The 115343-nt window shown below is 51.7% G+C and carries 97 protein-coding genes, 7 tRNA genes and 1 pseudogene (2 of these 105 running past the window's edge); 50 read left to right on the forward strand and 55 right to left on the reverse strand.

Going from position 1 to position 115343, the window contains the following annotated elements:
- The 3 genes in view from NATSA_RS04690 to flhB are tightly spaced (at most 5 nt apart) and all read right to left on the reverse strand, a layout consistent with a single transcriptional unit that may run on beyond the window.
- Positions 1-400, reverse strand: partial view of a hypothetical protein gene (locus NATSA_RS04690; RefSeq protein WP_210510857.1) — the 5' portion only. The gene continues 1229 nt to the left of window position 1, outside the view; 400 of the gene's 1629 nt are visible here — the first part of the coding sequence; the start codon lies at positions 398-400; its stop codon lies beyond the left edge, outside the window.
- Positions 397-2502 carry a flagellar biosynthesis protein FlhA gene (gene flhA, locus NATSA_RS04695; protein WP_246481707.1) on the reverse strand — a complete coding sequence of 702 codons (2106 nt, stop codon included), beginning with the start codon at positions 2500-2502 and terminating at the stop codon, positions 397-399. The genes NATSA_RS04690 and flhA overlap by 4 nt, the downstream gene beginning before the upstream one ends.
- A 5-nt stretch (positions 2503-2507) precedes the next feature.
- The gene (flhB, locus tag NATSA_RS04700) at positions 2508-3584 is read right to left on the reverse strand and encodes a flagellar biosynthesis protein FlhB (RefSeq protein ID WP_210510858.1); all 1077 of its coding nucleotides are present in this window, start codon (positions 3582-3584) and stop codon (positions 2508-2510) included.
- 384 nt (positions 3585-3968) lie between these two features.
- Between flhB and NATSA_RS04705 the strand changes: the two genes are divergently transcribed.
- The 10 genes from NATSA_RS04705 (at position 3969) to NATSA_RS04750 (ending at position 13118) form a co-directional block, all read left to right on the forward strand.
- Complete coding sequence (locus NATSA_RS04705) at positions 3969-4709, forward strand: flagellar hook-basal body protein (protein WP_210510859.1); 741 nt, start codon at positions 3969-3971, stop codon at positions 4707-4709.
- Positions 4710-4731: 22 nt separating this feature from the next.
- A complete protein-coding gene (gene flgG, locus NATSA_RS04710; protein WP_210510860.1) occupies positions 4732-5526 on the forward strand; it encodes a flagellar basal-body rod protein FlgG in 795 nt (264 codons plus the stop codon).
- Positions 5527-5562: 36 nt separating this feature from the next.
- The gene (gene flgA, locus NATSA_RS04715; RefSeq protein ID WP_210510861.1) at positions 5563-6297 is read left to right on the forward strand and encodes a flagellar basal body P-ring formation chaperone FlgA; all 735 of its coding nucleotides are present in this window, start codon (positions 5563-5565) and stop codon (positions 6295-6297) included.
- A gap of 38 nt (positions 6298-6335) precedes the next feature.
- The gene (locus NATSA_RS04720) at positions 6336-6962 is read left to right on the forward strand and encodes a flagellar basal body L-ring protein FlgH (protein ID WP_210510862.1); all 627 of its coding nucleotides are present in this window, start codon (positions 6336-6338) and stop codon (positions 6960-6962) included.
- Positions 6963-7024: 62 nt separating this feature from the next.
- Entirely contained in the window at positions 7025-8161 is a 1137-nt protein-coding gene (locus NATSA_RS04725; protein WP_210510863.1) for a flagellar basal body P-ring protein FlgI, read from the forward strand.
- Between the two features lie 24 nt (positions 8162-8185).
- A complete protein-coding gene (locus NATSA_RS04730) occupies positions 8186-8563 on the forward strand; it encodes a rod-binding protein (RefSeq protein WP_210510864.1) in 378 nt (125 codons plus the stop codon).
- 133 nt (positions 8564-8696) lie between these two features.
- Positions 8697-9212, forward strand: a complete 516-nt coding sequence (locus NATSA_RS04735; RefSeq protein ID WP_210510865.1) for a hypothetical protein — start codon at positions 8697-8699, stop codon at positions 9210-9212.
- A gap of 224 nt (positions 9213-9436) precedes the next feature.
- The gene (gene flgK / locus NATSA_RS04740; RefSeq protein ID WP_210510866.1) at positions 9437-10795 is read left to right on the forward strand and encodes a flagellar hook-associated protein FlgK; all 1359 of its coding nucleotides are present in this window, start codon (positions 9437-9439) and stop codon (positions 10793-10795) included.
- Between the two features lie 2 nt (positions 10796-10797).
- Positions 10798-11691 (forward strand): flagellar hook-associated protein FlgL, encoded by an 894-nt coding sequence (gene flgL / locus NATSA_RS04745; protein WP_210510867.1) that lies wholly within the window; start codon positions 10798-10800, stop codon positions 11689-11691.
- A gap of 35 nt (positions 11692-11726) precedes the next feature.
- Entirely contained in the window at positions 11727-13118 is a 1392-nt protein-coding gene (locus NATSA_RS04750; RefSeq protein ID WP_210510868.1) for a tetratricopeptide repeat protein, read from the forward strand.
- Between the two features lie 17 nt (positions 13119-13135).
- On the opposite strand, the gene NATSA_RS04755 is transcribed toward NATSA_RS04750, so the two are convergent.
- The 5 genes from NATSA_RS04755 to NATSA_RS04775 form a co-directional block, all read right to left on the reverse strand.
- Positions 13136-14614: a sigma-54-dependent transcriptional regulator gene (locus NATSA_RS04755; protein WP_210510869.1), complete on the reverse strand. Its 1479-nt coding sequence runs from the start codon at positions 14612-14614 to the stop codon at positions 13136-13138.
- A gap of 141 nt (positions 14615-14755) precedes the next feature.
- The gene (locus NATSA_RS04760) at positions 14756-15103 is read right to left on the reverse strand and encodes a hypothetical protein (protein ID WP_210510870.1); all 348 of its coding nucleotides are present in this window, start codon (positions 15101-15103) and stop codon (positions 14756-14758) included.
- 15 nt (positions 15104-15118) lie between these two features.
- Complete coding sequence (locus NATSA_RS04765; RefSeq protein WP_210510871.1) at positions 15119-15559, reverse strand: hypothetical protein; 441 nt, start codon at positions 15557-15559, stop codon at positions 15119-15121.
- Between the two features lie 12 nt (positions 15560-15571).
- Entirely contained in the window at positions 15572-16999 is a 1428-nt protein-coding gene (fliD, locus tag NATSA_RS04770; RefSeq protein WP_210510872.1) for a flagellar filament capping protein FliD, read from the reverse strand.
- A gap of 5 nt (positions 17000-17004) precedes the next feature.
- On the reverse strand, positions 17005-17325 hold the full coding sequence (locus NATSA_RS04775; protein WP_210510873.1) for a flagellar export chaperone FliS: 321 nt from the start codon (positions 17323-17325) through the stop codon (positions 17005-17007).
- A gap of 715 nt (positions 17326-18040) precedes the next feature.
- On the opposite strand from NATSA_RS04775, the pseudogene NATSA_RS15725 reads away from it, so the two are divergent.
- The 5 genes and pseudogenes from NATSA_RS15725 to NATSA_RS04795 form a co-directional block, all read left to right on the forward strand.
- Positions 18041-18481, forward strand: a pseudogene (locus NATSA_RS15725) (tetratricopeptide repeat protein); the annotation flags it as partial.
- A 231-nt stretch (positions 18482-18712) separates the two neighbouring features.
- Positions 18713-23443: an FkbM family methyltransferase gene (locus NATSA_RS04780; protein WP_246481709.1), complete on the forward strand. Its 4731-nt coding sequence runs from the start codon at positions 18713-18715 to the stop codon at positions 23441-23443.
- Positions 23444-23845: 402 nt separating this feature from the next.
- Positions 23846-26485 (forward strand): PAS domain S-box protein, encoded by a 2640-nt coding sequence (locus NATSA_RS04785; RefSeq protein WP_210510875.1) that lies wholly within the window; start codon positions 23846-23848, stop codon positions 26483-26485.
- A gap of 152 nt (positions 26486-26637) precedes the next feature.
- Complete coding sequence (locus NATSA_RS04790) at positions 26638-29232, forward strand: PAS domain S-box protein (RefSeq protein WP_210510876.1); 2595 nt, start codon at positions 26638-26640, stop codon at positions 29230-29232.
- Between the two features lie 207 nt (positions 29233-29439).
- Complete coding sequence (locus NATSA_RS04795; RefSeq protein WP_210510877.1) at positions 29440-31383, forward strand: methyl-accepting chemotaxis protein; 1944 nt, start codon at positions 29440-29442, stop codon at positions 31381-31383.
- 6 nt (positions 31384-31389) lie between these two features.
- On the opposite strand, the gene NATSA_RS04800 is transcribed toward NATSA_RS04795, so the two are convergent.
- The 5 genes from NATSA_RS04800 to NATSA_RS04820 form a co-directional block, all read right to left on the reverse strand.
- Positions 31390-32652 carry a DUF418 domain-containing protein gene (locus tag NATSA_RS04800; RefSeq protein ID WP_210510878.1) on the reverse strand — a complete coding sequence of 421 codons (1263 nt, stop codon included), beginning with the start codon at positions 32650-32652 and terminating at the stop codon, positions 31390-31392.
- A 231-nt stretch (positions 32653-32883) separates the two neighbouring features.
- Positions 32884-33903 carry a flagellin N-terminal helical domain-containing protein gene (locus tag NATSA_RS04805; RefSeq protein ID WP_210510879.1) on the reverse strand — a complete coding sequence of 340 codons (1020 nt, stop codon included), beginning with the start codon at positions 33901-33903 and terminating at the stop codon, positions 32884-32886.
- Positions 33904-34240: 337 nt separating this feature from the next.
- A complete protein-coding gene (locus tag NATSA_RS04810) occupies positions 34241-35227 on the reverse strand; it encodes a flagellin (RefSeq protein ID WP_210510880.1) in 987 nt (328 codons plus the stop codon).
- A gap of 445 nt (positions 35228-35672) precedes the next feature.
- Positions 35673-36662, reverse strand: coding sequence for a flagellin (locus NATSA_RS04815; RefSeq protein ID WP_210510881.1), 990 nt, complete (start codon positions 36660-36662; stop codon positions 35673-35675).
- 253 nt (positions 36663-36915) lie between these two features.
- Positions 36916-37905, reverse strand: coding sequence for a flagellin N-terminal helical domain-containing protein (locus NATSA_RS04820; protein ID WP_210510882.1), 990 nt, complete (start codon positions 37903-37905; stop codon positions 36916-36918).
- Positions 37906-38349: 444 nt separating this feature from the next.
- On the opposite strand from NATSA_RS04820, the gene NATSA_RS04825 reads away from it, so the two are divergent.
- Positions 38350-39225 carry a sensor histidine kinase gene (locus NATSA_RS04825; protein ID WP_210510883.1) on the forward strand — a complete coding sequence of 292 codons (876 nt, stop codon included), beginning with the start codon at positions 38350-38352 and terminating at the stop codon, positions 39223-39225.
- A gap of 10 nt (positions 39226-39235) precedes the next feature.
- On the opposite strand, the gene NATSA_RS04830 is transcribed toward NATSA_RS04825, so the two are convergent.
- The 6 genes from NATSA_RS04830 to NATSA_RS04855 form a co-directional block, all read right to left on the reverse strand.
- Positions 39236-39706, reverse strand: coding sequence for a hypothetical protein (locus NATSA_RS04830; protein ID WP_210510884.1), 471 nt, complete (start codon positions 39704-39706; stop codon positions 39236-39238).
- A gap of 159 nt (positions 39707-39865) precedes the next feature.
- Positions 39866-42163 carry an alpha-amylase family glycosyl hydrolase gene (locus NATSA_RS04835; RefSeq protein WP_210510885.1) on the reverse strand — a complete coding sequence of 766 codons (2298 nt, stop codon included), beginning with the start codon at positions 42161-42163 and terminating at the stop codon, positions 39866-39868.
- A gap of 106 nt (positions 42164-42269) precedes the next feature.
- Entirely contained in the window at positions 42270-43148 is an 879-nt protein-coding gene (locus NATSA_RS04840) for a carbohydrate kinase family protein (protein ID WP_210510886.1), read from the reverse strand.
- Between the two features lie 138 nt (positions 43149-43286).
- Positions 43287-46424: an efflux RND transporter permease subunit gene (locus NATSA_RS04845; protein WP_210510887.1), complete on the reverse strand. Its 3138-nt coding sequence runs from the start codon at positions 46422-46424 to the stop codon at positions 43287-43289.
- Positions 46425-46446: 22 nt separating this feature from the next.
- Positions 46447-47745, reverse strand: a complete 1299-nt coding sequence (locus NATSA_RS04850; protein ID WP_210510888.1) for an efflux RND transporter periplasmic adaptor subunit — start codon at positions 47743-47745, stop codon at positions 46447-46449.
- Between the two features lie 185 nt (positions 47746-47930).
- Positions 47931-48695: a lysophospholipid acyltransferase family protein gene (locus NATSA_RS04855; protein ID WP_210510889.1), complete on the reverse strand. Its 765-nt coding sequence runs from the start codon at positions 48693-48695 to the stop codon at positions 47931-47933.
- A 256-nt stretch (positions 48696-48951) separates the two neighbouring features.
- Between NATSA_RS04855 and NATSA_RS04860 the strand changes: the two genes are divergently transcribed.
- A complete protein-coding gene (locus NATSA_RS04860; protein ID WP_210510890.1) occupies positions 48952-50142 on the forward strand; it encodes an acetylornithine transaminase in 1191 nt (396 codons plus the stop codon).
- Entirely contained in the window at positions 50139-51242 is a 1104-nt protein-coding gene (locus tag NATSA_RS04865; RefSeq protein ID WP_210510891.1) for a PAS domain-containing sensor histidine kinase, read from the forward strand. Before NATSA_RS04860 ends, NATSA_RS04865 begins: the two co-directional genes overlap by 4 nt.
- Positions 51243-51323: 81 nt before the next feature.
- Here NATSA_RS04865 and NATSA_RS04870 read toward each other — a convergent pair.
- From NATSA_RS04870 to NATSA_RS04905, 8 genes are all read right to left on the reverse strand, one after another.
- Positions 51324-51407 (reverse strand) — tRNA-Leu (locus tag NATSA_RS04870).
- 108 nt (positions 51408-51515) lie between these two features.
- Positions 51516-51791: a hypothetical protein gene (locus tag NATSA_RS04875; RefSeq protein ID WP_210510892.1), complete on the reverse strand. Its 276-nt coding sequence runs from the start codon at positions 51789-51791 to the stop codon at positions 51516-51518.
- A gap of 3 nt (positions 51792-51794) precedes the next feature.
- Positions 51795-52433 (reverse strand): deoxynucleoside kinase, encoded by a 639-nt coding sequence (locus tag NATSA_RS04880; RefSeq protein WP_210510893.1) that lies wholly within the window; start codon positions 52431-52433, stop codon positions 51795-51797.
- 12 nt (positions 52434-52445) lie between these two features.
- Positions 52446-52937, reverse strand: a complete 492-nt coding sequence (gene folK / locus NATSA_RS04885; RefSeq protein WP_210510894.1) for a 2-amino-4-hydroxy-6-hydroxymethyldihydropteridine diphosphokinase — start codon at positions 52935-52937, stop codon at positions 52446-52448.
- Positions 52922-53284, reverse strand: coding sequence for a dihydroneopterin aldolase (gene folB / locus NATSA_RS04890; RefSeq protein ID WP_210510895.1), 363 nt, complete (start codon positions 53282-53284; stop codon positions 52922-52924). The genes folK and folB overlap by 16 nt, the downstream gene beginning before the upstream one ends.
- Before the next feature lie 11 nt (positions 53285-53295).
- Positions 53296-54816 (reverse strand): chromosomal replication initiator protein DnaA, encoded by a 1521-nt coding sequence (gene dnaA / locus NATSA_RS04895; protein WP_210510896.1) that lies wholly within the window; start codon positions 54814-54816, stop codon positions 53296-53298.
- Between the two features lie 389 nt (positions 54817-55205).
- Positions 55206-56081 carry a peptide chain release factor N(5)-glutamine methyltransferase gene (prmC, locus tag NATSA_RS04900; protein ID WP_336244684.1) on the reverse strand — a complete coding sequence of 292 codons (876 nt, stop codon included), beginning with the start codon at positions 56079-56081 and terminating at the stop codon, positions 55206-55208.
- Positions 56078-56443, reverse strand: coding sequence for a hypothetical protein (locus tag NATSA_RS04905; protein WP_210510897.1), 366 nt, complete (start codon positions 56441-56443; stop codon positions 56078-56080). The genes prmC and NATSA_RS04905 overlap by 4 nt, the downstream gene beginning before the upstream one ends.
- Before the next feature lie 251 nt (positions 56444-56694).
- On the opposite strand from NATSA_RS04905, the gene NATSA_RS04910 reads away from it, so the two are divergent.
- Entirely contained in the window at positions 56695-57519 is an 825-nt protein-coding gene (locus NATSA_RS04910) for a hypothetical protein (RefSeq protein WP_210510898.1), read from the forward strand.
- A 13-nt stretch (positions 57520-57532) separates the two neighbouring features.
- Here the strand turns inward: NATSA_RS04910 and NATSA_RS04915 are convergent, their stop codons facing one another.
- The gene (locus NATSA_RS04915; protein ID WP_210510899.1) at positions 57533-58216 is read right to left on the reverse strand and encodes an HAD family hydrolase; all 684 of its coding nucleotides are present in this window, start codon (positions 58214-58216) and stop codon (positions 57533-57535) included.
- A gap of 89 nt (positions 58217-58305) precedes the next feature.
- Between NATSA_RS04915 and eno the strand changes: the two genes are divergently transcribed.
- The 5 genes from eno (at position 58306) to NATSA_RS04940 (ending at position 62732) form a co-directional block, all read left to right on the forward strand.
- Positions 58306-59589, forward strand: coding sequence for a phosphopyruvate hydratase (gene eno / locus NATSA_RS04920; RefSeq protein WP_210510900.1), 1284 nt, complete (start codon positions 58306-58308; stop codon positions 59587-59589).
- A gap of 218 nt (positions 59590-59807) precedes the next feature.
- Positions 59808-60137, forward strand: coding sequence for an RNA recognition motif domain-containing protein (locus tag NATSA_RS04925; RefSeq protein ID WP_210510901.1), 330 nt, complete (start codon positions 59808-59810; stop codon positions 60135-60137).
- Positions 60134-61279: a DNA replication/repair protein RecF gene (gene recF, locus NATSA_RS04930; RefSeq protein WP_210510902.1), complete on the forward strand. Its 1146-nt coding sequence runs from the start codon at positions 60134-60136 to the stop codon at positions 61277-61279. The genes NATSA_RS04925 and recF overlap by 4 nt, the downstream gene beginning before the upstream one ends.
- Before the next feature lie 4 nt (positions 61280-61283).
- Positions 61284-61583, forward strand: coding sequence for a DciA family protein (locus tag NATSA_RS04935; protein WP_210510903.1), 300 nt, complete (start codon positions 61284-61286; stop codon positions 61581-61583).
- Positions 61584-61745: 162 nt separating this feature from the next.
- A complete protein-coding gene (locus NATSA_RS04940; protein ID WP_210510904.1) occupies positions 61746-62732 on the forward strand; it encodes a CdaR family protein in 987 nt (328 codons plus the stop codon).
- Here the strand turns inward: NATSA_RS04940 and NATSA_RS04945 are convergent.
- From NATSA_RS04945 to rplM, 9 genes are all read right to left on the reverse strand, one after another.
- Positions 62722-63957 carry a 4-hydroxy-3-methylbut-2-enyl diphosphate reductase gene (locus tag NATSA_RS04945; protein ID WP_210510905.1) on the reverse strand — a complete coding sequence of 412 codons (1236 nt, stop codon included), beginning with the start codon at positions 63955-63957 and terminating at the stop codon, positions 62722-62724. The genes NATSA_RS04940 and NATSA_RS04945 overlap by 11 nt on opposite strands.
- 121 nt (positions 63958-64078) lie before the next feature.
- Positions 64079-65752, reverse strand: coding sequence for an energy-dependent translational throttle protein EttA (gene ettA / locus NATSA_RS04950; RefSeq protein WP_336244685.1), 1674 nt, complete (start codon positions 65750-65752; stop codon positions 64079-64081).
- A gap of 115 nt (positions 65753-65867) precedes the next feature.
- Positions 65868-69383, reverse strand: coding sequence for a chromosome segregation protein SMC (gene smc, locus NATSA_RS04955; protein ID WP_210510906.1), 3516 nt, complete (start codon positions 69381-69383; stop codon positions 65868-65870).
- A gap of 23 nt (positions 69384-69406) precedes the next feature.
- Positions 69407-69970: a ribosome recycling factor gene (gene frr, locus NATSA_RS04960; RefSeq protein WP_419539843.1), complete on the reverse strand. Its 564-nt coding sequence runs from the start codon at positions 69968-69970 to the stop codon at positions 69407-69409.
- Positions 69971-70069: 99 nt separating this feature from the next.
- Complete coding sequence (pyrH, locus tag NATSA_RS04965; protein ID WP_210510908.1) at positions 70070-70783, reverse strand: UMP kinase; 714 nt, start codon at positions 70781-70783, stop codon at positions 70070-70072.
- 82 nt (positions 70784-70865) lie between these two features.
- The gene (gene tsf, locus NATSA_RS04970) at positions 70866-71702 is read right to left on the reverse strand and encodes a translation elongation factor Ts (protein WP_210510909.1); all 837 of its coding nucleotides are present in this window, start codon (positions 71700-71702) and stop codon (positions 70866-70868) included.
- 62 nt (positions 71703-71764) lie between these two features.
- Positions 71765-72946, reverse strand: a complete 1182-nt coding sequence (rpsB, locus tag NATSA_RS15670; RefSeq protein ID WP_210510910.1) for a 30S ribosomal protein S2 — start codon at positions 72944-72946, stop codon at positions 71765-71767.
- A gap of 133 nt (positions 72947-73079) precedes the next feature.
- Positions 73080-73466 (reverse strand): 30S ribosomal protein S9, encoded by a 387-nt coding sequence (gene rpsI / locus NATSA_RS04980; RefSeq protein WP_210510911.1) that lies wholly within the window; start codon positions 73464-73466, stop codon positions 73080-73082.
- Positions 73467-73468: 2 nt separating this feature from the next.
- Positions 73469-73912, reverse strand: coding sequence for a 50S ribosomal protein L13 (gene rplM, locus NATSA_RS04985; protein WP_210510912.1), 444 nt, complete (start codon positions 73910-73912; stop codon positions 73469-73471).
- Positions 73913-74168: 256 nt separating this feature from the next.
- On the opposite strand from rplM, the gene NATSA_RS04990 reads away from it, so the two are divergent.
- Together NATSA_RS04990 and NATSA_RS04995 are read left to right on the forward strand one after the other, a co-directional pair.
- Positions 74169-75383, forward strand: coding sequence for a serine hydrolase domain-containing protein (locus NATSA_RS04990; protein ID WP_210510913.1), 1215 nt, complete (start codon positions 74169-74171; stop codon positions 75381-75383).
- Between the two features lie 322 nt (positions 75384-75705).
- Positions 75706-76452, forward strand: a complete 747-nt coding sequence (locus NATSA_RS04995; protein ID WP_246481710.1) for a superoxide dismutase — start codon at positions 75706-75708, stop codon at positions 76450-76452.
- A gap of 245 nt (positions 76453-76697) precedes the next feature.
- Here NATSA_RS04995 and NATSA_RS05000 read toward each other — a convergent pair whose 3' ends face one another.
- The 10 genes from NATSA_RS05000 to NATSA_RS05045 form a co-directional block, all read right to left on the reverse strand.
- Complete coding sequence (locus tag NATSA_RS05000; RefSeq protein ID WP_210510914.1) at positions 76698-77861, reverse strand: FAD-dependent oxidoreductase; 1164 nt, start codon at positions 77859-77861, stop codon at positions 76698-76700.
- A 12-nt stretch (positions 77862-77873) separates the two neighbouring features.
- Positions 77874-78713, reverse strand: a complete 840-nt coding sequence (locus NATSA_RS05005) for a methyltransferase domain-containing protein (RefSeq protein ID WP_210510915.1) — start codon at positions 78711-78713, stop codon at positions 77874-77876.
- On the reverse strand, positions 78713-79852 hold the full coding sequence (locus NATSA_RS05010; protein ID WP_210510916.1) for a type III polyketide synthase: 1140 nt from the start codon (positions 79850-79852) through the stop codon (positions 78713-78715). The genes NATSA_RS05005 and NATSA_RS05010 overlap by 1 nt, the downstream gene beginning before the upstream one ends.
- A 98-nt stretch (positions 79853-79950) precedes the next feature.
- On the reverse strand, positions 79951-81348 hold the full coding sequence (locus NATSA_RS05015) for an MATE family efflux transporter (protein WP_210510917.1): 1398 nt from the start codon (positions 81346-81348) through the stop codon (positions 79951-79953).
- A gap of 8 nt (positions 81349-81356) precedes the next feature.
- Positions 81357-82328 carry a 2-hydroxyacid dehydrogenase gene (locus NATSA_RS05020; protein ID WP_210510918.1) on the reverse strand — a complete coding sequence of 324 codons (972 nt, stop codon included), beginning with the start codon at positions 82326-82328 and terminating at the stop codon, positions 81357-81359.
- A 10-nt stretch (positions 82329-82338) separates the two neighbouring features.
- Positions 82339-82728, reverse strand: a complete 390-nt coding sequence (locus NATSA_RS05025; RefSeq protein WP_210510919.1) for a hypothetical protein — start codon at positions 82726-82728, stop codon at positions 82339-82341.
- Positions 82729-82756: 28 nt separating this feature from the next.
- Entirely contained in the window at positions 82757-83155 is a 399-nt protein-coding gene (gene rsfS / locus NATSA_RS05030) for a ribosome silencing factor (protein ID WP_210510920.1), read from the reverse strand.
- 9 nt (positions 83156-83164) lie between these two features.
- Entirely contained in the window at positions 83165-83578 is a 414-nt protein-coding gene (locus NATSA_RS05035) for a LytR C-terminal domain-containing protein (RefSeq protein WP_246481711.1), read from the reverse strand.
- Between the two features lie 68 nt (positions 83579-83646).
- Positions 83647-84150 (reverse strand): hypothetical protein, encoded by a 504-nt coding sequence (locus NATSA_RS05040; RefSeq protein ID WP_210510922.1) that lies wholly within the window; start codon positions 84148-84150, stop codon positions 83647-83649.
- 225 nt (positions 84151-84375) lie between these two features.
- A tRNA-Ser gene (locus NATSA_RS05045) sits at positions 84376-84462 on the reverse strand.
- 107 nt (positions 84463-84569) lie between these two features.
- Here NATSA_RS05045 and queA point away from each other — a divergent pair.
- The 17 genes from queA (at position 84570) to rpoC (ending at position 100129) form a co-directional block, all read left to right on the forward strand.
- A complete protein-coding gene (queA, locus tag NATSA_RS05050) occupies positions 84570-85616 on the forward strand; it encodes a tRNA preQ1(34) S-adenosylmethionine ribosyltransferase-isomerase QueA (RefSeq protein ID WP_210510923.1) in 1047 nt (348 codons plus the stop codon).
- 33 nt (positions 85617-85649) lie between these two features.
- Positions 85650-86393 carry a 2-C-methyl-D-erythritol 4-phosphate cytidylyltransferase gene (ispD, locus tag NATSA_RS05055; RefSeq protein ID WP_210510924.1) on the forward strand — a complete coding sequence of 248 codons (744 nt, stop codon included), beginning with the start codon at positions 85650-85652 and terminating at the stop codon, positions 86391-86393.
- A 26-nt stretch (positions 86394-86419) separates the two neighbouring features.
- Complete coding sequence (gene ispF, locus NATSA_RS05060) at positions 86420-86908, forward strand: 2-C-methyl-D-erythritol 2,4-cyclodiphosphate synthase (protein WP_210510925.1); 489 nt, start codon at positions 86420-86422, stop codon at positions 86906-86908.
- A gap of 162 nt (positions 86909-87070) precedes the next feature.
- Positions 87071-87143: transfer RNA gene (locus tag NATSA_RS05065), tRNA-Thr, on the forward strand.
- A gap of 32 nt (positions 87144-87175) precedes the next feature.
- Positions 87176-87258 (forward strand) — tRNA-Tyr (locus NATSA_RS05070).
- An 8-nt stretch (positions 87259-87266) separates the two neighbouring features.
- A tRNA-Gly gene (locus tag NATSA_RS05075) sits at positions 87267-87342 on the forward strand.
- Between the two features lie 7 nt (positions 87343-87349).
- Positions 87350-87421 (forward strand) — tRNA-Thr (locus NATSA_RS05080).
- 86 nt (positions 87422-87507) lie between these two features.
- Positions 87508-88695 carry an elongation factor Tu gene (tuf, locus tag NATSA_RS05085; protein ID WP_210510926.1) on the forward strand — a complete coding sequence of 396 codons (1188 nt, stop codon included), beginning with the start codon at positions 87508-87510 and terminating at the stop codon, positions 88693-88695.
- Positions 88696-88732: 37 nt separating this feature from the next.
- Positions 88733-88805 (forward strand) — tRNA-Trp (locus tag NATSA_RS05090).
- 26 nt (positions 88806-88831) lie between these two features.
- Complete coding sequence (gene secE, locus NATSA_RS05095) at positions 88832-89014, forward strand: preprotein translocase subunit SecE (protein WP_210510927.1); 183 nt, start codon at positions 88832-88834, stop codon at positions 89012-89014.
- A gap of 1 nt (position 89015) precedes the next feature.
- Positions 89016-89576, forward strand: a complete 561-nt coding sequence (nusG, locus tag NATSA_RS05100) for a transcription termination/antitermination protein NusG (protein WP_210510928.1) — start codon at positions 89016-89018, stop codon at positions 89574-89576.
- Between the two features lie 73 nt (positions 89577-89649).
- Entirely contained in the window at positions 89650-90081 is a 432-nt protein-coding gene (gene rplK, locus NATSA_RS05105) for a 50S ribosomal protein L11 (protein WP_210510929.1), read from the forward strand.
- 18 nt (positions 90082-90099) lie between these two features.
- Entirely contained in the window at positions 90100-90795 is a 696-nt protein-coding gene (rplA, locus tag NATSA_RS05110) for a 50S ribosomal protein L1 (RefSeq protein WP_210510930.1), read from the forward strand.
- A 17-nt stretch (positions 90796-90812) separates the two neighbouring features.
- On the forward strand, positions 90813-91334 hold the full coding sequence (rplJ, locus tag NATSA_RS05115) for a 50S ribosomal protein L10 (RefSeq protein WP_210510931.1): 522 nt from the start codon (positions 90813-90815) through the stop codon (positions 91332-91334).
- A 42-nt stretch (positions 91335-91376) separates the two neighbouring features.
- Positions 91377-91751 carry a 50S ribosomal protein L7/L12 gene (rplL, locus tag NATSA_RS05120; protein WP_210510932.1) on the forward strand — a complete coding sequence of 125 codons (375 nt, stop codon included), beginning with the start codon at positions 91377-91379 and terminating at the stop codon, positions 91749-91751.
- 172 nt (positions 91752-91923) lie between these two features.
- The gene (gene rpoB / locus NATSA_RS05125; RefSeq protein WP_246481712.1) at positions 91924-95748 is read left to right on the forward strand and encodes a DNA-directed RNA polymerase subunit beta; all 3825 of its coding nucleotides are present in this window, start codon (positions 91924-91926) and stop codon (positions 95746-95748) included.
- Positions 95749-95815: 67 nt separating this feature from the next.
- Entirely contained in the window at positions 95816-100129 is a 4314-nt protein-coding gene (rpoC, locus tag NATSA_RS05130; protein ID WP_210510933.1) for a DNA-directed RNA polymerase subunit beta', read from the forward strand.
- A gap of 271 nt (positions 100130-100400) precedes the next feature.
- Here the strand turns inward: rpoC and NATSA_RS05135 are convergent, their stop codons facing one another.
- Entirely contained in the window at positions 100401-100736 is a 336-nt protein-coding gene (locus NATSA_RS05135) for a YtxH domain-containing protein (RefSeq protein WP_210510934.1), read from the reverse strand.
- A gap of 134 nt (positions 100737-100870) precedes the next feature.
- Between NATSA_RS05135 and fsa the strand changes: the two genes are divergently transcribed.
- A complete protein-coding gene (gene fsa, locus NATSA_RS05140) occupies positions 100871-101524 on the forward strand; it encodes a fructose-6-phosphate aldolase (protein WP_210510935.1) in 654 nt (217 codons plus the stop codon).
- Between the two features lie 105 nt (positions 101525-101629).
- Here fsa and crtI read toward each other — a convergent pair whose 3' ends face one another.
- The 3 genes from crtI to NATSA_RS05155 form a co-directional block, all read right to left on the reverse strand.
- Positions 101630-103132, reverse strand: coding sequence for a phytoene desaturase family protein (gene crtI, locus NATSA_RS05145; RefSeq protein WP_210510936.1), 1503 nt, complete (start codon positions 103130-103132; stop codon positions 101630-101632).
- A gap of 306 nt (positions 103133-103438) precedes the next feature.
- Positions 103439-104263, reverse strand: a complete 825-nt coding sequence (locus tag NATSA_RS05150; protein WP_210510937.1) for a septal ring lytic transglycosylase RlpA family protein — start codon at positions 104261-104263, stop codon at positions 103439-103441.
- A 44-nt stretch (positions 104264-104307) separates the two neighbouring features.
- Entirely contained in the window at positions 104308-105501 is a 1194-nt protein-coding gene (locus NATSA_RS05155) for a class I SAM-dependent rRNA methyltransferase (RefSeq protein ID WP_210510938.1), read from the reverse strand.
- A 47-nt stretch (positions 105502-105548) separates the two neighbouring features.
- Between NATSA_RS05155 and NATSA_RS05160 the strand changes: the two genes are divergently transcribed.
- Positions 105549-105725, forward strand: coding sequence for a hypothetical protein (locus NATSA_RS05160; RefSeq protein ID WP_210510939.1), 177 nt, complete (start codon positions 105549-105551; stop codon positions 105723-105725).
- 25 nt (positions 105726-105750) lie between these two features.
- On the opposite strand, the gene mgtE is transcribed toward NATSA_RS05160, so the two are convergent.
- Complete coding sequence (mgtE, locus tag NATSA_RS05165; protein ID WP_210510940.1) at positions 105751-107118, reverse strand: magnesium transporter; 1368 nt, start codon at positions 107116-107118, stop codon at positions 105751-105753.
- A 233-nt stretch (positions 107119-107351) separates the two neighbouring features.
- Between mgtE and NATSA_RS05170 the strand changes: the two genes are divergently transcribed.
- Together NATSA_RS05170 and NATSA_RS05175 are read left to right on the forward strand one after the other, a co-directional pair.
- The gene (locus tag NATSA_RS05170; protein WP_210510941.1) at positions 107352-107873 is read left to right on the forward strand and encodes a macro domain-containing protein; all 522 of its coding nucleotides are present in this window, start codon (positions 107352-107354) and stop codon (positions 107871-107873) included.
- Positions 107874-107940: 67 nt separating this feature from the next.
- On the forward strand, positions 107941-109125 hold the full coding sequence (locus tag NATSA_RS05175; RefSeq protein ID WP_210510942.1) for a DUF4405 domain-containing protein: 1185 nt from the start codon (positions 107941-107943) through the stop codon (positions 109123-109125).
- A 16-nt stretch (positions 109126-109141) separates the two neighbouring features.
- Here NATSA_RS05175 and NATSA_RS05180 read toward each other — a convergent pair whose 3' ends face one another.
- A complete protein-coding gene (locus tag NATSA_RS05180; protein ID WP_210510943.1) occupies positions 109142-109801 on the reverse strand; it encodes a phenylalanine--tRNA ligase beta subunit-related protein in 660 nt (219 codons plus the stop codon).
- Positions 109802-109954: 153 nt separating this feature from the next.
- Here NATSA_RS05180 and NATSA_RS05185 point away from each other — a divergent pair, with 153 nt between their 5' ends.
- Together NATSA_RS05185 and NATSA_RS05190 are read left to right on the forward strand one after the other, a co-directional pair.
- Positions 109955-110401 (forward strand): DUF4168 domain-containing protein, encoded by a 447-nt coding sequence (locus NATSA_RS05185; RefSeq protein WP_210510944.1) that lies wholly within the window; start codon positions 109955-109957, stop codon positions 110399-110401.
- A gap of 305 nt (positions 110402-110706) precedes the next feature.
- Complete coding sequence (locus NATSA_RS05190; RefSeq protein ID WP_210510945.1) at positions 110707-111786, forward strand: HPF/RaiA family ribosome-associated protein; 1080 nt, start codon at positions 110707-110709, stop codon at positions 111784-111786.
- 103 nt (positions 111787-111889) lie between these two features.
- Here NATSA_RS05190 and katG read toward each other — a convergent pair whose 3' ends face one another.
- Positions 111890-114085: a catalase/peroxidase HPI gene (gene katG / locus NATSA_RS05195; protein ID WP_210510946.1), complete on the reverse strand. Its 2196-nt coding sequence runs from the start codon at positions 114083-114085 to the stop codon at positions 111890-111892.
- 723 nt (positions 114086-114808) lie between these two features.
- Between katG and NATSA_RS15730 the strand changes: the two genes are divergently transcribed.
- Positions 114809-115147, forward strand: a complete 339-nt coding sequence (locus NATSA_RS15730) for an SRPBCC domain-containing protein (RefSeq protein WP_419539844.1) — start codon at positions 114809-114811, stop codon at positions 115145-115147.
- A 94-nt stretch (positions 115148-115241) separates the two neighbouring features.
- Here NATSA_RS15730 and NATSA_RS05205 read toward each other — a convergent pair whose 3' ends face one another.
- Positions 115242-115343 carry the 3' portion of a toxin-antitoxin system HicB family antitoxin gene (locus tag NATSA_RS05205; protein ID WP_210510947.1) on the reverse strand. Its footprint extends 135 nt past the window's final position, so only the last 102 of its 237 coding nucleotides appear in the window; its start codon lies beyond the right edge, outside the window; its stop codon occupies positions 115242-115244.

A 115343-nucleotide genomic window follows, 5' to 3' on the forward strand; every position in this document is an offset into this window, starting at 1 on the left:
TGCTGTTTTCTGCTGATTTATTTCTTTCTGCTGATTTATTGACCTCTGCTGACTTGCTGCTCCGGAAGGATGTTTTCTTTTCGGAAGCACCGGCTTGCTGCAAGGATTCGCCGGCAGAATCACTTTCCGGCATATTCCTTCGCTGAGCGGATGATGTAAGCGCATCGCGCCGTTTGTAGAACACATTTCTGAAAGGAGTTTCCTCTGATGCGGTATTCTTTTCCTCCGGCTGTTTCTTTTTTGCTGCGGCAATGGCTTCATCCACCAGTACAGTGACACCGGCGTCGTTTTTTTCATCAGCATGAAAGGACTCAAGGATGACAATATCGTCGCCGTACATCTGACGTGCGCTTTTCTTTGCCACCTCTATCGTTTTCCCAAAAAATTTCTTAAGCATCATGCGGGATTCGGTTCTTGCAGTTCATTTTGTTTGAGGCTGATCCGGTCAAATGTCTTTATTTGTACATCGGGACTGACATCATTGTAGGACAGTACACTTACTTCAGGCAAAATTGGTACCAAAAAATCGTAAATCGTCGGACGAAGTACCGGGGAGGTGAGTACGACCGGATCAAGTCCCTGACGGATCATCTTTTCAAGAATTCCGGATGCCGTTGTGTAGAGCTCTTCAACTGTCTTCGGAGTGAAGCCAAGCGTGTTGGAGTTGAGCAGTCCCTGCTGCGCCTGGCCGATTAGATGCGATTCCAGCTGAGATGCCAGCACAACAACCTGTATTTCATTGTCACCCGATTTGAATTGTCCCGTGATGGTTTCAGACAGCGAAGCTCTGCAATACTCCGTAAGCACATCGGTATTCTTGGTTTGGCTGCTGTGGTCCGCCAGTGTTTCGAGAATGGTGTTCAGATCCCTGACAGGTACCCGTTCACGCAGCAGCCGCTTGATCACCTTTTGCACATCGCCGATTTTCAGCACGTCCGGAATCAGCTCTTCCACAAGCGCCGGGGCGTACTCCTTGAGGTTGTCAACCAGGCGCTGGCTCATCTGCCGGTCCACAAGCTTGTAGGCATTCTTTTTCAGAAGCTCCATGAGATGAGTGGTAATAACGGCGCCGGCCTCGATCACAGAAAGACCATATTTTTCCGCCTGTGACTTGTTTTTTCCGCTGATCCAGATGGCATCCATGCCGAAAGTGGGGTCCTTCGTCTTGATTCCCTGCAGGTCGGGCTTGAAGTCGGCGGGAAGCAGCGCCAGATGGTAGCCGGGCAGCAACTCCCCTTCGCCCTGAATGATGCCGCGCATTTTGATGGTGTAGTGGTTGGCATCCAGCTGTACATTATCGCGGATGCGTATGGGCGGGATGATAATCCCCAGCTCGGCGGCCAGCTGTTTTCTGAGTGATGACATCCGCTCCAGCAAATCCCCCCCCTGCTCGGCCTCCACCATGGGGATAAGGCTGTAGCCGATTTCCAGCTCCAGCGTATCCAGAAGCAGGTAGTCTTCAACGCGGTCTTCCTTGTTGTTCTTCTGAACCTTGTTGCCGTTTCGCTGGGCTTCGGCTTTCTCTTCTTCCTGACGGTTATGCTTTTTGTAGGCAATGAACAGCAGGATGCCGCCGAGAACCCAGAACGGGAGCAAGGGCAGACCGGGAAGGATACCGATAAACAGAACAAACGCGGCTCCGATAGACACCGTTTTCGGGTTTCCAAGAAGCTGGGAGGTGATTTCATCACTCAGATTGCCTTCGGAAGCGGCGCGAGAAACGATGATACCCGCAGCTGTCGATACCAGCAGGGCGGGAATCTGGGACACAAGTCCGTCACCGATGGTCAGCAGCGTATACACCTGTGCGGCCTCGCCCAGCGACATGCCCTGCTGCAGTGTTCCGACAATGAGTCCGCCTATAATATTGATAAAGGTGATCAGCAGCGCGGCAATGACATCCCCCCGGACAAACTTGCTCGCACCGTCCATCGCGCCGTAAAAATCAGCTTCGTTGGCGATATCCTCCCTGCGCTTTTTGGCTTCCTGATCGGTAATGAGTCCGGCATTGAGGTCGGCATCGATGGCCATCTGCTTGCCCGGCATGGCATCCAGGGTAAAGCGAGCGGCCACCTCGGCAATCCGGGTGGCACCCTTGGTAATAACCACAAAATTGATGATGATCAGCACCGAAAAGATGATGATCCCGATGACGAAATTGCCCTGAACCATGAATCCGCCGAAGGACTGAATCAGCTCACCGGCGTAGGCATCGTTCAGGATCAGGCGCGTAGTCGCCACGTTCAGCGAGAGCCGGAAAAGCGTCAGGATCAGCAGCATGCCCGGGAAAACGGCGAATTCCAGCGGTTTGAGCGTATAAAAGGCAACCAGCAGCACAACCAGCGACAGCGAGACACTCATGGCCAGGAACAGGTCCACCACGCCGGCAGGCACGGGAAGGATCATGATCATCAGAATGATGATGATGCTGGATGAGATCAGCACATCAGTTCTGAGGAACATCTTCTTCAGCTGGTCGCCAGTGATGTTTAGTCCGGCCATTTAATTCAGTTGTGCGATTTGTTTTTGAGTTTGTATACGTACGCCAGAATTTCGGCTACGGCCCGGTAAAGGTCGGCGGGTATGTATTCATCTTCCTCCGCCGAGGCAAAAAGTGCCTGGGCAACCGGTTTGTTTTCTACAATTGGTATGCCATAATGTTCGGCAAGTTCGCGAATCCGCAAAGCTTTTTTCCTCTGACCCTTGGCCATGACGATCGGCGCCTCATTTTCTTCGGGGTCATACTGCAATGCGATGGCATAATGGGTAGGGTTGGTTACCACGACATCCGACTGGAGTACCGAGTGATCCATGCGGCGCTTGTTGCGCATGGACATGGCCGCCTTCCGGCGCTGACTTTTGATATGCGGGTCTCCCTCCATCTGCTTGTGCTCATCCTTGACCTCCTGCTTGGTCATACGCAGATCCTTGTGATGCTGAAACCGCTGATAAATGGCATCTACGATGGAAAGAATGAACAGTGCGGCCAGTATGCGGGTGACGAACATCAGAAGGTAGGAACCCGATTCATCAAGCGTGTATCCGAGCGGCATAACGGAGAACTGAAGAAAATGGTCGACGTCGTTGCGGACGGTGAAATAGATCACAACAGTCACGATAAAGAGTTTGGCGAATCCCTTGACCAGTTCCATGAACCCCTTCATCGAAAAGATGCGCTTGAATCCGCTGGCGGGACTGATTTTGCTGGCTTTTGGCTTGATCGCCTTGGTGGAGAACACGCCGCCCGTCTGAGCAAGGTTTACAAGAAGCGCCGTGATGAGCAGGATCAGCATCAGCGGCATGATCATTTCCATTCCAAACCACAGGGCGTTTTCAAGGTGGCTGATGGCCTGCTGCTCGTTGTCCACCGGGGCGGCGGCATTCATGAAAAATGTTTCGAACATCGTTTCCAGACGGCTGTACATAAATCCGCCGGAATATAGAAGCATAACGATCGCTATGAACATCAGAACAACAGAGGAGACCTCTTTGCTGATGCTGACATTGCCTTCTTCCCGCGCCTTTTCGAGTTTGCGGGCCGTTGGTTCCTCGGTTTTTTCCTGATCGTTTTTCTTCTGTGACATATATATGATAAGGACAAAAACGATACCAGTTTTGCAGAGGGGCGGATGAGCGGAAAATGATGCACCGGAGGCCATGCAGTCGTGCCGCTGCGGTCAAATCCGGCATAAAAAGTTCCTTTCAGCGGAAAACATTTCCTTGAAACGAAGTGCCGGACCTGGCGGAAGCATGGAAATTTTTTCTCCGGCAGTGATGATCCGGGCTGGCCGCACGCATCCTGGCCGAAATCATGGCTGCGCAGCGAAAAGGGCTAAAACAGGCTCTGTTTGAAGCCAAAGCCGGTAAAATTGGGCTTTTGTGTTTCTGTTTAATGATCCGAGCCCATCGTGGCATACATTTTGAAGACATTCCGGTGAGTACAAGAATTATTACCAACGCAAATCATTATGATCGACCGTTTTCAGTCTCATATGCAGGCCATGCAGATGTTCTCCAAAGCACAGGATATCACGGCGAACAATCTGGCCAATATAAATACACCCGGTTTTAAAGGGGATACGCAGTTTCAAAGAATTCTGACCGAGCAGGTGGACGGGCAGCAGGTGAAGCACACCGTCCCGATGCAAAGCGTCAACCTCTCCCAGGGTGAACTTGAACCCACGGGAAACACCTTCGACTTTGGTATCAACGGGGAGGGTTTTTTCATGATCGAGAAGGACGGACAGGCGAATCTTTCCAGAGACGGCCGTTTTCATCTTGATCCGGACGGGTATCTGAAAGACAGCCGCGGCGGACATGTGATGGGCCACGCCGGAAGGATACATATTCCCGAGTATTTCCATGCCATGGACCATGACAACGGCAATGCACAGCTGGAGGTGGCCAAAGACGGCACGATACGGTTGAATGATGAGGTGTATGACCAGATACGTGTTGTGCGCGTCGATGATCCGTCAGCTCTGGAGCGGCGCGGAAACGCCTATTTCTCGGCACCGGGAGCCATGCTTCAACCACAGGATGAAAACAGCGAGGTCGTTCAGGGGTATTTTGAAAAGGGCAATGTGCAGGCTCTGGAAGAAATGACCGGACTGATGAAGAATATGCAGATGTTTGAAGCTCAGCAGCGGGCCATGCGCACCACGGACGAGCTTTTATCCCAGGCAACCAACACGCTGGGAAGATTTTAACATACAATAAAGAGGAAAATTTATGTTTCGAGCACTGAGCACCGGCGCACTTGGTATGAGCGCCCAGCAGAAATCGGTGGACAATATTGCCAACAACCTGGCCAATGTTAATACGACCGGCTACAAGCGGACATCCATCGCGTTCCAGGATATGTTTTATGAGAAAGTGGCCTCTTCAAAGCACGGGGCCGCGGCGAGCAGGCCGGCCAATGACGGGCCTTCCCTGGAAATCGGACATGGCTCCCAGCCTGTTGCGACGCTGAGAAACTTCATGCAGGGTCCGGTCGAGGAGACCGGGGCCGCCCTGGATGTTGCGATCAACGGCACCGGATTCTTCCAGGTCGAAATGCCTGACGGAAGCATCGCATACACCCGTGACGGTAACTTCAGCCGCGACTCCTCCGGTTTGATGGTGAATAATTCCGGTCTTCCGCTTGCCGATATGATCGAGATACCGATGGAAGCAGTCGGAATCGAGATTTCACAGGAAGGCGTTGTCACAGCTCAGATGGCAGGTGATGCCGGACAAATAGACCTGGGTCAGATCGAAATGGCCAAGTTCATCAATCCCGGCGGACTGACGGCGATGGGTGACAACCTGTTTTCCGAGACCGAAGCATCCGGAATGCCGTTCTACGGCAACCCGGGTGAGGAAGGATTCGGCGTGCTCAGGCAGGGTTATCTGGAGCAGTCCAACGTGGATATCGTCAATGAAATGGTGAAGCTGATCGAGGCGCAGCGCGCTTATGAAACCAATTCCAAAGTTGTGCAGACAGCTGAGGATATGATGCAGGTCACCAACGGCATTAAACGCTGATAAGCAGAATCACCGTCTGATACGTATTCTGAAACAATGAAAATTCATCCTTTTCTATTACCCCGGCTACTGATTGCATCCGTGCTGCTCTGTTGCAGCGTGGGTGCAGTTCAGTGCGTTGCCGCTGCTAAGGGTGAGAACGGTGCGGTGGACCGGATTCTTGAAGCCGCACAAACGGCGCTGGAAGAGCGGCATGATCCGGACCGCTACCGGTTTGCTACGGATCCCAGGTGGATACCGCGGTCCCTGGCTTCCGAACCCGCTTCATCTGTCCGGGAAGTGTCTCTGGAGGGCAGTGTCGGGCGATACACCTCTTTTTCTGTTGAATATTCAAGCGGCGGCAGAAATCGCACGGCTGATATTCAACTCAAGGTCACTATGGAGAAAAAGCTGCCGGTAACCTCGGAAAGGGTGACCTCGGGTACGGTGATTTCTGATGATCACCTGGAATACCGCTGGGTGGAAATCGGCCGCTGGCGGGGACAACTGGTTTCCGAAGCTGACGAGCTTCCGGGCAAGACACTCAGACGGACACTGGCCATGGGCGAGCCGGTGCGTCGCGCGGATATTACCACCGAGTATCTTGTAGAAGCCGGGGAAAGTGTCACGCTGGTATTTATTAACAGCGGAACACGTATTGACCTGTCCGCCACGGCAAGGCAGAGCGGAGCACTGAATGAAGATATCCGTCTCTACAGCGAGGAGACACGGAGAACCTATCTCGGCACCGTTTCCGGAAACGGAGAGGTAATCTGGAAGCGGACACTGTAGGCACATGAATACATACTGACTGTCAAAAACACCACAATATGTCCAGGCAAATTATTTCGATAACGTTGTTTTTTACTGCTGTCAGCCTCATTGCCGCTGCGGCAATGCCGGCATCAGCGCAGAACTCTCTTTACCGCGATGTAAAAGCGCAGGAGGTCGGCGATATCATCACAGTGATTCTTCAGGAGAATATTTCCGGCAGTTCGTCCTCGGATTCAAGAAGGAACTCAAGCACCGGCGGTGAGGCTTCGGGATCCACATCAAGCAACTTCCTCCCATTTGAACCCTATTTCGGCAGCAGTGCATCCGTCAATTACGACGCCGATGAGCGGAATCTTGCCAATCAGCAGCAGCTTCTGGAAGGCTATCTCAGCGTCCAGATCCGGGAAGTTACCGAACGCGGTGACCTGATTGTGAGCGGCAGCAGGCTTACAGAGATCAACGGAGAGCTCCACGAGATTACACTTGATGGTGTTGTGCGGTCCAATGACGTGGACAGCCGCAACCGGGTGCCCTCTTATCGCGTGGCCAATGCAGAAATCAATTACCAGAAAAAGCAGGGCATCAGTCAGTCATCCAGACGGCCCGGTTTTGCGAGAAGGCTGGTGTTTTACGGTATCGGCGCTGCTATGGGAGCAGCCATACTGGTCCGCGAGCTTCAGTGACGGTACTTCATGATCCGCAATGATTTAAAAACGTACTTCAATCCAAATTTTATAACAACGCCATGACCGCGTTCAGAAACATATTGATTTTTGTGATGGCCGGGTTGTTCCTGGTTCCGATCAACGGTGAGTTGTCGGCCCAGACCCGCCTGAGCGACCTGGTGGAGGTAGAGCAGGCGCGCCGTAAAGAACTGATCGGATACGGACTGGTAACGGGACTCGACCGTACCGGAGACCGCACGCTCAGCAGCCGAGGATCGGTTTTCACCGTCCAGTCCATCGCAAACATGCTTGAAAATTTCGGCATTACCATAGACGGTGACCGGCTGCGGACCCGCAATGTTGCGGCCGTAATGGTGACGGCTACCATCGGACCCTACCATGCACCGGGCAGCGAGATTGATGTGACCGTATCGTCCCTCGGGGATGCCAGCAGTCTTCAGGGAGGCGTGTTGCTGCAGACCCCGCTTTTTGATCCGGATAATGAGGAGGTTTTTGCAAAAGCACAGGGGCCGCTTATTGTAGGCGGGATTACCGCCGAGATACCGGGTGCGCGTATTACCCGCAATCAAACACTGACGGCCACGGTCCCGGGAGGGGGGATGGTCGAAAAAAACACCACGTTTTCGCATGACAGTGAAACTCCGCTGGGATTGGTGCTTCGTGACCCCAATCACACAAACGCCCGGCGTATAGTCGAACAGATTAATGAAACGTTTGACGAAGATCTGGCGCATATTGAGCATCCCGGACTGGTTCGGGTTGCGTGGCCGGAGGCGTTCCGCGACGACGCAGGAAACATGAACGTGTTTACCAGCCTGATCATGGAGCAGGAAATTACTGTTGACACACCGGCACGGGTCGTCATCAACGAACGCACCGGCACGATTGTAGCCGGTGGCAATGTCATTATCGATGAAGTGATGATTGCACACGGCAACATTCAGGTGCGTACGCAGGTGACGCCATTCATATCCCAGCCACCGCCGTTCTCACCGGGTGAAACCGTTGTGGGACAGATACCGGAAGTGGGCATCAGCGAGCAGGCGGCCCAGACTCTTCTTCTGGAGCCGGAGACGACGGTCGATCAGCTTTCGGGATCGTTGAACTCACTGGGACTCAGTCCCCGCGATATCATCTCCATCTTTCAGGCGCTTGACCGGTCGGGTTCTCTCAGGGGAAAACTTATTGTGATGTAACAACAGAAATATCTCTTTTGCACTATGAATATTGAAAATCTCCTCCAGCTGAAAAATGTATCACCGGGTGACGACCGCCACGAGACCATCCGCCGGGAAAAAACGGCTGAAGAGTTTGAGGAACTGTTTGCGCGTCATCTCGTTCGTGAAATGACTAAAAATACGTTCGAAATGGCCGATAACAATGGTGGGCCCGGACAGGCAAACAGCATGTACCGTGAATTTGTAACAGACACGCTTGCCGGAAAACTGGCATCACAAAGGCAGCTCGGAATGGCTGACCTGGTGACGAAATACTGGAACAGCCAACCCGGACTCAATGAAAAAGATGAAAACAGGCCGGCTTCTGAAGGACCGGTGGAATTGAACGACAAAAGAACGGAAAACCACACTTTGAAGTGAAATGAGATGAACTAGGCCGGACATGGTCCCGGGTCTGCAGCAGCATGAATACATACGGTCATGAAAACTCAAGTATCATTTGGAATCAGGATTTTAAACACACAAAAATTATTACCAGTTAACAGGAGCAGTTATGCAGAATCACTCCCAAAGCACCTTTCCCATCAATGAATTGTCCCGAAAAGCAAGACTGCTCGACCATGCCAGTCAGCACCTGCTTGAAGTGATGGATGAGCAGGTCAATGCCGTGATAGCATCCGAAGCAGACAAGCTTGTCCGGTGCACGGAAAAGAATGTTTCAGCCCAGCAAACATTCATGAATGCCGAGAAAGCGTTCATCAATTCGCTTGTTACCAGCATTCCCGGCGCCTCCCGCAATGACAGCAGGGTATCTCTGGAACTGCTCAGGGAGTCCTATCCGGACCACGCGGAGGATATTGTCAAATGGAAAGATCAGATTTCACAGAATATTGACAAGCTGCAGCGCAAGCAGAAACAACTGGTGGAATTGCTGGACTTTGCACAACAGCAGAACAAATCGCTCATGCAGACACTCTACGGCGTAGAGGATGCAAAAAATGTACACTACAGCCAGAAAGGGGTGAAGTCAGGAGTGATGTCCGGCATGGCAGTGAACCAGGAAGGATGAGGAAATTAGAAATCATAACTTTTTAACACATGAAATGTCCATGACCGGGCCGACGCCCGGACACACAGGCATATGATTAAATACGGTCATGGCATTACATCTGACTGTATAAATCCAAAATTTTAAACAGATGAAATACCCATGGCGGCTTACCGTCACACAGGAGCATGATTATAGCCAACATGGGTACTACATGTGACGTCAGAATCATAAATTATAAACACATGAAAACCCTATTTGAAATTTCCAAAAGCGGACTGCAAAGCGCGGAACGGTCGCTGTCAGTGACTTCCAATAATGTCATCAATGCCGATACACCGGGATACAGTCGTCAGAGAGTGGAGAAAGAGCCGGTAGGCCAGCACGTAAGGGGTCTCCATTCCGGACTCGGGGTGAATATCACCAGCATATCGCGGCTTCGCAATGAACTTATTGATGTCCAGCTTGGCGACAAGCGCCAGGAAATGGGCTTCATGGAGGAAAAAATCAAACTGTACGAACAGCTGGAAACATCGGTTGCTTCCGATTCCGGCGGCGATCTTGATGTGCGTATCGGCAGCCTGTTCGATACGTTTTCAGAACTCTCCAACGATCCGCAGGACTTCAGTGTCCGCAATAACCTGGTCGGAGAAGCCCGGCAGCTTTCGGAAAAGATGGGGGACATGGACCGCAGTATTGACCGCGTTAGCGACGTCACCAGAGATTCGGTGAATACCACCGTTGACAAGATCAATGAAATCCTGGCTGACCTGGCCAGCCTGAACAAGTCCATCACTGTCTCCGATGCCATGGAACGACCGGATCATGCCAGTCTGGATGTACAGGTTCAGAAGCTTGAGGAGCTCTCCGAGCTGGTCGACATCGAAACGATGACCGCCAAAAACGGCGGACTCGAGATTCGCATCGGCGGTGTGCAGGTCCTCAACCAGGACACGCACCGGGAAATCGTTGCGCATAATGACGATGTCGAAAAGCAGTTCGACCTGCGCCTGGAGAACGGAACTTCGGTGAATGCCAGCGGAGGCAAGCTGGCTGCCGGCATTGATATTTATGAAAATGAAATACCCGGTATGAAAGACCGCCTCGACCGGATTGCAGAGACGCTCGTTACCGAAATCAACACCCTGCACAGCAGCGGATATGGTCTGGCCGATGACGAATCGCGCGACTTTTTCGACCCGGATTTCACCTCGGCATCCGACATCCGCATCAATCAGGAGATTGCGGATAATCACGAGCACATCGCGGCATCATCTGTTGCCGGACAGGCAGGAAACGGTGACATGGCGGCATCCATGGCCGAATTGCGGAACGAGCAGCTTATAGACGGACGGAAAGTTGTGGACTACGCGGTCAACCTTATCAGCGAGCCCGGAAGCAATCTGGCGCAGCTGCGGACGGCGGCCGACTCCAGAGAATCCGAGATACGGATGCTGGAAGTTCAGCAGGAGCGTGAGGCCGGGGTGAATGTGGATGAGGAGCTGAGCAAGCTCATCCAGTATCAGAACGCCTATCAGGGAGCCGCACGGGTCATGTCATCAGCCCAGCAAATGTACGATACACTAATCAGTCTTGTGAGGTAATCATGCGCATCACTCAGAAAATCATTTTTGACGATTTCATGCGGGATATCAACAAAAACCGCAGCAAGATGGCCGGCATTCAGTCGGACCTTTCCAGCGGGAAGCGGGTGCGGATACCCTCGCAGGATCCTGTTTCCTTCCAGCGAAGCCGGATTGTTGAAGAGGATATCCGCAAACAGGAGCAGTATCAGAAAAATATCAGCAACGGGTTGCGTCAGGGCAGACTGGCTCAGGAAGCTCTTGATGAAACCATCGACAGTCTCATCGATATCAAGCGAATTGCCACTCACGGAGCATCGGATACCTCGCGCGATAAAGTCAGAGAGTCCATGGCGGAAGAGATTTCCGGCATCAAGGATACCATGGTTGCGACATTGAACGGATCCTATGGTGACAGATATCTGTTTGCCGGGACCAACTCCGATCAGGAGCCGATGGAGTTTGATGATGCCGCTCCCGGCGGGGTGGCCAACAACAGCAACGATACGACACCCAGGGTCCAGGCCGGCGACAAGCTGTTCATTGAGATCAGCATCAACGGTGTGGAACTGCGGGACACCGACGCAGGGGACATGTTCGAAGTCATCGGCAATATCGAACAGGCGCTGATGGATGATGACACCGAATCGCTGAACGCCATGCTCACGGATATCAGCGAAGTGATCGATCATACCTCCATCATGGCATCCCGCCTCGGGAACAACATCAACAGGCTGGAATTCATGACCGAGCAGTATGAATCGACCAACATTGTGATGGAATCGGATGTCAGCGAGCTGGTTGACACCGATTATGCCAAGTCATTTTCAGATATGCAGCGGACTCAGATTGCTTTCGAAGCCGCCATGGCGGTACACACACAGATGATTCACAATACGCTGCTTGATTATCTGTAGCGGACTGTTTTGACCACAACAAACCGGACGGACATATGAACACAGAACAAGGACAGCAGAAGCACAGGATCGACTGGGTCGAGCCGGCACTGTATCTGTCGGATTCATCAAAACCGGTTCCTTCAACTCTGTTTCAGTGGCTGAAAGTGTTTCCGGCAGTTCAGGTCGCCTCTCCGGACGCGTGTCCGAAGTCGCTTGAGGGCAAAGTCTCCTGGTACCGTTATACTGATGAGGAAAACCGGACCGGTGTGTGGAATAAAATGGCGGCCGCAGCAAAAGCGCCTTGGGTTCTTTTTCTTCAGGATGATGAAAAACCGGATCTCAGCTCGATTCCCGGCATACAGGATATCTCAGAAGATTACTGGAAACCGGTATTGATCCGGTGGCGCGAAAACGGATCGATGCACCAGTGCTATCAGATCCGGCTGGTATCATCGGCTGCCGACAACCCGTTCGACGGGATCGGGCTGCCTGACGGCAGCGGCTATCTCTTCAGAAAGAAAATCCGTCTCGGTCATCAGCCCGTTACCATTCAGCGCGAAAGTGACCCGTTTGCTGATCTGGATACCGAACGGGAGCTCGTTTCGCCAAGGCCGTCATCACAATCGTTTCTCGTGGCAGGAAGAAGGCTTGTTCAGCAGGGTGATTACGTACTTGCGGCGGCTCAGTTCCGCAAAGTGCTGAAGACCGAAAAATTGCTTGTTTGTGACAGGGCAGCCGCCCTGAACGGCCTGGCCGGATGCAAGGCCGAGCAGTTCAAATGGGACCGGGCTGCTGAATTTGCAGAAAAATCCATCCGGCTGCAGCCGCGCCAGTGGCTTCCTTATCTGATCCTTTTCCGGATCCATCAGCTTGGAAAGCGATGGCAGGAAGCACATGATGTCCTGAGTGAATATCACAGGATGAACAAGCAGGTCTCGGGAGCCAGCTTTGACCGCACATTGTCGGAAACAGAGACCCTTAAACAACTGGCCGACATGTCAGCGCGCGCAGGGAATATGGAAGGTGCGTTTTCGTATTACCAGAAACTGTATGAGTCTGATAAGGCAGCTGTTGCGTCTGATGATTCTGAAGCGTCTGTTAAGGCTGATTCCGGCAATAAGCTTCTGGAACGGCTTTTGATTTTTGCCCTGGAGCTGGAAAAATACGACTGTTCGGTACACTACTACCGCAAGATGTTCGGTGATATCCCGCCGGGTGAAATGGATGAACAGCGGGAGGAGCTTCTTTTTGACTGCCTGGGTTTGTTTATGAGGAACGGATGGTACGATTTTGCTTCCGCCCGCTATAAGGAACTTGTGGAAAATGAGCCCGAAAACGATGTGTATATGCGCAGATGGCTCGTAGCGCTGTCTAAAAGCAAGGATATCGACAAGGCGCGGTCGCTGCTGACTGGCATCAGGAGAAGGAAACGCAAAGCAGTTTAGCAGCCGGTCAGTGCCGGTCAGTGCCGGGAGCCGATCAGCTGTTCCTCATCTTCAGCTGAATATCCGCTGTTTTTCAGCTTGTTGCGAATGGTCCGGTCTGAGATGCCGAGCAGTTTGCCCGCTTCCTTCTGATTGCCGCGGGTGCGCTCCAGCGCCTTCTTGATCATCAGCAGTTCCATCTCTTCGATGGGAATAAGCGGAACATCGGACAGCACCTCGGATTTTATTTCTTCAGAAGCCTGAGAGAAGAGCTGATCTTCGATGTCATCGATGCACAGTTCGTCTTTGTCACCGGAAAGGATCACGCCCCTGTGAATGACATTGTCCAGCTCCCGAACGTTGCCTTTCCACTCCTGCTGCATGAGATAATTCATGAGTTCATCGGTCGGCTTTTTTTCCGGAAGTTCATACTCATCGGTATATCTTTTGATCAGATGCTCAACCAGGAGCGGGATATCCTCTTTTCTTTCACGAAGCGGCGGGATGACAATCGGAAATACATTAAGCCGGTAGAAGAGATCCTCCCGGAAACGGTTTTCGGCCATGGCTTCCTTGATGTTCAGGTTGGTAGTGGCGATGATGCGGACATCAACCTTGACCGGTTTCTGGCTTCCGACCCGCTGAAATTCCTTTTCCTGCAGGACACGAAGCAGCTTGGCCTGGATGCTGATTTCGATTTCGGTGATTTCGTCCAGAAGCAGGGTTCCGCTGTCTGCCTTGTCAAAGGCGCCTTTTTTGTCGGTAATAGCTCCGGTGAACGCTCCCTTGACATGACCGAACAGGGTGCTCTCCACCAGTTCGGAGGGCAGGTTGGCGCAGTTAATCTTGACATAAGCCTCGTTGGCCCGGTTGCTTTCCTGCTGGACCAGATGTGCATAAACCTCTTTCCCGGTGCCGCTTTCACCCTGAATAAGCACGGGCGCGTTATTGTTGGCAATTCGGGGAAGCAGGTTGAGCAGCTTTTTTATGTTTTTGTGCCTCCCGACCATTTTGACTTTTTTGGGTCCGGGAGTCTTCCCTTTTTTCTGAGACTCTGAAAGGTCCTGCTCATGGGTGGCTGCCGCTTCAGAGGCAGGCTGCTGTCTGGAAGCAGGTTCTTTTTGCTGCGATTCTTTATTGCTGGAATCCTCTGTGAGACTGTTGAAATACCTGTTGATGCGATACAGCACTTCGCGTGCAGTGAATGGCTTGGTAATGTAGTCAAAAGCGCCTTTGCGGATGGCGTTGACCGAATGCTCGATGTTGCCGAAGCCCGTCATCAGGATGACTCCCGTACCCGGGTGGTGCTTTTTTACATGATTCAGAACCTCATCCCCGGTCATTTCCCGCATTTTGACATCACTAATGACGAGGTCAACGCTGTTTTTTTCCAGCCATGAGAGCGCTTTTTCGGGAGATTCAAAAGACTGAATATCATACTTGTTCATGGTCAGGTGCTCTTCCATGAAATCAAGCAATAATTTATCGTCGTCGACAATAAGTATGCGACCTTTCATTGAAAATTAAATAGGTGTTATGGTAATGTAGATGAATAAACGCTGTGACAGAATAATAAAATTACCGGTTATTCCAAAAACGGATATCTCATCTGTCAACCACAAACCTGATATAGCGGAAGCATTTATAAGAAAGGCAGGTTACTCCTCAAGCATTTTTCTGGCAATGCCGGTCCAGACAGCCGGATCGTTAAGCTTTTGTCCGATTTCTGTTTCTGCCGCCTTTTCTGAAGACTCGCTTTTTGCCGTGTCATATTCGGCAAGTTTGGCTTTCAATACATTCATTTTCTCAAAAGATGCCTGAGTCTGTTTTTCGTATTCTGTTTTTGCAAACAGTAGTTCGTTCTTCCGGAAAGAATATCCGTCAAGCGAAACCTTGTCCTGAGATCCGTTTTTTTCGCCGTCTACAGAGGATGCTCCTGATGCGGACTGCCCTTTTTTGGCGGGCTGCGACCCGTTCAGGTGTGTTGTCAGTTTCTTAATATCCATTTCAATACAAATATCTTAGCGTTCTGAAAAATAAGAAATATCAGGCTCGCCCAAAATGTGATATTTCTCTTCTGCCTTGCGCAAGTTGGATGCCCCGCCCAACTGTTCTTTTTGTCCCTCCATCTTTTCATTCAGGACGGACTCTGTCTGTTCATGGATCTTTTTAAACTCGTTAAACCGGTGATTCAGGGCGCTGCGATCAGAATCGGACAAATTCCGGACGAAAGAGGGTTCCAGATTGTCGATGCTGTTTTGCATTGCGTCAATCTGCTCCCTGCGGTCAGCCAGCATTTTTTCAAGTTTGTCAAAGTCAGAAATACCGGCATCCTGTTCCTCACCGGCAATTTCTTTACCAATACGCTCAGCATCAGGCTGATTGTCCGACGTGCTTACATGCGTCAAAATATCACTGCTGATACTGTTGATCTTATCGATATGCCGGAGTAGTTCGTCCATTGTCAAACCAGTTTAAAACATGCCAAGTTGCTGCTGAAATCCCATCACCTGATTGAACTGATCCTGTCCCTCAGTGATGATCTGCTGCAGACGGTTGAACTCATCCCGCTGACGCTCTTCATACTGCTCCAGATAGCGTTCCTGGGCCGCAATACGGTCATCCAGGCGGCTGATCTGCTGATCGATACCGTCTTTCATGGAAGCGATGATCCCGGTACGGGCCCTGGTGTACGCCTCGGTCTGCTCTTTCATCTGCGCAATGGGAGATTCCTCGCTGGTGAAAAATTCGGTCACTTCGCCCGGACGTGTTTCCAGCATCTCGTTCAGAAGCGCGCTGTCTTCCACACGCATGGTTCCGTCATTGTCAAATCCGATGCCCATTTCTGACAAGCGAGAGAGCTGACCCTCTTCAGCACCATCCATGGGCAGCAATCCGGTCTGACGCAGGTTCAGTGTGAGATTTCGGATTGATCTCATGTTCTGTAACTCACCGCGTTTGTCTCCTTCTGCGTCAACAAATGTTTTGTCGCGGATGGTCTTGTTCATGTCGTTGAAGGCGGAGATAAAACCATCAACATTGGAGCGTGCCTTGTCGGTGTCACGCTGGACGGTCATCTGCTCGGCCTGCTCGGACGGACGCATAAGTTCAAAAGTAAGCCCCGTTATTGCGTCATCAACTACGTTTTCGCTGCGTTCAAAAGTGACCCCGTCAATCGTGAAACGGGCATCCAGCTCATCCTGCGGCACAAGGTGCGTCATACCGTCCATTGCCGCCGTGCCGTCAGCCACTGCAGCCAGGGCTCCGCCGGCATCGCTGAACTCAAGGCGGTTTTCATTGCCGGTCATCAGGCTTTGGATGGAGAATTGAACCTCTTCATTGTTCACGCTGAACACATTGGCCTGGGCTTCTTCGCCGAAGTGCACCGAAACCTGGTCGGCAAATGACTCGAGGATTTCCCGGTTGGTCTTGTCGACCATATTGCCGTCCTCATCTTCCCTTTGTGCGGCAACAGCCAGCGTTTCGGTCTTGTCGCCGATGGTCAGAGTGATCTCCCCGTCGCCTTCGGCCGCAAGATCAAATCCGTCGCCCTGCATGACAGACGACAGCGCCGTGTCACGGGTAGCCAGCCGGTCGATGTCGATGTTATAGGTCGACGGCCGCTCGATGCCGTCAGCCGAGTGGACATTGACCACGCCTTCGTTGGATGACGATGTTTTAAGCGGACTGAAAGACTGATTGTCGGGATCCTGAAGTTCGGTCAGCTTGCTGTTGAATGTGGACAGCTTGGAGCTCACATCACCCAGGGCGTCTTTGCGCTCACGGTGATCGCTCTGCTCAGCCTGAAGCTTCATTTTGGTCTGGCTTTCAAGCTGTACCAGCTGCTGGACATATTTTTCGTATGGATTATTCTGCTGGAAAATATTTCCTACGGAACTCATAATCGTTACCCTTTGGCATTTTCAGCGGTGACCTGTGATGCCGACTCTTCCCAGGCATCACGAATCGGTTCGAGTATCTCCCGAATCTCTTCAAATTTCTTTTCACGAGACAAATCCTGGCAATAACGGTAGATGCTGTAGAGCTGATCGGCCGGCTGATGGTCAAAATTCAGTCCCTTGATCAGCGTGGAGAGGATTTCCCGCAGCTTTTTATCGTCTTCACGGTACGTTGACTGAATGGCCAGGTCATAGAGTTTTACCACCAGTTTGATTGGTGAGGCGTTCATGACAGCCTGACGCTGATATTGAAGTTGTGGGTCGCGCATAATGGTTCAGGTTTGATAGCTCGTGTTATTCGGGTTATCGGAATGATCCGCCAAAAACTTAATGAGATTAAGAAATTCTAAAGTGCTCCGGGAGATATCGCTGCAAGTTTCGTGCCACAGTAAATGGCATGTTCTTTGCAATGGTTTGATACGGACATATTGATGAGCTACGCATACACAAAACCAGTGTCCGATGGAATACTGATGACCGGGTGGCTTACCGATCACAAAGGCATACGATTATATATACTCATGACACTACATCTGTCATTATAAACCGAAAGCTTTTTAGCATGAAATACCAATTGCGGCTTACCGTCACACAGTAGCATGATTATAGCCAACATGGGTACTGTATGTGACGATTTAAATCCAAATATTTAAACACATGAAATGTCCATGACCGGCTGAAATCCGGACACACATGCGCATGATTGAAACGGTCATGTCATTCTATCTGACATTATAAATCAAAACTTTTAAACAGATGAAACTGCAGCTGCAGCGGGCGATCGCCCTTTTGAACAGCCAAAAACCGAATCCCGACAAAGCCATAAAGACACTCCGGCCTCTGGTGAAGAAAAAGAATGCTCCCTGGCCGGTGTTTCACTATATGGGCGTGGCGCTGATGCAGAAGGACAGGAATGGTGATGCAGCCGGATTCCTGCGCAAGGCACAGGAGCTTGGGTCCGATCAGCCGGAAACCTGGCATTTGATGTCCGTGGCCGAGCACAAACAGGGGAATCATGAGCAAGCGGTGATATACGGGCAGGAGGCGCTGAAGCGGAAACCCGATTTCTTCAAGGCGTGGCTCAATCTCGGATCGGCCTACAGGGCGCAGGCAAAACTTGAAAGTGCGCTCAAATGCTATCAGAAAGCCAATCAGCTCGATCCGCGAAGCGCCGGTGTGGCATTTCGCATCGGATCCATCTACAAGGACCAGGGCAATCTCAGGAAAGCCATGGAGCTGTTCGATATTACCCTGAAAGTCGACCCGGAATACCATCAGGCAAATATTCAGAAAGCACTTATCCACCAGAAAAGCGGGGAATATCAGGAAGCCAGGGCCTGCCTCGGGGCCATTCTGGAAAAAATGCCACGCGATCTGGAAGCGAGAATATCGCTGGCTGAGGTGTGCCGTGCAGAAGGCCGTTTCGAGGAAGCAATTTCCCGCTACGAGGACATTTTGTCCGAAAAGCCGAAATTCGGTGCGGTGCGATCCAATTATGCCCTGACGCTTCAGGATATGGGCCGGTTCAACGAGTCGGAACAGAACTACCGGCAGGCATTTCGTGATCAGCCGGGGTCCACGGAGTCCCTTTCCAATTACCTGATGGGACTCCATTACAATCCCGAAAGAACCCGGGAGGAAATTTTTGAGGCGCATATGGAGTGGGACAGGCACTTCGCGCCGGAAATCCGTCCGGAGCGCCCCGTGCCGGCCGATAAAAGCCCGGACCGCAAGCTGCGTGTCGGATTTATTTCCGGTGGGTTCTTCCGGCATCCGGTGGGCTGGATGATCACGGAAGCCCTGGAAAACCTGCCGGACGATCAGTTTGAAATTATTTGCTACACCAACAATAACATCAACGACCTGATCACAAAAAGGATACACGCGGCTTCGGATGAGTGGAAACCGATTGTCGGATACAGCGATGAGGTTGTCGGACAGATGATCCGGGATGATGAGGTCGATATTCTGGTCGAGCTTTCCGGCCATTCGGCGTACAACCGGCTGAAGACGGTCGCGATGGAGCCGGCGCCGGTCATTGTGAAGTGGGTTGGCGGACTGTTCAACACCAGCGGGCTCCGCGCCATGGACTACCTGATCACCGACTGGCACGAGTCGCCCGAAGGAGAAGAGCCCTGTTACACGGAGAAGCTGATCCGCATGCCCGATGATTACATCTGCTTTCTGCCGCCCGAATACGCCCCGGAAGTGGGACCCCTGCCGGCAGAAGAAAAGGGGTACATCACCTTCGGCTGTTTCAACAATCCGACAAAGGTGAACAGCCGGCTCATCGAAAAGTGGGCGGAAATCATGCATCGCGTGCCGGACAGCCGGTTGTTTCTCAAGAGCAAGCAATACGATACCGCGATGTTCACGGACAGCATTATCAGTCAGATGGAATCTGCGGGCATTGCCCGTGAACGGCTGATCTTTGAGGGGATGTCGCCGCATCCGGAACTGCTGGATGCGTACAACCGTGTGGATATTGCGCTGGACCCCTGGCCGTATTCCGGCGGTTTGAGTACATGCGAGGCGCTTTGGATGGGTGTACCGGTAGTGACGCTGCCGGGTCCGACCTTTGCCGGGCGGCATTCCACGACCCATCTGATGAATGCGGGTTTGCCGGAGATGGTGACCGGCAGCCGTGAGGATTACATCGCGAAGGCGGTGGCACTGGCCTCGGACAAGGAGGCGCTTGCGGAGCTGCGGGCGGGCCTGCGGGAGCGGGTGCGGTTGTCGGCGCTGTGCGATGGTGAGCGGTTCGGGGCACATCTGGCGGTGGCGTTTCGTGAGATGTGGAAGCAGCGCGTGGCAGGATGGGAATCTGCTGATGACGAATGGCGGGATCATATTGCGGTGGAAGCGGGTGTATCTGTCACAAAAAAATCAGCAGTTGAAAAAGAAGAAGCGGTGGCAAATGCATCCGGAAACGGTGCGCAGCAGGCATCGGGTGATATTAATGCAAACGGGAATGGGACCCTGTCACCGGAAACAAATGGTAATCCCGTGAAGGGCAGTACCGGTAACGGCTCAGTTGACAGTAATGAGGAAAAAACATGGAAAATCGAGACCAAAGACGATGTGACCATCTGCACACCGGCCGACCTGAACATGCTGACGCCGTATGTGTTGCTGGAGCAGGAACAATGGTACGAGCCGGAGCTCCAGTTTGTGCGGGATTACCTGAAGCCGGGCATGAGCGTGGTGGATGTTGGCGCCGGTTTCGGCGTGTACGCGCTGCCGATGGCGAAAAAAGTGGGTCCGGGAGGAAAGGTGTATGCATTTGAGGCGGGGTCGCTGGCGCGCAGACATCTGGAGATGAGCAAGCTGGAGAACGGGTTTGAGCAGCTCGAGGTGATTGGCCGGGCAGTGTCGGAAACACCGGGCAAAGCTGTTTTGAAGCATGGGAAGACTCCGGAGGAGAGCACGATCGTTGCTGACGGACAGGGCGATGAGGTGAACCTTGTCACGCTGGATGCCTGGTGGGAGTTTGAGGGGCGTCCGGAGGTGGGTCTGCTGAAAATTGATGTCAACGGAGAAGAGACCGCTGCATTGAAGGGGGCACAGCAGCTTGTCAAAGAGGAAAAACCACTGCTTTTGATTGCATTAAGCGGGCAGAACTCGCGTGATTTTGCGGAAGTTGCGGCCGGTTTTGGATACATCTTGTATGAATATGTACCCGGGGCGAACATTTTGACGGAACATGATGCCAATGCGGGTGCTGATCCTTATCTGCTGAATCTGATAGCAATTCATCAGAGTCAGCGAGGGGCAGCTAAAGAAGCCGGATGGCTGTATGATGAGGCAGTCGCAACATATGAGCCGAAGATCGATCTCTGGAAAACGGAGCTCGCAAAACTGCCGTGGACCGATGAGTTGATGGAGCAGTGCAAGAGTATTGAGGTTTCAGGAGACACTGAAAAGTATGTAAAGGCACTAAATTATCTGTTAGCAGCAGAACAGATTGAAGTATTTGGGGCGGCTGCCGGTCATGCCGGAAGCAAGAAGGCAAAACTGTTGCTTGCGGCGGCTCAGATGTTGATCAATTTGTACAATCAGGGGACGGAAAGTGCCCCTGTTGTGTTCACGCTGGTGCGGACATTACATGCATTGGGTAAACAAGGGCAGGCCGTGGCAGTGATGCAGAAACTGATTCAGACCACAAGCCTGGGACAGGAGAACATGAGTTTGGATCTTCCTTTCATGTTGCCGGTATCAGGCCAGGATCATGCGCCTGTCAAAACCGGTCTTGCAAAATGGCTGATGGTCAGAACAGTTGAGTCCTGGATTCAGCTCAAAGATGTGAGTACGTATCGGAGTGGTCCGCAGGAGCGTAAGATGATGGAGGTGCTTGAGGGGAATGCGGAAAAACAGCCCTTTATCATAAAAGCGGGTTTTCTTGGAAAAGGTAATGCTTATAACCTGAGCATAACTCATACATTATGGCAAAACTCGATTAATTTTAACAAATGGTTTTGGGTCGTCAAAAATGATGATAGCCCAATTGATTTGAACTTAAAAAATAAGAAGCGTAAGGTCGATATCTCTGATGAAAATAAACCTTCTACCAGGTTAATTGAAGCGGCAATTCGTAAGCTAACGGAACAAGAAGCTCCAATAATTCAAAGTGTTGCATATTATGATGTAGAGGGGAAAGCGAGAGGAGCAAGTACGGCAGTTGTTTACGAAGCTGCAGTTAAATATCGCAATCAGTCGAACATCAGATCTGCAAGTTTGCTCATAAAAGTTTTACAGAAAAAAGGATATACATTCGAGAGTGAGACAAACTACTGGGAGAGGGAGGGCTTATTTTATGAGAATCAACATTTGTTTGAAGGACATGCGCTAAAGTTTCCCAGAGCCTTAGCTATTGATAGAAATGAAGATAGGATCGTAATGATATTGGAATATCATTACGATAAAGGTACTCCCTGGAGAAGAATTGATTATTTAGAAGCGGCAAAAGCCATAGCTGATTTTAATAAAATAGTAAAGGTCGGAGATAAGAAAGACTGGTTTTACAGGTCGAAAATGAGTCAATTCAGGAATTCATTGACTTCTGCCAGGCAAATTGCAGACTATTTGGTCAAGATGAACATGAGGGATACCTGGGTCGATGATGCAAAAGAAATTATTCGCCTTACTGAAAAAAAAGTAAATGAAATATTCGGAAAACTATCAGACAGGCTCCCTGAAGTTTTGTGTCACTCTGACCTGCATAGAAACAATTTGATACGAAGTAGTAATGGGCTGGTTGCAATTGACTGGGCTACTGTGGGTACAGGTTTTCCGGGTGAAGATGTCGGAAGGATGATTCATCCAAATTATGCAGCGGGCACACATTGGCCAAATTTGGACAATTTGGAAGCATGGTTTTATGAAGTGGTAGATACCTATGTAGAGAATTGGTCTTCGGTAAATGAAGGTTATGACCCGGATGATATCGTCTCAGCTGCCAGAATAGGTTGTATTACAAGGGCGAATTTTTCCCTGTATAAGATGAAAAATACTTTAGCTGTTATTTCGAAAGGCATAAAAGAAGAAGCAACAAAGCAGTCAGTTAGCAAGGAGCTTGAAAAAGTAATCTCTTCAATGGATTTGTATTTACATCATTGCAGAATACTATTGAAAGAGGACGTTGAATCTTCAGTGGCCAAAAAAACTATCTCTACGCCAAAGAGTAATGGTTCAAGAAATAATTATAAATATCTCTTAAATGAGGGAGCTAAAAAAGACTCATTGACAAAAGCAAAAGATCATTTTGTAAAACTACTTGGCAATATTGAGACATATCAGCCGGTTTTTATAGAGAATAAACAAATATCTTCGGGTAGATACTCTATGGAAAGAGACTTGGTGATACGAGACATTATCAGGAAAAGTAATTGTCTATCGCTAAGTGATTATGGTTGCAGCGAAGGTCATTATCTAAGAATAGGTTGTGAAGAGGGGTGTTTCTCTGTAGGAATGGATGCAAGCAAAATTAAAGTAATGACGGCACAATGGTCTCTATGTCTTAATGGGTTTGAAAATTTTGCTTTGTATACCGGAAGCTTATATGACGAACAAATCATTAAGCAAATCCCCTCAACGGATATCACAATTTCCCTTTCTGTGATTCATCATATAATTATGGAAAAGGGGTTGGAATACGCAGAACATTTGATGACAAGTTTTTCTAGGAAAACAAATTTCGGGTTAATATTTGAAATGGGTCAATCAAATGAAATCAATTTTCATTGGCACAAATTACTGCCAGACATGGGCTCCGATCCGGATACATGGATTGCAGAATGGTTGAATAAGGTTGGCTTTAGCGATATAGAAACAATTTGTAAAGTTCCCAGAAGAGGTGTCGATCGATATACTTTTTTTGCCAAGATATGAAATCTTTTGTCACTACTATTCTGCGCCATAGAAACTTTATCACTTCTTATCAGTCATAGATTTCTGAATTCTTCTGAAGCTTAATCCAACACTAAACTGAATTTCATTCCAAGAGGTACTTATGCAAAAAGTTTTGAATATCTAAGCTTAAGCTCACCTCTTTTTCTTCCGATAACTGTGATCATCCCGCTCTCTCATCACTAAATCAGGGGGATCGCACATAATCACGTTTTCCGGAGGAGGAAGTGTTGCCACTGGCATAAATAACAGAAAATCAAAATGATGCCGGGTTTCTATGCACAAAAGTTGACATTGGCCTTGATAATTGTAAAATGCGACAAACGGAATAACTCAGGTGTAACCTGCTAAAAATACTTTTCTGAACATCCTGGAGGGCTGCCCATGGCGCACGTTCACTACAAGGATCTCATCAAATCAGCACCTTATGGCTATGCCTGGCACAAAATAGTCCTGGATGATCACGGACGTCCATGTGATTACGTTTTCCTGGATGTGAATAAGGAGTTTGAACGGCTGACCGGATTGAAGGGCTCAGAGATCTGCAACCGGCCCGTGACGGAAGTTATTCCGGATATTGCAAATGATGAATTTGACTGGATCGGCAAATATGGCGACATCGCCCTGAATAAGGGTGAATTGATGTTTGAACAGTACTTCGGTCACTTACAGCGCTGGTACCGTGTGCAGGCATATTCTCCCAAAAAGCATTTCTTTTCGACCATATTTGTCGATATTACCAATTTTAAAAGGGCGGAGGATGAGCAGGATCTTCTGGTCGACAACATCGGTACCCAGATCTGGTATCTCAAGGATTGCGAGCACTATGGCAGAGTCAACCAGGCTCATGCCGATTTTCTTGGTATTCCGAAACACCAAATTCAGGACAAAAGCCTGTACCAGTTTCTGAATAAAACCGAGGCCGATATTTGCTATGCCAATAACTGTCAGATTTTTGACAAAAAGGCACCGGTTACCACCGAGGAGTGGGCAACCAACGGCAAGGGCGAACGCCGTCTGCTGCGCGTCACCAAAAACCCCAAACGTGACCGCTACGGCAATGTGGAGTTCCTGGCCTGTACAGCCGAGGACATCACCGGGCGCCGGCGGGCAAAGCAGGCATTGCGCCAGAGTGAGGAGAAGTTCCGGCAGATTTTTCAGAACTCTCCCCTTGGCATATTCCACTTCAGTGCCGATGGCATCATAACCGACTGTAATGAAAATTTTGTCAAAATTATTGGATCCGAACGCGATGTTCTGGTAGGTCTGAATATGTCTGATCTCCCTGATACCAAGGTCAAAAGCGCTGTTTCAAAGGCACTCGCTGGCGACATAAGTACCTATGACGGAGAGTACGAATCGGTTACTTCAGGAAAGATCACCCCTCTGAGAGGTATATTCGCACCGATAAAATCGGAACATCAGGCTATTAAAGGCGGGATTGGTATTATTGAGGATATTACGGATCGAAAAAAAGCAGAAAAGGAACTGAAGGTCAGCGAGCAACAGCTTCGCTCGCTTGTCGAAGGTATCGATGAGACCATTTTTGTGGTTGACTGCAACGACATTATTGTCGAGTTCAGTCAGCCTCAAAGCCGCACACTTTACAGGCCCAAAGAGGATTTTCTCGGAAAACATCTGGATGATATCGAGTTTCCCGAGCCTGCAAGGGCAAAAATTTGGAATGCCCTCAAGTACACCCGCAGAACAGGGGAATATTCAAATGTCGAATATTATGTCGACCTGCCCGATAAACGATTGTGGCATGATATGAATATTACCGCTGCCCGTGATTATGAAGGAAACAGGATTCTTATTGGTGTCGTGAGGGATGTGACACGGCGCAAAGATGCTGAGCTTACCATTCGTGAAAGGGAAGCCAGCTACCGCCAGCTGTTTGAAGATTCACCGGTTTCGCTGATTGAAATGGACTATTCTATGGTGAAAGAACAGATGGACCGGATGAAGCTGGAACTTGATACGGATCTTGGTTCCTGGTTGCAGAACAATCCTGAAAAAGCATTGAATCTGATGGGAGAAGTGGTTGTTTGCGACGTCAATAAAACCGCCGTCACCGAGCATAAGGCGGATTCCAAAGAGCAGCTGTTGGATGCACTGGATCGCGTTTTTCATGAAGGTTCAATGCATAATTACATCACTGTCCTCAAGTTAATTGCCAGGGGAGGCACCGAAGCAGCCTTTGAACACAAACACCGGGCCTTTGACGGAAGCGAGCTTATTTTTGATATCCACTGGTCGGTGATGTCCGGCCATGAATCTTCCTATTCCAGGGTGATTATCAGCGCCATGAATATCACCGATCGCAAAAAGGCCGAAGCTCTCATCCAAAAAAACCTGCGGGAAAAAAACGTTCTGCTTTCGGAAATTCATCACCGGGTGAAAAACAACATGGCAGTGATTTCGAGTCTGCTGACACTGCAGTCGGATTTTCAGGCCGGGCAGGATCCGCTTACCATGCTTCGGGATACGTGCAACCGCATCCGCTCCATGGCTCTTGTCCATGAACTGGTGTATGAGGACCAGAATTTTGCCGAGATCAGGTTTGATGAACTGCTTAAGCGCCTGGCTGATAACATCAAGCAGATTTACGGAAGTCATGACAAAGACATATCCGTCAACATCACCTGTGACGATCTGATGCTTGAAATGAATCAGTCCGTTCCCTGCACGCTTCTTGCCAATGAACTGATCACTAATGCCTGCTTGCATGCCTTTGATGGAAATGACAGCGGAGTTATTGATGTAATATGTCACAAAGACGGTGAGTGCTGCAAACTGGTGGTCCGTGACGACGGAAAGGGAGTCGCTGATACAGCAGCCCTGGAAACCCCGGAGTCTTTTGGATATACGATCATACACGGTCTTGTACAACAAATTGGGGGTATTATTGACATCGCATCCGGTGATACCGGATTGTCTGTGGAAATCCGTTTCAAACCGCACAAACCATTTTATACCGGAATGAAAGAGAAAAAAGAGGCGGCAACTCCGGGATGCTGCTGATGAGATGAGAAAAAAAAGTTGCCGAAGTGCAGTTTTGCAGCAAAACCCATATATTCTCCAATTTATTTTCCCGCAGACGACAACAGGGGTCGCTCTTGAGAACCCGGGCCCGCATCATTATTTCCTGAAGCAATTTTTTACACTCGCAGACAATGAAAGAGGACTATTACAAAAAGATTCTGATGGAATCTCAGGTGGGTTATGCATTCGGCAAAATAGTTCTGGATGATGACGGCCGCCCCGAAGATCTTTACATTCTCGAGGTAAACCCCGCTTTTTGCCGGCATACCGGGTTGTTGCCCGGCCAAATCGAAAATAAAAGAATCGGAAATGTCCTGCCGGATCTGCGTGCGAAGGGGTTTACATGGATCGAAAAAATAGGAGAGGTTGCATGCAATGGCAGCAGCACCATTGTTGAGGATTACGTCGCCCCGCTTGATCTCTGGCTGCGCGTGGAGCTGCAGTCACCGGAAAATATGTACGTTTCCGCAACACTGACAGATATCACCCACGAGAGAAGATTGCGGGAAGAGTACGAACTGCTGGCCAACAATATTTCCACGCAGATATGGTATCTGAAAGATCTGGAAACCTATGGTAATGTAAACAGAGCCCACGCTGATTTCCTCGGACGTACCGTCGAGGATGTACAGAATAAAAGCCTGTACGAAGTGCTCTCGCGCTCAGAAGCAGATATTTGTGTATCAGGTAACCAAAGGGTATTTAATGAGAAAAAAGCACTGGCCGCGAACGAATGGGTGACCAACGCTGCCGGTGAGTCTCGTCTTCTCAGGATTACAAAAAATCCGAAACTCGCCTCTGATGGTTCGGTTCGTTTTGTCGTCTGTTCCGCTGAGGATGTCACCGAACACCATTTTGCAGAACAGGCCCTGCGCCGCAGCGAAGAACGCCTCCGCCGGATTTTTGAGCACGCCCCGTTCGGCATCATGCATGTGAATGGCAGTGGCAGGATCACAACATGCAATGACCAGTTTGTGAATATTATTGGCTCCTCACGTGAACAGCTGCTGGGGTTTGATGTTCTCAGCATTCAAAATAAAGAAGCAAAAAAGGCGATTGCAAACGCTTTTGAGGGTAATGTTTCGGACTATGAGGGGGTGTACACGTCCATGATGTCGGGCAAGACTACACCGGTACGAGGCTTCTTTACCCCGTTAAAAGCAGAAGACGGCTCAGTGAACGGAATTTTGGGAATTATTGAGGATATCACCGAACGCATAGTGGCAGAAAATGCGCTAAGGGCCAGCGAAGAGCAGCTCAGATCGCTTTTCGAAACCATGGATGAGCTCATATTTATGGTCGATGAAGACCTGATATTCCGCGAGTATCACATGCCCAAATCGCGATCATTCCGGCTGTCCGAAGATCATTTTCTGGGCAAATCGGTGTACGAGGCTTCATTCCCCCGGCCGGCCAGGGACAAGGTGATCGAAGGGCTGAAAAAAGCAAGGGACAAGAATCGCTTCACCAATGTGGAATACTACCTCGACCTTCTGGGTGGACGCAGCTGGTATGACATGAATATCAATCCGGTCCGCAACAAAGACGGCCGCAAGGTTTTGGTAGCCGTAGTCAGGGATGTAACTGCACGCAAACAGGCAGAACTCGACCTGATGGAGAGCGAGCAGAAATACCGGCAGCTGTTTGAGGATGCCCCCATCTCTCTATGGGAGAAAGATTTCTCGATTATAAAGCACTGGCTGAATAACCGCGAAGACCTGCCGGCGGATAATCTGGAAACCTACTTTCTGGAAAGGCCGGAAATGGTCCGTAAGCTGTTCCAGAAAGTCAAGATTCTTGATGTCAATCAGCGGACACTCAAACTCTACAAGGAAGAACACAAAAATTCACTGATCAAAGGATTGAACAGTATTTTTACGGAGCATACATGGAAGGATTTTGCCAGATCGCTTGCTGCCATTGCCAGGGGTGACAAGGACTTTACTGCTGAAACCCGGCACAAGACAATAGACGGCGAAATTCGTGATGTCTCCATCCACTGGAAAGTTGCTCCCGGTTATGAAAAAACATACGCCCGCGTGCTGCACAGCGAGTTCGACATCACCGAACAAAAAAAGGCGGAAGAGCAGATCCGCGAAAACCTCAGGGAAAAAAACATCCTGCTGGCCGAAATCCATCACCGGGTAAAGAACAACATGGCAGTGATTTCCAGCCTGCTGACACTGCAATCCGAGTTCCAGTCCGATGCCGACCCCGGAAAAATATTGCGGGATACAAGGAACCGCATCCAGTCGATGGGACTTGTCCACGAACTGGTCTATGAACATGACAATTTTGCCGAAATCAATTTCCGTCCGCTGCTGGAGCGACTGGTACAGATCCTTTCGGATGTTTATCTCGTAAATGACAAAGAGATCTCGGTTAATGTCTCCTGCGATGATGTCCAGCTCGATCTGAACCGCTCGATGCCCTGCACCCTCATCGCCAATGAGCTGATGTCCAACGCATTTCAGCATGCATTCAGCCAAAGCGACAAGGGAAACATCGATGTCATTTTCGAAAAAAAGGCAGACACTTACCGGCTGGTGATCCGGGACGATGGTGAGGGAATCGATGATCCCGGAGACCTTGAGAATCCCGGATCGTTCGGCTATACCATTATACACGGACTGGTGCAGCAAATCCGCGGTGACATCTCCTTCTCTGCAGAAAATCCCGGCCTCAGTGTGGAAGTGACGTTTCATACGGAACAGCCCGGAAAATGATCGCGGATTGATGTATGCCCCTTAGACCCGATGCAAGCCCATTTAAGTTGCATCAGGCTACGGTCGATAATCCTGAGAAATCGGTAGACATTCACTGGCACAGAGGATGGTTCCAGGTCAGCCATCACTCGTATTCTACTATTATTTCAAAACAGGGCGATACTGCTAACGCATATCGATTCTGAACAGACGTAAAGGATTATTGAAATGCAAAATCAGAAGCAGAAGTACACACTGGGGGCAAAAATCAAGGCGGGGTTTATTGCAGTCGGACTTTTTGCCGTTGTACTCGGCGGTGTCAGCATGTATGTGATGAATTCCGTCGAGGATGATACCAACTGGCTGATTGAGGGTAACCTGCCCGAATGGCGCGCCTACTGGTATCTGGAATACCACACCCAGGAAGCCGGATATTTCATGTCCCGATATGCTCACATGCAGGAGTCCGGCGATTTTGAAGAGGCAAAGCGTGCGGTTTCGGATTTTCGCAATGAACTCGATGCAGGCCGGACGCTTGCCGATGAGCAGGGCATGGATGGTCTGAACGAAAGCATGGCAGCCATCGAAGCAGTGCTTGCCGGTTTTGACCGCACCATGAACCGGCTCGGACAGTATCTGCAGGGGATGGAAGAGGACCGGGAACGCGCCATGCAGGGACTCATGGGCTATATGCAAAGCCTGAACAGACTTGAACAGCACATCCGGGAAGAGGAAGAGGAACAGGTGGTTCGTGAGTCAATGACCCGGCTTTCCGGAATCCGGAACAGCACCAGCGAGCTCCACACCATGGTGCTGAGAGCGGAAAAAGATCATGATACTTCGCTGATTACCCCCATTCTGGACGGACTCGGTGATCTTGAATCGAATGTCCGGCTGATGAATGATATCGGAGGAAGTTCTGAAATGGCCGGACTGGTGGATGGCGTGGCTGAAGGTGTGCAGCAAACTGCGGAGGGACTGACCCCGTTCCTTGAGCGCATACGGAACATCAGCGAAGCCAACGAGGAATTTCTGACCGATTATGATGCCTTGTTGGGCGAGATCTACGAGCATTCTACCGGTGCCATCGACGAGGGGCTGGCTCACGGCGAAACGGTATCTGGACTGCTCAACACGGCAATGATGATACTCGGGGCCGGTTTTATTATTCTGCTGCTGGCCGCTGCAGGGATCGGCTTTGGACTCACGAACAACATCACCAAATCCATCCGGAAAATTATCAGCAATCTGACAGCGGGTGCCGGGCAGGTCAACGCTTCGTCTTCACAGCTTTCAAGTACCAGTCAGGAGCTGTCGGAAGGGGCAAGCGAACAGGCTGCCGGGCTGCAGCAGACCAGCTCATCTCTGGAAGAGTTTTCCGCTCAGATCAAGAAAAATGCGGAAAATTCATCAGAGGCCGAACGTGCGATGCAGGAGGCCGGACCGCTCGTGGAGAGTGGAGTCAACGCGATGGAGCGTATGAACCGGACCATGGAGGAGGTGCGTGAGGCATCGAACGAGACCTCCGAAATCATCAAGACGATCGAAGACATTGCATTTCAGACGAATCTGCTTGCACTTAATGCGGCTGTCGAGGCGGCAAGGGCCGGCGATGCCGGGAAAGGCTTTGCCGTGGTGGCGGAAGAGGTTCGCTCACTTGCCAAACGGAGCTCTGAAGCTGTCGAAAAGACTTCGCAGATGATTCAGAAGTCACAGGATAGCACCGAACGGGGTACCGCAGTAGCCGGTGAGGTTGCAGAAAATCTGCAGAAAATCAGAGAGAGCGCCGGAAAAGTAAGTACGCTGGTCGAGGAAATATCAGCGGCAGGCAAAGAGCAGGCAAGCGGCGTTTCGGAAATCCAGACCGTGATGAGCGAAATGGACCGGGTGGTTCAGCAGAACGCATCGGGCTCTGAAGAAAGCGCCAGTGCGGCGGAAGAGCTGTCCTCCCAGGCCGAAGAGCTCAACGCCATGGTTGCTGATTTGGTGGCGCTGGTTGGACACGGAGGATCCCGTCAAAACGGTACCGCAGCTGTCGCGCCGCATTCCGGAAACGGACATGGGCGTGACAAGCGGGAGGTCTCTTATGATGAGGAATGGGAGACCGATGCGGAAAGCAGCGGGTCAGGAAACAACAGCCGGGAGCAGCAAAAGGCCTTGCAGGAGTGGTAACAGGGGCTATTCTGCCTCTTCCATTCTCCTTTTCAGCGCGGGAAGATATCCGTACGTCGCCGCGCGCCAGAGCCACTCCAGAGGTCCCATGGTAAACCGCTGCATCCACCAGTGGGCGGCGGCAACCTGAAGCACAAAAGTGGCCAGGGCGATGAGCAGCATCCCCGCAACAGGCACCTTCATCATCAGGCCGAGGCCGTGTCCGTAAAATACCGTAGTCAGAATGACTGACTGAGTCAGATATACGGTCAGCGACATGCGTCCGGCGGAACCCAGCCACTCCCAGATGCGCGCCCGGCGCCATCGGTGATAGCCAAGGATCAGAAGCATTGCGTAGGCAGAAGAAAGTAACGGGGTGCCGACCACAAAGAGAGTGATGTAGGCTGCCGAGTTCCAGTCCGGGATGAGGATATCCGCCCGGAGATAGAGAATGTATGCCGGGATGGCAATGGCGAGTCCGGCAAGCAAAAGCCAGGGAGCACGCTTGCGGATTACATGCAGCTTTTCCTCAAGGTTCTCAAACCATCCCTGGCGTCCGGCAAGCATTCCGGCGAGGAACAGTCCGAACAGATAAAAGAACCCGATGCCGCCGAACAGATACCCCTGGTAGACGAAAGCGAGCTCCTGCAGCCGGACCGGGATCATGGCAGTCCAGCTGGACGACTGATAGGCCTGCAGGGTTGCGGCGGTGAGTTGCTCCATCTGCATGCGTGCTTCGTCAAATCCGGCCATTACCTCATCTTTTGCCTCCGGAATCGTCAGCGCCCACTGAACAAGGACAACGAATCCGACCACCAGCAGAACCTGGAATGCGGGAAAGAGCACCATCCAGATACGCACGGTTTTGTCCGACCGGTTTAGAAAAATCAGAAGTAGCAGCCCCAGGATGGCGTAGGGGATGAGGATGTCACCTGCCCAGAACAGGGTGGCGTGTGCCGCGCCGAACAGTGCAAGCAGAAAAATGCGCCAGAAGAAGAGCGGGCCGGCCGTGCGTCCGCGCTCCCGTGCGCGATGGGTAAACATCCAGAATCCGAAGCCGAACATGAAAGAGAAGAGGGTGATGAACTTGCCTTCGAGGAGAATTCCTACGAGACCTTTACTGAACTGGCTCAGGGGGTCGGTAAAAGGGTGTAGGTCGGTCAGCGCCTTGAAAAACGGCAGACCGATAAACTGCACATTGACCATGATGATGCCGAAGAGGGCGAAACCCCGCAGCAGGTCGAGTTCGGGGATGCGTTCCCGGCGGGAGGTGGCGGTAAGTGGGTTCATGAGAAAATAGTCGGGATGCGGTTGCGTGTCGGATACTTGTAGTGGACGGATTCAAAACATTTCAAAAACGGAGCCAAAAATCATTCAAAAACGGAGCGAAATTCTAAAAAAGGAGCTAAAAAAAAGCCTCCCGGCTTGTACGAAACCGGAAGGCTTTGGTTGCATTGAAAGTGACCATTTGTGCCATCAGCCCTCAGGTGATGACTATTCGGTCAGCTGTCAGAAGAGAGATTATCCGAGGAATCCGAGAACAGACTGCGGACCCTGGTTGGCCTGGGCCAGAGCGGATACAGCTGTCTGCTGCAGGATTTGCAATCGGATAGATTCACTTTGTTCCTTTGCGAAGTCAGTGTCCATGATACGGCTGGATGCCGACTGGTTGGCGCTGATGGACTGCGAAAGGGTGACTTCGCGAACGGTCAATGAAGATTGAGCGACACCGACTTCATTGACGCGGTCGGCCATGCTGTCGATTGCGTTGTCAATGGCGCCGATGAAATGACGGAAGTCTTCAGCAGTGGCAGCTACTGCTGGATCTGCTCCATCATTGAAAACCAGCTCTCCTTGTGCCCCGGGATCGTTTTCATGAACCACCCGAATATTAGCAATACTTGTAGTACCATCGGCGGTAACACCTTCGACTGCATCGGATGTTCCAACATCAACACCAAAAAGGGAAGCAACATTAACTGCTTCTATGCCGGTTTGCAAGGTATCCTGAGCTCGCTCTCCAACCTGAAAGGTAAGTCCAAAAGTACCTGTTAAAGTCGGATCGCCTTCACCGGCCCATGCTTCAGAGCCATCATCAGAAATGGCACCATTCAGCAATTGAAAATCCTGGAATACCGTTTGATTTGCAATTTCATTGATGTCGTTTCCAAGGGCCTGAATTTGCTCACCAATGTATCCTCTTTCCTGCTCACCGAGGGTGTCATTGGCAGCCTGGGTGGCCAGACCTTTCATTTCGATCAGGTTATCCATAATCGTATCGAAGCTGGACTCGGCGATGTCCAGAACGGACTTGGCATCACCGACGTTCTGCAGGGCTTGTTCCAGACCTGCAACGCGGCTGTTCAGCTTGGTTGCAATGGAATAGCCTGCGGCATCGTCTTCGGCGCGGTTGATCCGCAGACCGGTCGACAATCGGAGCTGGTTTTCAGCCAGCCCTCTGTTAATGCGATTCAGTGAGAGCTGAGCATCCAACGACTGGATGTTGGTATTCACTCTGTTAAGATCACCAAAACTTGACATGATAAACTCCTTTTTAGAAGTAAATGGTAAAAGTACTTGTTATGTGAAGCTGTAGTACTGATCAGCTTTGAAGGAGTTATCGGTAGGTATTACAGTACCTTTAATAAAATTTTACTTTTTGTTACAAAAGTGTTCGTTTTCATCAAGTTTTGAAGTGTAATTGCATTCAACACTGCCCGCATGAAATAAAAAAGCCCCCTGAGGTTATCAGGAGGCTTTGCTTTCTTCCGGATCTTCGTGATCAGATGGGGCTGAGTAAGGCGGGGTGTTGATCATCTGTTCATCCCCGTTTTTCCCGTCATCAGGTTTCCTGATCAGAATCTCCTCATCATTCAGGTTATCCGAGAAATCCGAGAACGGATTGCGGTCCCTGGTTGGCTTGCGCCAGAGCGGAAGTAGCCGTTTGCTGCAGGATCTGCAGTCTCACGGATTCACTTTGCTCTTTGGCGAAGTCGGTGTCCATGATGCGACTGGACGCCGATTCGTTGGCGCTGACTGACTCGGAGAGCGTAACTTCGCGGACGCTGAGTGATGACTGGGCAACACCGACTTCATTGACACGGTCAGCCATACTGTCAATCGCGTTGTCGATGGCGCCGATGAACTCACGGAAATCCTGAGCTCCTGCCGCGGTACCATTTCCAGACTCAAATACGAGTTCGCCTTGCTCACCGGGATCATTATCGTGAGCTACTTGAATATTTGTAATCGCTCCAGTTCCACCGGCAGTAACACCTGTTACTTCACCTGTTGTACCAACTTCAACATCAAAGAGGTTGGCAACATTAACAGCTTCGATATCAGTAGATAATATATCCTGGGCACGTTCTCCAACCTGAAAAGTTAAACCAAGTGAATCTTCGAGTGTTGGATCTCCATCGCTAAGAGCTCCATTCAGCAATTGAAAATCCTGGAACACCGTTTGATTTGCAATTTCGTTGATGTCATTTCCAAGAGCCTGGATTTGCTCACCAATGTATTCTCTTTCCTGCTCACCGAGGGTGTCATTGGCCGCCTGGGTGGCCAGACCTTTCATTTCGATCAGGTTATCCATGATCGTATCGAAGCTGGACTCGGCAATGTCCAGAACGGACTTGGCATCACCTACGTTCTGCAGGGCCTGCTCGAGGCCTTCCACACGGCTGTCCAGTTTGGTTGCAATGGAATAGCCGGCAGCATCGTCTTCGGCGCGGTTGATCCGCAAACCGGTCGACATTCTGAGCTGGTTGTCGGCCATGTCGCGGTTGATTCGGTTCAGTGACAGCTGGGAATCCAGCGACTGAATATTGGTATTTACTCTGTTGAGATCTCCAAAGCTTGACATAGTAACTCCTGTTTTTAATGTCAGTTTTTGTTTTGTTGGGTAATTCGATTCGCATGTGTTATGCGGTTACACAGGTTATCGAACTGCTTTGGTCTCACTTAAATAAAACGGCGCTGTTTATGGTCCGTTTGATAAGTTTTACCTCAAGGATTTTCATTACAATGATAATCAACAGTATCAAAGCAAGGTGTAGCGTCAAAAGTCAGGTTTTGAAATTGCTGATAGCAATGCTGAGGGTGGGATATTATGATATTATTAAGTACCCATATTTTGTTAGCATTCAATTCGTTACAAAATAAAAGCCCCCTGAGGTTATCAGGAGGCTTTGCTTTCTTCCGGATCTTCGTGATCAGATGGGGCTGAGTAAGGCGGGGTGTTGATCATCTGTTCATCCCCGATTTTCCCGTCATCAGGTCTTCTGATCAGAATCATCTCATCATTCAGGTTATCCGAGAAATCCGAGAACGGATTGCGGTCCCTGGTTGGCTTGCGCCAGAGCGGAAGTAGCCGTTTGCTGCAGGATCTGCAGTCTCACGGATTCACTTTGCTCTTTGGCGAAGTCGGTGTCCATGATGCGACTGGACGCCGATTCGTTGGCGCTGACTGACTCGGAGAGCGTAACTTCGCGGACGCTGAGTGAAGATTGGGCTACACCGACTTCATTGACGCGGTCGGCCATGCTGTCGATTGCGTTGTCAATGGCGCCGATGAAATGACGGAAGTCTTCAGCAGTGGCAGCTACTGCTGGATCTGCTCCATCATTGAAAACCAACTCACCTTGGGCTCCATCTGCTACAGTTCCTTCAACTCTGATATTTGCAATATCTTCAGCACCACCTGCAGTGACACCTTCTACTGGGTCTCCACCTTGTGCATCAAAAAGCGCAGCAACGTTTACAGCTTCAATACCTGTATCCAATGTATCCTGAGCTCTTTCACCAACCTGGAAGGTCAGTCCGAACGTGCCTGATAATGTTGGATCCCCGTCAGTATCAAGATCACCATTAAGCAATTGAAAATCCTGGAATACCGTCTGATTGGCTATTTCATTGATATCATTACCAAGTGCAGAAATTTGCTCACCAATGTATTCTCTTTCCTGATCACCAAGGGTGTCATTTGCAGCCTGTGTAGCCAGACCTTTCATTTCGATCAGGTTATCCATGATCGTATCGAAGCTGGATTCAGTAATGTCCAGAACGGACTTGGCATCACCGACGTTCTGAAGTGCCTGCTCGAGGCCTTCCACACGGCTGTCCAGTTTGGTTGCAATGGAATAGCCGGCAGCATCGTCTTCTGCGCGGTTGATCCGCAGACCGGTCGACATTCTGAGCTGGTTGTCGGCCATGTCGCGGTTGATTCGGTTCAGTGACAGCTGGGAATCCAGCGACTGAATATTTGTATTTACTCTGTTAAGATCTCCAAAGCTTGACATAGTAACTCCTGTTTTTAATGTCAGTTTTTTTGTTGGGTAATTCGATTCGCATGTGCTATGCGGTTACACAGGTTATCGAACTGCTTTGGCCTCGCTTAAATAAAAAAACAAAAGCCCTCCGGCCGTCGCCGGAGGGCTTTGTTCAGACAGAGAGTATCCTTGGGCGGATGGGGATCTTGGGCGGAATCCCTGTTCTTCTGCCTGCTATATGATTGCTGCTGCCCGGTGATGCCCGTTCACCGGACGAGTTTCTTTATCCGCCAATGAAACCGAGTACAGACTGCGGACCCTGATTGGCTTGCGCCAGTGATGATGTAGCCGTTTGCTGCAGAATCTGCAGACGAACGGATTCACTTTGCTCTTTGGCAAAATCGGTGTCCATGATCCGGCTGGCCGCCGCCTCATTGGCACTTATTGACTGTGACAACGTCACTTCACGAACGGAGAGCGATGACTGGGACATGCCGATGTCATTTACACGCTCGGACATCCGGTTGATGGCTTCGTCGACGGCACCTATGAACGCCCGGAAATCGGTCGCTTCGGCCGCATCGCCATCTTCGTCAATTTGACTATTGAATACCAGGCTTCCCTGGGTTCCGGGTCCGGTATCGGTTGTATCGAGAATGATATTATCAATAGTGGATCCATCCGCACCATCGCCCGCTGTAAAGCCAGTGATGCCATTCTCATCACCATCAAACAGCGCCGCCACATTGACCGGACTCAGATTTGCTTCCAGAACATCCTGGGCGCGTTCGCCGACCTGGAATACCAGGGTAAGGTCCGTCTCAAAATCACCATCATCGCCGTTCAGCAACTCGTAATCCTGAAATACCGACTGATTGGCGATTTCATTGATATCATCGCCGAGAGCGAAGATCTGCTCTCCGATGTATTTACGTTCTTCAGCGCCGAGCGTGTCGTTGGCCGCCTGGGTGGCCAGTCCCTTCATCTCAATCAGACTGTCCATGATTGTATCGAAGCTGGATTCGGCTATATCGAGGACCGACTTGGCATCACCGACGTTCTGCAGCGCCTGATCGAGTCCCGTGACCCGGCTGTTCAGTTTTGTTGCGATGGAATATCCGGCTGCATCGTCTTCGGCCTTGTTGATCCGCAGACCGGTTGACATCCGCATCTGATTCTCTGCAAGGTTCCGGTTGATGCGGTTCAGCGACAGCTGGGAGTCGCGGGACTGGATGTTGGTGTTGATCCGGTTTAAATCTCCAAAACTTGACATAATTATCTCCTAAGATTTGATATACTTTGCCCAATGAAAATTGCCCAATGATGCACGAAGTGCTGCGTTTGCGTGTTGCTTTTGCCCAATGCCGTTCCGTTCGTCCCGGACCAGCGACGCATATCTTCATGCGTTAACTTGATACCATTATCGCACCCCTTTCCCGCACTCTTAAATTTTTTTTCCGGTTTTTTTAGAAAAAAAATCATAACGGTGTTTTTTTGTAACTCATTAAAATTCGGGCCTTATGAGTATATGGATCTGGATGAAAATCCCCGGAATTGTTAAGTAAACATTAATTTATTTTAATATTTACGCGGTTTTTCGTATTCTTTTACACAATATTTGAGGGAATTATTTCCGGAACCGACGTCAATCGAAAAACAGCGAATACAAATTTCAAGGGCAGGATCTTAATCATTTGTTTATTTAAGTGCGGCACGTATGGTACAACATCTTTACGAATCTCAGACGCAGCAAAATGAAGAAGCGCAGGACAACCATTTCTCAGAGGATCAAACAGCGATTGACGATATTCTGGATCAGAACGATTCCGGTGCCTCACCGGTATTCAGTCTGCTGAAGCAGATCAACGATCTGGCATCCCGGCAGAAACAATCGGAGCACCAGGCTGAGGTCAGCAAAAAAATGCTCAGTATGACTTCGCACGATCTCATGTCGCCTATCAATGCCATCACCGGGTACCTGGATCTGATGAAACACAGTCTGGATGCGGGTGTGGATCCCGACCAGCTCGCGGATTACCGCATGCGCATTAAAAGCGGGATCAGCGACCTGAGCGCCATAGTGCAGAATCTGCGTGAACTTGCCCATTCCGAAAGTGTAGAGGATGCTTCTCTTCCCTGCGAGGTGGATATCAACTGGGTCGTCCGTGAAGTATGTGAAATAATGGACGGTGCCGCTGTAGCCAAGGAGCATGTTCTCATCAGCACGTTCACTTCAACACCCGCCCACGTGAATGCCGATATTCCGCAACTCAAACGGGTCATCTACAACCTGGTCAGCAACGCTATCAAATACACCCACCGCGGGGGGCTGATCCGTGTCAATGTCAGAAAAGAAAGAAATGAAGTGAAAGTTATTGTCCGCGACAACGGAATTGGTATCCCGGAAGAGGAGCACTGCAACATATTCAAGCCAAACAACAAACTTCAGAGTTGCGGAACCGAAGATGAACCGTCGTCCGGACTCGGCCTCTATATCTGCTCCCGTTTTGCCGAAGCCATGAACGGGTATCTGACGGTCGAAAGCGAACAGAACAAAGGTTCCGTGTTCACCCTGCACCTGCCCAATATCTGATATCAGCGATTCAGATGACGGCCTTGAAGTGCGTTCCTAACGGGGAGTGGAAGAAATAATGGGTGAAAAAGTAGGTTTTGTTGCGAATATCGTCGATATCATGTGATGCCAGGTTCATGATATCCGGCCGGAACAGCGTCTGCTCACTCAACCCCTTCTGATGCCGGATGTTATTCCGCATATGTATGATCTCATCGTGCCCCGGGGTCATGAAAAATTCGAACATCTCCCGGAAGTCCGAATTCAGCACCAGCCGGAACATCTCAGGCATACCCTCCGGAAGATGCTGTGCATTGTTAATGGATTGCTGCGCTTCCTGTTGCTCGTTCTCTTTATCATCCGGTTTGGAACCATCGTCCGGCAGTCGGAATGCCGCAGGCAAGCCTCTCTGATGATACGGATTCAGTCCGGGTATCTGATGCGTACCTTCAACAGGCTGCGATGTCGTCTGAGCCGAAGGATGTAAAAAGTGATAAAGCATGAGTGAGCGTCAGTAAAGAAATAAATCGACAATACATTACTCAATTATCGGCAAAAAAATGAAACTATTCATCTGAAACCGTAAATGTTAACATATTTTCACATGGCTTCCCGGCGGTGCCTTAATATCAGCAGCATCCGTAATCCATTAGCAGTTCCCTCAGTAATACGAAATTTCATCACCGCTCTTCATCCAGTATTTGTCAGGCGACCATTCTATGATCTGGCCGTTCCGCTTTTTCACCCACTGAAACTCGAAGTAGGTATTGGCCGGCAGTTTCATATGAATTTCCCAGCTGGGATAGGAGGACGGATCCAGCGGACCGATGGCCTTATCCGGATTCCAGGAGCCCAGCTCCGGAATATTTCCGACCAGATAGACATTCTCCCCGAACTCCGTCTCAACAATCACATCGATAATGGTGTTTTCGGCCTCAATGGATGGCTTTTCGTTGGTGCCGGTCAGCCAGTAAAACCCATATGGCTCAAGTACAATTTCATTAAAGCTGAAATCCAGTACCCGGTCGGAATACAGATCGCGGAAATGGCGCTTCTGCCATTTTTCCGGCAGCATCCCGGTCGGCACATGGACCGGCTCACGTGAGAAATTGGACAAAAACAGGGTATCCTGATGTTTGCTGCAGCGCTCAAAGCAGAAGATCGAATCAATGTCCAGAATCACCAGGCGGTCTTTGGATGCCCCGTGAATGGCCGGTGTTCGCTTGCGGGCATCCACCATTTTACGGAATTCGGAAAAAAGCCGGTGCTCGATGGTGCCCGGCATATCGCGGAGATCAACTTTGTCCCATAGCATTCTGGGACGGTGAACCCACCGGTTGTCGCGCAGCTTCAGCGGATTGGATAAATAGGTGTAATCGTTGGTCTGACCGATCTCATCACCCAGATAGATCAGCGGTATGCCTTTCCATGAAAATATGACATTTTTGAGGAGCATGATCCGGCGGATGGAGTCGTCTATTCCAAGATCCTCGGCTTCAACCATGGCTTTCTGCAAGCCGGCCAGCGAGGCCGTGGTCCCTGAGACCCGGGCTTCGCCGGAATAGTAATCGCGCTGGAAGGCGTACCCCTCGGCATAGCTGTTGGCCAGCTTTCCGGTGTAGAAATCGGTGCAGAACATGCGCGTATGATGCCCGTTCTGATGCACGTCAGCGGCAAATTCGTCGGAAATCCCCCATCCGATGTCATCATGACAGCGGATGTAGTTGACCCAGGAGGTGTTGCGCGGAGCCCTGGGCAGCTTGCTCAGGGAGGTGCGGATCAGATGGGTGTTCTCGGATGCCAGGGCATGCCACAGGTGCGACATCAGTGTGGCATTGTAGGCCAGGTCGCACTCTTTACCCTCAAAACCGTCAACCCCGAGATAGCGGACTATCTCCTGCGGAGCCACAATCGCCTCTGCCATGAAAAGGACCCCGGGCGAAAGTATTTTGAGCAGCGCCCGGTAAGCCCGGAGCAGGTGGTGCGCCTCTTCCTGGTTCTGGCAATGCGTGCCGAGCTTTTTCCACAGATAAGGGACGGCATCCAGCCGCAGACAGTCCGTCCCGGTGTTCACAAGATGAACCATCTCGTCGAACATCGCATGGAACACATCGGGATTCGCATAATTCAGATCCCACTGAAACTCGTAAAAGGTGGTCCACACCCATTTGTCGATTTGCGGATAGTAACTGAAGTTGCCGGGGGCAAAGTCCGGGAACACCTCAATGAGGTGATTTTCGTACATGTCGGGAATAGTGCGGTCATCAAACATGTGATAAAACCGCTGATAACGGGTGTGTCCGCTCATGGCGGCCTGCGCCCATCCGTGCTCTTTTGCCGTATGGTTCATCACAAAATCGAGCACGAGATTGATGCCCTCATTATGCAGCACCCTGGAAAGTTTCCGCAGATCGTCATAGGTGCCCAGCCGCCGGTCGACATCCCGGTAGTTCTGCACGGCATATCCGCCATCGTTCAGACCGTCACGCGGGCGAAGCAGCGGCATGAGATGCAGAAAATTGATGCCCAGCTCTTTGAGGTAGGGAATCTTTTCCCGGAGTTTTTTCAGGTCACCGGCAAACAGATCCACATACAGCACCCCGCCGACAATTTCCTCACTCTGGAACCAGAGCTGATTCTTCTCCCGCTCCTGATCCAGCTGAAGCATATCCTTCTTGCGGTCCAGCAGGCCCTGGAGAATGGAGTTGAAGATGCGGATGATCCAGCGCTGCTGTTCGTATCCGTCCCCGTAAATGGAGGTATAAAACCGCCAGAAATCGTCAAAATTCTTCTCAATCCGCTTTTTCAGATAGGGATGACGCCGGTAATGGGGTTTGTACCGTTCCATCAGATCCCGCTTCATGAGCTCACGCCGGTCTCCCCGCTTCCATTCCTTGCGGGAAATATTCAGGGGGATATATTGTGATACGGATCTGGGATTCCAGGTTTTTAAAGCCATTGCCGTTGAGGATACGAACCTTTGTGATGGAGATAAATAATGTTATGACTCAGACATGATAACGATGCGGGAAACCGATGCGGCCTTTATCAGGGATGCAAAAACATCAGCTCAGTGACGAGAGGACCGCTTCCGGAAGCTCCGGCATGGCACCCTTGCGGGCGGCCACTTGCGCCGCATATTTGTTGGCCACTCTGATGGTGACATCAAGCGGGGTTTTCCTGAGCAGATGATGCGTAAGGGCGGCAGTGAAGGCATCACCCACGCCGACTGAGTCACCGTTGCTGCTGTCAACAGGATGCACCGGTTCGATGAGATGCTCGTCTGCAGTCATAAGCTCGGCGCCGTCACTTCCTTTGGTGAGGCAGATCGTGGTGACGTTCATTTCATTGAGCAGCCACTGCCTGACATCATCGGCACCGGATATTTCGCCCAGCTGCTTCCACTCGGCTTCGTTCAGCTTGACAACATCCGCCAGTTCAATGGTTTTTTTGATGATGTCATCGGTGTAATGCGGCTCCCGGAGATTGATATCCGCAATTTTCAGGCAGTCGCCGGACGTGTTTTCAAGAAACTGCCGGATGGTCCGGCGGCTGATTTCGTCGCGCTGCGCCAGGGTGCCGAAACAGACCGCATCCGCTTCGCGGGCCAGGTCAATCCAGCTTGATGTCAGCGCAAGATGATCCCAGGCAACGTCTTCGCTGATAGTGTAGGATGCCTCTCCGTCGGATATAAAAACTTCCACGGTTCCGGTAGGAGCAACGTCGTCTTTCTGGATGTAAGAGATGTCGAGTCCGTGTGATGAAAGAAGATTCAGCAGTTCGGCTCCGTCTTCGTCATCACCCACACGGCTGGCCGGAATGCCACGGTTGCCAAGCTGACTGGCGTGAAAAGCCACATTGGCGGGGGCGCCGCCGGCACGCTTGTATTCCGGAAATACATCCCAAAGAACCTCTCCTAATCCTGCAATTACGGGCTTGTTCATAAGCGAAGTAGTTTGATGCACATTTCAGACCGCGATAATTTTTGCGACAGTCCGTTCATTCGTTTTCTGATGCCGAAATTTAGCGATGTTACAGTAGAGATAAAACTTCAGATATTCGTTCAGCCGGTCAGATTTTCCCTAATCGGGAAGTGTTGCCGCGGAACCGGGGGACTCGCTTTTGTTCCATGAAGGCAGCCAGCCGCGGATTCTGTCGAAGGCAGCAGTGACCGACACGTAGACGATGGGGATAAATATGAGTGTGATGAGCGAGGAGACGGCCAGCCCGCCGATAACCACGCGCGCGAGCGAGGCCTGAATTTCGCCACCGGCACCGGTGCCGAATGAGAGAGGGAGCATGGCCAGTATTGTGGTAAGGGTGGTCATCATGATGGGTCTTAAGCGCAGTTTCCCGGCCTCAACAACCGCCCGGTACAGGGGCAGCTGCTGCTCGCGGCGCATGAGATTGATATAATCCACCAGTACGATGGCATTGTTGACGACAATGCCGATCAGCATAACCATCCCCATGAAACTCTGTATGTTGAGCGAGGTCCCGGTCAGCATCAGGGCTGGAACAACACCGATCAGGGCCAGTGGAACAGAAAACATGACAATCAGCGGGTCGATGAAACGCTCGAACTGCGCCGCCATCACCATGTATATCAATACCAGCGCCATGATGATGGAGAGCATAAAGTCCCGCTGCGCCCGCTGCTGCTCTTCGTACTCACCGCCGAAATAGACCGAGAATCCGTCCGGCATGGAAAACTCACGCAGCTCATCTTCAATCATGGTTACCGCTTCACCGAGGGCGAGTCCGCGCTCCAGATTGGCGGTAATATAGGTGACCCGCTGGTTGTTGATGCGGTTGATGTTGACCGGACTTCGGGTAAATTCCTGTGTCACAACGGAGGACACGGGGAGGATGGCTCCCTCGGAACTTCGTATGGAAATGTTGTCCAGGTCCAGCACGGACAGGCGGTCTTCGGGACGCAGCCGGACGGTGATCGGCCACTCCTCACCATCGACACGGTACATTCCGGCACGGGTTCCGCCGACATTGGTCTGAATGGCACCGGCTACATCACTTACACCGAGTCCGAGTCTTGAAATTTTTTCACGGTCGAAGCGGAAATCCTGCTGCGGGCTCCCTTCACGTCGATCCCGCTCCACATCGGTCACGCCGGGCAGGCGTTCCAAAAGTGTGAGAAGCTGCCGTGATACATCATCGGCGGCATCCAGGTCATTTCCGCGAAGCTGGATCTGCAGCGATTCGCCCTCATCTTCATCGCCTCCGCCACCGCCGCCGAAAACGCGGCGCAGCACCCAGAGGCCGGACCGCGCCGAAACCCTGATATCCGCACCGGGAATGACGCCCTGCACTTTGTCGCGGATCTCATCGGCCAGGTCGAAACTGGATATGCGGCGCTCATCGGGCGGACGCAGAGTAAGGTCAATCCGGCCGTTGCCGTTGCGGACATCTTTAGAGTAATAAAGCACCTCCTCCTGAGGAATCACAGCCTGCACCTTTTCATCCAGCTCTTCAAGATACTGGTGAATGACGGCAATATTGGTCCCGTCGGCCATAGTCATGCGAATCCGCACCTCATCGGCATCCACCTGAGGTGTCAGTTCGTAAGGCACCATCCGCAGCCCCCACAGCGCTGCACCAAAAAGCAACAGTACGCCGCCCGCAATGATAAGCTTGCGGTTCAGCGCCCGTTCAAGCAGGTGGGCATAGCTGTTTTCTATCCGCTCGAAAAAGCGCTGAGCCCTGGACCGCTTTTCGGGGTCTGGATCATCTGGCTGCACGGTCAGGATTTTGCTGGCCATCATTGGGACGAGGGTCAGGGCAACGGCAAGGGAGCATAAAAGGGCGAACACCACCACGATGGCGAGCTCCTGAAACAGCAGTCCGGTAATGGTCTGCATGAAAACGACCGGAAGGAATATGACGGATGTGGTAAGTGTGGCGGCAATGATGGCTCCGGAGACCTGGCGGGTGCCGATCAGGGAGCTTTGTTTCCGGTCTTTGCCGTTTTGCCGCTGCCTGACAATATTTTCCAGCACCACAATGGCGTTGTCGACAATCAGGCCGACCCCCAGGGCAAGGCCGCCGAAGCTCATCTGGTTGAGCGTCAGCCCGCCGAAATACAGCATCGCAAAGGTGGCGATGATGGATATGGGGATGGAAATACCGATGATGAGTGTGGTAGACCCGTTCCGCAAAAAGGCGAAAAGAACGATGATAGCGAGGATACCACCCCAAAGCGCGGCATTCCGCACATTATCGATGGAAGACTGGATGAAGCCGCTCTGGTCGGTAATGACCCGCAGTTCCAGATCAGACCGCAGGCGGTTGATGCGTTCCACTTCACTGTGGATATCCCGCGACACAGCCACCGTGTTGGCACCGGTCTGCTTGCGGATCCCGAAACGGATGGTTGGCCGTTCGTCAATTTCGATATAGCGGCCGATGTCCTGGTAGCCTTCATGTACTTCGGCAATGTCACCCACGCGGATGGGCGCACCGTCCACGTTTCTGATGATGGTCTGCCGGACCTCATCCACATTTTCAAACTCACCGACCGAGCGCACGTACAAGTCGCTCAGCCCGTCTTTTACATTGCCTCCGGGCAGGGTCACATTTTCACGACCCAGCGCCTGAACCACATCCATGGCCGTAAGCTCGCTGGAAACCAGGCGCTCACGCATCAGGTCAACCTGGATCTCACGATAGACTCCACCCCACACATCGATCGAACCGACCCCCGGGATCTGTTCGAAATTCTTTGTGACGTCCCGTTCAAGCACCCTGGTCAGGTCCGAGAGTTCGCGGTTGGACCGCGCCCCGATAATTACAATAGGGGAGTCGTTGGGGTCAAATTTCCATATTCTGGGCGGATCGGCCTCCTCAGGCAGGCTTCGCCGGACACGGTCAAGTGCTGCACGTACATCGTTGGTGGCTTCGTCGATGTTCGTGCTCTGTGAAAAATTCAGTGATACCCAGCTGCGGCCTTCGGATGAGTTGGACGACACCTCCTCCACATTGGCCACTCCGGCCAGCGCATTTTCGACCTGTTCGGTGACCAGAAGCTCCATTTCCTCCGGCCCGACATTGTCGTAATTGACAACCACGGTCAGTCTCGGGTATTCGATGGGAGGAAGCAGGTCAATTGGAAGGTAGCGGAAACCGATGCTTCCAAGCACAATGACGATCAGAAAGACCATCATTGTGGTTACCGGTCGGGCTACGGATCGTTCGGATAGAAACATACGGGTTTGACTTGCAGAAGAATCAGACGCCCGGCAAGGTGTCGCTCTGATTGCGGTCTGTCATTTTTTGCTCTATGATATCAAAAAGGTCGCGGCTTTGAAGCTGCTGAAGGTCGATGATGTGATCCCATTCAACGGGGCGCACATTGGCCTCCTCGGAGCCGCGAAGCAGCAGGTTGTGCCCGAGTGTGACCACCCAGCTGTCGGCGGGAATCCCTTCAATTCCGGATACCAGCCGGCCTTTGGCAATCACATCCACCGGTTTGAAACGCACCGGTGCCGGCCCGATAAGCTCCTGCGGCGGATCATCACCCTCAAATTCAAGTTCCTGCCCGGCCAGTTCGGTGATGAATACCCCTTCCTCTCCGCGGTCGGGATGCTGGTACAGCGCATTGTTGGGTACCAGGATAGCCTGTTCGGTTTCACCGTATTTGATGGTAACGGTGACAAACATTCCCGGACGCAGCCGGTTGTCGGGGTTGTCCACCTCTATTTCCGCTGTTGTGGAATGTGTGACCGGGTTGAGGAACGGTGAAATCCGCGTCACGGTGCTTTCTACAGGGTTGTCGGACCTGGGGGAGGATATGTGAGCCTGCTGCCCGGGCTGAACATGTCCGGTCATGGCTTCGGTCAGAACGACCTCAACCTTCATGGATCCGGGATCGCCGATCTGAAAAAGCCGCGTGGATGTACTGGCCTGCTGGCCGATCTCGGCATTACGCAGTCCTACCACACCGCTTATGGGTGCCCGGATTACGGTATTTTCAATTTCGTTTTTGCGCTCCTCTATAACAGACTCCGCCTGGTTCTTCTCGGCCATGTTCAGCTCAAGCGAGGCCTCGGCAGATTCCACCTCGGCTTCTCTGCTCTCCAGTTCAGCCTGGGTTTCCATATCCCTTTCCCTGAGCTGGCGTGTCCGGTTAAGACTGACGCGCTTCTGATTCAGGTCTGCTTCGGCCTGGCGCACCCGGGCGCGGGCAATCTGATATCCTGCTTCGGCCTGGCGGAGCCGCTCCCGCGCTTCGACATCGCGCAGCTGTACCAGCACATCGCCCTCCTCCACAAAATCCCCGTTATTGACAAGTACCTGCGTGATGGGTGCGGATATCTGCGGATAAATATCGGTCTGGTTTCTGGCACGTACGGTGCCGGTAAGCACCTCTTCCAGCGGCAGGCTGCCGGTCATAACCTGGACAGATTCGACGGTCGGAGCGCGATCTTCCTGCCGGTTTCCGGAGTTTTCGCCGGAATCACCTGAGCAGGCGGCGGCAAAAGCCGCAACTGAAAACAATAATATATACGATGCGGTAAAATTCTTCATTTAGAAATGTTCTCGGGAAAAAGTGCAGCTCTGCGAACAGGCTGCTGATAAAAAGTCTGATTCGGGTAAGTGTCCGTCTCGGATGAAATCCGGATGTGACTATATAAATAGATACAAGTCGCAAATCATTCCCTGCAAAGGGAGTAATTTACGGATTTAGCCGCATCATGTATTGTAAAATGTTGTCAAACCGTGTTCGCTTTTTCGGTTTCTATCTCACCGTTCCACTCAAGATAACGCCGGCGCATCTCGTCACGGTATTCGCGGATGTTCTTTTTATCCCAGCCGGAGGTGTCGACGGGCTCATGTATATGGATGGTCACGGTGCCCGGTCGGGTGAGAAGGGAGTTTCCGGGACAAAGCTCATATGCTCCCTCGATGTAAATGGGAACAACCGGATATCCCAGGTCAACGGCGGTGTGAAAAGCACCGGACTTGAAGGGCATGATTTTTCCGGTGCGCGACCGCGTTCCTTCCGGGGCAAACATGATTGAGAGCCGGTTTTTACGGATATGCTTATACGCCTCATTCAGCTGCTGCAGTGCTTTTCTGGTATCCTTGCGGTCGATCATAATCTGACCGGTCATTTTGGCAATTGCCCAGAAAAACGGGTTGTACTGCAGCTCTTTTTTGGCAATGAACCGTACCCGGGGCAGGTGCAGTGAAGTGATGATGAACAGGTCGAGTGTGGAGCAGTGATTCATCAGGAATACCGCCGGTTCCTCAGGTTTGGTTCCGTGATAGCGAATATCCATGCGTACGCCGGCCACAGCCATGGTTGACCTTCCGAAAATGTGTCCGACCCAGCGGATCAGGAAGTCCTGAAGCCGGCCGAGTGATACAATCATTAGTATGGCCATTCCTGCCACCAGCAATGGCAGGAGAATAATCAGATAGATCAGAGTGATCACCAGCCTGATTTTCTGGAAAATACCAATGTCGGTACTCATGATTTATGTTCGGTTCTTGAATATCATTAACTGTCCGGAAATAACGGCCTCGATTTTTTGCATGCGGGAACGGTTTGCCGGATGTGACTGCTTTAAGTAATGCTTCGTCCTGAAAAAGTATAACTTTTTGCATCCATTTACCATCGGCAGGCGGCTGACTTTTGCAGATACGTCAATATTTGATAACTTAAAAGATTGTCCGGAGTAATAATACAGTCCGGAACAGCAAACATAGAAATTAAAATCACAGATATATATGGACGAAGCCCGAGCCCTGGACCAGAAAAGTCACTTTCAAACCTACAAACGCCTGCCCTTTACCCTCAGTCACGGCAAAGGCGCACGGGTATGGGATACCGGCGGCAAGGAGTATATTGATATGCTGGCGGGCATTGCTGTAAACTCACTCGGACATGCACATCCCGCCCTGGTTCATGCCATAAAGAATCAGGCTGAAAAGCTGATCCACGTTTCCAATTTCTACACAACCGCGCCCCAGGCACGTCTTTCCGCCAAGCTCACCTCACTGAGCGGTATGGACCGCGTATTCTTGTGCAGCAGCGGGGTGGAAGCCATTGAAGGTGCATTCAAGGTTGCCAGAAAATATGCGCACAGCAAGGGCAAGTCCGGTCCGATCATCTCGCTGGAAGGGTGTTTCCACGGCCGGTCCATAGCTGCGATTGCATCCGGGAAGGAGAAGTACCAGCAGGGATTTGAACCGATGCCGGGAGGGTTCCGGCAGATCCCGTTTAATGATAAAAAAGCACTGGACGAGCATGTGGATGACCAGACGACAGCTTTGATCATTGAACCCATTCAGGGAGAGGGCGGAATCCGTCCGGTTGATCCCGATTATCTGCAGTATGCCCGGGAAGTATGTGACCGTCACGGTACGACACTCATACTGGATGAAATTCAATGCGGGATCGCACGCACGGGAAAGATGTTTGCTTTTGAGCACAGCGGAATCAAGCCGGATATCATGACACTGGCCAAGGGTCTCGGCGGCGGTGTTCCTGTAGGCGCAATCCTGGCCCGCGAGGATATCGCCGGGGCATTGAATCCCGGAGATCACGGAACCACATTCGGAGGCAATCCGCTGGCCTGTGCAGCGGCCCTGGCCGTCCTGAAAACCATCGAGCGGGACGGACTGATCGAACAGGCTGCTGAAAAGGGTGCTTTTCTGAAACAAAAGCTGAATGAGAAACTCAAGGGGCACAAACTGGTGAAAGAAATCCGCGGATCGGGCCTGATGGTCGGAGTTGACCTGAATACCGATGGTGGCGCGGTGATGCGCAAAATGGCCGAGATGGGGGTGCTGGTGAATGCCGCATCGATGACTGTCATCCGGTTTGTTCCGCCGCTTATCGTGAATGAAAAGGATATTGAAACCGCCGTTGATGTTCTTAAAGAGGCGCTGGACCAAAGCCCGGATGAGCAGGAATGAACGTAAAGGAACTGGAATCGTCCACATTTGAACAAATCTGGGAAAATGCCTTTGACGCCATGCGTCTGGTCAATGCCGAAGGGGTTATTGTGGAGGTAAACAAGGCCTTCTGCACCATGGTGGAAATGTCCCGGGAGTCGCTTGTTGGCCGTCCCATGGCCGTTATCTACAGCGAGCCGGATCATGACACCATACAAAAGAAGCTTGTCGAGCGGTTCCGGGCCCGGAAAATTGAGATCAGCATCGACCGTCCCCTGATGCTGTGGAACGGCAAGAAGGTCTGGTTTGAGGCCAGCAACACGTTTGTGGACTCCGAAAACCACGGGACCTTGCTGCTCAGTATTTTCCGAGATATTACCGAAAAGAAGAAATCGGAAGAAGAGGCCATGGAGTATATGGAGGAGCTGAAAAAACTCAACTCTGAAAAGGACAAGTTTTTGTCCATCATCTCCCATGACCTCAGGGGGCCGTTTCAAAGCCTGCTGGGTATGAGTGAGCTGCTATCCGAAGAGTTTGAAACCATGGAGCCCGATGAGCTGAAGGAGTATTTTGCCAGTATGAACCGCTCTTTGAGAGCACAGTACACGCTGCTGGAGAACCTTCTGACCTGGTCCCGGCTCCAGATCGGACAGGTTCAGATGGAGAAAGAGCAGATCTCCCTTGCAAATGTCATCGCTGAAGTGCTGGCTGTAATGGAGACGACAGCCGTTCAGAAACAAATCACCATACATGCGCAGGTGCCCGATGCACTCAGGGCAAGTGCAGATGTCAACATGCTCAAATCGGTTATTCAGAATCTTGTTTCCAATGCTTTGAAATTCACCCCGCGCGGCGGAGATATTTACATTACGGGTGAGTCCGGAAGCAGCCGGGCCGCTGTCAGTATTCGCGATACCGGTGTCGGTATGGATGAAGATGAGATTGAGCAGCTGTTTGACATCACCAGAAAGAAGACCCGGAAAGGTACGGATGGGGAGAAAGGCACCGGACTTGGCCTGATAATCATCAGGGATATGACCGAATTAATGGACGGGACGCTGGATATCGATTCCAGGCCCGGTGAGGGAAGTACGTTTACAATTCAGCTGCCTGTAAGCTGAAGAGGTTATGCTGCCGCGATTGATATTGATCTGAATGGAATAAAAAACGCCGCACTCTTCAGGAATGCAGCGTTTTCGGGGTGCCCTGGACTGGACTCGAACCAGCACGCCAATTAAGGCACTACCCCCTCAAGATAGCGTGTCTACCTATTCCACCACCAGGGCATTTTGTTGTAGAATCCAAATATAAGACGTATTGAGGCATAGTTGCAAATACGGATTTGCAATCAGCTAATACGGATTTCCACACAGTAAAACGAAGAGGAAGGGAGCTTATTCCTCGTCTTTTTTCTTGCGTTCAGAAGGAATTTCCTCAAACTCCGCGTCTTCGATATGATCAAACCGGCCCTGGTCCGGCCGGCGCCCGGGTGCACTGTTTCGTCTCTGGCCGAACCCGTGCTGATTCCCGAAATGTCCCGTGCCTTGCGACGGATCGCGGTCATGATGCATGCGGGCACGGCGCCGGTCCGGTGATTGCGTAAGCAGCAACCGCAGTGCGATCCGGATCACAATGTAGGAGATAATAATAATGAGAATAATACGCAGCATGGGTCAGCCCGGTGTGATATGTGTAGTATTGCTACGAATGGGCTCGGAAAATATTTGATCCTCGATGTATTTCAGATGTGCTGCATCCTGCACGAAATCCACTTCGCTGGCATTGATAATAATCAGCGGAGACCGGCTGTAGTGGTGGAAAAAGTGATTGTAGGCATTGTTGAGCTCTTCAATATAGTTTCGCGAAATCTCCTTTTCATACGGCCTGCCGCGCGAGGATATGTTTTGCATGAGCCGGTCAACAGATGACTGAATGAATACGACAAGGTCGGCCTTTGCCGCAATACTGCTCATAATGCTGTAGATACTGTCGTAAAGAGCCATTTCATCACCCGAAAGGTTCAGCCGGGCAAATATGCGGTCCTTGTCAAACAGATAATCCGAAATGACCATCTCCTGAAACAGGTCACGGTTTCGCAGCACTTCCTGCTGCTTGAACCGGCTCGCCAGAAAAGCCAGCTGAGTCTGAAATGCATATCGCTCCCGGTCTTCATAGAACTTCGGAAGAAAAGGGTTCTCCTCGAACTCCTCAAGCACCAGCCGAGCATTGTGGCGCTCGGCCAGAAGGCGGGCAAGTGAAGTTTTTCCGGCCCCGATAACTCCTTCGATAGCGATAAAGTCGAATTGGTTCATAACGTCATAAAGCTACCAATTTAGGTCTGTTTTAAAAACCTCAATTTTGGGTGATACGGTGATCATCTCGTCTATCGTCCGGCCGGTGCGCAGATCGGTCCAGTCCGGATGAATTTCCTGCAGCGGACAGAGCACAAACAGCCGCTTGCTGTATTCAGGGTGGGGGACATGAAGCCTTTGGCGGGCAATTACCATCCTGTCGTAGTCGATGATATCCAGATCGATGGTGCGGTTGGACCAGCGCGGGGCTTCAGCATCCCTGCCGTGGTGATTTTCGTACATCTTCAGCTGCTCGAGCAGCGAGAATGGCGGCAGATCGGTCCGGAATGAACAGACGGCATTGAAATAGGTCCGGGTAGAGATCTCGCCGACAGGTTCGGTTTCGTAGATGGCGGATGCCGCAACGGGCGTGCTGCTCAGAGTCGACAGAAACGCTTTTGCCGATGCCAGATGTGCCCGGCGGTCACCAAGGTTTGATCCTAACGCAACTACAACCTGGGCCATCGGCTCCTTACTTCTGTGAATTCACAGGAGGGCTCCATGGGGGGATTCAGCTTCCTGACGGCGACCTCGATATTTTCGGCTTTCGGATAGGCGCGTGTCAGCGATTCGCCGATCCGGTACAGCAGTGTCTCCACCAGTTTGACCGGTTCTCCGTTCATGATATCCCCCGCGATTTCCGCGGCTTCACCGTAATCTATGGTTGCTGCGAGGTCATCGCCGGTGGCCGCTGCTTCCAGCTCGAGCCAGATCGTAATATCCACCTCAAAATCATTTCCTTTTTCCCTTTCGGCAGGAAAGTAGCCGTGGCCGGCATGAAATCGAAGGTTTTTTATTGTGATACACTCCATGGGTATGCCGGTTACATGATTGCAAGCTCAACACGCTGCCGGATGTCTTTTACGACCTGCCGGAATTTGGGGCTGGTTTCCTGGCGGTCTTCAACAGCATTGATGGCATGTATTACAGTGGAGTGATCCCTTCCGCCAAACTGCAGGCCAATCGTTTTGAGGCTGGATTTTGTCATGGTCTTAGAGAGATACATGGCAATCTGCCTGGCTTCCACTATCTCCTGTTTCCGTGTCTTTTCGCGAACCTTGTTCGGGTCAATCCCGAAATAATCACATACCATTTTCTGGATGTCTTCGATCGATATGTGCTTTTTGGTTTCTTTGATCAAATCCTTCAGAATGCGTTTGGCCATCGTCAGATCAATATTGTCGATCTTCTGGAGGGATGCTGTGGCCAGAAGCTTGATGATGGCTCCCTGAAGGTCCCGCACGCTTGACTTGAAATTGTGGGCTATGAACTCAAAAATTTCACCTTCAAACTCAATTCCGTTTTCCAGTGATTTCTTTTCAAGGATGGCATAGCGGGTTTCGTAATCGGGCATTTGCAGGTCAGTGCTCAGCCCCCAGTTGAATCGTGAAATCAGCCGCTCTTCAATGTCCTGAATATCCTTGGGCGCCCGGTCACTGGTCATGATGATCTGCTTGCCATCCTGATGAAGCGCATTGAAAATGTGGAAAAACTCTTCCTGTGTCTTCTCCTTGCCGCTGAAGAACTGAATATCGTCAATAATCAGTACATCGATATTTCGGTAGAACATCGAAAATTCCCGCGCCCGGTTGTTGCGGATGGCATGGACAAACTCATTGGTAAACTGATCGGAGGAGATATACAGCACCGAGAATTCGTCACCGAAGTCCTGCCGTATTTTGTTTCCGATGCTCTGAATAAGGTGCGTTTTACCGAGTCCGACTCCGCCGTATACAAAAAACGGATTGAAGGAGTTTTTCCCGGGATTTTCAGCGATGGCGATAGCGGCGGACCGGGCCAGCCGGTTGCAGTCGCCTTCAATAAACTGACTGAATACGTAATTTTCGTTGAGGTTCGGATCGATTTTGTGCTTCCGGATGCCGGGTATCACAAAGGGGTTCTGAATGGCCTCAGTAGAATAGGATGAGTCAAAGCCATAAGCAGGGTTCCCGGTCTGTCCCTCACTCTCCTGTGCAGGGGGAGAAGACCGCTGCGGCATTCTGACAGCCAGGTCGTCGTTATCCTGTTCGGCTTTTTCCAGCACAATGGAATATTCAAAACGGGCACCTTCACCAAGTATCCTGGCAATAGTGGACCGCATGATATTGTAGTAGTGTTCTTCGAGCCATTCATACCAGAACTGGGAGGGAACCTGAATGGTCAGTGTTTTGCCGTCAAGTGCCACCGGCTTGATCGGCTGGAACCATGACTTGTATTTCTGATGGTTGATGTTGTCCCTGATAATCTCCAGGCACCGGCCCCACACTTCACCGGCCGTCAGTTCTTCATTGTTTGCTTTGGCCAGCTCGCTTTTCTGACCTGTTTTGTAATCTGTCTCCAACATGAAAAAAGATGAAATTCTGCTTGACTTTCTCGTTTCTATTACCAGTTATCCACATCGGCCATCGTGCCTCCCGTAACATGAATTTTTAAGATGGCAATATTTTCCTCACTTGTCAATAAAAACAAGTTTCGGGCCGGTGAATTTATCCACATAGCACACAACACCGCAACTTATTGATACGCAAAGACATGCAAGTCAATATGTTAAAACTGTATGTGCTTTATGGCACCCGCAATATGTCACGTCGGAATAAAGAAGCGGAGTTTTCCAAAAGCCGCTATGAGCAGTTAAAGTTTTAAACAAGTTATCCACATCGGATTCAGGGCTTGTAAGGCTTATTTCCGGCAAGGCCGCCAAACAGACATTTATGGTTTATTTTGGCGATTCTTTTAAAAGCTGCCGGCAACAAAGCGGTGCTTTCCGGCATCATCCTTAAGAAGCCGGGAACGGAATGATGCAGAGCGGCAAAGGTCCGCTATCTCATCTCCGTCACTTTCGTTTATTTCAAAATAAAACCGGCCTTCCGGAGACAGGGACTCACGGCACAGGGACAGAAGCTTTGAGTAGATCCCGGAAACATCATCGGTTACAAGCGCAGTGAGCGGTTCAAATGCAGCAACCTGCTTCTCAAGATCTTCAGTTTCATGCTTGTGGACATAGGGCGGATTTGAAACAATAATATCTATCTTTCCGCCCGGACGGTACGAGCTCAGGTCTCCACGATGGAATGTCACCTCAAGAGACTCATTATCCGCATTGCTGCGGGCAATTTCCAGAGCGGCTTCACTGATATCCATCCCCGTGATGATCCAGTCAGGCCGCGCCTTTTTCAGGGCAAGGGCAATACAGCCGGATCCTGTCCCGATGTCCAGTACCCGCCTTTTTTTATCCCGGGGATGCTCTTGCAGAATGAGATCAACAAGCTGCTCGGTTTCCGGCCTGGGAATAAGAACATCAGGTGTGACGGCGAGCGTAAGGTTGTAGAAGTCCGTGCTGCCGGTAATATACTGCAGGGGCTCATGCCGGGCCCTGCGCTGCACCAGTGGTTTGAGACTGTCCAGTTCAGGCCGGGTGAGCGGACGGTCAAACTGAAGATATAAATCCAGCCGCTTGACCTGCAGTACGTGCGCAAGAAGCCATTCGATGCTCAGCCGCGGAGAGGGTACATTTTTGTCTTCGAAATAGCCGGTCGCCCATTCGAGCATCTCAACGACAGTCCAGTCCGGTTTTTGCATGGATGAATTACCGTCTGCTGCCGGACTCACGACTCCTTTCTGTTTTGAACCGTAAGGCCGTACTTTTTACTGAAATCGAGTATGAAATCGATGATCTGATCGTACATGGGTTGATCTTCGAGTCCCTGCGATCCCCGGAATCCGCTTTGCCTGCCGACATCCGCAATTTCAAAATGCAGGGAGGCAGAAAGTTCAGAGAGGATGCACGTCACGCACCGGGAGCTTTGCACTCCCGTATTCTGGTCTTCATATATATACACCCTTACATGCTGGTTATTCTCTACCTCTCTGGAAAAGTAGTGTACATGCGGTGTTTCCCGGAACATCACTTCTCCCATCCGGAGCAGATATTTTTGGGGGCCGTAAACTTCAAATCGTGAAATATTCGCCATTGATGCCAATTACTTGTTTGTCAGATGTTTGTCAGATACCATCCAATTGCCAGATGCGTTATTTACGCTGAAACGATCTGGTTCTTTTTGGCATTTGGAAAATACGACAAGATTTGTCTTTCGCAAGAAGTTGATTCACATAAAGCAAGAGCAGCTTGTTTTGGTTTAGGTCACGGCAATCTGTTATCTTTATTGCTGGTGTCCGGTTTACATTTTCATTCATCCCAATCAATTGATTCAACGCAACTGACATGCATCGAATAGCGCTCCCAGCCATACTGTTGTTTACTATTTGTCTGACCGGACCGGCTTCAGGCCAGGACAGAGAGTTTGAAGATCACGAACCCGAAGTGGCCGATATCGACCGGCCGATGTCACATCTCGATTTTGATATGCGCAACGGAGCTGGTCTGCGCATTCAGGTCAATAATTTCGGATTCGGTATCGGAGGTGAGTACCGAAGAGTCATATCCCGTTATACCAAAGGGTTTTTCGAATTTCAGATTAACAATGTCCGGGACGAAAGCGAGCAGACGTTCCAGGATTTCTTCGGTTTCAATGTCATTCCCAATAAATACAACCGCATTCTGGCATTTCCGGCCATGCTCGGAGTCAGCAGGAGATTGTTCGCCCAGCCACTGTCAGACAACTTCCGCCTTTTTGTGCAGGCATCCGGCGGGCCGACGGCCGCATTTGTCTATCCCTACTATGATCATGATTTCTATAATATGGGGTTCCGGCCGCAGTTCCGGGGATTGAACCAGCAGCATTATGATCCGTTTCAGGGATGGAGTGAAGGAGAGTTTATACTTGGTGCTTCCGGTCAGCTTGCCATAGGTGCGAACCTGGGAGGTGATTTCGGTAACATTCAGTCCATCCGGATCGGCTACTTTTTCCACTATTTCCCCCAGGGAATCCAGGTCATGGAACCTTTCCGACCCGGCGATAATATCGGAAACTTCGATTTTGACCTTCCTCCTGAAGAGCAGGGTCCCGGAGTGGTTGAGCGGGCTGCCGATGAGCAATCCTTTTTCGGAACACCACACATCACTATTGTATTCGGTACGATGTGGTAGTGGCAGGCTTTTGCTAGCCGCGTCCGTTGCCGGCGGTAAATGCCCGGTCCCAGTCCGGAAATTCTTCCAGTGACGTCAAAAGTACGTCGGGCTTGTGCCGGGCCAGCTCATCCCGGCTGAAAGTTCCTGTGGCTACGGCTACGGCCACCGACCCGAAAGCCCGGGCGCAGCGGATGTCCCTCGGTGTATCGCCGATGATCACCAGCTGTTCCGGCTGGTAGTCACTGCCGGACTGATCCTGAAGCTGCTTGTGAGCCTCCGGCGGCAAGTCATTACGGTTGTGGTGACGATCCCCGAACGCACCGAAAGAGAAATGCGAATTCAAACCGATCCGCTCCAGCTTGATGCGTGCTGCCCGTTCAAAATTGCCAGTCAGCAGCCCCGTCGCCGCAGACCGGCCGGCAAGGTAGGCAAGGCTATCTTCCACACCTTCATAGACGTGGATATCCCCGGCAGCAAGACGGGTGTCGAGTTCCCCGATGTACAATTCCTTCACTTCGTTGAACAATGACTCCTGCGGATCGTCAAGCAGCGTTGAAAAAATTGAACGGTCGGTTTTGCCGGCAAAATCAAGCTCCTCAACATTATTTTCAGCAATGCCCAGCCGGTTCAGTATGCTCTGGATGATCTTTCGGTTGGCCTTGTTCTTAATCTTTAGCAGAGTCCCGTCAATGTCAAATAAATAAGCGTTGTTCATATACGAATCATCTTCCAAAATTCACAAAAAAAGGGTACCTTAACGGCCGTGCAGACAAACTGAAATTACGAACAAATAATTATCTAATCATGGCTATTATCGAAGATATTGTAGCACGTCAGATTTTTGACTCAAGAGGAAACCCCACCGTTGAAGTGGATGTCATCCTCGAAGACGGCACGATGGGTCGTGCCGCTGTACCCTCAGGCGCATCAACCGGCGAGCATGAGGCTGTTGAGCTTCGTGACGGCGGCGATGCCTATATGGGCAAAGGCGTTCTGAAGGCTGTAGAGAATGTAAATGAAACCATTGCCGAGGAGCTGGTCGGCTTCAACGTATTCAATCAGGTCGACATCGACAACTTTCTGATTGAACTGGACGGAACCGACAACAAGTCCAAACTTGGTGCCAACGCCATGCTGGGAGTTTCCCTGGCTGTGGCCGATGCCGCTTCAAATGAACTGAACATTCCGTTCTGGCGCTATGTTGGCGGCGTTAACGCCAAGGTGCTGCCGGTACCGATGATGAACATCATCAACGGCGGATCCCACGCCGACAACAATGTCGATCTGCAGGAGTTCATGATCATGCCCAGCGGTGCGGAAACCTTCTCCCATGCTCTTAGAATGGGCGGCGAAGTGTTCCATAACCTGAAAAAGGTACTCAGCGGAATGGGCTATGCCACTACGGTTGGCGATGAAGGCGGTTTCGCACCCAACCTGAAGAGCAACGAAGAGGCTGTCGAGGTTATCCTCAAGGCCATCGAAAAAGCCGGGTACAAAGCCGGTGAAGATATTCTTCTTGCCCTTGATCCTGCTTCTGCGGAGTTCTACAATGCCGAGACCGGCCTTTATGAATTCAAATGGAGCGACGGCTCGAAGAAGTCACCTGATGACATGGTCGAATACTGGAGCAGCTGGGTTGACAAGTACCCGATCATCTCCATTGAGGATGCCATGGACGAAAACGACTGGGATGCATGGAAAAAGCTTACCGATGCCGTCGGTGACAAAGTCCAGCTGGTCGGCGATGACCTGTTCGTGACCAATTCCGAGCGTCTGGCCCAGGGGATTGAGCAGGGCGTTGCAAACTCCATCCTGATCAAGGTCAACCAGATCGGAACACTGACCGAAACACTCGATACCATCGAGCTGGCACACAAAAATGCCTATACTTCGGTTATTTCCCACCGTTCCGGTGAGACCGAAGACACCACGATCGCTGACCTGGCTGTTGCCATCAATGCCGGACAGATCAAGACCGGTTCCATGAGCCGTACCGATCGTCTCGCAAAATACAACCAGCTGATCCGCATCGAAGAGCAGCTCGGTGACAGTGCCGTTTATCTCGGCCGTGACGCGTTCAACGTATAAACATCTGATCGCAAATGGCTGCCTGTTCACATCGCAAATGTGAAATGTGAACGGCAGGGAAGTATGTAAAAGCAGACTGTGGTTCGAATAGCAGTCTGCTTTTTTTTATATTCCCATCCAGTATCCGATTACATAGTTGCATTTTCCTGCAGATTGCATCCGGATGCAGAAGATGAAAAATGCAGCGCTTCACGAAAAGGCATCAGCAAGAAAGTGATATGAATATCTATGTAGGTAATCTGGCCTGGAAAACCAAACGCAAGGAGTTACAGGATCTGTTCGAGAATTTCGGTGAGGTCAACAACGCCTTTATTGTCCGGGACAAAAAAACGAGACGTTCCCGGGGCTTTGGTTTTGTCGAAATGGCGGAAGAGAAAGAGGCACATCAGGCTATTGAAAAGCTGAACAACACCGTGTTTCATGACCGAACCATCATTGTGAATGAAGCCCGCCCCAAGGATGAGCAGGAAGACGGGCAGCAATACGACTATGATTTTGATGATTCCGGCGATGATGGCAATACGGATTCCGACCAGTCCGATGCATGATATCAATTACCCTTTCACTTACGAACTTCCGTAACCATCATCAGACGGTTGTTGAGTGGGGGGATCATGTAAATATCATCACCGGGCCGAACGGAGCCGGAAAGACCAATCTTATTGATGCACTGCACTATCTGTGCATGGGCCGGAGTTTTACAAGCAGCTCGGACCAGTATGTCGTGCGGCAGGGTGCGGCTTCGTTTCTGATCAAAGGCCTGTTCAGGGGGAATATCCGCTCGCAGTTTGAAATTGCATGTGCTTACAGCCGCGGTGAAGGGAAAAAGCTGTTTGTCAATGACAGCCCGCTGGAACGCCATGCAGACCTGATCGGCCGCGTGCCGGTGGTGCTGGTATCACAGAATGACCGTAAACTGACCGGGGAGGGACCGGCGGAGCGGCGTTCTTTCCTTGATGCCCTCATTTCGCAGACCTCTCCGGCCTACCTTGATGATCTGATCCGTTACCGCAGGATTGTCAGACAGCGAAACCGGTTGCTGTTCGAGCACAGCATGGATCGCGGGTACCTGAACGTGCTGCTCGAGCCCTGGAACCGGCAGCTTGTGGAGACCGGCGCGCGCATCATTTCCGGGCGCAACAAAATGGTATCCAAATTCTGCAAATACCTGAAATTTGCGCATGAACAGCTGGCGGGATCCGGCCTGGAGCCGGCCATATCCTACAAAACGTTCTGCAGTGATCAGCAGAGCTTTCTTTCGCTGAACAATGAGGAAATTGCCGATGCCTACCGCAGTGAGCTTGACGAAGCATATGAGCGCGAGCTGGACCGGCGTCAGACCGTCATCGGTCCGCACCGGGACGACCTCGTTTTTTTTCTGGATGACATGGAACTCAGGAAGTTCGGTTCCCAGGGACAGCACCGTATATTTGCACTGGCGCTGAAAATGGCCCAGCTGTATTTTTACAGAGACGAGCTGGAGGATCTGCCCGTTTTTTTACTTGACGATGTGTTCGGCGACCTGGATCCGTCCAGAACAGATACGGTGATGAACATGCTGCTGCAGCACAACGGACAGTCGTTCATTACCGCTGCGCATCCGGACAAAATTTCCGGATTCCGGGATCAGGAACATGCACGGATCGCCTGGTATGACGTCAAAGACGGTAACGTTTCATCAACGGAATAGGCAAATGGGAATATATCGCAAACAGCCAAGGCAGTTAAAGGACCTGGTGGAAGACTACATCGAAGAATATCCGAACCGGATTGCCATGAAAAGGGGAATGATTCTGGCGCTGTGGCCTGAAAAAGTCGGTGCGGCTGTCAGAGAGCAGGTAACCGATATTGCCTTCAGGGGCAGCCGGCTGGTGCTGCGTGTTCCCGATCCGTCCTGGCGTCACGAAATTCATATGCAGCGTCATCAGATCGCAAGACAGCTCAATGAGGCCGTAAACGAAGAGGTCATCCGGGACATCATGATTAAGTCCTGATTAGCCTGACCGATTGTCAGATGCAGGAACGTGTGTAACCCGGAACCATGGAAAATCCGTCAAAAAAACGAAATAAAATGGCTGCCGGACAAGATTTTACCTGTTACAATCGCTATTATTGATAAATTACCCTACAGTCGATTCTTATTACATAAACAGGGAATGGGAAAGCAAAATAAATTGCGAAGCTGGTTTTCAAGGTTGTTCACACCAACCGAAAAGGAGACTGTGTATCTTCACAAGGGTGAAATTCTGGTTATTTTTCTGATTGGTTTTTTTATCGCATTGTCACTGTGGATGCTGATCAATCTCGGCAAGGAATATAGCGTGACGGTGGAACTGCCGGTTTCCGTCACCGGTCAGAACGATGAATTAATGTTTGCCGAACCACCGCCGGAATCGGTTCAGGTTGCCGTCACCGGTGAGGGCTGGAACCTGATATCGATATATCGCAGCCCCCCCGAAATCAAAATTCCCTATGAAGAAGGAGTTTTGAACCTGAGTGATTTTGTTGAGGATTACCTTGCCGGGTACTCCGGAATATCGGTGCAGAAGGTGGAGCCATCGCTGATTTCGTTGGCATTGGAACAGCGAGCCCGGAAACGGGTCCCGGTATCGCCGAATCTGGATATCCGCTTCAAAGCCCGTTTCGAGCAGGTCGGAGAGCTGGAGGTGAGTCCCGACAGTGTCACAGTTTCCGGTCCTTCATCCGTAATTGACACCCTTCAAAGCTGGCCGACCGAATTCCTGCGGCTCCATAACGTACAGAGCAATATTGACCGCAGCATACCGCTGATGGAGTCGGATCAGATCTCCCTGCAGGATACCTCGGCAGTGCATATCTTTGCAGAAGTGGCCGAGTTCACAGAGGGTGATATTCGGATTTATGTGCGGACCGTTGATGTTCCCGAAGATGTCGAAATCAGATTCAACCCGTCCGTAATTACGGTAAGGTATGACGTTCCGATAGAGTTCTTCAGTGACGTGCAGGATATGGTGCCTTATGAAGCCGTGGTCCCGTACGAAGAAATCCTGCGTGATACGACCGGGGTGGTCCGGCCGGAAGTAAGACCGGTGACCGATGAGTTTGACCTGAGGCTCCGGTCCTATCAGCCCAGACGCGTGTCCTGGTTCCGGGTCATTCCGTAGCGGTGAAGGGCTCAAGAGCCACTTCGACCGGCCGGCAGCCTTCAAAATAGGAAGCCACCTTGAGCAGCACCTCGTCCACAAGGGTGTCCGGACAGGATGCGCCGGATGTCAGTGCAATGGTAACCGGTTCGGCCGCCTTCGGCATCCATCCCCGGGTCTTTTCAACCTCCTTTTTCCACTGGTTAAAATGATGGATTTCATGCTGGTTTTTGATTTCAGACGCATCCCGGATATGATACGTGGGGAAACGCTCTTCCAGCAGCTCAACCAGGTGCATGGTGTTGGATGAATTGTATCCGCCCACGACCAGGGCCATGTCGGCGCGCTCTTCCATCAGAGCATATGTTGCTGCCTGATTTTCATGCGTCGCATAGCACAGGGTATCCGACGTGTCGGCAAAATGCATCTCGGCTTCCGCTTCGCCGTATTTTTCGATAACCGCGCTTTTCAGAATATCCATTATTTCCTGCGTCTCGGTGGCAAGCATGGTGGTCTGGTTGATCACGCCAAACTGTTTCATATCGGCCAGCGGGTCAAATCCTTCGGTGCACTTCATGCCGAAATAGGTGTGGAAATCCTCTTTGGGGCGTTTTTCCAGCAGGATGTCAGCAAGGATGCGGGCCTCTTCGGGATTGAGCACAACCACACTTGGCGCTTCTTCAGAGCTGTGCGAAAAGGTGGCGCGCGTCTCCTCGTGCTTGTGCTTGCCGTGAATAACCAGGGAATGTCCCCGTTTGCCAAGCTGTTTTCCGCGCTTCCACACTTTGATGACAAACGGACAGGTGGTGTCGTACTGATACGGATTGACCCCCTGCTCTTCGAGCTGCTTCTGAATTTCAAGCGTGGTTCCGAATGCCGGTACGATGACAATATCGTCCGGAGATAGCGAGGATATGGGGATGCGTTCGGTGCCGTCGGTTTCAAAAAGGAACTCCACGCCGCGCGACTGCAGGTCTTTATTGACCGTCGGATTGTGGATCATCTCGCTCAAAAGGTAGATGGTTTTGTCCGGATGCTCTTCTATGGTGCGGTAGGCGATGTCGATGGCATTTTCAACACCGTAGCAAAATCCGAAATGACGCGGGATGAGGAAGCGCACGGGACCAAGATCCAGGACACTGGGGACGCGGTCTTTTTTCCGGGGATCCAGTATCTGCCTGGATTGTTTTACCGTTTTCGTGATTTCGGACTGGTAGAGATCCGGGATGAAAAACTCTTTTGGCATATGAGGTAACGATGCGCTTTTTTACTGCAGTGATATATGGGAACGGAATGTGCCGTTTGCCAGGTGACGCATATTTATCAGCGGATGCCTGCCGGCGGATACCATCAGCAGGCTGTCGGCTTCAGTCCCGCTTAAGCTTCTTGTACTGAATGCGTTTCGGCTGATCGTCGATACCCAGCACATCCCGCCGGTAATCCTGATACTGCCGGAAGTTGCCTTCAAACCACCGCACCTTGCTGTCGCCTTCAAAGGCAAGAATGTGCGTGGCGATTCTGTCGAGAAACCACCGGTCGTGAGAAATAACGACAACACAGCCTGCAAAGTTCAGTAACGCATCCTCCAGGGCCCGCAGTGTCTGAACGTCCAGGTCATTTGTCGGCTCGTCAAGCAGCAGCAAATTGGCCCCTTCCTTAAGCGTTTTGGCGAGATGCACACGGTTGCGCTCACCGCCCGAGAGCTCATTGGTCTTTTTCTGCTGATCTCCGCCGCTGAAGTTGAAACGGGCAACATATGCCCGTGAGTTCATCTCCTTGGAGCCAAGCTGAACAGTATCCTTGCCGTCTGATATTTCCTCCCAAATCGATTTTCCGGGATCGAGCGGCCGGCTTTGGTCGGCATAGCCGATTTTAACTGTTTCTCCCACTTCGAAGGAGCCGTTGTCCGGGTTTTCCTGGCCGTTGATCATGCGGAAAAGAGTGGTTTTTCCGGCTCCGTTCGGACCGATAACACCCACGATACCCCCGGCAGGAAGGTCGAACTCCAGTTCCTCAAAGAGCAGCCGGTCACCGAATGCCTTGGATACATCATGCGCCCGGATGACCTTGTCGCCAAGCCTGGGTCCGGGCGGAATGTAAATTTCCAGCTCTTCGCGTTTTTTTTCCTGCTCGCGGCTTGAAAGCAGGTCCTCATAGGCGGTGATCCGCGCCTTGCTTTTGGACTGCCGGCCTTTGGGATTGGTCCGGATCCACTCCATCTCCCGGTCGATCGTTTTGCCGAGGCGCTTGTTCTGACGGTCTTCAAGCTCAAGACGCTTTCGTTTCTGCTCAAGCCAGCTGGTGTAGTTGCCCTCGAACGGAATTCCCTCTCCGTGATCAAGTTCGAGGATCCATCCGGCCACATTGTCCAGGAAGTACCGGTCGTGCGTGATGGCGATGACGGTGCCTTCGTAACGCTCCAGATGCTGCTCAAGCCAGTTTACCGAGTCGGCATCGAGATGGTTGGTAGGTTCGTCGAGGAGCAGGACGTCCGGCTCTTTCAGCAGCAGCCGGCACAGGGCAACACGACGACGCTCACCGCCGGAAAGCACCTCAACCTGCGTATCTTCAGGCGGACAGCGGAGGGCCTGCATGGCCATTTGAAGCTTGCTGTCAAGGTCCCAGGCGTTTTTCTGGTCGATTTGTTCCTGAAGGGTGGACTGCCGGGCGATCAGGGCATCGAAATCGGCATCGGGGTCGCTGAATTTTTCGCTGATCTGCTCGTATTCTTTCACCAGGTCCACAAGCTCCTGAACGCCTTCCTCGACAATGTCTTTCACGGTTTTGGACGGATCAAGTTCCGGTTCCTGAGGCAGGTGTCCGAATGTAACCCCCGACTTGGAGGTGACTTCACCTTCGTAGTTCTCGTCGAGTCCGGCAATGATGCGCAGCAGGGTGCTTTTCCCTGATCCGTTGGCACCGATGATGCCGATTTTTGCTCCATAGAAAAAGGAGAGGTAGATGTCTTTGAGTACGCGCTGATTCGGGCCGTAGGTTTTGCCTACGCCCATCATCGAAAAAATGATTTTGTTATCGCTCACGATGTGGCTGCTTTGTTAGGGGGTTGGTAATTAATTGCAAAGGGGGGATGCATCTGATGTGCATCCGGAAAAAGTCCGGGTATATTTCCGGCTGGTGCCGGCGCATTCCGTGTCGCTACGCCGCAACGTCATCGAGCCGCACACCGACAAGCTTGCTGACGCCGACTTCCGGCATGGTCACGCCGTACATCATCTCGGATTTTTCCATGGTCATCTTGTTGTGCGTAATGACGATGAACTGCGTGTCGTCGCTGAATTTTTTCAGCAGTTTGGAGAAGCGCAGGATGTTCGGGTCGTCAAGCGGGGCGTCAACCTCATCCATGACACAGAAGGGGGACGGCTTGACCAGATAGATGGCAAACAGCAGGGCAATGGCCGTGAGTGTTTTTTCACCGCCGGACAGCTGTTCGATGACACTCGGCCGCTTTCCGCGGGGATTTGCGACAATTTCAATTTTGGCTTCAAGCGGATCTTCAGCCTGCTCATCAATGACCAGATCACAGTGGTCGTTTTCTTCAAAGAGCGTGTTGAATACCGTCCGGAAGTTTTCACGTATCTCCCTGAAGGTCTTGTTGAAACGCTCCTGGGCGTTTCTGTTGATTTCCTGGATGGTTTCAATCAGCTGTTCTTCGGCATTTTCCAGATCGCCGATCTGCTTTTCGAAATGCTCCAGCCGTTCTTTCTCCTCTTCATATTCCGTGATGGCCAGCGGGTTGACCTCGCCGATGTTTTTGAGGCGCTGTTTGAGAGTAAAAATGGTCTCCCTGGCTGTGGACAGGTCGGTGTCTTCCGGCAGTTCCTGATCAATCTGGTCGATGGTCATGCTGTAGGTTTCCCAGATGTGATCGTTGATGTTCTTCTGCTCCATCTCAAGCCTGGATTTGGCAAGTTCGAGGGAGTGGAGCAGGTCCTGGTTCGAATCTTTTTTCCGCCGGGTGTCCTTGAGGTCCTCTTCGAGGAGGTTGATTTTCCCGCGCTGACGGGAACAGGCCTCTTCGGCTCCCTGAAGCTCTTTTTCAACTTCTTCTTTTTTAATGAGCATTTCACGAAGCTGGTCTTCATACTCATCCACCTGCTCGCGCAGACCAATGATGCGGTCCTTGCTTGCTTTTGCCTGATCAGCCTGATTCGTAAGCCGGTCCTTGATGGCCTTCACGTCAGATTCAAACCGGCCGATATCCCGCTTCAGAGTATTGACTTCGTTTTCGGCTGTCTGATGCCGGAGTCCGACATCATTGAACCGGCTCTGCGCACGCTGGAGGATATCCTCCTTTTCCTTGAGCTTTGCCTTCAGGGCAACCTCATCGCGAACCACCGTCTCCATCTGCCGGTTCAGCGCCTCCAGTTCCGGCTCGGTCTCCTTCTGCTCTTCCCGGGCCTTCACCACGGTTTGCTGCAGTTCATCCAGCCGCTGTTCCAGCTCCTTGATATTATTCTCGTAAAACCCGGTCTGCGTCCGGAATGACTCCGAGCGCGACTCGTGCTTCTGCAGGTTGCCCGAGGCCTCCTTCACTTTCTGTTGATAATGGTTAAGATCGAACTTGCTGTAAGCATCCTCCATCTCTTCCAGCCGCATCTCAGCCTTCTCAACTTCCCTGCCCGTCTGCTCAGCCTGAGCCCGCCTTTTATCCACTTTCTCAGCCAGGCCAATCCGGACTCCCGCGTTTTTGTTGCTGCTTCCGCTGTACATGAATCCGTCAGAGGTCACCACATCACCCGAACCGGTCACAGCCGTGATCCCCCTGCTGCCGGACACCTCCGCGGCAGCCGCCAGACCGTCCGCCGTCACTACTTCGCCGAAAAACAGACGCCGCAGCGCCTCAAACCGCGAATCGCATGACACACTGTGGTAAAGGGCATCATCGGTCACCGGATGATCGCCGTTCAGACGATTCAACGGAACAATCGTCACCCGGCCCTTGTCCTGTTTCCGTATCAGTTCGAATGCCCGCTCCGCTTCATCTTCGTCAGCTGTCACCACATAATTGGCCGCCTCGCCGAGAACCGCTTCAACCGCTGCCGAAAGCGATTCGTCACTGGAAAAAATGTCACTCAGAATTTCCAGCGTGCCGAATTTACCACGATGCTCCTTGAGATGCCGGACTCCGGCAGGGTGCGCGTCCGACGATTCCGAAAGATTTTTCAGGAGCTGATATTCTGATTCATAGGCATCGCGCCTGCTCTGGAGATTGCGGATTTCATCTTTCTGCCTGTTGATATCGGCGAGCAGTTTTTCCCGTTCATTGCGGGCTTTTTCAAGCTGTTTTTCGGCCTCTTCGTACTCCTCCTGCAAGATCTCGTAACGACCCTCGAGCTTGTCCTGCTCCCCGGAAAAGGACCGGATTTTCTCCCGGCTTTCGGCAATCTCCTTTTTCAGGCGCTGTTCCTGCTCGCCGGAATTTTCGATACGTGATTCCAGCCTGATCTGCAGGTTCTGAAGTTCATTGATACGCGTGTTGCCGCGGCTGTGCTGCTGCCCGATTTCATCCAGCTTGTCCCGGAGTTCCTGCACGGCGTTTTTTTCATTTTCAAGACTTTCCCGGGCGGCTTCCCGCTCTTCCGCAGCCTTTTCAAGACGCGCTTCGGCATGGGTAAGCTCTTCCTGGTTGGCCTTCAGGTTTTTCCTAAGATCCTTGATCTGGTTTTCTGCCTGATAGATGTCCTGCTCGTAACGGGAGATCACCCCTTCTTCATTGGTGATCTTTTCTTTGGTGATGCGGATGCTGGTCCGGATCTCCTGGACATCGCTGTTGATCTGAGCGGCTTTTTTCCTGATTTCGTTCTGGGCTTTCTCCTTTTCTATCAGATTCTCATGGGCTTCGTTCTCGTTTTGTTCAAGGCCCTTGATTCTTCGCTCCAGTTCTTCCCTTGAGGAAGATGCGCTTGCTATTCGTTCAAGGAGCGGATCCAGTTCGCTTCTTACGTTCTCGTACTCCTTGCGGGAGACCGCCTTGTCGAGGAAATCAAGCTCTTCGCGGTACTTGTGTGCACGCTCGGCCCGGGAGGCCTGGGATTGCAGTGAGCGGGTTTTTTTGCGGACTTCAACCAGGATATCCTCCATGCGCTGAAGGTCGGCACGCGTATCAGACAGTTTCTTGAGTGTCTGCTTTTTCCGCTCCTTGAATTTGGTTATTCCCGCGGCCTCTTCAAAAAGTCTCCGCCGGTCATTGTTTTTATCGTTGAGAATTTCTTCGACCATTTTGAGCTCAATCACCGAATAGGCGTTGGATCCCATTCCGGTATCCATGAACAGGTCGGTGATATCGCGAAGCCTGCAGGGCTTTTTGTTGAGCAGGTACTCGCTTTCGCCGGAGCGGTAGAGCCGGCGGGTCATGGTGATGTCCGAAAACTCGGTAGGCAGCACGCCACGGTTGTTGATGATCGTAACCGAAACCTCGGCCATCCCGAGCGCCTTCTTGGATGCGGTCCCGTTGAAAATGACATTGGTCATCGCTGCCGAGCGCAGGAGGGAGGGGCGCTGTTCTCCGAGCACCCAGCGAAGGGCGTCTACGATATTGGACTTTCCGCACCCGTTCGGACCGACAATTGCTGTGATGCCGCTGTCGAACTTGACTTTAGTTTTGTTGGCAAAACTTTTAAATCCTTGTAGCTCAAGTTCGGCAAGATACATGTAAAATCAGCTCCGGTCTGATATTAAACAGTCATTATCTCATCTTCCTTATCCTTGAGCATCTTGTCTACTTCGGATATATGGGAATCGGTGAGATTTTGCAGCTCTTCTTCAGCGGCATAACGGGAATCTTCGGGCAGCGACTGGTCTTTGACTTCTTTCTTGATTTCGTCCTTGATATCACGGCGGGTGTTCCGGATGCTGATCCGGGCTTCCTCGGCTTTTTCTTTTGCTACTTTTGCGAGTTCTTGTCGCCGCTCTTCCGAAAGCACCGGCAGCGGGATGCGGATCAGGGTGCCGTCGTTGTTGGGGTTAAGGCCGAGACCGGAGGCCATGATCGCTTTTTCAATGTTTTTCATGGAGGACTTGTCGAACGGTTCTACCGTAATCAGCCGCGGATCGGGTGCGGCAACATTGGCGAGCTGGTTGAGCGGAGTTTGCGTTCCGTAGTAATCCACTTTGACACCGTCGAGCAGCTGGGGGGAAGCCTTGCCGGCCCTGATGTGTTTCAACTCTCTCTTCAAAAAGGACTTTGCGTCCTCCATCTGTTCTTTTGCCTGGTCGATAAAAGGTTGTAGTTCCGGTATCATAACATCTGGAAAATAGTGGTGAGGTGATTCGGTTCAGATGCGAAATATATAACAAATTGGCAAAAAAAAAAGCCGGATATGGCCGGCGGAACGCGCTTAGTCCCAATGAACTCGCGACCCGACCGGCTCCCCGCTGATAACTCGTGCCAGGTTTTTTCTTTCATTCATGTCAAAGACCAGAAACGGTATTTTGTTGTCACGGCACAGGGTAAATGCGGTCAGGTCCATGACCGACAGCCTGAGCTTGAGCACTTCATCGCCGCTGATACTCTCGAACTTTTTCGCATCCGGATTTATTTCCGGGTCGGAATCATAAATTCCGTCGACACGGGTGCCTTTCAGAATGGCATCAGCCTCGATTTCAATGGCACGCAGCGATGCGGCTGTGTCGGTTGTGAAATAGGGATTTCCCGTACCGGCGCCGAATATCACAACCCGTCCTTTTTCAAGGTGGCGGATGGCCCGGCGGCGGATGTAGGGCTCGGCGATCTGCTCCATGCGGATGGCCGACATCAGCCGGGTGTGGACGCCCTTGCGTTCCAGTGCGTCCTGCAGCGCAAGGCTGTTGATCATGGTGGCCATCATTCCCATGTAATCGCCCTGAACACGGTCCATGCCCTGGGTTGCTCCCCTTACACCGCGGAATATGTTGCCGCCTCCGATGACGATGGCTATCTCTGTCCCTGTTTCTTTGGCTTCCCGGATCTCATCAGCATATCGGCTGAGCACCTCCCCGTCAATGCCGTGGCCCTGGGCACCAAGCAATGATTCACCACTCAATTTCAGTAAAACGCGGTTTAGTTTCTGCACAGTTGCTCCTGTTTCTCTGGAAGTTAAAATAAATGGCAAAAAAAAGGCCGCCCCGAAAGGCAGCCTTGAAATTCACTGAGGATTAATTTCCTCCCAGCTGTATGCGGACAAACGATTTGACAAGCGGAGTCCCGGAGTGTTTCAGATACTCCTGAACCGACTGGGTGCCGTCCTTGACAAACTTTTGTTCCAGCAGTACGTTTTCTTCAAAGAAGCGCCTGAGTTTACCCATGGCCGCTTTCTCAGCGATTTCTTCGGGTTTGCCTTCATTGAGCAGCTGCTGTTTGGCAATTTCCTTCTCTTTGTCCAGAGTAGAGGCATCCACCTCGTCGCGGTTGACAGAAATCGGGTTCATGGCCGCAACCTGCATGGCCACATCTTTGGCTACTTCACTGTTTTGAACAGGGCCTTCAAATGCTACAAGCACACAAAGCTGGTTGCCGGGGTGGATATAGTCAAAAATTTCACCGTCACCATCAGCTTTCATGATTTCAAACCGGCTGATGTCAATTTTCTCACCGATTTTTCCGACCAGGTCTTTCAACATGTCGGAAACGGTCAGGTCCTTGATCTTGCCCTGGAGGAGCGAGTCGAGGTCTGCCGGTTCTTCATCGAAGGCTACCTGTGCAAAGCCGTTTGCGTACTCGACAAACTCTTCGTTCTTGGCGACAAAGTCGGTTTCGCAATTCAATTCAAGCGCAACGGCTTTTTTTCTGTCATCGGAAATTTTTGTGACGATGACGCCCTGGTTGGCTTCGCGGTCAGCTCTTTTTTCGGATACTTTTTGTCCCTTCTTTCTGAGAAGTTCAATGGCTGCATCCATGTCACCGTTGGAATCGGCGAGCGCCTTTTTGCAGTCCATCATCCCGGCACCGGTCTGATCCCGGAGTTTTTTTACATCTGCAGCGGAAATACTCATGGTTTTATCTGATATACGTTGTGGTTGAAAACGTTCGTGCGACCGTGGCAGGTCCGGTCCTGTTATTTTTCCTCTTCTTTGGAAGACGTTTCAGCAGAGGAACCGGAAGCTTCATTTTCCTTGCCTTTGTTTTCCTTCTTTTCAGAAGAATCTGAAGAACCTGCGGATTTTGAAGCCTTGCTTTCGGCCTCAGCGGCTTCCTTCTTGTCTGCTTTCGGCTTTTTTGCAGTCTTCTTTTCTTCCTTTTCAGATTCCTTGGAATCTTTTTCGGAGGCTTTGGTTTTCTTTTCTTCTGCTCCGGAATCCTTGACAGCTGCCTTGGCGTCCTTTTCGGATGCCTTTGCTTCTTTTTCAGCCTCCTTTGAAGTTCCGGCTGCCTCTTCTTTTTTGCCCCCGGACTCCTGACCTTTAGCGCCTACTGCTTCGGTGGATTTTTTCGCCTTTCGCGAACGCTTGCGGCGTGTCGGCTTGACATCCGCTTCGGTCATTTCTTCCGGCTGATCACTTCCTTCCTGATCCATGCTTCCTGCGGCAAGCTGTTCTTCCTGATGGGCTTCCCGCTCTGCCATACCTTCAATGATGGCATCGGCAACGTTGGATGCAACGAGCTGAATCGCTTTTGCAGCATCGTCGTTGCAGGGAATGATATAGTCGGGAACATCCGGATCGCAGTTGGTGTCAACAAGCGCAAAAATCGGGATATTCAGCTTGAGCGCCTCGTTTACGGCAATGTTTTCCTTGACAATATCGACGACAAACAGAGCGCCGGGAAGGCGGCCCATTTTGGAGATACCACCCATTACGTTTTCGAGCTTCTCCTTTTCGCGGTCAAGCATCAGGCGCTCTTTCTTGGTAATATTTTCGTACGTGCCGTCGGTCTGCATGGCATTGATCTCTTCCATGCGGGAGATGCTCTTTTTAATGGTAACAAAGTTGGTGAGCATTCCGCCGAGCCAGCGATGCGTGACATAAGGCATATCACAGCGCTGCGCTTCGTTACGGATAATTTCCTGTGCCTGTTTTTTGGTGCCGACAAAAAGCACGTTTTTTCCTGAACGGGCTACTTTTGCGATCTCGTCAAGCGACTCCTGGAGGAGCGCCTGGGTCTTGTTCAGGTCAATAATGTGGATCCCGTTGCGCTGCATGAAAATAAATTCACGCATTTTCGGATTCCAGCGTCTCGTGAGGTGGCCGAAGTGTGCACCAGATTTGAGCAGTTCTTCGACGGAAGCAGCTTGTGCCATGTCAGATAGGTATTTATGTTAAGGTTAGTCCACTATGCAGGTCATTCTCTGTGACAAATCCCCGGAGCCTCTCGGCTGCCGGAAACACCCGGTCACGAGTCACTGCATATGTGTGATTTTTTGGTAAAAAAGATTAACGCTTGGAAAACTGGAACTTCTTCCTGGCTTTCGGCTGACCGTACTTCTTGCGTTCAACCATCCGGTCATCACGGGTAAGCAGGTCGTTGCTCTTCAGGACACCGTGTGTTTCCGGCTCGAGGGTATTCAGGGCACGTGCAATGCCAAGCTGTGCGGCATCGGCCTGACCTGTGCTTCCTCCGCCTCTCACCGTAATTTTTATGTCGTATTTTCCGGTGGTTTCGGTGACTTCCATGGGCAGATTGATTGTGTTCTGCTGGGAAGGAAGCACAAAGTAGGTCTCAAACGGCTTGTTGTTGACCGTTATCTCACCTTTGCCGGGTTGTACGTAAACACGTGCTGTAGATGTTTTCCTGCGGCCTATAAAGGATTGATTATCCATCTTTACAATTCAATTTTTTCAGGTTTCTGGGCTTTCAGGGTGTGATCCGGTCCGGCAAATACTCGAAGATTCGTGAGCAGTTTGCGGCCAAGTCGGTTTTTCGGGATCATGCCCTGAACGGCATTCTTCACCAGGAAAGCAGGGTCTTTTTTCAGAACCTCTTCCGGATTGGTAAACTTGGTTCCGCCCGGGTAACCGGAGTGGCGGAAATATACCTTGTCCGTCATTTTTTTACCGGAAAGGCTGACCTTCTCGGCATTTACAACAATTACATTGTCTCCGGTGTCAATATGGGGAGTAAATTCGGGCTTGTGCTTTCCCCTCAGAATGGTCGCGACCTTGCTGGCAAGCCGGCCCAGCGGCTGGCCTTCGGCATCCACAACCACCCATTTTTTCTGGACTTCACCAGGTTTGGCCGAATATGTCTTAAAGCTCTCGGTATTCACGGTGTTATTGGTTTTTTAATCACTAAATAAAATCAGGTTTTATGACAAGTCTGGAAAGATAAACTATTTCACCGTTTCTTGCAAATGCCGTAACGCATGAACTTTGCATCACACCGACACTCAGCATTTGCTGTTAAAAAAATTACTTTGCAACTTTCTTCAGGCTGATGCATCACCGTATAAGCAGATCCGGTCCATTGTATATTTTCTCATTTTTTTACCTGCTTTCCCCGCACCTTTTAATCCGATTGTTACCATGATATTCAGATACTCCTTTTTGCTGATGTTCCCGCTGCTCATGATCATGACCATTACCAACGGCACGGCACAAACCGGCGGCCTGACCGAAGTGCCGCCGCAGCAGGCCGGCATCGATCCGGATCAGCTTGCCAGAGTCGACTCCCTGATATATCAGGCCATTGACGACGGGGAGACTCCCGGAGCTGTGCTGGTCGTGGTGCGTGACAGTGTGGTTGTGCACCGCAAAGCCTACGGATACATGCAGAAAGAGCCCGAATCGCTCCCGCTTTCACCCGAAACCATTTATGACCTGGCTTCCCTTACAAAACCGCTGGCCACCGCCACCGCCGCCATGAAGCTCGTTCAGGACGGATACCTGCGCCTTTCGGATCCGGTTGCCGACTTTGTTCCTGAGTTTGAACATTTCGGAGGCGGTTCTGAGGGATCCGGAAACCGGCCCAGAGTTCTGAACCTGCTGACTCATACCGCCGGAATTCCGTCTTATGCTCCGGTTGAGAAACTCAAAGAACTTTACGGCGACCAGGCTTCCGACTCACTAATGACCTGGCTCAGCTCCCTGCCCGACCGCCCCGAACCGGGTGAACAGATGACTTACAGCTGCCCGTCCTATATCACACTCCAGAAAGTCATTGAGGATGTGACGGGAATGAGTCTTGCCGACTACACACGCAAAAAAATATTCGGACCGCTCGGTATGCACAATACCTTTTATACCCCCGATCCGGAATTTCATCACAAGATTGCTCCGACATCCTATAGCGACGAAGATGGTGTCGTGACGGGAATTGTGCATGATCCCCTGGCCAATGAAATAATGAAGGGCGTTTCGGGTAATGCCGGACTGTTCTCAACCGCCGATGATCTTGCCTTGTTTGCAGCAATGATGCTGAACGACGGTGCGATTAACGGGACCAGGATATTCGGTCCGGCAACGGTCCGTGCGATGACATCCACGCCCGACGGGATGGAATCTTTCGGAAGAGGCCCGGGATGGGATCTGGATTCTTCATTTGCATCCAATCAGGGCGATCTGTTTGGCAAACACACGTACGGACACACTGGCTATACAGGCACCTCCATGGTTATGGATGCAGATACCCGCACTGCCGTCATTTTGCTCACAAACCGCGTTTATCCGGATGACTCGGGCAGTGTGATTGACCTCAGAGCGAAAGTTTCCAATGTCGTTGCGGCATCCGTACTGGATTAACCCTGATTTGCTGCGTTTCTGACTTCTGAAGTTTCAGCCTGCGGAGTCCGGTTCCGGCTCAGGTGCAAATTGCATCAGGTGCAACATCGGCTCATGTGTAAATTGGCTCATATGCAACATCGGCTCATGCCATAAACGTATCCGTTCCCGCCGGATATCAGCGGCTCCGGCCGCTTCATTTGACCGTTCAACCTTTTTTGATGTTTTTTTGTTGCAGAGGTAGTGTACAGCATCACGCATGTTGTTTCTTTGTTTGAAAGCAGCGCTGAAATTCGCTGCATTACCGTTTTAAAAAAGCAATGTTGAACCAAAAAGGAGAACCATGAATCGCAGAGAATATCTGAAAAACACACTTGGAGGGTTTGCCTTGCTGGGAACCTACGGCATGGGACAGTCACTTGCTTCAGCTGCCGCCACCGGCGCCATAACCGGTCTTGATTCCACTTATGACTCAGGTGAGAACAAGTACACTTTGCCGCGTCTGGCTTATGCCTATGATGATCTGGAACCTCATATTGATGCCCAGACCATGGAGCTGCATCACAGCATTCATCATCAAAGTTATGTGGACGGACTCAATAATGCTCTTGACAAACTTGCGGAAGCGCGCGAAGAAAATGATTTTTCCCTGGTGAAGCACTGGTCGAAAGAGGTCGGTTTCCACGGAGCCGGACACTTTCTGCATACCATCTTCTGGGAGGTGATGAGTCCGGATGGCGGCGGAGAACCTGAAGATCAGGAGCTGGCTGACGCCATCAACAGATCGTTCGGCAGTTTTGAAAAGTTCAAAGAACACTACATAGCAGCCTCAAGTGCCGTGGAAGCCAGCGGGTGGGGCATACTCGCCTGGGAGCCTCATGCCGATCAGCTCATGATGCTGCAGGCCGAAAAGCATCAGAATTTGTCTCCGATGGTCACCGTGCCGCTGCTGCCAATTGATGTCTGGGAGCACGCCTATTACCTGCGCTATCAGAACCGCAGAGGAGATTACGTATCCGCATTCATGAATGTGGTCGATTGGGGTGCGGTAGCCGACCGTTACCATCAGGCCCGCAGAGTGCTGGGATGAAGCCTGAGGCGGTTTGGGTGAAGCCTGAAGCGTTTTAAATGTTGCCTTAGGCAATGTTTTCACGGAGGAATTTTGAGGATTTTTCCACGATTCCTCTTGACAAAGCTTCCATGTTTTTATTTATTTCAGGTAACCCTAAACAAAAACGTAAAGGTTAAAAGGCCTTACTACTTGCATACGCCCGGCATCTGCGGATCGCCGGGCTTTTTTTTATGTGCGCCCGGCAGGACGCAGCCGCCTCGATTCTACAACCCCTGCATCGTAAACCGTTCACGCAGCTTTTTGCGGACGGGACTGTTCAGCATCATGCGAACCACACCGTCGCGGAAGGAGGGAAAAAAGCTCCGGTTTCCCAGGAACATATTGAACTCGGCCCTGCGGATGACCCGCAACGCCCGCCGGCGTCCGGTTTCGGTATATTTCTGCCTTGCTTCAGCCGGGTCAAGACGGCCATCCAGAACCGAACGTACAGTAGAGACCGCCTCGCGGACATCCAGCCAGCCCAGATTCATACCCTGACCGCCAATGGGACTGGTAACATGGGCGGCATCGCCGGCGAGAAGCAGTTTACCTTTCCAGAACGTATCAGCCAGATAGCGTTCAACGCCGAATTCCGAAAACATGTGCATATCATCAGGATCCGGGGCGGTCCCGCAGCGATCGCGTATCACGTTGACCATAGATGGCATATCCACAATGGAGTTGCTGCCGTCCTGCTGGGCAACCCATCTCCGGATACCGCCGGGCAGCGGAAAACATTCGACAAGCCCCGTTTTCCCCAGAAAAATTACTGCGCTGCTGCCGTAATCGGTGCGGTCGGTGACATCGCCCATCGCATAACGGTAGGGATAGGGTTTGCCGCGGAACGGAATTCCGGCCTGACGGCGCAGCAGGCTTTTCTTCCCGTCACAGGCCATAATAAAACGGGCAGAGACACGGTATTCTGCATTGTCTCCGCTTCTGATCATAAGATCACCATCCGGCTCCCATCCCGTAACCTCATACCCGCGCATCAGCGTGCCGGGAGCCTTTTGCTCAAGCGATTCTTCGAAGATTGCCTCGGTTTTCCATTGCTGTACGGTAAGAATGAAGTTGAAAGGCGGCGGCAAAGCATCGATGTCGAGCTTACCGAGCAGATGACCGTGCTGGCGGCAGGCTTGACCGCTTCGGATGACCACGCCGGAGGAGACAAACCGGTCCAGCAGACCGGCTTCCGAAAGCAGGGCCAGCGAAGGAGGATGGATGCCGATGGAACGCGAGTGCCGGATGGGTTCGGTATTTTTTTCCACCAGCAGGGTCCGGAGTCCTTGCTGAACAGCCAGGTTTCCTGCCAGCAGTCCGGAGGGACCTGCGCCAACGATCACAAGGTCATAATTTGACTCCGGTTTTATCGGGTTCGCATCACTCATCAAGGTTCACTTTTAATTATCGGATGGCGTGTCAGTCTTTTTGCAGTCAAACACCGCCAGCAGCCGGTAGGGAAACATGCGGTTTACGGTCCAGCCGGCGGGTGCCAGCCTGCGCAGTTCATGCAGTGTAAAACTTTTTCGGATGGAAATCAGGCCGTCCGCACGGATGAAAGATTTTGGAAACAGCGGCCATGTCGCAACAGAAAACATCGCATAGCCGGTCACGGAGCGCTCGATGTCGCTGCAGAGGACCCGGATCCGGGCAAGCTGTGTGAGTTCATTCATGAACTCCGGAATGGTTTTGTCCCCGAGATGATGCAGTACATGGTTGCATATCACAAAATCGAATGACTCCTGCCGGTCGATCAGGGACCGGGCAGATTCCCGCCGGAACTGCAGGCCATCCGTACCGGCGGGAATGCCGGGCTGACTTGACCGGGGGCTTTTTCCCGTTTTGCCGGCGTTCCTGCCGGAACCGCTGGAATCATTATTGTTGCCATTGTACGTATTTACGGCAAAATCCCATGCTCTCGGATCCGGATCAATTCCGGTGACGCTGAGCCGGAATCCGTCACGGACGGCAAGCTGCCGGATACGGTATGTGAGATCGCCGCCGCCCGAACCCACATCAAGCAGGCGGAAGGTACGGTGCGGATGGAGTTCGGGGCGGATCCATCTGCGGTAGACAGCATCCCAGCGGGAGATCAGCCGGTTGACAATGGAGAAGTACCGGTAGGTATTGCGGAGCATGACCGGGTCGCAGTCCCGAAGATCCATCCACTCAGTGAGTTCGGTTTGCCGGCGGGACAGAAAAAAGCCGGAGGTTCTGTCCTTTTTTCGACGGGTGCTCATTACTCATTTCCTGCGGTCTGAAAGAGCCCGGTTTCCAGGGTCAGTCCCGGTCCGAAGGCCATGCTGAAGATGGTGTGGCTGCGCCCGTCGCCGGGTTCTTCAGCCAGTCTTTTTAATACAAAAAGGACGGTGGCGCTGCTCATGTTTCCATATTCACTGAGCACATGGCGGGAGGCGGCCATGGCTTCATCCGAAATTCCGAGCGCCTGCTGCACTTTATCGAGTATGGCGCGGCCTCCGGGGTGAACGGCCCATCTTGTGATGTCCTTTTGCTCCACTCCGGCCTGACTGAGGATGTTGTCCAGCGACGGCTTGATGTTTTTGCGGATAATTTCGGGCACGTAAGTGGACAGGCGCATCCGGAAGCCCTCATTGCCGATCGTCCAGGCCATGTCGCTTTCGCCTTCACTGGTCAGGTCGCTGTGAAAGGAACGAATCTGGAAAGGTTTCTGGGTTCCGGAGCCGTTCTGATCCGCGACGGCTGCAGGCTTGCGGGCACTGACCAGGGCTCCGGCCCCGCCGTCACCAAATACCGAGGCCGAAATGATGGAGTCGGTATCGTCGCTGAATTGCAGGTGAAGCGTACAAAGCTCCACGCACAGAACAAGAACAACGGCCTCAGGATCAGACCTGCAGAATGAGTCGGCCATTTTTAAACCCTGAAAAGCGGCGTAACAGCCCATAAAACCGATGTGGTAGCGCTGGGTGGAGCCGTGGAGGCCAAGTTCGCGCACCACGTAATAATCCGGGCCCGGAGCAAAAAAACCGGTGCACGAAACGGTGATGACGTGAGTGATATCTTCCCTGGTGAAATCAGGTGTCCGGGAGATCAGCTTGCCGGCCAGGTCGACAAACAGCTTGCGGGCTTCCCGGCTGTAGATATCGTTGCGCCTGTGGGTGTCCGGCGCAGTAACTTTCATGCCGTCAGGATCAAAAAAAAGTGCCGGATCAGCGCTGCCGTTGAAGTCGTTGATTACACTGTGCCTTTTCCGGATGCCGGTATTGTTGTATACGCCGCGGATAACGCGCTTGACGGCGGCCCGGTCGCTCACGTTCTTCTGCATCAGTTCGGATGCAAATTCCTGTTCGTAATAGGTGGCCGGGACGGATGTCTCCAGACGATGAATGTAGACGGTCATGTGTATGACGGGTTTGTGGTATAAAAACCATAACCCATTTCAGACAATGATCGTTTGCGCTGTTTGTATATGAATTTCAGGTGCGCCCGGGCAGCGGGTCAGGCTGCTCCGCTTTCCGTTTCGGTGCCTGCCGCGACCGGCTTGCGGGGAGGGCCGGTGATGAAACTTTTTGTGATACGGAAAAACCGGATATTGTGCAGAATGGCAGCAACGGTGAGTCCGGCAATGAGTCCCGCCCAAAGTCCCGCAGGTCCCCATCCGAAGATAATTCCCATCGTATATCCGGTCGGAATCCCGATAATCCAGTAGGCAGTGAGGTTGACGAACATCGGAACCCTGGTATCCTTCAGTCCGCGCAGCGCCCCGGATCCTCCGACCTGGAGTCCGTCCGAAATTTGAAAAATGGCGGCCATGATGAGCAATGATGCAGCCATGGTTATCACGTCGGGGTCTGAAGTATAAATCCCGGCGATGTGGCCCGGGAACAGAATCATAATCAGTGCCGCAATGCACATGATGGCTGTGCAAATGCCGATTCCGGTGAACCCGGCAATTCGTGACTGCCAGAGCTGCTGTTTTCCGTAAAGCTGTCCGACCCGTACCGTAATGGCCATGGACAGCCCGAGCGGTATCATGAAGGTGATGGATGCCACGTTGATGGCAATCTGGTGAGCGGCCACGATGGTCGTTCCCATGGCCCCCATCATCAATGCCACCACGGCGAACATGCTCGTTTCCATGCCCATGCTGATGCCGATGGGGGTCCCGATGCGCAGAATCTCTCCGATATGGCGCCGTTCGGGCAGCTGGATGTCATCCAGCAATCTGAACCGGCGGTAAGCCGGCTTCCAGAGCGTATATGCCAGCATGACCAGGAACATGACCCAGAAGACAATTGCAGTTGCCCATCCGGTGCCCACGGCACCGAGCTCAGGAAACCCGAACCGGCCGTAAATCAGCGTATAGTTGCCCAGGATATTGAAAGCCAGGCCGATCAGCGTAACGTAGAGCGCCGGACGGGTGGCACCAAGGGCTTCGTTGAAAAAGCGAAGCACCATGAAGCAGAAGGCGGCAGGTACACCCCAGGAAATGGCAAACAGATAACCGGAAGTGATGGTGGTGACCTCCGGCGAGAAGCCCATCAGCCCCATGACCGGATCCAGATTGTTCAGCAGCACGATTCCCGGGACGGAGAGGATCAGGGCAAGCCAGAAGCCCTGCCGGACTTTTTTCCCGACGAGGTTCAGATTCCGGGCGCCGAACAGCTGGGCAATGATCGGACTCAGCGCCATCAGTATGCCGATAACGACCGTAAACAGTGGCATGAAGAAGCTGGAACCGATGGCAACCGAGGCCAGATCGTCCGGGTGGTAATTTCCGGCCATCACGGTATCCACAAAATTCATGGATATCTGCGCCAGTTGTGCGCCGATCAGCGGAAGGCCAAGGGCAAGAATGCTTCGTGACTCGGGTACTATTTGCTGCCTTGCAACCATCCTTTCCGTCAGCGATGAAAAACCAGGGAGGGGATGGCATGGTCGGGTTTGCCCTCGAGATGGGAGATGATCGAGGATGCAGCCAGGGCACTCATCCGGGCTCTGGTCTGCCCGGTTGCGCTGCCGATATGGGGCAGAAGCACGCAGTTGGGGGCATCCGCAAGCGAGGGATGGACCCGGGGTTCCTCTTCAAAGACATCCAGCCCGGCTCCGCCGATTTGCTTTTGGTGAAGAGCATCGGCAAGTGCGGATTCGTCGATGACCGGCCCGCGGGAGGTGTTGATCACAATGGCATCCGGTTTCATCCGGCCAAGCCGCTCGCTGTTGACGGCATGCCGGGTTTCGTCGTTCAGCGGGCAGTGCAGGGAGAGCACATCCGACTGCTCCGCAAGCTGGTCAATGCTTTCAACATACTGTGCCTGCAGGGAAGTCTCGGTTTTGGTGTCAAGACGGTTGCGGTTGTGGTACAAAACGGTCATGCCGAAACCTCTGGCACGCCGGGCAAAAGCCCGCCCGATCCGGCCCATGCCGAGTATGCCGGCCTTTTTGCCGTGCAGCTCCGTTCCGAGAAATCCGAACGGGTGCCACCCGTCAAATTTTCCGGCGCGCAAGTGGTCTTCTGCCTCGCGGAGACGCCGCGCCACACTCAGCAGCAGGGCAAAAGCGCAATCGGCAGTGGCTTCCGTGAGCACGTCCGGCGTATTTGCCACAAGAATGCCGAGCTCCCTGGCTGTTTCAATGTCGATGTTGTTGTAGCCGACCGCGTAGTTGGATACGATGCGGAGCTGGGGGGCGCTGCGGAGCACATCGGCGGTTACGGGGTTGGACAGGCAGCTGAGAAGTGCGTCATAGCTGCCGATTTCGTTTTTCAGATGCTCTTCGCCGTCGAATTCCCCGCGTTCACCAACAGTTGTATCGTACCGGGATGAGAGCAGGTCGATTCCCTTTCCGGGCAGCGGTTCGGTTACAAGTATACGCATGTGAGCTTGTTTATTTAAGTGAGACCGTGTGGTCATTCACCCTGATCACCTGTGGCTCAGGAGTGCCGGGTTCCGAAATTTCCATGTAATATACGAAGTGTTCAAGTACCTGGGCACACATCTGACCGCTCTTCTGCCAGGAGTTTATGGATACGGAAAGGGTGTCCCGGTGAAGCTGTCTTTCCGGGATTCCGAGGTGGTGGCAGGGGGTCGGCAGGTGCCCCTCTATGCGCAGAAACAGGCGGCCGTCTCTGACGATCGGGCTGAGTTCATCAATATATATCTGCGATGTTTCGGTCCGGTCGGATTCCGGCGGGGGTGCGGGCTCGTGTGTGCTTTGACCGGGCCGGTCAGCAAAGGCAGTCAGGGGCAGTGTGAACAACAGCAGACCTGCAAGCAATACAGCTGCTGCAGGTTTAAACCGGAAACTATCTCTCCTCGATGGAGGTAATGCCGGCATCATTCCACATGCTCTCCAGACCGTAAAATTCACGGGTTTCTTCATCAAAGATATGCACGACGACATCGACATAATCGAGAACAACCCATTTTCTGTTTTCAAGTCCCTCTTTTTTCCAGACATTTTCGCCGGACTGTTCTTTTATACGGTCGATCACGTTGTGGGCGATCGCTTTGATCTGGGTATCAGAGCCTCCCTGGCATACAATGAAATAGTCGGTCAGGGTCGTCAGGTTCCGGACATCAAGCACCCGGATCATTTCTGCTTTTTTTTCGAGCAGTGCTTCGCCGATAAGCGGCACAAGCGGATTTTCAGTTGATATATTTTTGGTGTCTGATGTTGATTTTTTTTGAGAAACTTGGCTCATAGGCACAGGTTATGGTTGCAGGTTTTCGTAATCAGACCCGATGACAATGGTCGCATCCAGGTAGAAGTCGGAGGAAATTTCACGCTGAATCCGTGTTTCCGGCACACCCAGTGCTCTTGCGACCCTTTTGGCATTTTCCGAATTGCCGCTTCGGTCGATTACAATGGTTTCTGTAATATCAAACGTTTCGAAGTTGCCGGATTGTACAACATCAAAGCCGTTTTGGCGCAATCGGGAGGTGAATTTAGTCGCGAGGCCGGGCACGCCGCATCCGTTCAGCACTTCCACCTGAATAACATCGCTGACCAGGACACTGACTTCACTTCGCTCAGCGAGCACGCGCGGGTATATGATTCGAGTAAAAAGGGCGGCAAGTAATACTAAAAGCAGAATGCTTAAAAAGCCCAGAGCACTGTGCAGCAAAAAATTAGAACTCTGTTTTTCGGTCATTCGGTATAGGCTGTGAATGTTCTCATCCGGTCAACCGGTGGTTACCATCTGCGGAACGGGTCGTGAAAATGATTTCTGCGCTGATGGGATGGATGGTATCCGTAATAGCCTTGTCCGGCAGGGATCTGCTGGAACCGAAGCTGAATCCGGGTATTTTCACTGAACTTGTAGTTCAGTTCGGCGTTTCGCACGTAGAACTGGGCTTCGTTGTTCTGCCCCATGATATTGGATCCGAACGGAGAGTGTGACATGGCCAGGTCGACGCGGCCGTGAAGATTGTCACTGAACATCATCTGCATTGTGTTGGTATAGGTGTTCCGGTTGAACATGTCACCGCCGAACGATCCCATGGTCATTTCATAGGAGTGGCTCATCTGAAAATCCTGCAATCCGAAGAGTGAGGACTCGCCTTCACTGTGCGTGGTACGGATTTGTCCGGTACGCTCAAAATCGGAGGAGTTGTCCGATCTGAACTGTGCCAGGATGTCATCGGCCGGGAAAAGCAACAATCCGGCAAGAAGCGTTAAAATTGCAGTGATTTTCATGGGTAACCGGTTGAATGTTTCTGAAATTTTCTGAATTCAGAGTGACAGTTCTTTCTAACAATAAACGTAACAAAAACATTTGAATTATGTCAAGCAGATAATGCCGGGCGGGATAAATATTTTTTTGCCGTGCTCATCGGAATCCGTGTAAGCCGGGTATCGGGTGCGCCCGGTGCTCCGGCGGGATCCGCATTGCGCCGCCACGCTGAAATGATGAAAGGCATGCGGAGGTGGAGGGATTCGAACCCCCGGAGCACATAAGTGCTCAACGGTTTTCGAGACCGCCCCATTCGACCGCTCTGGCACACCTCCGTATTGATAAAGGAGCTTGTAATATGCCCCAAAAAAACTTATATTACTGAACTTTTCGCAGTTCTACAACCATTTTTTTCTAAAATATCAGCAAATCGTAACCCCCTATGAAATTAACGGATTTCCGATACGAATTCGACAGCATTGATGTTCCCGCCCATCCCGTAGAACCAAGAGACGCTGCCAGACTGATGGTTCTGAACCGAGCCGACAAAACCATCACCCATGAAACCTTTGCCGACATCCACAAGTATTTCAACAAGGGTGATTGTCTTATATATAATAATACGAAAGTTTTTCCGGCCAGACTGAAAGGAAAAAAGGAGAAGACGGAGGCATCCATTGAGGTCTTCCTGCTGCGTGAACTCCAGCCGGAAAACAAGCTTTGGGATGTGCTTGTCGAGCCGGCACGCAAAATCAGGATCGGCAACAAGCTCTATTTTGGCGATGATCTGGTTGCCGAGGTGGTTGATAATACGACATCGCGCGGGCGGACCATACGATTTCTGTTTGATGAGCCGAATGAGAAGCTCTATTCCATGCTGGACCAGCTGGGCGAAATGCCGCTTCCTCCCTACATCGACAGAAAGCCCGAGGAGAAGGACAAGGAGCGGTATCAGACCATATTTGCACGCGAACGGGGGGCTGTTGCAGCACCGACGGCAGGCATGCATTTCACACCGGAACTGATTGACAAGCTCAAAGAGAAGGGCGTGCGCATGGCGCCGGTGACCCTGCATATCGGATGGGGTACGTTCCGGCAGGTTGAGGTCGAAGACCTGACCAAGCACCGGATGGATTCCGAGAATTACTACATCTCGGAAGAGACTTCGCGGACCATCAATGAGGTGCTGGACTCCAAAAAGAACAAAGTTGTGGCCTGCGGGATCTCATCGGTCCGGGTGGTGGAAACCAGCACCATGGCCAGCGGCCACGCCAAGCCTGCCATGGGCTGGACCGACAAGTTCATTTATCCTCCCTATGACTTCAAGATAACAGAAGGTCTTATTACGAACTTTCACCGGCCCGAATCCACCATGCTGATGCTTGCGGCGGCGTTCGCTGATTTTGACTTCCTGATGCAGGCCTACAAGGAGGCAGCCGAAAAGAACTACCGGTTCTACTCTTTCGGTGATGCCATGCTTATAATTTAACCGCCGGCTGCAGTCACTCCTGGATGTCGGTCCATGGCAAAAATGAATCCGGAAAAGAGCAATAAAGATGCGGGTGTGATCATTCCCTCGGCCGGTACCGGAGTCCGGATGGGCGGCGGCACGCCCAAGCAGTTTCTGGAGATTAACGGAATGCCGCTGCTGGCACATACCATCCGCCGTATTCTGAAAATCAGCTGTCTCCGGAAAGTGGTCATCCCGTCGTCGCCCGATCTTTCCGAAAGAACCCGGGACATTGCGCACGAAGGCCTTGAAAGCAGTGGTCTGTCCGGTTCGGTTGACATCGCGGTTGTGGCGGGCGGAGACGAGAGGATGGATTCGGTGCGGAACGGTCTGCATGCGCTGAAGGATGACGATATCACCATGATTCTGGTTCACGATGCCGTAAGACCCTGTTTTCCGCTGGATGCTGTGGAGCAGGCTATTGACGAAGCGCGTACATCGGGAGCGGCCATCATAGCCGTGCCGGCGCGCGACACGGTGAAGATGGTGGACGGGAATAATGTTATTACGTCAACACCTGACCGTGAGCGCGTTTGGCTGGCTCAAACGCCGCAGGTATTTCGCAAAGAGTTGTTTGTCCGCGCCTACGACAAACTGGGCGACAAGGCGTACCTGGCCACGGATGATGCTTCTGTGGTGGAGCAGGCCGGATACCCGGTCCGTGTGGTGCACGGAACTCACGATAATATCAAGGTAACCTACCGGCCCGACCTGCAGTTTGCCGGGATCTGGCTGAAAGCGAACGGGGAGGCATGATGCCGAAAAACAATGAGGGCCCTGCAATGGTAAAGATCGGATACGGCTATGATATCCACCGGCTCAAAACGGAGCGCAGGCTGGTGCTGGGGGGCGTTGACATTCCCTTCGAAAAAGGCCTTGACGGGCATTCGGATGCCGATGTGCTTCTGCATGCGATAACAGACGCTATTCTCGGTGCGCTTGCGCTTGGTGATATCGGCAGCCATTTTCCCGATACGGATCCGGCCTTCAGGGATGCCGACAGCCGGGTGCTGCTGCGCGAAGTTATGGACACTATCCGTGAGAAGGGGTACGCCGTAGGCAACGTCGATGCGACGGTGGTTGCCGAGTATCCGAAGCTGCTGCCCTATACGGATCGCATGCGGCACAATATTGCCGAAGATCTTCAAGTTACAAAAGAGCAGGTATCGGTCAAGGCTACGACATCCGAGAAAATGGGGATGTTAGGCCGCGGTGAGGGTATCAGTGCGGCGGCGGTCTGCCTGCTTGTACCGGCAGGAAAAAGGGTTTAAAATATTTTTGTTTGTTTTGTTGACATGATATGCAATTGTTTATAATTTAGAGGTCTTTCGATATGTGCGGACAATCGAGCAGTATTTCGAATTTAAAACGATTTTTATTTTTCGCCCGGGCCGGAAGATTGCGGTTCGGGTCATTTTTTGTTCTCATTTATTGCCAGTGTAGCTCAGTTGGTAGAGCAACGGTTTTGTAAACCGTCGGTCATCGGTTCGAATCCGGTCACTGGCTCACTTGTTCTTTCTATTCCTGATGAATATCCCGGGGAGGTACCGAAGCGGTCAAACGGGGCAGACTGTAAATCTGTTGGCTTATGCCTTCACAGGTTCGAATCCTGTCCTCCCCACAACCCTTGCGGGTGTAACTCAACTGGTAGAGTGTCAGCCTTCCAAGCTGAATGTTGCGGGTTCGAGTCCCGTCGCCCGCTCCATCTGTAAGCCGCTATAGCTCAGTGGTAGAGCACTTCCATGGTAAGGAAGGGGTCCTCGGTTCAAATCCGAGTAGCGGCTCGGATTTGTTTCAGCAGCATGGATTACCAGGCACAAGCAGCTTAATTAACTAATTTCGTAACCATTTTACTAAAAGATCAGCAATCATGGCAAAAGAAACATTTCAACGGACCAAGCCGCACGTAAACGTAGGAACGATCGGACACGTGGATCACGGCAAGACGACCCTGACCGCAGCGATCACCAAGACCATGGCCAAGCGCTACGGCGGAGTGGCCAAGGATTTTGCTGACATTGACAATGCCCCCGAGGAGCGCGAGCGCGGTATTACCATTGCCACGGCACACGTGGAGTACGAGACCGAGAGTCGTCACTATGCCCACGTAGACTGCCCCGGTCACGCCGACTATGTCAAGAACATGGTTACCGGAGCGGCCCAGATGGACGGGGCGATTCTGGTGGTAGCGGCCACCGACGGACCGATGCCGCAGACGCGTGAGCACATTCTTCTGGCGCGTCAGGTAGGCGTACCGGAGCTGGTGGTATTCATGAACAAGGTTGACCTTGTTGATGACGAGGAGCTTCTGGAGCTTGTGGAGCTGGAGGTTCGCGAATTGCTGAGCAAGTATGAATTTGACGGCGACGATGCCGCTGTAGTGAAGGGATCGGCCCTGAACGCCCTGAACGGCGAGGAGAAGGCCGAAGACCAGATCATTGAGCTGATGGCGGCCGTGGATGAGAAGATACCTACGCCGGAGCGGGATGTGGACAAGCCGTTTTTGATGCCGGTTGAGGACGTATTCACCATTACCGGGCGTGGCACGGTAGCTACGGGCCGGATCGAGCGTGGCGTGGTCAAGCTCAACCAGGATGTTGACATTGTGGGTATCCGCGAGGAGAAGATGAAGTCGGTAATCACGGGTATCGAGATGTTCCGCCGGATGCTTGACGAAGGCCAGGCCGGAGACAATGCCGGATTGCTGCTCCGCGGCATAGGCAAAGACGACCTGGAGCGCGGGATGGTTATCTGTGCGCCGAACTCGATCACCCCTCACAAGAAGTTTTCCTGCGAGGTGTATGTACTGAGCAAGGATGAGGGCGGGCGTCACACGCCGTTTTTCAAGGGCTATCGCCCGCAGTTCTATTTCCGTACGACCGATGTGACGGGCGTATGTGAGCTTCCCGAAGGCGTGGAGATGGTCATGCCGGGCGACAATGTTGCCATGGAAGTCAACCTGATACAGCCGGTAGCCATGGAAGAAGGACTTCGTTTTGCCATCCGTGAAGGTGGCCGAACCGTAGGTGCCGGCGTAGTAAGTAAAATTCTGGACTAACGTCCGGGAGCCACGTACAGGCCTTAATGAGATATGTACGGGTGTAGCTCAATTGGCAGAGCAACGGTCTCCAAAACCGTAGGTTGGGGGTTCGAGTCCCTCCACCCGTGCTGTTCCGAAAGGCACATATAGCTTTATGAACAAGATTACAGAATATTTTCAAAGTGTAAAAAAGGAGATGGGAAAAGTCTCCTGGCCGACACAACAAGAACTCATCGACAGTACCGTAATTGTGGTCGTCTTCTCCATAATAGTATCGCTATTTATTTTTGGAGTTGACCGCGTTTACAGCACTGTGCTGGAACTGATCTTTGGTTAACATGGAAAATCAGCAACGGAACTGGTATGTCGTGCGCTGTTTCTCAGGCCATGAAAAAAAAGTAAAAGAGTACCTTCAGCGGGAAATTGAACTTCAGGGTTTTGAGGACAAGATTACACAGATCCTGATTCCGAGCGAAACGGTTGTCGAAATCCGTTCAGGCAAAAAGCGGACCAGGGAAAAGAACTTCTTCCCCGGGTACATCATCATTGAATCCGTTTTTGATGATGCGGTCAACAATCTTGTTTCCAATGCGCCTTCGGTTATCGGATTCCTGAAAAATGACAAGGAAAGTCCGCGTCCGACACCGCTGAAAGAAGAAGAGGTGAACAGAATTCTGGGAAGAACTTCACGGGCCGAAGCTGGTGAAGGCTCCAGTCTCGTCGAAATTCCTTTCAAAAAAGGAGACCTGGTGAAAGTGATCGACGGTCCCTTCAAGGATTTTGACGGCACGGTCGAAGAGATTTATCCGGACAAACTGAAGCTGCGTGTCATGGTCAGTATCTTTGGCCGGCGAACGCCGGTGGAGGTGGATGTCAACCAGGTAGATCCCGATGTTTGATTTGCAAATTCGAAATATGATATAGTATCCGGCCGTTCAGAGGCGATGCTATTGAAGAACAGAAAAAGAAATTATGGCTAAGAAAGTAAGTAAGGTTATCAAATTGCAGATCATGGGAGGCCAGGCCAACCCGGCTCCTCCCGTCGGACCAGCGCTTGGTCAGGCCGGTGTGAACATCATGGAGTTCTGCAAGGCATTCAACGCACGCACTCAGGAAAATTCAGGTACGCTGATTCCTGTTGTGATTACGGTCTATCAGGACAAATCCTTCACATTTGTCACCAAGACACCGCCTGCAGCCATACTGCTGAAACAGGCCGCAAAGCTGAAAGGGGGTTCCGGAGAGCCGAACAAGATCAAGGTCGGAACCGTAAGCTGGAGCAAGTGCAAGGAGATTGCCGAAATCAAAATGAAAGACCTTAACGCCTTCGATGTAGATCAGGGTGCGGAGATGATTGCCGGCACCGCCAGAAGCATGGGGCTGAGAGTGGATCGAAAAAAGTAAATACTTCAGGAAAGTAATATGCCTAAAAGAGGAAAAAAATATATAGAAGCCCGGAAGCTTATTGAGGCTGACAAGGAGTACGGTCTTAAAGAAGCAACTGAGCTGGCAAAGAAAACTTCCGTTTCGAAGTTTGATGCTTCTATAGATCTGGACATCCGTCTGGGTGTGGATCCGCGCCATGCAGATCAGATGGTGCGCGGGACAGTATCGCTTCCGCATGGAACCGGGAAAACCATCCGGGTTCTGGCACTGGTCAACCCTGCCAAGCAGGAAGAAGCCAAAGAAGCGGGCGCCGATCATGTCGGACTGGATGATTATATCGAAAAAATTCAGGAAGGCTGGACCGATATCGACGTGATTGTTGCCACACCGGATGTGATGGGAAAAATTGGTCGTCTTGGAAAAGTTCTCGGACCCCGCGGACTGATGCCGAACCCCAAAAGCGGAACAGTTACCATGGATGTGGCTGATGCGGTCAAAGATGTTAAAGCCGGGAAAATTGATTTTCGGGTTGACAAATACGGTATACTCCATTCAACCATCGGCAAAAGCAGTTTTGAACCCGACCAGCTGAGAGAAAATGCCGAGGCATTTCTGAAAACCGTGATGAAGCTTCGTCCGGCATCGGCAAAGGGTACCTATATCCGAAGTGTATTTATCAGTTCAACGATGGGCCCGAGCATACCCATAGCCCGTTCAGCTGTACAATCTTAAAAAGACAAAAACGTTCCATGGCTACTTTAGCGGAAAAAAAGGAAATCGTAAAGAACCTCGTTGAGGAACTCAAGGACGCGGATGCCCTGTATCTGACCAATTTCAAGGGCATGTCCGTAGCTGAGTTAAACGAGTTGAGAGGAGAGTTCCGGCAAAAGGGAATAGCATACAAAGTGTATAACAACACCCTGTTTCGCAGAGCTCTTGAAGAAACCGGAAAGTTCGAAGGTATCTCTGAACACACCGTAAATGAAACAGCCTATACCATTGTAAAAGGTGATGCGGCAGAACCTGCGAAGCTTCTCAAAAAGTTTTTGAAGGAAAGAAAAAAACCGGAGTTCAAGGCGGCCGTAATCGAGGATACCGTTTACACTTCAGACCAGCTGGATACCCTTGCGGCCATGAAGTCCAAAGAAGAGGTTATCGGAGATATCATCGGCCTGCTTATGAGCCCGATCAGCAATGTTGTCGGCGGTCTCCAGTCGCAGGGCTCCAATATCGCCGGTGCGGTAAAAACCATCGCCGAAAAAGAAGAATAATCGATTTTAAACTGACAAAACAACCAACGGGAGTACATAGTAATGGCAGACGTCAAAGAAATAGCAGAACAACTTGTAAACCTGACCGTAAAAGAAGCAAATGAACTGGCTCAGGTACTCGAAGATGAATACGGTATCAAACCGGCAGCAACAGCAGTAGCCGCAGCTCCGGCTGCTGAAGGTGAAGCAGAAGCAGCTGAAGAGCAGACTGAGTTCACAGTTGTGCTCAAATCACCCGGCGGCAACAAGATTGCTGTTATCAAAGAAGTTCGCGGACTTACCGGACTCGGACTCAAAGAGGCGAAAGAGCTTGTTGACGGAGCGCCCAGCAACATCAAAGAGGATGTTGACAAGGCAGAAGCAGAGTCCATCAAGGAAAAGCTTACCGAAGCCGGAGCTGAAATAGAGCTTAAATAAGTCTCCGTTTTGTTTTATGACAACCAGGCCAATATCGGATTTCCGGTATTGGCTATTGGTGTCTGTAGGTTTTGTATTCATAAATACAAAACCCGTTTTCAATTGAATACCCAAATCACGGTTATTCACATCAATCGTGTGTGCACATCCACAACCTAAGGACGAGGTAGCCTTGAGTAAAAGCAACGCCATCCAATCTCATACAGGACGCATATCCTTCGCTCGCACCCAGAACGTATTAGACTACCCCGATTTTCTTGATGTTCAGCTCGAGTCCTTCCGGCGTTTTACGCAATGGGACGTAGATCCGGAAGATCGTGAAGAAATTGGACTTCAGAAAATTTTTTTAGAGCACTTTCCGATTCAGGATACCAGGGAACAGAGCATTCTGGAATTTATTTACTATGCTGTTGACACCCCCAAGTACTCTGTTACCGAGTGCCAGGACCGGGGCCTGACATATGCTCTTCCGCTGAAAGCAAAACTGCGGCTTTCCGCTTCCGATCCGGGCGACGACGCCAGTGAAACCATCGAACAGGAAGTATTCCTCGGAGACCTGCCGTGGATGACCGAACGCGGAACGTTCATCATCAACGGATCCGAGCGGGTTATTGTCAGCCAGCTTCACCGCTCACCGGGAGTCTTTTTCGGACAGTCACTGCATCCCAACGGAAGTCAGCTCTATTCTGCCAGGGTCATTCCATTCAAAGGCTCCTGGATTGAACTGACTACAGACATCCGGGACGTTCTGTGGGCTTATATTGACCGGAAAAAGAAGCTCCCGGCAACGACACTGCTCCGCGCTCTCGGTTTCTCCTCCGACTATGACATTCTCAGTATTTTTGATCTTTCCGATGAAATCAATGTCAAAACCGCGAAAGCATTCAAAAATGCTGTCGGACGCAAACTGGCCACCGACCTGACCGAAGAGGTGGTTGAGGAAGTCGTTGACGATGAAACCGGTGAAGTGACCGAGGCAAAACGCAGAAATGTCATTTTCCCGAGGGACCACGAACTCACGGACGATGATTTCAGTGCGCTGAAAGCAGCCGGTATCACTTCCATCCATGTGCTCAAGAGCGGAGACGAAGAAGTTGAAGAATCCGTGATTCTGAACACGCTCCGCAAGGACACCAGCACGGATGAAGAGTCTGCACTTTCAGAGGTGTACAAGCAGATCCGTTCCGGGGAAATGCCGGATATGGAAACGGCGCGTACCGTTCTCGAACGTCTGTTTTTCAGTGACAAACGCTATGACCTGGGCGAAGTGGGACGATACCGCCTGAACAAGAGACTCCATCTTGATGAATCCCTGGATCTGCAGGTGCTGACAAGAAATGATATCGTTGCCATTATCAAGGAGCTCATCCGACTGAAAGACCTGAAATCCCAGGTTGATGACATTGATCACCTGAGCAACAGGCGTGTCAGGACAGTCGGAGAACAACTCGGACAGCAGTTCGGGCTCGGTCTTGCCCGGATGACCCGGACCATCCGCGAGAGGATGAATTCCAGGGATGCCGAGCAGTTCACCCCGCAGGATCTTGTGAATGCGCGGACCATATCCAGTGTGATAAACACCTTTTTCGGTACCAACCAGCTGTCGCAGTTCATGGACCAGACCAATCCGCTGGCCGAACTTACGCACAAAAGGCGTATGTCGGCTCTGGGTCCCGGCGGTTTGACACGTGAACGTGCCGGATTTGAGGTGCGTGATGTTCACTACACGCATTACGGACGTCTGTGTCCGATCGAGACACCGGAAGGTCCCAACATCGGACTGATTTCTTCGCTTTGTGTCCATGCCAAGGTGAACGACTTCGGATTTATTGAAACACCTTACCGTCATGTTGACAGCGGCAAAGTCAGCAAACGCGTCGAATACCTTGCTGCCGAACAGGAGGATGAAACGGTAATCGCGCAGGCCAACGCTCCGCTGACCGATGAGAGCAAATTCCAGAATGACCTGATCTTTTCCCGTTTCCGTGACAGCAACGTGGGACTGGCATCGCCCGATCAGGTCCGGTACATGGACATTGCTCCCAACCAGATCGTTTCCGTTGCAGCGGGGATGGTTCCGTTTATTGAGCACGATGATGCCAACAGGGCGCTGATGGGATCAAACATGCAGCGTCAGGCTGTACCGTTGTTGCGTCCGGAACCACCATTTGTGGGAACCGGAATTGAGTACCGCGCGGCCCGCGACTCACGGGCACTTATTGTAGCCGAAGGAAACGGCGAAGTTGTCTATGTCAGTGCCACCGAGATTCACATCCGCTATGACCGTGATGAACTTGAATCCCTCGCACACTTTGATGACGGGGTGATCAAGTACACACTCAGAAAATTTGAGCGAACCAACCAGGATACGACATCCAATCAGCGGCCTCTGGTCAAAGTAGGCGACCGTGTGACCGAAGGTCAGCCTGTTGCTGACGGATGTGCCACCCAGGACGGCGAGCTTGCCCTCGGGCGGAACCTGCTCGTTGCATTCATGCCCTGGAGAGGATACAATTTCGAGGATGCCATCGTGGTCAGTGAGCGCGTGGTTTCCGAAGACATTTACACATCCATCCATATCCAGGAGTTTGAGCAGCAGGTCAGGGATACCAAGCGGGGCGAAGAGGAACTGACCCGGGAAATCCCGAATGTAAGTGAAGACGCCACCCGCAATCTCGATGAAAACGGCATTGTCCGTGTCGGAGCAAAAATCAGCCCGGGCGATATCATTGTCGGAAAAATTACTCCGAAAGGGGAAACAGATCCGACACCCGAAGAAAAACTGCTTCGCGCCATTTTCGGTGACAAGGCCGGTGATGTGAAAGACGCCTCGCTGAAAACACCTCCGGGTGTGTCAGGGGTGGTTATCGACACCAAGCTCTTCAGCCGGAAAAAAGATGAGCAGCTCTCAAGAAAAGAAGAAAAAGAGCTTGTTGAGCGAGAAAATGAAAGATATCGCGAAGATCTGGCCAGGCTCAATACGCAATGGTCGGAGCGGATGTACAAGCTGCTGAAGGACAAGACATCCCCCGGCGTGGTTGACCATATGGGCAACGAGATCATCCCGAAAGGCGAAAAATATCGCAAACAAATATTCGAAGGACTGGATCCGTTGTACCTGAAAATGCGCCAGAACTGGTGCCAGGACGATACCGTCAACCAGCACATTTTCACGTTGTTCCAAAACTACCGTGACTTGCGAAGGCAGTATGAAACCGATCTGAAGAGAAGAAAGTACTCCATCCAGGTAGGTGACGAACTTCCTCCCGGCATCGTGCAGAAAGCCAAAGTCTACGTCGCCAAAAAACGCAAGCTTGGCGTGGGAGACAAGATGGCCGGCCGGCACGGAAACAAAGGTGTTGTTGCCAAGGTAGTTCCTGCCGAGGACATGCCGTTTCTCGAAGACGGCACCCCGGTTGATGTGGTGCTGAACCCGCTGGGTGTACCTTCAAGAATGAACCTGGGACAGATTTACGAAACCATCCTGGGCTGGGCCGGATCCAAACTTGGCGTCAAATTCGCCACGCCCACCTTTGACGGAGCATCCTATGACGATATCCAGGGCTGGCTTGAAAAAGCCGGTGTTCCCAAAGACGGGCGGACATACCTCTACGACGGGCAGACCGGTGACCGGTTCCAGCAGATGACGACAGTCGGGTATATCTACATGCTCAAGCTGAATCACCTGATTGAAGACAAGCTTCACGCCAGGTCCATCGGACCCTATTCACTGATTACCCAGCAGCCGCTGGGCGGAAAGGCTCAGTTCGGTGGACAGCGTCTCGGTGAGATGGAGGTCTGGGCACTGTATGCCTATGGCGCCTCCAATGTACTTAAGGAGATGCTGACCGTTAAAAGTGATGATGTCAAGGGTCGCTCGAAAGTTTACGAGGCCATTGTAAAAGGTGAAAACCTGCCGGAAGGAACGACTCCGGAATCCTTCAATGTGCTTGTCCGTGAGCTTCAGGGACTCGGTCTCGAAGTCAGCGTCGAATAGGCAATCCGGACTGTGTTCACCGTCCGAGAACTGTATAACATATTTCAAAAATTAACGGAGGACATCCTTGCCGTTTACCAAAAGCGAATCCGTCTCAAAAGATTTTAAGCGTTTGCGTGTTTCCCTTGCATCGGCAGAATCCATTCTGTCCCGGTCCAACGGGGAAGTGCTGAATCCCGAAACGATCAACTACCGCACGTTCAAACCTGAAAAAGACGGTTTGTTCTGTGAGAAAATTTTCGGTCCTGTAAAAGACTGGGAATGCCATTGCGGGAAATACAAGCGAATCCGCTACAAAGGTATTATCTGTGACCGTTGCGGTGTCGAGGTAACCCGGAAAGCCGTTCGTCGCGAGCGCATGGGACATCTGAACCTGTGTGTGCCGGTGGTGCACATCTGGTACTTCAAGTCCATGCCGAACAAAATCGCCTATCTGCTCGGACTTTCCTCGAAGAACCTCGAGAAGATCGTTTACTACGAGAACTTTGTGATTGTCAAGCCCGGGCTTGCCCGGGATCTGGGTTACAAAATGGGTGACATGATATCCGAAGAGGAGTACTACGATATCATGAACCAGCTACCCGCCGATCACAACGAAATTGAGGAGGAAGATCCCGACAAGTTCGTCGTGAAAATGGGAGCCGAAGCCATTGAAGCCCTGCTTGCCAATATCGAACTTGACAAGTCGGCCTACAAGTACCGTGAGTCTGTCAAGAATGAAACATCCGCCATGCGGAAGAAAAAGTTTCTCAAGCAGCTTCAGGTAATCGAGTCGTTCCGCGCGGCCAACAAAGAGCGCGAAAACCGTCCGGAATGGATGGTGATGCGGGTCATCCCGGTCATTCCGCCGGAACTCAGACCGCTGGTGCCGCTGGAAGGCGGGCGCTTTGCGACATCCGACCTGAACGATCTGTATCGCAGAGTCATTATCCGCAACAACCGTCTCAAGCGCCTGATTGATATCAAGGCTCCGGATGTTATCCTGCGAAATGAAAAACGCATGCTCCAGGAAGCTGTCGACTCGCTGTTTGACAACTCCCGGAAGATGAACGCCGTGCGCAGCAACAACCGTCCGCTCAAGTCACTCAGTGACATGCTCAAGGGCAAAAGCGGCCGTTTCCGCCAGAACCTTCTCGGAAAGCGTGTCGACTATTCCGGCCGGTCGGTAATTGCTGTGGGACCGGATCTCAAGCTTCACGAGTGCGGTCTTCCAAAGGAGATGGCCGTTGAGCTCTACAAGCCCTTCATTATCCGGCGGCTGATTGAGCGCGGATATGTCAAGACGGTCAAAAGCGCCAAGAAAGTGGTTGACCGGCGTGATGACGCTGTTTGGGATGTTCTTGAAAATGTAATTGACGGCCATCCGGTCCTTCTTAACCGTGCGCCAACGCTGCACAGGCTCGGAATTCAGGCCTATCAGCCGGTTCTGATTGAAGACAAGGCCATCCGCCTGCATCCGCTTTCCTGTACGGCATTCAACGCCGACTTTGACGGTGACCAGATGGCGGTTCACCTTCCGCTGAGCCATGATGCCATTCTTGAATCATCGGTTCTGATGCTCGGGTCTCATAACATTATGAATCCGGCCAACGGAAGTCCGGTTACGGTTCCGTCACAGGACATGGTTCTCGGTATCTACTACCTCACCAAGATGGGTGACGGACAAAAAGGTGAAGGCAAGACCTTTTCCTCTCCCGAGGAGGTAAAAATTGCCTATGACCGCAGCCACATAGCACTGCACGCCAAGATCAATGTGCGCATTGAGAAGAAAAAAGGCGACAAAATGGTCAAAGAAGTGGTCAAGACCACAACGGGCCGGGTGCTGTTCAATGAAATTATCCCGAATGAACTGGGTTACATAAACCTTACATTCGGCAAAAAAGAGCTCCGGAACCTGATTGGTGCGGTGTTCTCCATTACGGGTACGATGAAAACAGCCCGTTTCCTTGATGAGATGAAGTATCTCGGCTTCGAAAATGCCACCACCGGCGGCCTTTCATTCAGCCTTGAAGACATCGTTATTCCCAAGGAAAAGGCGGAATTCATCAACCAGGCGCAGGATGAGGTCCAGCTGATCCAGGACCGCTACGAAAACGGATTTATCACCGACAACGAGCGGTACAACCAGGTCATCGATAAGTGGACCAGCACAACCAACCGTGTTTCTGAAACGCTGTTCAAGGCACTGACCGAGGACAAAGGCGGATTCAACCCGGTATTCATGATGGCTGATTCCGGTGCCCGGGGTTCAAAAGAGCAGATCCGTCAGCTCGGCGGTATGCGCGGTCTTATGGCCAAGCCCCAGAAAAGTTCATTGCAGACCGGAAACGAAGTAATTGAGCAGCCCATTCTTTCCAGTTTCAAGGAAGGTCTGACCGTTCTCGAGTACTTTATTTCGACGCACGGTGCCCGTAAGGGTCTGGCTGATACCGCTCTGAAAACAGCCGATGCTGGTTATCTTACCCGTCGTCTTGTGGATGTGTCCCAGGATGTCATTGTTACCGAAGATGACTGCGGCACTCTGAGAGGAATCAGCATATCGGCACTCAAGGATAATGAGGATATTGTCGAGAGTCTCGAAGACCGTGTGCTGGGCCGTGTATCCATGCATGATGTATACGATCCGCTGACCGATGAGCTCATTGTGGAATCCAATCAGATGATTGACGAGCGGATTGCAAAGAAAATCTCCGAAACTTCCATTGAAGAAGTGGAGATCCGCTCCGTACTGACCTGTGAGTCGGCACGCGGTGTGTGCGCCAAGTGTTACGGACGCGATCTGTCGCGCGGCAAGCCGGTTCAGGTTGGTGAGGCTGTCGGCGTTATCGCTGCCCAGTCAATCGGTGAGCCCGGAACGCAGCTTACCCTGCGGACATTCCACGTAGGTGGTACGGCATCCCGGCTGGAAGCCGAATCACAGCACAAGTCCAAGTTTGCCGGAAAGGTAGTATTTGAGAACGTACGTGCCGTTGATTACGATGACGGCGAAGAGGTTACAACCGTCGTTCTGAGCCGTGCCGGCGAGATTAAAATTGTGGATGACACCGACAAAGTGCTCATCACATACAACGTGCCTTACGGTTCGGAACTGATGGTTGAAGACGGGGACATGGTTCCCAAGGGAATACCGCTTTGCAAGTGGGACCCCTACAATGCCCTGATCTTCTCCGAACTTGACGGAAGCATCGAATACCGCGATATCATTCACGGCGTGACCTACAAGGATGAAACCGACTCCCAGACCGGACACAAGGAGAAAGTGATCACCGATTCCCGGGACCGCAGCCTTGTACCGACGGTTATTGTCAAAGGAAGCGGCGACCGCATCCGTGAAACCACACTTCCTGTCGGAGCCCACGTAGTTGTGGATGATCAGGAGCGGGTGTCTGCCGGACAGGTGCTTGCCAAAATTCCAAGGACATCAGCGTCCAAGTCCAAGGATATCACGGCCGGTCTTCCGAGAATCACCGAACTCTTTGAAGCACGACCTCCGAAAGATCCTGCAACGGTATCTGAAATCGAAGGGGTCGTCAAAATGGGATCACGAAAGCGCGGCTCCCAGGAAGTGATCGTCACCAGCAAGGACGGAACCGACAGCAAGACGTATCTCGTTTCTCTCGCCAAGCATATCCTGGTGCAGGAAAACGATTACGTAAAAGCGGGTCAGCCACTTTCGGACGGTGTCATCATGCCCCAGGACATCCTCAATATTCTCGGACCCTATGCCGTACAGTCCTATCTCGTGAATGAGATTCAGGAGGTGTACCGTCTCCAGGGTGTGAATATCAGTGACAAGCACATTGAGACGATTGTCCGGACGATGATGCAGAAAGTCGAGATCACCGATCCGGGAGATACCATGTACCTCGAAGGCGACAAGGTTGACCGTTTTGAAGTGAATCAGACAAACGATTCACTGATCGGCAAGTATGTTGTCACGGATGCCGGTGAAAGCGAAGTGCCTCTGGGCACGCTGCTCGACCGGCGCGAGATTCGGGAAATCAACTCCAAGCTGATTACTGATGAGAAGAAAGAGATAGAAACGCGCCAGGCGGAGCCTGCCATCTCCAAGCCGATACTTCTGGGTATCACGCGTGCTGCCCTGTCGACAGACAGCTGGCTTTCAGCGTCATCCTTCCAGGAAACGACCAAGGTACTTACCCAGGCAGCTATCGAGGCGAAAGCCGACAATCTGCTGGGACTCAAGGAGAATGTTGTAGTCGGACATCGTGTACCGGCCGGAACGGGACTCCGCAAGTATCAGGATATCATCGTCGGTTCCAAAGAGGATATGGAAGAAGTCGGAGCGGCAAGCCGCGTCTTCCAGCAGCTTGGTGCCGACAGTCCGTCTGTTCAGGATGTGAAGGAAGACGAAGACTGAATGAGCAGAAAATCCTGAGGCCGGTGCCTGATGCACCGGTCTTTAGAGAAAATAAAAAAGCCTGGCCGGTAACCCCGGTTCAGGCTTTTTTTTAATAATGACCGGAAGGATATTGCCAGAACGTGCTGCTCGAAACAGCACAGCCACAGGGCAGAGGACGGTGGCCGCCGGATTGCCGGGCCTCAGGCAGTATCGGCTTATTTTGTCAGAAAAGTTTGGAACGTCAGAAAGGCGTGGAACAGCAGGACAGGTCTGCTCAGCTCATTCCGGCTTAGTTATTCCGGTTCCCGTCGCCCTTGGCATCGTCTCCTTTGGTGTCACCGATGTTTTCAAGCAGTTTTTCAGCCTCGGAAATGAGATCTTCAGCGCGCTTTTGTGCTTCTTCAACCACAAGATCCCCTTCCTTTTTGGCATCAGAAACAATGCCTTTTTCCTTTTGAAGCCGGTCAACGAGGCTGCTCAGCTCATCCACATAATTGTTCAGGCGATAACTGATACGGTCCCGAGTCGTCGCCCCCTTGTCCGGTGCATAAAGAAGAGCAATCAACGAACCGATTACCGAACCCGATATTATTCCGAATATGAACCCCTTGGGAAATTTACTCATGTCTTGCCTATTTGAAGTGGTCGGAAGTAATGTAATTGTAATAAAATAAGATTTTTTTTGAAAGAGATCGTATTCTCTTATAAATTCAACGAAATAAGACAAATAAATTACATATACAAAACCGAGCAGCCATTATGAAATTCTTTATCGACACTGCAAATCTTGATGAGATACGCGAAGCGCATGCCATGGGCGTACTTGACGGAGTGACAACCAATCCTTCGCTGTGCGCCAAAGAAGGCATTGCAGATTTTGACGGATTTATAGCAGAAATCTGCGGTATCGTCGAAGGAGATGTATCCGCCGAAGTTGTTTCCACCGATTACAAAGGAATTCTGGAAGAAGGCAGAAAATTTGCAAGAATAGCCGACAACGTAGTGGTAAAGGTGCCCCTGATCAAAGAGGGTATCAAGGCCATCAAGACATTCTCCGAAGAAGGTATCAAAACCAACTGTACGCTCTGTTTTTCACCAACCCAGGCACTGATTGCCGCAAAAGCGGGCGCCACATACATCTCGCCGTTCGTCGGACGTGTAGACGACATTTCCACTAACGGCATGCAGCTGATCGCTGAAATTGTTGAAATCTATCAGAACTACGGCTATGCAACGGAAGTGCTCGTGGCCAGTATCCGTCATCCCATGCACGTCGTTGAAGCGGCACGTCTGGGCGCTGACGTTTCCACCATGCCTTTCGGTGTGATCGAAAAACTGGTCAAGCATCCGCTGACTGACATCGGACTCGAAAAGTTTTTGTCCGACTGGGACAAGCTGCAGGCGTCGCAATAATTCGGATTACCATGCCGCAATACAGCACGGTATTGTATTTCAGCATGGTTGCAGCATGGTGTTAAAAAACCGTGCCGTATCCCTTTCGGATCATACTGAATCGCATCAGGCCGATCCGTTCAGCGGGATATCGTTGCGAATCAGGTTTTCAGCAATTACCGATGACGAGAGTACGCCCGGTAGTCCGGCTCCCGGATGCGTCCCGGCCCCGACAAAATAGAGGTTCGGGAAATCCTCCGAACGGTTATGCGGACGGAACCAGGCCGACTGAGTCAGCAGTGGCTGTACGGAAAATGCCGATCCCTTGTGGCTGTTGAGCGTATCACGGAAATGCAGCGGATCGATGTGCAGCCGCGCCTTGAGGTGCTTGCGCAGATCGGGCAGGTAATTTTCCTCCAGAAACTCGAGGATTCTGTCCCCGTACGGCTCTGCCATTTCATTCCAGTCCGTATCGCCGTCCAGATGGGGAACCGGGGACAGCACATAGAACGACTCTCCGCCTTCAGGTGCCAGAGAGGGATCGGTGTAGGTCGGCATGTGAAGATACAGCGAGAAATCGTCGGCAAGCTCTTTCTTGTTGAAAATATCGTTCAGCAAGCCTTTGTAGCGTTCGCTGAGGATGATATTGTGATGCTTCAGTTTGGTGTCGGTATACCGCCGGTCTGTGCCGAAATACATCACAAAAAGGGACATGCTGTACTTCATTTTGTCGATTTTGCGATTGGTGTAGGTCTTCCGGAGGGATTCGTCGATCATATTGCGGTAGGTAAAGGCAACATCACCGTTTGAGATCACCGCGTCGGCGGGCACGAACTCCCCGTCGGACAATTCCAGCCCTTCCACCTGCCGGCGGTCGTTGATTCTGATCCGCTTGACTTCGGTTTCCAGATGGATCTTGCCGCCAAGCTCTTCGATCAGCTTTGTAAGTCCGTTGACGATGGATCCGGTTCCGCCCATGGCATAATGAACGCCCCACTCACGCTCAAGGTAATGGATCATGGCATAGATGGAGGTGGTGTCGAACGGATTTCCTCCCACCAGAAGCGGATGAAAGGAAAAGCAGCGCCTGAGAAATTCATCTTTAACGTATCTCGAGACATACTTGTACACGTTCTCATGCGACTTCAGGCGGATCAGATCGGGAGCCACCCGGAGCATATCCATAAAAGAGAGGAAGGGCTGATCGGCCAGCTCCACAAAGCCTTTCTGAAAGATTGCCCTGGTCGTCTGCATAAATTTTCGGTAGCCCTCCTTGTCCTCCGGATTCCACCGGTCAATTTCAGAAAAAATGAAAGATTCGTCGCTGTTGTAGTCGAAATGACGACCCTCATGGTTGAAAATCCGGTAGAACGGCTGACAGGGGACCAGCTCAAAATAATCCTCCCGCTTTTTTCCGGCCTTGTTGAAAATATCATCAAACATGAAAGGTGCGGTGATGACGGTCGGACCGGCATCGAACCGGAAGCCGTTCTCCTCGAACACATAGGCGCGTCCGCCCGGTTTGTCGCGTTTTTCAAATAATGTGACGTTGTAACCTTCGGCAAGCAGCCGTGCCGCGGCACCAAGTGCTCCGAATCCGGTACCTATGATGGCAATATGTTTTGACATGGATGAGTCTCAATAGTTGGTTGGAAGATGAATCAAAAATTTTAAACAGATGAAATGAACATGACCGGGTCGGCGCCCGGACACACAGGCGCATGATTACATACGGTCATGACATTACATGTGACGACATAAATCCAAACATTTAAACACATGAAAAAAGCAAAACGCAGTTTTCACCGCTATCGTTCAGCAATCTCAGATAATATAACCTGATGAATGACAATTGATAGTAAGAATCTGTCACTTCTGCAGCTGCCGGAAAAACTTTACTGATGTTCGTCGGCAAGTTGTCGTATTCTTTATCTGTCAATTCTGCAGCTGCCGGACAAATCCGTCGTGCCCGCGCCGCTTGAGACGGTTGAGGTCGCGGTTGGCATCGCTGCTGCTCCGGTAGCGGCCGTAATAGACGCGATAGACCGTGCTCCCGTCCACCTCCCCTGAGACCACGCGGCTGCTGCGAATCTGCCGGGCATAAGCCTCGGCATCTTCCTTGCGGTTGTAAGAGCCGAGCTGGATGGTGAACTCCTCCCGCCTGATATTTCCGGGTCCTCTTGTGCGGATGGGTTTCTCGGAGTCAATAAGTATCAGCCGGACAGGAGCAATTCCGGAGTCGAGCATATCGATCCGGTCGGCGGCTTCTTTGGACAGGTCGATGATGCGTCCCCGCGCATACGGCCCGCGGTCGTTGATGCGGACATCTACATGCTCGCCGTTGGTCATGTTCACCACACGGACCCTGGTGTTAAACGGAAGCGTCCGGTGTGCCGCGGTGAGTTCGTTCTGGTCGTAGGTTTCCCCGTTTGCGGTCTGCTTGCCGTGAAAACCGGGACCGTACCAGCTGGCTTCGCCCTGTTCCAGCACACTGCCCGGTCGGGGACTGGTGGTTCCGCACGAAGCGAGCAGCACGGATAGCAGCATCAGAACCGGCAGATTGCAATCGCGAATCAGGCTGGAATTACGAATCAGTTTGAAATTGCCAATGCAGCTGAAATTGCGAATCGGGTTGCAATCAGGATGCAGACTTAAACTGCGAAACAAACTGAGCTTGCGTAACAGGCCGAAACTGCGCAACAGGCCGAAACTGCGCAACAGGTAGGAATTGAAAATAAGATTTGTTTGCTGTGATTTCATACGGACGGTTTTCAGGAGTCCGGATGCTATGGGCAGCGAGCTTTTCAAAAGTCAACTACCCTGAAAATAAGAAACTTCAGATATCCGGTCTCCGGCATTTCAGGAAGAACCGGGTGGTCAGGCGCCGCACCTCCCTCATGCAGGAGCTGGACGCGCTTGCCGGTGTCGCGGCAGGCTCTGCGGACCGAATCCAGGAAGGCATCCGCTGTTATGTGATGGGAACAGGAGGATGTTGCCAGGATTCCGCCGGGCTGCAGCATTTCAAGGGCATGACGATGAATTTTGCGATAGGCGCGAAGTGCCGGTCCGACCGACTTTTTGCTGGTGGCAAAATTGGGCGGATCCAGGTTGATGGCATCAAACCGCGCACCTTTGGCGGACCATTCCGGAAGCTTTTTCATCAGGTCGGCTTTCTGAACCGAAATCACCTCATCAAGGCCATTCATCCGGACATGCTCCTGCGCCGCATCGCAAACCGATTGTACGCCGTCAACGGCAACGACTTCCTTTGCACCGGCTTGTGCCGCGTTCAGTGCAAAGCCTCCGTAGTGGCAAAATCCATCCAGAACACGATCACCTTCGGAAATGTAGTGCCGGAACAGCACGCGGTTGTCACGCTGATCGAGATAAAATCCGGTTTTTTGTCCTTCAACCGGATCGACCCGGTACATGACCGAATTTTCGGTTATGGATACCGATAAATCGTTGACTTCTCCGTGAATGACTTCCGTATGCTGCTCCAGGCCTTCGCGGTCGCGCATGGCATGGTCATTTCTCAGGACGATGAAGTCGGGATCCAGAAGCTCCTTGAGCGCATCGACAATGATATTTCGTTGCTTTTCCATGCCGGCACTCAAAATTTGCAGGACCAGCCCGCCGGCGTATTTGTCCACAACAAGTCCCGGAAGGCCGTCACTTTCGGAATGGACCAGGCGCATGGCATTGGTGCTTTGCGCCAGGCTGTCCCGCGCTGATATGGCATTCCCGAGCCTCTGTTTCCAGAAACCGGCATCGACGGAAAGAAGCTGACCAGACAGCAGCCGTATGGCGATAAGCGAGTGGGGGTGATAGAATCCGGTTCCGGCATGCTCTCCGTTGGCTTCGCAAACCTGCACGACGGTACCGGGCTCCGGCCGCTCTTCGGGGTGAACAATTTCATTGCTGAAAATCCAGAGATGGCCGGATTTCAGGCGTTTGTTTTTGCCTTTGGCAAGCAGGACACGGGGGTAATCTGACATGTAATCAATACTTTTTGAGTGAAAATTCCTGTGACAATATATAGCTAATGGCTGAGAATTTTTCACCTTTCGGAAGAGAGAATACAACCGGCGGTCATTCAGCAGGTCAACCCCAGAGCATTCCGCAGATCACCCAACTGATCACCCCATACATCATCCAGAAGATCACCCTGTTGATAATCCGGCAGATCATCCGGCAGATCACCCGGCAGATCACCCCTTAAATCATCCCTCAGATCACCTCGCTGATTATCCCGTAATAAGGCTTGCCAGGAACAGGGTACTCAGCCCCAGATAGATGCTCACACCTGTAATATCTGTAATGGTAGTCAGGACCGGACCGGTCATCAGTGCCGGGTCTCCGCCCAGGCGTTTGATGAAGAACGGGAGCGTACCACCTATGAGCCCCGCCAGCAACACATTGCATCCCAGTGCAAAACCGGCAACCATGCCAAGCACCGGATTGCCCTGCAGAAGGACCGCGATTACCGTGAACAGGGTGCCGAGAGCAAGTCCGTTAACAAGTCCGACAATAATCTCCTTTCTTGCTGCTTTCAGGTACTGGCTCATCCTCACTTCACCAAGAGCAAGGCTCCGGATGGATACCGAGAGCGCCTGAATGCCCACGTTACCGCCCATGTCGGTGATCATCGGAAGGAAAATGGCCAGCGCTGCAACAGCCTCTATGGTGGCTTCATACGAAGCAATCACCGCAACGGCGCCGAGATTCAGAAACACATTTGCCGCCATCCAGGGCAGGCGCTTTTTAACGGAATTGACCGGAGTGGTGAAAAAGGATTCATCCACCGAAGCCGCACCCAGTTTCACGAACTGATCAGCCAGGTTTACTGACAAGATGTCGATGGCATCATCAAGCAGCAGGACTCCGGTAAGCACATTTGCGTCATTGACAACCGGCATCATCTGATACCGGCGGTTTCTGAGCAATTGCGCCGCATCAATGGCCTTGTCATTGACGTGCACGACCACAACATCTTCAGAAGCGACCCCGGAAATCGTCTTCACCGGATCGGCCCGCAGCAAATCTCTCAGGGACACCACACCGCGGGGGCAACCTTTGTCATCAACAACATAGATGTAGGCACGGTTCTGAACCCGGTTGGGGGCATCTTTCAGCGCTTTCAGTGTATCTCCGACGGTCGCTTTCTCCCGCACGGCAATAAAATGGGTATTCATCACCGATCCCACAGTACCCTCGTCATACTGCATCAGATTTCGGATGTTCTTTTCCACCTCGGGATGAATACTGTCAAACAGCTCCCTGCCCTTGCTGTCATCCAGCAACGAAACAATGTCTGCCGCATCATCCACCGGTGCGCGGGCAATCAGTCTTGCAGAAACTTCGGGATCCAAGTGGTAAAATAGCTCAGCAGCTACTTTTTTCGGCATTTTAACGAGAATGTCTGCAGCGTGTTTCTCTTCAACTTTTTCCAGAAACGGAACGACGATATCGTTGCTGTAGCCGGTCAGAAGCCCGGCGATGCGTCCGCTGGAAATATTGGGTGCGATATTCGCGGCATCATCCACATTGCCCTGTTTCATGTTTTCAACGAACTGTTCGCGGTAAGCAAGAAGCACTTCGGGTTCAAGTATCATAGATCGGAAGAAATGGATTACAGGTCAGCTACGAGATCACATAAGCTACCATATTTCAGCAAATTAACCAGCTTTCCGTCAGTTTTTATGCCAACTGACCACTGATCACTGATCACTGAATACTGAATACTGAATACTGACCACTGATCCTGCTTGTTTTTCATCCTGCCAGATATCATATTACAATAAGGTATTGCTTTGTGTCATTAATCCATTGAAGAGGGAGTGAAATTATGAGTGACCAAGTCAAGCTGGAGTGTGTGCAGGGCGATATTACCGATCAGCCCGATCTTGATGCCGTTGTGAATGCCGCCAATGCCGAGCTGCGTACGGGCGGCGGCGTTGCAGGAGCCATACACCGGGCAGCCGGACCGGATCTGGAAGAGGCTTGCCGGCCGCTGGCCCCCATCAAACCGGGTCAGGCTGTTGTGACATCAGCATTTGGCCTGCCAAACAAAAAAATTATTCACTGCCTGGGACCGGTTTACAATATCGACAAACCATCCGATCAGCTGCTGGCGGATTGTTACCAGAATGCGCTCAGGCTTGCAGATTCGGAAAAGCTGGCATCGCTGGGGTTTCCCGCCATATCCACGGGTGCATTCGGATTTCCGGTTCATGAAGCGGCCGAAGTTGCGGCAGACGCCATCCACTCCGTACTGTCCGGACTCAGCCATCTCCGGCTGGTGCGAATGGTGCTGTTCAGTCCCGGAGACAAGGATGTTTTCCAAAAGGCGCTGGGAATCAGCCGGTGAACTTTGCCGCTTGCGGATCGTATAACATACGGAAGCATCTTATTAACCAAATTATTTACGTGAAGCAATGAATCAATATTCCCGGCCTTTTTCCATACGTGGCTTTGTATCATTATTAATGGCGTTTACCTTTCTCGGCCTGGCCGTATCCGGAGTGATCATGTATATGGCGCCGCCATGCGGCATTGCCGGTCAGACGGGCTGGACCATGCTTTCACTCACCAAAGTTCAGTGGGTGTCGCTGCATCAGGTCACCGCCCTGATCATCCTTGTGCTTGCGGTCATCCATCTGTTTGTATACAACTGGAAGACCTTTATGTGCTACTTCCGGAACATGAAGTCCAAAAGAAGAAGGCAAATCGAGAAACAGCAGGAAATGGAATTGAATGACTCAAAGATACGGATCATCCGCATACCGCGGGAAGTCTACCTGTCACTGCTGGCTGCTGTAGTGCTCTATGCCGGAGCACTGACGCTGATGCCGCCCTTCGGATGGCTCCATGAGGGAAGCGAAATTATTGAAGATCGCTACAGGAAAGAAGCTCCGGCCGGATCCGGGCGCGGTCAGGGGTATGGTGATCAGCAGGGCTACGGTCTCGGAGATCGTGACGGCCGGACTCAGCGGGAGATGGCGGTCAACTCCAGTGCCGTTATACTCCCTTCCGACCGAACGGATTCTGATGAAAGTGATGGCGAGCAGGCACGAACCGGTCGCGGCGACGTCACGGGCGAAGGGCAGCATGACGGCTCCGGTTTGCGCGATGGCTCAGGTGAAGGTCTGCAGGACGGTACTGGCGAAGGAGTGAGAGACGGATCAGGAGAGGGGCTTCGTGACGGATCGGGCCGGGGAGCCCGCGATGGATCCGGTGGCGGACTGCGTGACGGCAGCGGACAGGGATTGCGGGATGGTTCCGGAGCTGGCCTGCGGAATGGTTCAGGCGAAGGAGCACGAATTGGTTCCGGGGAAGGTCTGCGCGACGGATCGGGTGTGGGTCAGCAGGACAGTATTGGAGAAGGCTTGCGAGATGGCTCGGGTGAAGGTCAGCAGGACAGTACCGGAGAAGGCTTGCGCGATGGATCGGGAGGAGGTCTTCAGGACGGCTCAGGTGAAGGTGTAAGAGACGGCTCGGGAGAGGAACGTCGTGACAGCAGCGGAATCGGCCGCGGAGAAGACGGTTCCGGTGAAGGACGCGGAGAAGGTCAGGGCCGCCGGGATGGATCCGGCAACCGTGACGGACAGAATGTATCCTGACAGACCGGCCGTCAGATTACACTATGGCATACTCCACCTGACCGGACACCGTTTCCATCAGTTCCGCAAACTCCTTCATGATATCGGAAAGTGCCGGTTTGCCGTCCCATCCGGCTGGATAATACACAGCGACGGCAATGTTGCGGGTGCCGTCATCCGTTTTGGTTTGCTGGCAGTCCTTGACCGGTGAGACTACGGGCGTTTCCTCTCCGCCGGCAACGGCATAGCCGGATACAAGGTCTTTCAGGCCTATGGTCTGTCCGGACGGGTTGAACACAAACTGCTCGCCATCGGCGCCGGTGCGGAAAAGCCAGGAATCGGACGCAATTTTGTCCGTATCCCACAGTGAAATCGGGACCAGGTACGCAAGCGAGATGTAATTATTGATATCGGCGGCGGTGTTGATGCGCGGGAAATTGCTTTCAGAAGCCGCTCGCAAGAGATATTCGGAAGCCGGCTTGCCGCGGCCGGTCGGTTTGTAGCTGCCGATCCGCATCATATCCCGGCAGGCTTTCCGGAAGGCATCCTCATCCGGATTCAGAGCATTGCTCCGCTGATCAAGAAGGCGGGACAGCCGCTCCTCAAGCAGCGGAGAGTCAGCGGTATTGTCCAGCCCCCTGGCCTCAAGCGCACCGATCAACACCTTGTCCTGCAATTGGTTTTTAAAAAGTAACATGATGTTTTATGTTTTAAAATCATTTTAAAAATTAATATTTGAAAAAAGATAGAGAGGGGGGAGTGCGTTCGCAACTTACAATCGGGTCACCGAAGAATAAAAAAGAATTGTGATCCATAAAAAAACAGCATATAAACATACCGAGGTATTGATATGTTTCGCACATTGTTTGCATTTGTATTTTTGCTGTCGTTTTCGCTGACGGCATGCGAGGAAAGATTGCCGCCGCCGGAGGAAGAGCCTCCGCCGGGAGAAGAACAGCCTCCGCCGGATGATCAGCCGCCACCTGACGACCAGCCTCCTCCGGATGATCAGCCGCCTCCCGGACCTATGGGAGAGAGCAGCAATGCTCCTCAGCAGGAAGCTGACCCGGACATTGAGGTCACACAGGATGATCTGGAAGCCATCGCCGAAATTGAGGTAGAGGCTCAGAATCTACAGATTGACCGCCATACTGATCCGGAAGGATTTGAATCGCTGGTCCGGGATGAAGGAATGGAAATGGAGGAGTATGAACAGCTGAACTTTGCCATTCATCGGGACCCAGAGCTTCAGCAGCGACTCTATGAAAAGATTGAAGAGTTGCTTGAAGACGCCTGATGACGACCAGCGGTAAGAATCAGAAGTATAGAATGAGAAGAAAAGAATCAGAAAGCCGGGCGGAAGCGTCCGGCTTTTTTTATGGGCAGGCATCCCGCTTTTACTTCAAGCCGCCATTCCGCTTTTATTTCAAGCTGTCATCCTGCTTTTATTTCAGTACACTATCCCGATTTTTTGCCCCCCCATCCCGCCTTTTCTCGAAACGAGACCCCGGTTTTGTTTTGTTTATTGGGTAGAAATATGCGTCGCGACGGCTTTGCAATGTGCCGTTTTGTTTAATCAAAGTGAATCAGAGAGGTGATTGTATGCTGAAGCACATTATTCACAACCATAAGAAACTCCTCAATAAAGAAAAGGCCGAACAATTTGAAGGTCTTATACAAAAGCAGACACAAAAACTGCAGCGCTATTTCAAGCGGTACCGCAAGCCGGTTGTCCTTGATATCATTCTCTCGGAAGATGACCGGCAATACCATATGACATTGAACCTCAACATGCGTTCGGGTCCGGTTATTGTGAAGCGCAAGAACAGTGACCTGCGGGCACTGACTCATGATGCTTTTGATTCGCTGAAAAACAGAATTACCGAAACACTCGAAAAAGAGAGGAAAGAGCATCTGTATACCAAAAGAAAGCAGCGTTCTGAGCATTTCGATGAGCTGATGGGATATCTCCGCGAAACCCGCGAGACGGCGGACCGCAATACGTTTGAAGCGTTGCTGAAACGCGGTGTGCCGGGCCTGCGCAACTATCTGGATCGCAGAGTGAAACAGACAAACACGGCTGCCGGGGAAGACACCGGGCTTCGGGTTGACGATTTGGCCGGTGAACTGTACACCAGAATTTATGATCGCTTCGGCGATCATCCCGAAGAGGCGGGAAGCCGGCTCTCCTGGATGTATGGCCAGGCCGACTCATTCATGGAAGAAAAGCTGACAGAGAACGATCTGCTTGAGACTTCCGGAACCCCGGATGATGCCCGCACCGGCATCCCGCAGGAACCCGAGTTTACCTACTCGGTGGATGCCGAAGGGGAGCTGGTCCCTGTGGATGAACTTGACGACCCGGTCTTCATCCACAATATGTACAACATCGAGGATATTTTTACCGAAAATCCGGATGAAGCGGAAGAAATGCGGCTGAAGGTGGATGAACGGATGACGCGGGATGGATTCCACCACCTCGTATCATCCGAGCTTGCCACACAGCCGTTCTTCAAGCGCAGCGTCTTCGATCTGTACATTATCGACCGGTTTGAGGCGGATGAGATAGCGGATATCAAGGACTGCAGCAGCAAGGAAGTGGAACAGGCGCTGCTTGAAGTCCGCACCTATCTCAAGGAGCGCATCCGCAGCAGGATCAAAAGCGAGGAAGTTGCACCATGATGGCTGTTCTGTTTTTGTCAGCCATGGCCCTCCGATAAAAAAAAGGGGGACAAGCCGTTGCCGGCCGTCCCCCTTTTTACGTTACAGTGCGATGCACACGGCATCAGGACAAGTCATAACGATCGAGATTCATGACTTTATCCCATGCGGCGACGAAATCATGAACGAACTTTTCGCCGGCGTCATGTGATGCGTACACTTCCGAAAGGGCACGCAGTTCGGAATGGGAGCCGAGAATGAGATCGGTCCGCGTTCCGGTCCATTTGTGCTCGCCGGACTTGCGGTCGTGACCCTCAAACACCTGCTCGTCATCCGAAACGGCCTTCCAGGTGGTGTTCAGATCAAGCAGGTTGATGAAGTAGTCGTTGCTCAGCGCCCCGGGACGGTCGGTGAACACACCATGCTTCGAGTTGTCGTAGTTGGTGTTCAGCACCCGCATGCCGCCGAGCAGTACGGCCATTTCAGGCGGCGTCAGCGTCAGAAGCTGCGCTCTGTCGACCAGCCACTCTTCCGGCTGCGACTCATCGGGCGCCCGGAAGTAGTTCCGGAATCCGTCCGCCTGCGGCCTGAGGTAATCAAATGACTCCTCGTCGGTTTGTTCCTGGGAAGCATCCGTCCGGCCGGGGGTGAACGGTACGGTGACCTTGTGTCCGGCCTTTTCCGCAGCCTTCTCGATTGCGGCGCATCCGCCAAGCACGACAATATCGGCCAGCGATACTTTTTTGTTGCCGGATTGCGCGCTGTTGAACGATTCCTGAACCTCTTCAAGGGCATTCAGAACCTTGGACAGCTGCTTCGGATTGTTGACTTCCCAATCCTTCTGCGGTGCCAGCCGGATCCGTCCGCCGTTGGCGCCGCCGCGCTTGTCCGACCCGCGGAAGGTGGACGCAGATGCCCAGGCCGCCGAAACGAGTTCCGAAACGGACAGGCCGGTGGCGAGGATCTTCTCCTTCAGTTCGCGGATATCCTGCTCATTGACGAGCTCATGGTCAACTTCGGGCAGCGGATCCTGCCAGAGCAGGTCCTCCTCGGGGACTTCCGGACCCAGATAGCGGGACTTGGGGCCCATGTCGCGGTGCGTGAGCTTGAACCAGGCACGCGCAAACGCATCCGCAAACTCATCCGGATTCTCATAAAAGCGGCGGGCGATTTTCTTGTATTCCGGATCCACTTTCATGGCAATATCCGTGGTGAGCATGAACGGAGCATGCTTTTTATCGGGATCGTGGGCATCGGGAACGGTGCCTTCGCCGGCGCCGTCCTTGGGCCGCCACTGCCACTTGGCGCCCGGACCCTTGTGGACTTCCCACTCATACTCGAACAGGTTCTTCAGAAACCGGTTGCTCCATTCGGTAGGCGTTTGCGTCCACGTACCTTCGAGGCCGCTGGTGATCGTATCGGCGCCTTTGCCGCTGCCGTAGGAATTTTTCCATCCCAGTCCCTGCTCGTCGATGGGGGCGGCTTCGGGCTCGGGGCCGAGGTGATCTTCGGTGGATGCGCCGTGCACCTTTCCGAACGTATGTCCGCCGCAATTAAGCGCTACGGTCTCCTCATCATTCATCGCCATCAGGCGGAACGACTGGCGGATGTAGTGCGCCGCTTTGAGCGGATCAGGCTCGCCGTCGGGTCCTTCCGGATTGACATAAATCAGGCCCATGTGATCGGCGGCAAACGGTCCTTTCAGTCCGCCCTGCTCATCGTGGCGCTTGTTGTCGAGCCATTCGCCTTCCGGCCCCCAGTTGATGTCCTCCTCCGGCTCCCAGATATCTTCGCGGCCGCCGGCAAAACCGAACGTTTTGAATCCCATCGATTCCAGGGCCACGTTGCCGGCCAGGATCATCAGGTCGGCCCAGGAGAGTTTGTTGCCGTATTTCTGCTTGACGGGCCAGAGCAGCAGGCGGGATTTATCGAGGTTGACGTTGTCGGGCCAGCTGTTGACGGGGGCGAACCGCTGGTTGCCGGTTCCGCCGCCGCCGCGGCCGTCGACCACGCGGTAGGTCCCGGCGCTGTGCCAGGCCATGCGGATCATCAGCGGGCCGTAATGACCAAAATCGGCAGGCCACCATTCCTGCGAGTCGGTCATCAGCTCTTCGAGGTCCTTCTTGACCTCCTTCAGATCAAGTTTCTTAAACTCTTCGGCGTAATCAAACTCCTCACCCATGGGGGTTGACCGGGAAGAGTGCTGACGCAGGATGTTGAGGTTGAGGCGGTTGGGCCACCAGTCGCGGTTTTTGGAACCGGCGACGGCTGATTGCTTGTTGGCGCCACCGCTGAAGGGGCATTTGCTTTCGTTGCTCATATTCTGACTTCGGTAATTTTAATGATGACGTTATTCATGACTGGCCGGTTCGGGACGCGCTGTCCGTCCGGCGGTAATCGGCGCAACATGCCGCCAAATAGAGAAGGCCGGGCACATTATGCCGAAGGATATCCATTGTAACAACATGGCGCAAGCAGAACATTCCGGATTTTTGGGGGGGCTTGTTGATTCATTATCCTTATAAAAGGTGACCTTGTACATCAAGTCTGCGATGATATCCTGTTTCACAGTCCGAATCAGGTAAGAGATATTTTCAGAAGCGAAAACAAGTAGCTCTTAAATTTCTGAGCAGAAATAGAAAAAAGTTTTTGAAATCATCTTCATAAATCAATGCTAATCGGGATCAGGAGAAGTAAAAACCGGCGTTTAATTAGCATATACAGAAGGCAATCTGTCAACCCCGGCATATTTTATGTCCAAGTCACTGAATAAATATGTAAGGAATTGAAGAAGTCTTTTCAAATGCTCATAAAAGCTGCTTTTTACATCTGTCAACCCTTGTCTTTGTTTTATCGTTATAAGCAGTTGATATGTAATGAACTATATGTAATGAGCAGTGGGGTTTTCATAATGTATAGGAGGTTGACAGACAGAGCAAGACAGACCGGGACAAAAAAACCTTGCATATGATTATCAAATGGTGCTTTTTAAATAGCAAGATAACCCTCTCAATCGTACCTATGTGGAATTAAGATCATTTCAATTCGTCCAGTTTTTTTCGAAGTTACAAATGGCCGTTGCTTTGAACGTGGACCTCATGGGTTTGAATGTGACTGGGGGCGAGTTTTAGCTTTTGATCCGCCAAGTAGAATAGTATTCACCTGGCAAATAGCTCCTGACCGTGTTCCTGAACCAAATCCGCAAAAAGCCAGTGAAATTGAAGTGTTATTCGTGGAAAAAGGCAGAACTGAGACCCAGATGAAAATTGAACATAGAAATTTTGACAAACACGGAGAATATGCTGAGTCCTATAAACAAGCATTACGTTCTCCACAAGGATGGCACTATATCCTTAAAAACTATTTAGAATCAATTTCTTAACAATCTATTTCCGGGCAGACTAACCGTTGGGCCGTTTGTTTGCCAATTACTTCTATTTTGGCTAATACGATTCTTACAACCGCACACTTGGCCATTATAAGCGGTCATAATCCTCGGGTTCCACATCCGGGACCTGAGACAAGATATCTTCAAAGTCTTTGCGGTTTCCTTTTTTTGCTCTTTCCTTCAAATAATC

Origin of the sequence: Natronogracilivirga saccharolytica, assembly GCF_017921895.1 — a bacterium.
Lineage (GTDB): Bacteria > Bacteroidota > Rhodothermia > Balneolales > Natronogracilivirgulaceae > Natronogracilivirga > Natronogracilivirga saccharolytica.

Coding starts and splice junctions, on each gene's coding strand:
- NATSA_RS05005 (WP_210510915.1), bottom strand. CDS start 78,713: ATGAGCACCCGTCGAAAAAAGGACAGAACCTCCGGCTTTTTTCTGTCC.
- NATSA_RS05020 (WP_210510918.1), bottom strand. CDS start 82,328: ATGCGTATACTTGTAACCGAACCGCTGCCCGGAAAGGGAATCGACCTG.
- NATSA_RS04830 (WP_210510884.1), bottom strand. CDS start 39,706: ATGCTTTATCACTTTTTACATCCTTCGGCTCAGACGACATCGCAGCCT.
- NATSA_RS04765 (WP_210510871.1), bottom strand. CDS start 15,559: ATGGACGAACTACTCCGGCATATCGATAAGATCAACAGTATCAGCAGT.
- rpsB (WP_210510910.1), bottom strand. CDS start 72,946: ATGGCACAAGCTGCTTCCGTCGAAGAACTGCTCAAATCTGGTGCACAC.
- NATSA_RS05040 (WP_210510922.1), bottom strand. CDS start 84,150: ATGAAAATCACTGCAATTTTAACGCTTCTTGCCGGATTGTTGCTTTTC.
- NATSA_RS05160 (WP_210510939.1), top strand. CDS start 105,549: ATGGCTGAGAATTTTTCACCTTTCGGAAGAGAGAATACAACCGGCGGT.
- dnaA (WP_210510896.1), bottom strand. CDS start 54,816: ATGTTGGAGACAGATTACAAAACAGGTCAGAAAAGCGAGCTGGCCAAA.
- crtI (WP_210510936.1), bottom strand. CDS start 103,132: ATGTCAAAACATATTGCCATCATAGGTACCGGATTCGGAGCACTTGGT.
- NATSA_RS04790 (WP_210510876.1), top strand. CDS start 26,638: ATGAAAGAGGACTATTACAAAAAGATTCTGATGGAATCTCAGGTGGGT.
- NATSA_RS04775 (WP_210510873.1), bottom strand. CDS start 17,325: ATGCGCGACCCACAACTTCAATATCAGCGTCAGGCTGTCATGAACGCC.
- NATSA_RS04760 (WP_210510870.1), bottom strand. CDS start 15,103: ATGGATATTAAGAAACTGACAACACACCTGAACGGGTCGCAGCCCGCC.
- tuf (WP_210510926.1), top strand. CDS start 87,508: ATGGCAAAAGAAACATTTCAACGGACCAAGCCGCACGTAAACGTAGGA.
- NATSA_RS04725 (WP_210510863.1), top strand. CDS start 7,025: ATGACCGCGTTCAGAAACATATTGATTTTTGTGATGGCCGGGTTGTTC.
- katG (WP_210510946.1), bottom strand. CDS start 114,085: ATGAGCAACGAAAGCAAATGCCCCTTCAGCGGTGGCGCCAACAAGCAA.
- ispF (WP_210510925.1), top strand. CDS start 86,420: ATGGTAAAGATCGGATACGGCTATGATATCCACCGGCTCAAAACGGAG.
- flhA (WP_246481707.1), bottom strand. CDS start 2,502: ATGGCCGGACTAAACATCACTGGCGACCAGCTGAAGAAGATGTTCCTC.
- NATSA_RS04800 (WP_210510878.1), bottom strand. CDS start 32,652: ATGAACCCACTTACCGCCACCTCCCGCCGGGAACGCATCCCCGAACTC.
- flgA (WP_210510861.1), top strand. CDS start 5,563: ATGAAAATTCATCCTTTTCTATTACCCCGGCTACTGATTGCATCCGTG.
- eno (WP_210510900.1), top strand. CDS start 58,306: ATGGCTATTATCGAAGATATTGTAGCACGTCAGATTTTTGACTCAAGA.
- flhB (WP_210510858.1), bottom strand. CDS start 3,584: ATGTCACAGAAGAAAAACGATCAGGAAAAAACCGAGGAACCAACGGCC.
- NATSA_RS04815 (WP_210510881.1), bottom strand. CDS start 36,662: ATGTCAAGCTTTGGAGATCTTAACAGAGTAAATACAAATATTCAGTCG.
- rplK (WP_210510929.1), top strand. CDS start 89,650: ATGGCTAAGAAAGTAAGTAAGGTTATCAAATTGCAGATCATGGGAGGC.
- NATSA_RS04990 (WP_210510913.1), top strand. CDS start 74,169: ATGATATTCAGATACTCCTTTTTGCTGATGTTCCCGCTGCTCATGATC.
- NATSA_RS04905 (WP_210510897.1), bottom strand. CDS start 56,443: ATGGCGAATATTTCACGATTTGAAGTTTACGGCCCCCAAAAATATCTG.
- NATSA_RS04810 (WP_210510880.1), bottom strand. CDS start 35,227: ATGTCAAGCTTTGGAGATCTCAACAGAGTAAATACCAATATTCAGTCG.
- NATSA_RS04820 (WP_210510882.1), bottom strand. CDS start 37,905: ATGTCAAGTTTTGGAGATTTAAACCGGATCAACACCAACATCCAGTCC.
- recF (WP_210510902.1), top strand. CDS start 60,134: ATGATATCAATTACCCTTTCACTTACGAACTTCCGTAACCATCATCAG.
- NATSA_RS04995 (WP_246481710.1), top strand. CDS start 75,706: ATGAATCGCAGAGAATATCTGAAAAACACACTTGGAGGGTTTGCCTTG.
- NATSA_RS05150 (WP_210510937.1), bottom strand. CDS start 104,263: ATGAAATCACAGCAAACAAATCTTATTTTCAATTCCTACCTGTTGCGC.
- NATSA_RS05135 (WP_210510934.1), bottom strand. CDS start 100,736: ATGAGTAAATTTCCCAAGGGGTTCATATTCGGAATAATATCGGGTTCG.
- fliD (WP_210510872.1), bottom strand. CDS start 16,999: ATGAGTTCCGTAGGAAATATTTTCCAGCAGAATAATCCATACGAAAAA.
- NATSA_RS05010 (WP_210510916.1), bottom strand. CDS start 79,852: ATGACCGTCTACATTCATCGTCTGGAGACATCCGTCCCGGCCACCTAT.
- NATSA_RS04915 (WP_210510899.1), bottom strand. CDS start 58,216: ATGAACAACGCTTATTTATTTGACATTGACGGGACTCTGCTAAAGATT.
- folB (WP_210510895.1), bottom strand. CDS start 53,284: ATGGAGTGTATCACAATAAAAAACCTTCGATTTCATGCCGGCCACGGC.
- NATSA_RS04785 (WP_210510875.1), top strand. CDS start 23,846: ATGGCGCACGTTCACTACAAGGATCTCATCAAATCAGCACCTTATGGC.
- secE (WP_210510927.1), top strand. CDS start 88,832: ATGAACAAGATTACAGAATATTTTCAAAGTGTAAAAAAGGAGATGGGA.
- NATSA_RS04795 (WP_210510877.1), top strand. CDS start 29,440: ATGCAAAATCAGAAGCAGAAGTACACACTGGGGGCAAAAATCAAGGCG.
- fsa (WP_210510935.1), top strand. CDS start 100,871: ATGAAATTCTTTATCGACACTGCAAATCTTGATGAGATACGCGAAGCG.
- ispD (WP_210510924.1), top strand. CDS start 85,650: ATGGCAAAAATGAATCCGGAAAAGAGCAATAAAGATGCGGGTGTGATC.
- NATSA_RS04840 (WP_210510886.1), bottom strand. CDS start 43,148: ATGAACAAGCCCGTAATTGCAGGATTAGGAGAGGTTCTTTGGGATGTA.
- NATSA_RS04910 (WP_210510898.1), top strand. CDS start 56,695: ATGCATCGAATAGCGCTCCCAGCCATACTGTTGTTTACTATTTGTCTG.
- NATSA_RS05000 (WP_210510914.1), bottom strand. CDS start 77,861: ATGAGTGATGCGAACCCGATAAAACCGGAGTCAAATTATGACCTTGTG.
- nusG (WP_210510928.1), top strand. CDS start 89,016: ATGGAAAATCAGCAACGGAACTGGTATGTCGTGCGCTGTTTCTCAGGC.
- NATSA_RS04855 (WP_210510889.1), bottom strand. CDS start 48,695: ATGAGTACCGACATTGGTATTTTCCAGAAAATCAGGCTGGTGATCACT.
- rplJ (WP_210510931.1), top strand. CDS start 90,813: ATGGCTACTTTAGCGGAAAAAAAGGAAATCGTAAAGAACCTCGTTGAG.
- NATSA_RS04880 (WP_210510893.1), bottom strand. CDS start 52,433: ATGAACCAATTCGACTTTATCGCTATCGAAGGAGTTATCGGGGCCGGA.
- NATSA_RS04730 (WP_210510864.1), top strand. CDS start 8,186: ATGAATATTGAAAATCTCCTCCAGCTGAAAAATGTATCACCGGGTGAC.
- NATSA_RS04835 (WP_210510885.1), bottom strand. CDS start 42,163: ATGGCTTTAAAAACCTGGAATCCCAGATCCGTATCACAATATATCCCC.
- NATSA_RS05180 (WP_210510943.1), bottom strand. CDS start 109,801: ATGTTACTTTTTAAAAACCAATTGCAGGACAAGGTGTTGATCGGTGCG.
- tsf (WP_210510909.1), bottom strand. CDS start 71,702: ATGAGTATTTCCGCTGCAGATGTAAAAAAACTCCGGGATCAGACCGGT.
- flgG (WP_210510860.1), top strand. CDS start 4,732: ATGTTTCGAGCACTGAGCACCGGCGCACTTGGTATGAGCGCCCAGCAG.
- rsfS (WP_210510920.1), bottom strand. CDS start 83,155: ATGAGCCAAGTTTCTCAAAAAAAATCAACATCAGACACCAAAAATATA.
- NATSA_RS04845 (WP_210510887.1), bottom strand. CDS start 46,424: ATGTTTCTATCCGAACGATCCGTAGCCCGACCGGTAACCACAATGATG.
- NATSA_RS05175 (WP_210510942.1), top strand. CDS start 107,941: ATGAATCAATATTCCCGGCCTTTTTCCATACGTGGCTTTGTATCATTA.
- rpsI (WP_210510911.1), bottom strand. CDS start 73,466: ATGGATAATCAATCCTTTATAGGCCGCAGGAAAACATCTACAGCACGT.
- folK (WP_210510894.1), bottom strand. CDS start 52,937: ATGGCCCAGGTTGTAGTTGCGTTAGGATCAAACCTTGGTGACCGCCGG.
- NATSA_RS04750 (WP_210510868.1), top strand. CDS start 11,727: ATGAACACAGAACAAGGACAGCAGAAGCACAGGATCGACTGGGTCGAG.
- NATSA_RS04720 (WP_210510862.1), top strand. CDS start 6,336: ATGTCCAGGCAAATTATTTCGATAACGTTGTTTTTTACTGCTGTCAGC.
- NATSA_RS04925 (WP_210510901.1), top strand. CDS start 59,808: ATGAATATCTATGTAGGTAATCTGGCCTGGAAAACCAAACGCAAGGAG.
- NATSA_RS04850 (WP_210510888.1), bottom strand. CDS start 47,745: ATGAAGAATTTTACCGCATCGTATATATTATTGTTTTCAGTTGCGGCT.
- NATSA_RS04945 (WP_210510905.1), bottom strand. CDS start 63,957: ATGCCAAAAGAGTTTTTCATCCCGGATCTCTACCAGTCCGAAATCACG.
- NATSA_RS04935 (WP_210510903.1), top strand. CDS start 61,284: ATGGGAATATATCGCAAACAGCCAAGGCAGTTAAAGGACCTGGTGGAA.
- NATSA_RS04865 (WP_210510891.1), top strand. CDS start 50,139: ATGAACGTAAAGGAACTGGAATCGTCCACATTTGAACAAATCTGGGAA.
- NATSA_RS04875 (WP_210510892.1), bottom strand. CDS start 51,791: ATGCTGCGTATTATTCTCATTATTATTATCTCCTACATTGTGATCCGG.
- flgL (WP_210510867.1), top strand. CDS start 10,798: ATGCGCATCACTCAGAAAATCATTTTTGACGATTTCATGCGGGATATC.
- mgtE (WP_210510940.1), bottom strand. CDS start 107,118: ATGATACTTGAACCCGAAGTGCTTCTTGCTTACCGCGAACAGTTCGTT.
- NATSA_RS05185 (WP_210510944.1), top strand. CDS start 109,955: ATGTTTCGCACATTGTTTGCATTTGTATTTTTGCTGTCGTTTTCGCTG.
- NATSA_RS04705 (WP_210510859.1), top strand. CDS start 3,969: ATGATCGACCGTTTTCAGTCTCATATGCAGGCCATGCAGATGTTCTCC.
- NATSA_RS05190 (WP_210510945.1), top strand. CDS start 110,707: ATGCTGAAGCACATTATTCACAACCATAAGAAACTCCTCAATAAAGAA.
- NATSA_RS05015 (WP_210510917.1), bottom strand. CDS start 81,348: ATGGTTGCAAGGCAGCAAATAGTACCCGAGTCACGAAGCATTCTTGCC.
- smc (WP_210510906.1), bottom strand. CDS start 69,383: ATGTATCTTGCCGAACTTGAGCTACAAGGATTTAAAAGTTTTGCCAAC.
- NATSA_RS04940 (WP_210510904.1), top strand. CDS start 61,746: ATGGGAAAGCAAAATAAATTGCGAAGCTGGTTTTCAAGGTTGTTCACA.
- NATSA_RS04780 (WP_246481709.1), top strand. CDS start 18,713: ATGGAGTGGGACAGGCACTTCGCGCCGGAAATCCGTCCGGAGCGCCCC.
- NATSA_RS05155 (WP_210510938.1), bottom strand. CDS start 105,501: ATGTCAGATTACCCCCGTGTCCTGCTTGCCAAAGGCAAAAACAAACGC.
- flgK (WP_210510866.1), top strand. CDS start 9,437: ATGAAAACCCTATTTGAAATTTCCAAAAGCGGACTGCAAAGCGCGGAA.
- queA (WP_210510923.1), top strand. CDS start 84,570: ATGAAATTAACGGATTTCCGATACGAATTCGACAGCATTGATGTTCCC.
- NATSA_RS04805 (WP_210510879.1), bottom strand. CDS start 33,903: ATGTCAAGTTTTGGTGATCTTAACAGAGTGAATACCAACATCCAGTCG.
- NATSA_RS04735 (WP_210510865.1), top strand. CDS start 8,697: ATGCAGAATCACTCCCAAAGCACCTTTCCCATCAATGAATTGTCCCGA.
- NATSA_RS05170 (WP_210510941.1), top strand. CDS start 107,352: ATGAGTGACCAAGTCAAGCTGGAGTGTGTGCAGGGCGATATTACCGAT.
- NATSA_RS04825 (WP_210510883.1), top strand. CDS start 38,350: ATGGTACAACATCTTTACGAATCTCAGACGCAGCAAAATGAAGAAGCG.
- rplA (WP_210510930.1), top strand. CDS start 90,100: ATGCCTAAAAGAGGAAAAAAATATATAGAAGCCCGGAAGCTTATTGAG.
- NATSA_RS04755 (WP_210510869.1), bottom strand. CDS start 14,614: ATGAAAGGTCGCATACTTATTGTCGACGACGATAAATTATTGCTTGAT.
- rplL (WP_210510932.1), top strand. CDS start 91,377: ATGGCAGACGTCAAAGAAATAGCAGAACAACTTGTAAACCTGACCGTA.
- NATSA_RS04860 (WP_210510890.1), top strand. CDS start 48,952: ATGGACGAAGCCCGAGCCCTGGACCAGAAAAGTCACTTTCAAACCTAC.